This window comes from Alsobacter metallidurans, assembly GCF_014636935.1.
Taxonomy (GTDB): Bacteria; Pseudomonadota; Alphaproteobacteria; order Rhizobiales; family Beijerinckiaceae; genus Alsobacter; species Alsobacter metallidurans.
Window position 1 is genome coordinate 2083676 of record NZ_BMES01000001.1, and the last position, 111442, is coordinate 2195117.

The 111442-nt window shown below is 67.4% G+C and carries 108 protein-coding genes and 2 tRNA genes (1 of these 110 only partly in view); 61 read left to right on the forward strand and 49 right to left on the reverse strand.

Annotated elements, in window-relative coordinates; translation table 11 throughout:
- Positions 1-61: 61 nt before the first annotated feature.
- Entirely contained in the window at positions 62-862 is an 801-nt protein-coding gene (locus tag IEV99_RS09525; protein WP_188517406.1) for an aldolase, read from the reverse strand.
- 210 nt (positions 863-1072) lie between these two features.
- Between IEV99_RS09525 and IEV99_RS09530 the strand changes: the two genes are divergently transcribed.
- Both IEV99_RS09530 and IEV99_RS09535 read left to right on the forward strand, forming a co-directional pair.
- A complete protein-coding gene (locus IEV99_RS09530) occupies positions 1073-2602 on the forward strand; it encodes a D-alanyl-D-alanine carboxypeptidase family protein (protein ID WP_188517407.1) in 1530 nt (509 codons plus the stop codon).
- A 103-nt stretch (positions 2603-2705) separates the two neighbouring features.
- Positions 2706-3302, forward strand: coding sequence for an MOSC domain-containing protein (locus IEV99_RS09535; protein ID WP_244643719.1), 597 nt, complete (start codon positions 2706-2708; stop codon positions 3300-3302).
- Here IEV99_RS09535 and IEV99_RS09540 read toward each other — a convergent pair.
- Positions 3299-3472 carry a DUF1328 domain-containing protein gene (locus IEV99_RS09540; RefSeq protein ID WP_188517409.1) on the reverse strand — a complete coding sequence of 58 codons (174 nt, stop codon included), beginning with the start codon at positions 3470-3472 and terminating at the stop codon, positions 3299-3301. The genes IEV99_RS09535 and IEV99_RS09540 overlap by 4 nt on opposite strands.
- Before the next feature lie 343 nt (positions 3473-3815).
- Between IEV99_RS09540 and infA the strand changes: the two genes are divergently transcribed.
- Both infA and IEV99_RS09550 read left to right on the forward strand, forming a co-directional pair.
- Positions 3816-4094: a translation initiation factor IF-1 gene (gene infA / locus IEV99_RS09545; protein WP_188517410.1), complete on the forward strand. Its 279-nt coding sequence runs from the start codon at positions 3816-3818 to the stop codon at positions 4092-4094.
- A gap of 370 nt (positions 4095-4464) precedes the next feature.
- The gene (locus tag IEV99_RS09550; protein ID WP_188517411.1) at positions 4465-5937 is read left to right on the forward strand and encodes a DHA2 family efflux MFS transporter permease subunit; all 1473 of its coding nucleotides are present in this window, start codon (positions 4465-4467) and stop codon (positions 5935-5937) included.
- Here the strand turns inward: IEV99_RS09550 and selD are convergent.
- A complete protein-coding gene (gene selD / locus IEV99_RS09555) occupies positions 5896-8154 on the reverse strand; it encodes a selenide, water dikinase SelD (RefSeq protein ID WP_188517412.1) in 2259 nt (752 codons plus the stop codon). The genes IEV99_RS09550 and selD overlap by 42 nt on opposite strands.
- Positions 8155-8262: 108 nt before the next feature.
- On the opposite strand from selD, the gene arfB reads away from it, so the two are divergent.
- The 4 genes from arfB (at position 8263) to IEV99_RS09575 (ending at position 11352) form a co-directional block, all read left to right on the forward strand.
- Entirely contained in the window at positions 8263-8685 is a 423-nt protein-coding gene (arfB, locus tag IEV99_RS09560; RefSeq protein WP_188517413.1) for an alternative ribosome rescue aminoacyl-tRNA hydrolase ArfB, read from the forward strand.
- Between the two features lie 129 nt (positions 8686-8814).
- On the forward strand, positions 8815-9264 hold the full coding sequence (locus IEV99_RS09565; protein ID WP_188517414.1) for a response regulator: 450 nt from the start codon (positions 8815-8817) through the stop codon (positions 9262-9264).
- A 295-nt stretch (positions 9265-9559) separates the two neighbouring features.
- A complete protein-coding gene (locus tag IEV99_RS09570; RefSeq protein ID WP_188517415.1) occupies positions 9560-10561 on the forward strand; it encodes a Ppx/GppA phosphatase family protein in 1002 nt (333 codons plus the stop codon).
- Positions 10562-10572: 11 nt separating this feature from the next.
- Positions 10573-11352 (forward strand): RlmE family RNA methyltransferase, encoded by a 780-nt coding sequence (locus IEV99_RS09575; RefSeq protein WP_188517731.1) that lies wholly within the window; start codon positions 10573-10575, stop codon positions 11350-11352.
- A 372-nt stretch (positions 11353-11724) separates the two neighbouring features.
- Here IEV99_RS09575 and IEV99_RS09580 read toward each other — a convergent pair whose 3' ends face one another.
- The 4 genes from IEV99_RS09580 to IEV99_RS09595 all read right to left on the reverse strand — a co-directional run bounded on the left by IEV99_RS09580 (position 11725) and on the right by IEV99_RS09595 (position 16249).
- Positions 11725-11997 carry a hypothetical protein gene (locus IEV99_RS09580; RefSeq protein ID WP_188517416.1) on the reverse strand — a complete coding sequence of 91 codons (273 nt, stop codon included), beginning with the start codon at positions 11995-11997 and terminating at the stop codon, positions 11725-11727.
- 165 nt (positions 11998-12162) lie between these two features.
- Positions 12163-12450, reverse strand: coding sequence for a GIY-YIG nuclease family protein (locus IEV99_RS09585; RefSeq protein WP_188517732.1), 288 nt, complete (start codon positions 12448-12450; stop codon positions 12163-12165).
- A gap of 328 nt (positions 12451-12778) precedes the next feature.
- On the reverse strand, positions 12779-15457 hold the full coding sequence (gene ppdK / locus IEV99_RS09590; protein WP_188517417.1) for a pyruvate, phosphate dikinase: 2679 nt from the start codon (positions 15455-15457) through the stop codon (positions 12779-12781).
- Positions 15458-15670: 213 nt separating this feature from the next.
- Positions 15671-16249: an HdeD family acid-resistance protein gene (locus IEV99_RS09595; protein ID WP_188517418.1), complete on the reverse strand. Its 579-nt coding sequence runs from the start codon at positions 16247-16249 to the stop codon at positions 15671-15673.
- A 150-nt stretch (positions 16250-16399) separates the two neighbouring features.
- Between IEV99_RS09595 and greA the strand changes: the two genes are divergently transcribed.
- Entirely contained in the window at positions 16400-16867 is a 468-nt protein-coding gene (greA, locus tag IEV99_RS09600; RefSeq protein ID WP_188517419.1) for a transcription elongation factor GreA, read from the forward strand.
- Between the two features lie 191 nt (positions 16868-17058).
- Complete coding sequence (locus tag IEV99_RS09605; RefSeq protein WP_188517420.1) at positions 17059-17754, forward strand: 4'-phosphopantetheinyl transferase family protein; 696 nt, start codon at positions 17059-17061, stop codon at positions 17752-17754.
- Between the two features lie 14 nt (positions 17755-17768).
- Here IEV99_RS09605 and IEV99_RS09610 read toward each other — a convergent pair whose 3' ends face one another.
- From IEV99_RS09610 to IEV99_RS09620, 3 genes are read right to left on the reverse strand one after another with little or no spacing between them, the layout of a single operon-like run.
- Positions 17769-19331 (reverse strand): DHA2 family efflux MFS transporter permease subunit, encoded by a 1563-nt coding sequence (locus IEV99_RS09610; protein ID WP_188517421.1) that lies wholly within the window; start codon positions 19329-19331, stop codon positions 17769-17771.
- Entirely contained in the window at positions 19331-20518 is a 1188-nt protein-coding gene (locus IEV99_RS09615; protein WP_188517422.1) for an HlyD family secretion protein, read from the reverse strand. Before IEV99_RS09615 ends, IEV99_RS09610 begins: the two co-directional genes overlap by 1 nt.
- Complete coding sequence (locus IEV99_RS09620; RefSeq protein ID WP_188517423.1) at positions 20515-21006, reverse strand: MarR family winged helix-turn-helix transcriptional regulator; 492 nt, start codon at positions 21004-21006, stop codon at positions 20515-20517. The genes IEV99_RS09615 and IEV99_RS09620 overlap by 4 nt, the downstream gene beginning before the upstream one ends.
- A 336-nt stretch (positions 21007-21342) precedes the next feature.
- On the opposite strand from IEV99_RS09620, the gene IEV99_RS09625 reads away from it, so the two are divergent.
- The 3 genes from IEV99_RS09625 (at position 21343) to IEV99_RS09635 (ending at position 24125) form a co-directional block, all read left to right on the forward strand.
- Positions 21343-21954 (forward strand): cold-shock protein, encoded by a 612-nt coding sequence (locus tag IEV99_RS09625; RefSeq protein WP_188517424.1) that lies wholly within the window; start codon positions 21343-21345, stop codon positions 21952-21954.
- A 111-nt stretch (positions 21955-22065) separates the two neighbouring features.
- The gene (locus IEV99_RS09630; protein WP_188517425.1) at positions 22066-22533 is read left to right on the forward strand and encodes a DUF192 domain-containing protein; all 468 of its coding nucleotides are present in this window, start codon (positions 22066-22068) and stop codon (positions 22531-22533) included.
- A 290-nt stretch (positions 22534-22823) separates the two neighbouring features.
- Entirely contained in the window at positions 22824-24125 is a 1302-nt protein-coding gene (locus IEV99_RS09635) for a pilus assembly protein TadG-related protein (protein ID WP_244643721.1), read from the forward strand.
- Positions 24126-24131: 6 nt separating this feature from the next.
- Here IEV99_RS09635 and IEV99_RS09640 read toward each other — a convergent pair whose 3' ends face one another.
- From IEV99_RS09640 to IEV99_RS09650, 3 genes are all read right to left on the reverse strand, one after another.
- On the reverse strand, positions 24132-24401 hold the full coding sequence (locus IEV99_RS09640; RefSeq protein ID WP_188517426.1) for a hypothetical protein: 270 nt from the start codon (positions 24399-24401) through the stop codon (positions 24132-24134).
- Between the two features lie 129 nt (positions 24402-24530).
- Complete coding sequence (locus tag IEV99_RS09645; RefSeq protein WP_188517427.1) at positions 24531-26240, reverse strand: sialidase family protein; 1710 nt, start codon at positions 26238-26240, stop codon at positions 24531-24533.
- A 31-nt stretch (positions 26241-26271) separates the two neighbouring features.
- Positions 26272-26433: a hypothetical protein gene (locus tag IEV99_RS09650; protein WP_188517428.1), complete on the reverse strand. Its 162-nt coding sequence runs from the start codon at positions 26431-26433 to the stop codon at positions 26272-26274.
- Positions 26434-26774: 341 nt separating this feature from the next.
- On the opposite strand from IEV99_RS09650, the gene IEV99_RS09655 reads away from it, so the two are divergent.
- The 4 genes from IEV99_RS09655 (at position 26775) to IEV99_RS09670 (ending at position 29334) form a co-directional block, all read left to right on the forward strand.
- A tRNA-Pro gene (locus IEV99_RS09655) sits at positions 26775-26851 on the forward strand.
- Between the two features lie 49 nt (positions 26852-26900).
- Positions 26901-27203 carry an ETC complex I subunit gene (locus IEV99_RS09660; RefSeq protein WP_188517429.1) on the forward strand — a complete coding sequence of 101 codons (303 nt, stop codon included), beginning with the start codon at positions 26901-26903 and terminating at the stop codon, positions 27201-27203.
- A 23-nt stretch (positions 27204-27226) separates the two neighbouring features.
- Positions 27227-27303, forward strand: a tRNA-Arg gene (locus IEV99_RS09665).
- 474 nt (positions 27304-27777) lie between these two features.
- On the forward strand, positions 27778-29334 hold the full coding sequence (locus tag IEV99_RS09670; RefSeq protein ID WP_188517430.1) for an amidohydrolase family protein: 1557 nt from the start codon (positions 27778-27780) through the stop codon (positions 29332-29334).
- A gap of 5 nt (positions 29335-29339) precedes the next feature.
- Here the strand turns inward: IEV99_RS09670 and IEV99_RS09675 are convergent, their stop codons facing one another.
- Genes IEV99_RS09675 through IEV99_RS09730 form a run of 12 tightly spaced genes read right to left on the reverse strand, consistent with a single transcriptional unit; the run spans position 29340 to position 41158 of the window.
- Entirely contained in the window at positions 29340-30239 is a 900-nt protein-coding gene (locus IEV99_RS09675; protein WP_188517431.1) for a polysaccharide deacetylase family protein, read from the reverse strand.
- Complete coding sequence (locus IEV99_RS09680; RefSeq protein WP_188517432.1) at positions 30236-31222, reverse strand: polysaccharide deacetylase family protein; 987 nt, start codon at positions 31220-31222, stop codon at positions 30236-30238. Before IEV99_RS09680 ends, IEV99_RS09675 begins: the two co-directional genes overlap by 4 nt.
- Positions 31219-32034: a BtpA/SgcQ family protein gene (locus IEV99_RS09685; RefSeq protein WP_188517433.1), complete on the reverse strand. Its 816-nt coding sequence runs from the start codon at positions 32032-32034 to the stop codon at positions 31219-31221. The genes IEV99_RS09680 and IEV99_RS09685 overlap by 4 nt, the downstream gene beginning before the upstream one ends.
- A 2-nt stretch (positions 32035-32036) precedes the next feature.
- The gene (locus tag IEV99_RS09690) at positions 32037-33104 is read right to left on the reverse strand and encodes a carbohydrate kinase family protein (protein ID WP_210318636.1); all 1068 of its coding nucleotides are present in this window, start codon (positions 33102-33104) and stop codon (positions 32037-32039) included.
- 4 nt (positions 33105-33108) lie between these two features.
- Entirely contained in the window at positions 33109-34209 is a 1101-nt protein-coding gene (locus IEV99_RS09695) for an SIS domain-containing protein (RefSeq protein WP_188517434.1), read from the reverse strand.
- Positions 34210-34239: 30 nt separating this feature from the next.
- Positions 34240-35055 carry an ABC transporter permease gene (locus IEV99_RS09700; protein WP_188517435.1) on the reverse strand — a complete coding sequence of 272 codons (816 nt, stop codon included), beginning with the start codon at positions 35053-35055 and terminating at the stop codon, positions 34240-34242.
- Positions 35052-35981 carry an ABC transporter permease gene (locus IEV99_RS09705; RefSeq protein ID WP_188517436.1) on the reverse strand — a complete coding sequence of 310 codons (930 nt, stop codon included), beginning with the start codon at positions 35979-35981 and terminating at the stop codon, positions 35052-35054. Before IEV99_RS09705 ends, IEV99_RS09700 begins: the two co-directional genes overlap by 4 nt.
- The gene (locus IEV99_RS09710) at positions 35971-37035 is read right to left on the reverse strand and encodes an ABC transporter ATP-binding protein (RefSeq protein ID WP_188517437.1); all 1065 of its coding nucleotides are present in this window, start codon (positions 37033-37035) and stop codon (positions 35971-35973) included. The genes IEV99_RS09705 and IEV99_RS09710 overlap by 11 nt, the downstream gene beginning before the upstream one ends.
- Entirely contained in the window at positions 37032-37928 is an 897-nt protein-coding gene (locus IEV99_RS09715) for a carbohydrate kinase family protein (protein WP_188517438.1), read from the reverse strand. Before IEV99_RS09715 ends, IEV99_RS09710 begins: the two co-directional genes overlap by 4 nt.
- Positions 37925-39010 carry an SIS domain-containing protein gene (locus tag IEV99_RS09720; protein ID WP_188517439.1) on the reverse strand — a complete coding sequence of 362 codons (1086 nt, stop codon included), beginning with the start codon at positions 39008-39010 and terminating at the stop codon, positions 37925-37927. Before IEV99_RS09720 ends, IEV99_RS09715 begins: the two co-directional genes overlap by 4 nt.
- Positions 39011-39020: 10 nt before the next feature.
- Positions 39021-40070, reverse strand: coding sequence for an ABC transporter substrate-binding protein (locus IEV99_RS09725; protein ID WP_188517440.1), 1050 nt, complete (start codon positions 40068-40070; stop codon positions 39021-39023).
- 44 nt (positions 40071-40114) lie between these two features.
- Complete coding sequence (locus IEV99_RS09730) at positions 40115-41158, reverse strand: ABC transporter substrate-binding protein (RefSeq protein ID WP_188517441.1); 1044 nt, start codon at positions 41156-41158, stop codon at positions 40115-40117.
- A gap of 639 nt (positions 41159-41797) precedes the next feature.
- Here IEV99_RS09730 and IEV99_RS09735 point away from each other — a divergent pair.
- Positions 41798-42169: a flagellar biosynthesis repressor FlbT gene (locus tag IEV99_RS09735; RefSeq protein WP_188517442.1), complete on the forward strand. Its 372-nt coding sequence runs from the start codon at positions 41798-41800 to the stop codon at positions 42167-42169.
- A gap of 24 nt (positions 42170-42193) precedes the next feature.
- Here the strand turns inward: IEV99_RS09735 and IEV99_RS09740 are convergent, their stop codons facing one another.
- The 9 genes from IEV99_RS09740 to ygfZ form a co-directional block, all read right to left on the reverse strand.
- Positions 42194-43135, reverse strand: coding sequence for a right-handed parallel beta-helix repeat-containing protein (locus IEV99_RS09740; protein ID WP_188517443.1), 942 nt, complete (start codon positions 43133-43135; stop codon positions 42194-42196).
- Between the two features lie 371 nt (positions 43136-43506).
- Positions 43507-45387 carry an ABC-F family ATP-binding cassette domain-containing protein gene (locus IEV99_RS09745; protein ID WP_188517444.1) on the reverse strand — a complete coding sequence of 627 codons (1881 nt, stop codon included), beginning with the start codon at positions 45385-45387 and terminating at the stop codon, positions 43507-43509.
- Between the two features lie 56 nt (positions 45388-45443).
- Entirely contained in the window at positions 45444-46376 is a 933-nt protein-coding gene (locus IEV99_RS09750) for a pirin family protein (RefSeq protein ID WP_188517445.1), read from the reverse strand.
- A gap of 75 nt (positions 46377-46451) precedes the next feature.
- The gene (locus IEV99_RS09755; RefSeq protein ID WP_188517446.1) at positions 46452-46613 is read right to left on the reverse strand and encodes a hypothetical protein; all 162 of its coding nucleotides are present in this window, start codon (positions 46611-46613) and stop codon (positions 46452-46454) included.
- 341 nt (positions 46614-46954) lie between these two features.
- Positions 46955-47950 (reverse strand): NUDIX hydrolase, encoded by a 996-nt coding sequence (locus IEV99_RS09760; protein WP_188517447.1) that lies wholly within the window; start codon positions 47948-47950, stop codon positions 46955-46957.
- A gap of 3 nt (positions 47951-47953) precedes the next feature.
- A complete protein-coding gene (locus IEV99_RS09765) occupies positions 47954-48466 on the reverse strand; it encodes a tyrosine phosphatase family protein (RefSeq protein ID WP_188517448.1) in 513 nt (170 codons plus the stop codon).
- Between the two features lie 24 nt (positions 48467-48490).
- Positions 48491-49081, reverse strand: a complete 591-nt coding sequence (locus IEV99_RS09770) for an HD domain-containing protein (protein ID WP_188517735.1) — start codon at positions 49079-49081, stop codon at positions 48491-48493.
- Positions 49082-49113: 32 nt separating this feature from the next.
- On the reverse strand, positions 49114-49722 hold the full coding sequence (locus tag IEV99_RS09775) for a DNA-3-methyladenine glycosylase I (RefSeq protein WP_188517449.1): 609 nt from the start codon (positions 49720-49722) through the stop codon (positions 49114-49116).
- Between the two features lie 57 nt (positions 49723-49779).
- Positions 49780-50652: a CAF17-like 4Fe-4S cluster assembly/insertion protein YgfZ gene (gene ygfZ / locus IEV99_RS09780; RefSeq protein WP_188517450.1), complete on the reverse strand. Its 873-nt coding sequence runs from the start codon at positions 50650-50652 to the stop codon at positions 49780-49782.
- Between the two features lie 117 nt (positions 50653-50769).
- On the opposite strand from ygfZ, the gene IEV99_RS09785 reads away from it, so the two are divergent.
- Positions 50770-52098, forward strand: a complete 1329-nt coding sequence (locus tag IEV99_RS09785; RefSeq protein WP_188517451.1) for a dihydroorotase — start codon at positions 50770-50772, stop codon at positions 52096-52098.
- Positions 52099-52412: 314 nt separating this feature from the next.
- The gene (gene argC, locus IEV99_RS09790) at positions 52413-53354 is read left to right on the forward strand and encodes an N-acetyl-gamma-glutamyl-phosphate reductase (protein ID WP_188517452.1); all 942 of its coding nucleotides are present in this window, start codon (positions 52413-52415) and stop codon (positions 53352-53354) included.
- A 62-nt stretch (positions 53355-53416) separates the two neighbouring features.
- Here argC and IEV99_RS09795 read toward each other — a convergent pair whose 3' ends face one another.
- Positions 53417-54265, reverse strand: a complete 849-nt coding sequence (locus IEV99_RS09795) for a fumarylacetoacetate hydrolase family protein (RefSeq protein WP_188517453.1) — start codon at positions 54263-54265, stop codon at positions 53417-53419.
- Positions 54266-54707: 442 nt separating this feature from the next.
- On the opposite strand from IEV99_RS09795, the gene IEV99_RS09800 reads away from it, so the two are divergent.
- The 11 genes from IEV99_RS09800 (at position 54708) to kdsA (ending at position 65583) form a co-directional block, all read left to right on the forward strand.
- The gene (locus tag IEV99_RS09800; protein WP_244643722.1) at positions 54708-56087 is read left to right on the forward strand and encodes an OmpP1/FadL family transporter; all 1380 of its coding nucleotides are present in this window, start codon (positions 54708-54710) and stop codon (positions 56085-56087) included.
- A 229-nt stretch (positions 56088-56316) separates the two neighbouring features.
- Positions 56317-57795 carry an IMP dehydrogenase gene (gene guaB, locus IEV99_RS09805; protein ID WP_188517454.1) on the forward strand — a complete coding sequence of 493 codons (1479 nt, stop codon included), beginning with the start codon at positions 56317-56319 and terminating at the stop codon, positions 57793-57795.
- 84 nt (positions 57796-57879) lie between these two features.
- A complete protein-coding gene (locus tag IEV99_RS09810; protein WP_188517455.1) occupies positions 57880-58290 on the forward strand; it encodes an MAPEG family protein in 411 nt (136 codons plus the stop codon).
- Positions 58287-59585 (forward strand): RsmB/NOP family class I SAM-dependent RNA methyltransferase, encoded by a 1299-nt coding sequence (locus IEV99_RS09815; RefSeq protein ID WP_188517456.1) that lies wholly within the window; start codon positions 58287-58289, stop codon positions 59583-59585. Before IEV99_RS09810 ends, IEV99_RS09815 begins: the two co-directional genes overlap by 4 nt.
- Before the next feature lie 51 nt (positions 59586-59636).
- Positions 59637-61196, forward strand: coding sequence for a glutamine-hydrolyzing GMP synthase (gene guaA, locus IEV99_RS09820; protein WP_188517457.1), 1560 nt, complete (start codon positions 59637-59639; stop codon positions 61194-61196).
- Positions 61197-61224: 28 nt separating this feature from the next.
- Complete coding sequence (locus IEV99_RS09825) at positions 61225-61452, forward strand: hypothetical protein (RefSeq protein ID WP_188517458.1); 228 nt, start codon at positions 61225-61227, stop codon at positions 61450-61452.
- Positions 61453-61582: 130 nt separating this feature from the next.
- Positions 61583-62158, forward strand: a complete 576-nt coding sequence (locus tag IEV99_RS09830; protein WP_188517459.1) for an NnrU family protein — start codon at positions 61583-61585, stop codon at positions 62156-62158.
- A 120-nt stretch (positions 62159-62278) separates the two neighbouring features.
- Positions 62279-62941 (forward strand): tetratricopeptide repeat protein, encoded by a 663-nt coding sequence (locus tag IEV99_RS09835; RefSeq protein ID WP_188517460.1) that lies wholly within the window; start codon positions 62279-62281, stop codon positions 62939-62941.
- A gap of 62 nt (positions 62942-63003) precedes the next feature.
- Positions 63004-64380, forward strand: coding sequence for a ribosome biogenesis GTPase Der (der, locus tag IEV99_RS09840; protein WP_188517461.1), 1377 nt, complete (start codon positions 63004-63006; stop codon positions 64378-64380).
- Between the two features lie 5 nt (positions 64381-64385).
- Complete coding sequence (locus tag IEV99_RS09845; protein WP_244643723.1) at positions 64386-64688, forward strand: c-type cytochrome; 303 nt, start codon at positions 64386-64388, stop codon at positions 64686-64688.
- 55 nt (positions 64689-64743) lie between these two features.
- Positions 64744-65583, forward strand: coding sequence for a 3-deoxy-8-phosphooctulonate synthase (gene kdsA / locus IEV99_RS09850; protein WP_188517462.1), 840 nt, complete (start codon positions 64744-64746; stop codon positions 65581-65583).
- Between the two features lie 4 nt (positions 65584-65587).
- Here kdsA and queF read toward each other — a convergent pair whose 3' ends face one another.
- Positions 65588-66037, reverse strand: a complete 450-nt coding sequence (gene queF / locus IEV99_RS09855; RefSeq protein WP_188517463.1) for a preQ(1) synthase — start codon at positions 66035-66037, stop codon at positions 65588-65590.
- A 181-nt stretch (positions 66038-66218) separates the two neighbouring features.
- On the opposite strand from queF, the gene eno reads away from it, so the two are divergent.
- The 9 genes from eno (at position 66219) to IEV99_RS09900 (ending at position 75612) form a co-directional block, all read left to right on the forward strand.
- Positions 66219-67502, forward strand: a complete 1284-nt coding sequence (gene eno / locus IEV99_RS09860) for a phosphopyruvate hydratase (protein WP_188517464.1) — start codon at positions 66219-66221, stop codon at positions 67500-67502.
- 108 nt (positions 67503-67610) lie between these two features.
- Positions 67611-67943, forward strand: a complete 333-nt coding sequence (locus tag IEV99_RS09865; RefSeq protein ID WP_188517465.1) for an FtsB family cell division protein — start codon at positions 67611-67613, stop codon at positions 67941-67943.
- Between the two features lie 197 nt (positions 67944-68140).
- Positions 68141-69202 carry a pyruvate dehydrogenase (acetyl-transferring) E1 component subunit alpha gene (gene pdhA, locus IEV99_RS09870; protein ID WP_188517466.1) on the forward strand — a complete coding sequence of 354 codons (1062 nt, stop codon included), beginning with the start codon at positions 68141-68143 and terminating at the stop codon, positions 69200-69202.
- 78 nt (positions 69203-69280) lie between these two features.
- Positions 69281-70720 carry a pyruvate dehydrogenase complex E1 component subunit beta gene (locus IEV99_RS09875; protein WP_188517467.1) on the forward strand — a complete coding sequence of 480 codons (1440 nt, stop codon included), beginning with the start codon at positions 69281-69283 and terminating at the stop codon, positions 70718-70720.
- A gap of 13 nt (positions 70721-70733) precedes the next feature.
- Positions 70734-72179 carry a pyruvate dehydrogenase complex dihydrolipoamide acetyltransferase gene (locus IEV99_RS09880; protein WP_188517468.1) on the forward strand — a complete coding sequence of 482 codons (1446 nt, stop codon included), beginning with the start codon at positions 70734-70736 and terminating at the stop codon, positions 72177-72179.
- Between the two features lie 128 nt (positions 72180-72307).
- Positions 72308-73747: a dihydrolipoyl dehydrogenase gene (lpdA, locus tag IEV99_RS09885; RefSeq protein WP_188517469.1), complete on the forward strand. Its 1440-nt coding sequence runs from the start codon at positions 72308-72310 to the stop codon at positions 73745-73747.
- A gap of 18 nt (positions 73748-73765) precedes the next feature.
- Positions 73766-74053, forward strand: coding sequence for a GlsB/YeaQ/YmgE family stress response membrane protein (locus tag IEV99_RS09890; RefSeq protein ID WP_188517470.1), 288 nt, complete (start codon positions 73766-73768; stop codon positions 74051-74053).
- A 107-nt stretch (positions 74054-74160) separates the two neighbouring features.
- Positions 74161-75120: a lipoyl synthase gene (lipA, locus tag IEV99_RS09895; protein ID WP_188517471.1), complete on the forward strand. Its 960-nt coding sequence runs from the start codon at positions 74161-74163 to the stop codon at positions 75118-75120.
- 6 nt (positions 75121-75126) lie between these two features.
- Complete coding sequence (locus IEV99_RS09900) at positions 75127-75612, forward strand: type II toxin-antitoxin system RatA family toxin (RefSeq protein ID WP_188517472.1); 486 nt, start codon at positions 75127-75129, stop codon at positions 75610-75612.
- Here the strand turns inward: IEV99_RS09900 and IEV99_RS09905 are convergent.
- Entirely contained in the window at positions 75609-76100 is a 492-nt protein-coding gene (locus IEV99_RS09905; protein WP_188517473.1) for a CinA family protein, read from the reverse strand. The two genes, IEV99_RS09900 and IEV99_RS09905, sit on opposite strands and share 4 nt — an antisense overlap.
- Positions 76097-77299, reverse strand: coding sequence for a bifunctional 2-C-methyl-D-erythritol 4-phosphate cytidylyltransferase/2-C-methyl-D-erythritol 2,4-cyclodiphosphate synthase (locus IEV99_RS09910; RefSeq protein WP_188517474.1), 1203 nt, complete (start codon positions 77297-77299; stop codon positions 76097-76099). The genes IEV99_RS09905 and IEV99_RS09910 overlap by 4 nt, the downstream gene beginning before the upstream one ends.
- Positions 77300-77420: 121 nt before the next feature.
- On the opposite strand from IEV99_RS09910, the gene dusB reads away from it, so the two are divergent.
- The 3 genes from dusB to ntrC are packed head-to-tail and all read left to right on the forward strand — an operon-like array spanning position 77421 to position 81053.
- Positions 77421-78452, forward strand: a complete 1032-nt coding sequence (dusB, locus tag IEV99_RS09915; RefSeq protein ID WP_188517475.1) for a tRNA dihydrouridine synthase DusB — start codon at positions 77421-77423, stop codon at positions 78450-78452.
- The gene (locus IEV99_RS09920; RefSeq protein WP_188517476.1) at positions 78449-79582 is read left to right on the forward strand and encodes a two-component system sensor histidine kinase NtrB; all 1134 of its coding nucleotides are present in this window, start codon (positions 78449-78451) and stop codon (positions 79580-79582) included. Before dusB ends, IEV99_RS09920 begins: the two co-directional genes overlap by 4 nt.
- Positions 79583-79601: 19 nt before the next feature.
- The gene (gene ntrC, locus IEV99_RS09925; protein WP_188517477.1) at positions 79602-81053 is read left to right on the forward strand and encodes a nitrogen regulation protein NR(I); all 1452 of its coding nucleotides are present in this window, start codon (positions 79602-79604) and stop codon (positions 81051-81053) included.
- A gap of 6 nt (positions 81054-81059) precedes the next feature.
- Here the strand turns inward: ntrC and fdxA are convergent, their stop codons facing one another.
- The 7 genes from fdxA to IEV99_RS09960 form a co-directional block, all read right to left on the reverse strand.
- Positions 81060-81398, reverse strand: a complete 339-nt coding sequence (gene fdxA / locus IEV99_RS09930) for a ferredoxin (RefSeq protein WP_188517478.1) — start codon at positions 81396-81398, stop codon at positions 81060-81062.
- Between the two features lie 3 nt (positions 81399-81401).
- Entirely contained in the window at positions 81402-82178 is a 777-nt protein-coding gene (locus tag IEV99_RS09935; RefSeq protein WP_188517479.1) for an enoyl-CoA hydratase-related protein, read from the reverse strand.
- Positions 82178-83344, reverse strand: coding sequence for a CaiB/BaiF CoA transferase family protein (locus IEV99_RS09940; RefSeq protein ID WP_188517480.1), 1167 nt, complete (start codon positions 83342-83344; stop codon positions 82178-82180). Before IEV99_RS09940 ends, IEV99_RS09935 begins: the two co-directional genes overlap by 1 nt.
- Entirely contained in the window at positions 83341-84687 is a 1347-nt protein-coding gene (locus IEV99_RS09945) for an FAD-dependent oxidoreductase (protein ID WP_188517738.1), read from the reverse strand. The genes IEV99_RS09940 and IEV99_RS09945 overlap by 4 nt, the downstream gene beginning before the upstream one ends.
- Positions 84688-84762: 75 nt before the next feature.
- A complete protein-coding gene (locus IEV99_RS09950) occupies positions 84763-85599 on the reverse strand; it encodes an ABC transporter permease (protein WP_188517481.1) in 837 nt (278 codons plus the stop codon).
- Positions 85596-86438 carry an ABC transporter ATP-binding protein gene (locus tag IEV99_RS09955; protein ID WP_188517482.1) on the reverse strand — a complete coding sequence of 281 codons (843 nt, stop codon included), beginning with the start codon at positions 86436-86438 and terminating at the stop codon, positions 85596-85598. Before IEV99_RS09955 ends, IEV99_RS09950 begins: the two co-directional genes overlap by 4 nt.
- A 7-nt stretch (positions 86439-86445) precedes the next feature.
- Positions 86446-87462, reverse strand: coding sequence for an ABC transporter substrate-binding protein (locus IEV99_RS09960; protein WP_188517483.1), 1017 nt, complete (start codon positions 87460-87462; stop codon positions 86446-86448).
- 279 nt (positions 87463-87741) lie between these two features.
- On the opposite strand from IEV99_RS09960, the gene IEV99_RS09965 reads away from it, so the two are divergent.
- The 6 genes from IEV99_RS09965 to hflX all read left to right on the forward strand — a co-directional run bounded on the left by IEV99_RS09965 (position 87742) and on the right by hflX (position 96216).
- A complete protein-coding gene (locus IEV99_RS09965) occupies positions 87742-89571 on the forward strand; it encodes a glycoside hydrolase family 15 protein (RefSeq protein WP_188517739.1) in 1830 nt (609 codons plus the stop codon).
- Positions 89572-89739: 168 nt separating this feature from the next.
- On the forward strand, positions 89740-92013 hold the full coding sequence (locus IEV99_RS09970) for a sensor histidine kinase NtrY-like (protein WP_188517484.1): 2274 nt from the start codon (positions 89740-89742) through the stop codon (positions 92011-92013).
- Positions 92014-92053: 40 nt separating this feature from the next.
- Positions 92054-93421, forward strand: a complete 1368-nt coding sequence (ntrX, locus tag IEV99_RS09975; protein WP_188517485.1) for a nitrogen assimilation response regulator NtrX — start codon at positions 92054-92056, stop codon at positions 93419-93421.
- A gap of 78 nt (positions 93422-93499) precedes the next feature.
- A complete protein-coding gene (locus tag IEV99_RS09980) occupies positions 93500-94381 on the forward strand; it encodes a D-amino-acid transaminase (protein ID WP_188517486.1) in 882 nt (293 codons plus the stop codon).
- A 169-nt stretch (positions 94382-94550) separates the two neighbouring features.
- The gene (gene hfq, locus IEV99_RS09985) at positions 94551-94811 is read left to right on the forward strand and encodes an RNA chaperone Hfq (RefSeq protein ID WP_188517487.1); all 261 of its coding nucleotides are present in this window, start codon (positions 94551-94553) and stop codon (positions 94809-94811) included.
- A gap of 1 nt (position 94812) precedes the next feature.
- Positions 94813-96216, forward strand: a complete 1404-nt coding sequence (gene hflX / locus IEV99_RS09990) for a GTPase HflX (RefSeq protein WP_188517488.1) — start codon at positions 94813-94815, stop codon at positions 96214-96216.
- Positions 96217-96231: 15 nt separating this feature from the next.
- Here hflX and mazG read toward each other — a convergent pair whose 3' ends face one another.
- Together mazG and IEV99_RS10000 are read right to left on the reverse strand one after the other, a co-directional pair.
- Positions 96232-97071: a nucleoside triphosphate pyrophosphohydrolase gene (mazG, locus tag IEV99_RS09995; protein ID WP_280514642.1), complete on the reverse strand. Its 840-nt coding sequence runs from the start codon at positions 97069-97071 to the stop codon at positions 96232-96234.
- A gap of 69 nt (positions 97072-97140) precedes the next feature.
- Entirely contained in the window at positions 97141-97551 is a 411-nt protein-coding gene (locus IEV99_RS10000; protein WP_188517489.1) for a DUF3775 domain-containing protein, read from the reverse strand.
- Positions 97552-97762: 211 nt separating this feature from the next.
- Between IEV99_RS10000 and IEV99_RS10005 the strand changes: the two genes are divergently transcribed.
- From IEV99_RS10005 to ligD, 3 genes are all read left to right on the forward strand, one after another.
- Positions 97763-98017, forward strand: a complete 255-nt coding sequence (locus IEV99_RS10005) for a hypothetical protein (RefSeq protein WP_188517490.1) — start codon at positions 97763-97765, stop codon at positions 98015-98017.
- Between the two features lie 111 nt (positions 98018-98128).
- Positions 98129-99013, forward strand: a complete 885-nt coding sequence (gene ku / locus IEV99_RS10010; protein ID WP_188517491.1) for a non-homologous end joining protein Ku — start codon at positions 98129-98131, stop codon at positions 99011-99013.
- A gap of 12 nt (positions 99014-99025) precedes the next feature.
- Positions 99026-101677, forward strand: a complete 2652-nt coding sequence (gene ligD / locus IEV99_RS10015; RefSeq protein WP_244643724.1) for a DNA ligase D — start codon at positions 99026-99028, stop codon at positions 101675-101677.
- Between the two features lie 83 nt (positions 101678-101760).
- Here the strand turns inward: ligD and IEV99_RS10020 are convergent, their stop codons facing one another.
- Positions 101761-102177 (reverse strand): DUF1236 domain-containing protein, encoded by a 417-nt coding sequence (locus IEV99_RS10020; protein WP_188517492.1) that lies wholly within the window; start codon positions 102175-102177, stop codon positions 101761-101763.
- Between the two features lie 277 nt (positions 102178-102454).
- Here IEV99_RS10020 and IEV99_RS10025 point away from each other — a divergent pair, with 277 nt between their 5' ends.
- From IEV99_RS10025 to cyoD, 5 genes are read left to right on the forward strand one after another with little or no spacing between them, the layout of a single operon-like run.
- Positions 102455-102844, forward strand: coding sequence for a hypothetical protein (locus IEV99_RS10025; protein WP_188517493.1), 390 nt, complete (start codon positions 102455-102457; stop codon positions 102842-102844).
- Between the two features lie 3 nt (positions 102845-102847).
- On the forward strand, positions 102848-103747 hold the full coding sequence (gene cyoA / locus IEV99_RS10030; RefSeq protein WP_188517494.1) for a ubiquinol oxidase subunit II: 900 nt from the start codon (positions 102848-102850) through the stop codon (positions 103745-103747).
- Between the two features lies 1 nt (position 103748).
- A complete protein-coding gene (gene cyoB, locus IEV99_RS10035) occupies positions 103749-105755 on the forward strand; it encodes a cytochrome o ubiquinol oxidase subunit I (protein ID WP_188517495.1) in 2007 nt (668 codons plus the stop codon).
- Positions 105752-106426 carry a cytochrome o ubiquinol oxidase subunit III gene (gene cyoC / locus IEV99_RS10040; RefSeq protein ID WP_188517496.1) on the forward strand — a complete coding sequence of 225 codons (675 nt, stop codon included), beginning with the start codon at positions 105752-105754 and terminating at the stop codon, positions 106424-106426. The genes cyoB and cyoC overlap by 4 nt, the downstream gene beginning before the upstream one ends.
- Positions 106423-106812 carry a cytochrome o ubiquinol oxidase subunit IV gene (gene cyoD, locus IEV99_RS10045; RefSeq protein ID WP_188517497.1) on the forward strand — a complete coding sequence of 130 codons (390 nt, stop codon included), beginning with the start codon at positions 106423-106425 and terminating at the stop codon, positions 106810-106812. Before cyoC ends, cyoD begins: the two co-directional genes overlap by 4 nt.
- Positions 106813-106814: 2 nt before the next feature.
- On the opposite strand, the gene IEV99_RS10050 is transcribed toward cyoD, so the two are convergent.
- Entirely contained in the window at positions 106815-107417 is a 603-nt protein-coding gene (locus IEV99_RS10050; protein ID WP_188517498.1) for a hypothetical protein, read from the reverse strand.
- A 299-nt stretch (positions 107418-107716) separates the two neighbouring features.
- On the opposite strand from IEV99_RS10050, the gene IEV99_RS10055 reads away from it, so the two are divergent.
- The 4 genes from IEV99_RS10055 to IEV99_RS10070 all read left to right on the forward strand — a co-directional run.
- Positions 107717-109102: a type II and III secretion system protein family protein gene (locus IEV99_RS10055; protein WP_188517499.1), complete on the forward strand. Its 1386-nt coding sequence runs from the start codon at positions 107717-107719 to the stop codon at positions 109100-109102.
- Positions 109086-109388: a hypothetical protein gene (locus tag IEV99_RS10060; protein ID WP_188517500.1), complete on the forward strand. Its 303-nt coding sequence runs from the start codon at positions 109086-109088 to the stop codon at positions 109386-109388. The genes IEV99_RS10055 and IEV99_RS10060 overlap by 17 nt, the downstream gene beginning before the upstream one ends.
- 15 nt (positions 109389-109403) lie before the next feature.
- A complete protein-coding gene (locus IEV99_RS10065; protein ID WP_188517501.1) occupies positions 109404-110555 on the forward strand; it encodes a CpaE/TadZ family protein in 1152 nt (383 codons plus the stop codon).
- A 97-nt stretch (positions 110556-110652) separates the two neighbouring features.
- Positions 110653-111442 carry the 5' portion of a TadA family conjugal transfer-associated ATPase gene (locus IEV99_RS10070; RefSeq protein WP_188517502.1) on the forward strand. Its footprint extends 728 nt past the window's final position, so only the first 790 of its 1518 coding nucleotides appear in the window; the start codon lies at positions 110653-110655; the stop codon falls past the right edge of the window.

The window sequence follows — 111442 nt, forward strand, 5'->3', positions numbered from 1 at the left end:
GGGTCAAGCCCGGGGATGACGGTGGAGGGTGTGCGCCAGGGCGCCAACTCGCTCGGCGTCCTCAGGTGCGGTAGGCAGGCTCCTCGGCGTCGAGCTGCCGGCGAAGGCTGAGCAGGTGCAGCCTGGCCGACTCGGCGTCGCCCTCACGCATCTGACGGGAGGCGGCCTCGGCGATTGCCGTCGAAACCGGCGTAACGCTCCGGCCCGTCGCCAAGGCGAGGCACTGCACCTCGCAGGCGCGCTCGAGATAATAAAGGTCGTCCCAGGCCTCCGCGATCGTGGGCGCGAGCACCAGGACGCCATGGTGCTTCATGAAAACGATGTCGGCGTCGCCGGCCGCCGCAGCGATGCGGTCGCCTTCGCGCTCGTCCAGCGCAAGGCCGTTGTAGTTCTCGTCAACGGCGGTGCGGCCGTAGAACTTCAGCGCGGTCTGGCCGGCGAAGATCAACGGGTCGCCGTCCGTCATGGAAAGCGCCGTCGCGTAGGGCATGTGCGTATGGAACGCCACGCGGGCGCGCGGCAGGTTCTTGTGCACTCGAGCGTGGATGAAGAAGGCGGTCGCCTCCGGCTGCCCATCGCCCGACACGACGTTGCCGTGGAAGTCGCAGATCAGCAGTTGGCTCGCCGTGAGTTCGCGGAACGCATAGCCGTACGGGTTGACGATGAAGAGGTCGTCATAGCCCGGCACGAGCGCCGAGAAGTGGTTGCAAATGCCCTCCTCGAAGCCGTTGCGAGCCGCCATGCGAAAGCAGGCCGCAAGGTCGCGCCGCGCCTCCCAGACGGCCTCTCCGTCGAGGTCCGGCTGGTTCGCGCCCTCTTCCGCCCGGGGCGGCGTGGCGGAGGGGGTGAGGGCGTGGGCCATGATCGAACTCCGAAGACGTGGGCGCTGCATGCGAAAGGCAAGCGGTCCATGGCGCAGGCGCCGCTGTCAAGCGCCGGTGAGCCCAACCGGGTGCGCAACCCTGCTGAGAAATATCGGTAAATTTCGATCGTTTAACGCGTGATTCACCGTTTTCGCGCTCTGGTCGTCCGTGGGGCTTTGTTGCATTGCGCGTTGAGTTGGAGTGAGGACATGGAGCGGTTCGCGATGGGGGCCCGCGTTCGTTCGGGCGTCGCGACAGGTGTGTGGCTGCTGTGCGCGGCCCTTCTTCTCCTCTCGGCGCCGGCCGAGGCCAAGCGTCGCTCCACCAAGGCGGGCGGCTGGGCCCCGCCGCAGTCCGCGATGGTGTTGGACCCCGTCAGCGGCAAGGTGCTGTACGGGCTGGACGTCGACGGCCAGCGCCACCCGGCCTCGCTCACCAAGGTGATGACGCTCTATCTGCTGTTCGAGCAGATTGAGAAGGGCGCGATGAAGCTCGATACCCCGCTCCAGGTGTCGTATTTCGCGACCACGCAGGCGCCCTCCCGCCTTGGCGTGAAGAAGGGCGAGACGATCTCGGTCGACGACGCCATCAAGGCCATCGTCACCCGCTCGGCCAACGACGTCGCGGTGGTGATCGCCGAGAACCTCGCCGGCACGGAAAAAGCGTTCGCCGAGAAGATGACCGAGAAGGCTCAGGAGCTCGGCATGCGCAACACGCTGTTCGTGAACGCGTCGGGCCTGCCCAACAAACAGCAGATCACCACTGCGCGGGATCTCGCGCTGCTCGGCAAGGCGGTGCGCGAGCGCTTTCCCGACTTGTTCGGCTATTTCGCCACCAAGAGCTTTGAATACGCAGGCGCCAAGGTGCCGAGCCACAACCGGCTGATGAACCGCCTGGAAGGCATGGACGGCATCAAGACCGGCTTCACCAATGCGTCCGGGTTCAACCTGCTGGCCTCGGTACGGCGCGGCGACCGCAGCGTGATCGCTGTTGTGATGGGCGGCACCACCCAGAAGAGCCGCGATGACAAGATGGCTGAACTCGTGAACCGCACCATCGGGGACGCCGCGCCGGCCCCCGTGCTGGTGGCGGGAGCCGCCAAGGACGCGCCGCTCGCCTACGCGGCGAGCGCCCCGCTCGTGTTTCCGCCGCAGACGGCTTCGGTCGCGAAGCCCGCCGCCAGGCCCGAGCCGCTGCCGGGCGCGGCCACGGCCGCGACTCCGGCCGCGTCCTCCGCCCTGATCGCGGCCGCCCAGGTTCCAGCGAAGACCGTCCCGGCGACGAGCGGCGCTGCGACCAACGCTGTCGCGCTTGATCCGGCGGCGGCTCCCGCCAAGGCCGTCGACCTCGATCCGGTGACAACCGCGTCGATCATGACCGCGCCGGCCGGCGGCTCGCACATGCCCATGATCCTGTCCGTGCTCGGCGCACTCGCGCTCGGCTGCGGCGTCGTCGCGCGCCGGCGTTTCGGCCTGGCGCTTCCCGGATCGGCGACGCTCTCGACCGCCGGCGTGGTCGCCCGCGTGGTCGCCGTGCACGTCCGCGAAACGGCGGCCGAAACGGCCGTGGGTTCGCGGATCCAAGTCCTCACCTCCAACATTCGCAACCGGGCGCCCTGGCCGCGCCGCTCACCCGCCGCCATCGGAGCCAGCCTCCCGGCGATGGACATGGCGTCCGCCGGCCCCGCCAACGAAGCCGCGACCGCTGGCCCCTGGATGCCGCCGGGGGCGATCCGGTAGCAACCCCAAGCTTGGCTGCGGAGCGCGTCTTTCCCTTCGCCGTCGGGCCGTCCGGGGCTGACAGCCCTATCCCGACCGCGTAGGGATGGCCGCGGAGGCCCTCATGACGCGCGATATCGTTCCTGCCCGCAAGCTCACCGCCATTGTCGGCCGGGTGATGATCGCCGATGGCGATACCTTCGAAACGCGGGACGTTCCGCAAATCAGCGTCGACCTTGAAGGCATAGCGCTCGACGGCCTGCTCGGGGAGCGCCATCGCGGGTACGCCCGGGCCGCTGATGCGCGCGTGCCGTGGTATCCGCGCGGCACGCCGATCCGCAACGCGCGGCAGATCTCCATCGTGTGTTCGGAGGAGCTGGCCGACGTCGCGGCCCGTATGGGGATCGCCGAGATCCGTCCCGAATGGCTGGGCGCGAACCTGGTGATCGAGGGCGTGCCGTCGCTGTCCATGCTGCCGCGCGGCACACGGCTGTTCTTTCCGACCGCGGCGTCGCTGGCCGTGGAGGAGCAGAACGTGCCCTGCAAGGGCCCGGGCCGCATGATCGCCCGCAACGTCGGCGGGGACGCCGGCATGCCGTTCGACTTCGTCCGCAAGGCCGCGCGCAAGCGTGGGCTCGTGGCTTGGGTGGAGAGGGCAGGGGTGATCCGCGTCGGGGATACGGTGGAGATCCGCATCCCCGAGCAGTGGGTCTATGCCTAGAAGATGACTTCGCCGGCCATCAGGCCGAGCACCAGCAGCACGACGAAGATCAGCAGCGCCACCACGAAGAGGATCTTGGAGAGCCGACTGGCCGCCGCCGAGACGCCCGTGAATCCCAGCGCGCCCGCGATGATCGAGATCACCAGGAAGATCAGGGCCCATTTCAGCATTGCGTCGCTCCCGTTGCCGTCCTCCGGGGCGCGCCCGGGACGTGAGTTGAAGTTGCGGAGCTAACCGCGAGCGGGGCAGGAAGGTTCCTTGCCGCGCCCCTTGCGAATGTTGGGTTTATTCCAGGGCCTCGCGCCCTGTCAGGCAGGCTTGCGGCTTGCGGGGCCGCGGCGAAATCTCATATGAGGATCACAACCGAACCCCGCAGCCGTTCACGTTGCGGATGGCGCTCCGGCGTCCGGTCGACTGCATGAACGCCGGGGTGCGGCTGAAAGCGCCCGGGACGCCCCTTGGACCGCCGCGCGCCGACACGGCGGTTCCGCAAGAACCATCGCGGGACTGGCAATGGCGAAGGAAGAATTGATGGAGTTCGAGGGTCTCGTCACCGAGATCCTGCCGGATGCGCGCTTTCGCGTGCAGCTCGACACCGGCCACGAGATTGTCGCCTACACGGCCGGCAAGATGAAGAAGCACCGCATCAAGACGCTCACGGGCGATCGCGTGACGGTGGAGATGTCGCCCTACGATCTCGAGAAGGGCAGGCTGATCTTCCGCCACAAGGACGAGCGCGCCGGCCCGCCCGGCGCCCGCCCGCCGCAGCGCGGCCAATTCCGCCGCCGCTGACGGCCCTGCGCGGCTTTGCTCGGTGAGCGCGGCCCGCAAGGGACGAGCGCCTCCGCGACCCTCCGGTGGCGCGCGCAGCGTCCCCGGCGTGCACGGAGCCGAGCGGCCGCTACCTCGGGACCGCCCTCCCGTCATGGCGAGCGCGAGCGAAGCAATCCAGCGGCAGGCTGGGCCTTGAGACTGAATTGCTTCGCCTTCGGCTCGCAATGACGGCGGAAAGCCGCAACGTCCGGCGATGGGGCCGCGAGGCGGCGCCCACGCGCAAGGCAGGCATGCCCGCGGGAAAATGATCGCCCTCGTGGTGGAACATCCGGGACGATCGTGGCATTGGGGGCCGTCCGGCCGCCAGCCCCCCGGGAGCCGATTGCCCATGCCGCCCCCCGCGCCAACGAGATTTCGCGTCGCCCTGCCGCCCGAGCGGTTGGTGCCGCTGATCGTCGCGACGGCGCTGTTCATGGAAAACCTGGATTCCACCGTCCTCGCCACCTCTCTGCCGGCCATTGCGGCGGACCTCGGCGAGAATCCCATCCATCTCAAGCTGGCGCTGACGTCCTACCTGCTCGCGCTCGCGATCTTCATTCCCGCGTCCGGATGGCTGGCCGACCGTTTCGGCGCCCGTACGATCTTTCGCCTCGCCATGGGGGTGTTCGCGCTCGGGTCGATCGGCTGCGGCTTTTCCTCGGACATCGCCAGCCTTGTCGCCGCGCGCGTGCTGCAGGGCATGGGCGGCGCCATGATGGTTCCGGTCGGCAGACTCGTCGTGCTGCGAACGATCGACCGAAGCCAGATCGTGGATGCGCTCGCCTGGCTCACCATTCCGGCGCTGATTGGCCCCATCATGGGGCCACCGGTGGGGGGCTTCATCACCACGTACTTGAACTGGCGCTGGATCTTCTGGATCAACATTCCGGTCGCAGCCCTCGGCATCGTGCTGGCCACCATCCATATCCCGGACATCCGCGAGGAGGTCCGGACGCGCTTCGATACGGTGGGGTTCCTGCTGGTGGGGCCGGGGCTGGCCGCGTCGCTGACCGGTGCAACGCTGGCGGGCCTTGGGCTGCTCCCCGGCTATGGGGTCGCGGCGCTGATCATCGGTGGATTGCTGCTCCTCGCGATCTATGTGCGGCACGCGCTCAAGGCCGAGTCGCCGCTCATCGACCTGCGCTTGCTGCGCTTGCCGACCTTCCGGGCCAGCGTCACGGGTGGGTTCATGTTTCGCGTCGGCGTCGGCGCGACGCCATTTCTGCTGCCGCTGCTGCTCCAGGCGGGCCTTGGGTTCAACGCGTTTCAATCGGGCCTCACCACCTTCGCGGCCGGCGTCGGCGCGCTGGTGATGAAGATCGTGGCTTCGCCCATCCTGCGCCGCTTCGGCTTCCGCAAGGTGCTGGTGATCAACGCCGTGATCTCGTCGATCTTTGTCGCCGCGCCGGGCTTGTTCGGGCCCAACACCCCGATGGTGCTGATGACCGCGCTGCTGGTGATCGGCGGATTCCTGCGGTCGCTCGAGTTCACGTCCATCAACGCCGTCGCGTATGCGGACATGCCGGTGGAGAAGCTGTCGCGCGCAACGACTTTCGCAACCGTGCTGCAGGAGTTGTCCGGCTCGGTCGGCGTCTCCATCGCGGCGCTCGGCCTTGAACTGGCCAGCCACACGCTCGGCGGCGAAGTGCTGGACCGCAGCCACTTTCCTTACGTGTTCGCGCTGATTGGCGTGATCTCGATGATCTCGGCTTTTATCTTCTGGCGGTTGCTGCCGCTGGGGGCTGGGGAGGCGCTGGTGGCGCGGCCGGTGGCGGGCGGCTCACCCGTCGCGGCCAAGCTCGGCGCCGCCGACAAGCCCTGACGGCGGGTCGTCGGCGAGGCTGATCAGGGGCGCGCCCGGCTCGCCGATGCGCCCAATGATCGCCGCAGCCGCATAGCCGGCCGCCCGCAGCGCCTCGACGCAGCCGGCGGCAGCTTCGGCCGGCATGGCCGCAAGCAGGCCTCCGGAGGTCTGCGGGTCGAACAGCAACGGGTTCCGCTCGGCCAGCGCGGGTACGTGCAGCGCGGTGCGCTGCCGCAGGTTTTCCGGCTGCAACGTCGACGCAACGCCTTGAGCCAGCGCCTCGCGGGCCCCCTCCAGCGCCGGAACGCGCTCCGGCCAAAGCTCCGCCCCCACCCCCGAGGCCCGCAGCATCTCCCCCAGATGACCGACGAGGCCGAAGCCGGTGATGTCCGTGAGGGCGTGCGCGTGGGCGCACAGGATGCGGGCGGCCTGCGCGTTCGAGTGCGTCATCTGCGCCAGCGCGGCCTGCACATGGCGCGCCTTGGCGCGGCCGCGCATGTCGGCGGCCAGCAGCGCGCCCGTGCCGAGCGCCTTGGTGAGCACCAGCGCGTCGCCCGGCCGGGCGCCCGCCTTCGCGAGCGCGCGCCCGCGCGCGAGGGAGCCCGTGACCGCGAACCCGAGCGCGAGCTCCGCGCCTTCGCCCGTGTGCCCGCCCACCAGCGCGCAGCCCGCCTCCGCGAGCGCCGCGTTGGCGCCCGCCATGAGCGCGCCCAGGTCCGCCCGCAGCGCCCGCTCGGACGCCGGCGGCAGCGTCACGATCGCGAGCGCGCTCACGGGCTCGCCCCCCATCGCGTACACGTCCGACAGCGCATGGTTCGCGGCCACGCGCCCGAACGTCCACGGGTCGTCCACGGGCGCGCGGAAAAAATCCACCGTCTGTATCTCCAGCTCCGGCCCGCCGCGGTCGAGGAGGGCGGCGTCGTCGGGGGCGTCGAGGCCGAGCACGATTTCGGGGCGGCGGTGCGGGCGCAGGTCGGCGAGGGCGCCGGTCAGCACGGAAGCGCCGACCTTGGCCCCGCAGCCGCCGCAGCGCATCGCGAAAGCGCCGTCGGTTGTGGATTCGCGCTCAGGCATTTGCGGCAGGTTGTTGAATCGATCCATGAACTTGCGATCGATGCGGTTCTTCCAGCGCCATACCCAGCGGCCCGCGAAGGTGAAGCCGTTGCGCGACCCCACCGCCCGGCCGTCGGCCGTGGCGAGGAGATACATGGCCTCCCGCTGCGGCCTGAACGGCGCACCGGCCTTGCCGGCGGCGGCGCGGCGCAGATTGCCGGCCAGCACCGGCCCGGCCCGCACCGCGTAGACGCCGGACTTCGGCAGCGAACGCGCCTCGAAGGCCGCGATGTCGCCGGCCGCGAACACCCCGGGATGCGACACGCTCTCCAGCGTCGGCCCGACCCGCACGAATCCGCGCTCGTCCAGCGCCAGTCCGGTCTCGCGCAGCCACGCCGGCGCGGCCGCCTGCGTGGTCCACAGCACGTCGTCGGCCGCGAGGGTCTCGCCAGACGAGAGCGTCACCGCGCCCGTCGATACGGCTGCGACGGCCGCCCCCGTCCGCACCGAAATCCCGCGCTCCTTGAGGACGCCCGCGACCTTGCGGCGGAAGGACTCGGGAAACGCCTCCAGGATGTCATCTCCGCGGGAAACCAGCGTGAACGAGAGGCGGTTCGGGTCGAGCCCGGCCACAGCAACGTCCTGCCGAAGGCGAGCCTGTACGGCCAGCAGCAACTCCACCCCGCCGGCCCCGCCGCCCACCATGGCGAACCGGCGCGCGCCGCCGGCCGCCAGCACCCGTGCGCGCAACGCCTCAAAGGCGGCCAGAAAGCGGTCGATCGGCTTCACCGCGATGGCGTGTTGGTCGGCGCCCGGTATGTCGCCCGTGTTGGGGCTCGATCCGATGTCGAGCGACAACAGGTCGAACGGAACGGGCGGCCTGTCGCGGCAGATCACCCGACGCCCGGCGAGGTCGATCCCGATCGCCTCGTCGCCGAAGAGTCGCGCGCCCGCCATCCGGCACAGCGGCCCGGTGTCGATATGGGCGTCGTCGAAGCCATAGATCCCGGCCACGAGCCCCGGCAGCATGCCCGAATAGGGAGTGTGGACCTCGCGCGTCACGAGCGTGTAGCGCACGCCCGGAACAGGCTTCATCGCCGCCATGCGCAGCACGGCCACATGGGCGTGGCCCGCGCCGACAAGGACGACATCGGTCGTGACGGGGTGCTTGTTGGGCGTCATCCGGGACTTGCGCTGGCGAAGGCCGTGCGTTCATGTGCCGGCCGCGGCTCGCACTCTGCGCATGCGTTCCGTCCCCCGCAAGATCCGTCGCAGGCGGAACGGAGCGCCATGATCCGGATCACGGCTCGCATCTCGCTCGACGAGCGCGAAATCGACGAGAGCTTCATCAGGGCGTCGGGCCCGGGCGGGCAGAACGTCAACAAGGTCGAGACCGCCGTGCAATTGCGGTTCGACGTGGCGAACAGCCTCTCGCTGCCCGACGACGTTCGTACGCGGCTGTCGGCTCTCGCAGGCAGCCGGCTCACCAATGACGGCGTGCTGATCATCACGTCGCAGCGCTTCCGGACGCAGGAACGGAACCGGCAGGATGCGCTGGAAAAGCTCGTCGACCTGGTCCGCCGCGCGACGCACGTCCCCAAGGTGCGCCGTCCGACGCGCCCGACGCTGGCGTCGAAGACGCGTCGGCTCGAATCAAAGTCGCGTCGCTCGGGCGTGAAGAAGCTCCGTTCCCCGGGTTCCGGCGATGAGTAGCTACAACCAAAAGTAGATACTGGATTAGAAGCCCGTTTAAGTTGCGTAGATTTTCCTGAATTAACCTATCCTGTTCAACTGGTGGAAACAAACGCGAGCGCATGGTCATCGAACAACTGGGATGACGACATGATTGGCGCACCGAAACTTCCCGATATGCTGGTGTTGGTCGCGGAGTCGAGCGAGTTTACGCGGCGCATCGTGCGCGACACCTTGAGAATCGCCGGGGTTAAGCGTTTCGTCGACGCGACGGATGGCCCTTCGGCGATCAAGTTGACGCTCAGGTCGAACCCCGACCTGCTGATCGTGTCCGACGACCTGCTGCATGTGTCTGGCGTCGAGGTCGCCCGCGCGCTTCGGCGCGTTCCGAACTTCCAGGCCCCGATCCTGCTGATGACCGGCCAGCCTTCCCCCGAGCTCATCGACAACGCCCTGGACGTCGGAATTCGGGACATGGTCTCGAAGCCGCTGACCCATAGCGCCCTGTGGGGCCGGGTGGAAACGATCGTGAAATCCGGGCGAATTGATCTCGGACGTGGCGAAGCGCCGCTCATGAAGGAGCTCTTGCGCCGCCGCTGAAGGGTCCAGTTGGCGCTTTGCACCACACGCGCACCGCGATGGTTGGGTGTTTGCTTCGTTTTTGTTGTGACAGGACGGCCGCGGTTGGTAAGCTCTCATCCAAGTGGATAGAGGGGTGCCGACGGTGTCGCCGGTCGAAGATGGAGGAGTTCGCGCGTTTGCTGAAGCAGGATCGGTCGCGCGGGGCTCTTCGGCAGCCCTGAGTCCGTCTCCGATCGTGGTTGGCAGTTCGCTGTTGGCGAAGCCTGGGCGGAACGCCGGTTCGGCGCCGTCGGGCGCAGTCGCGGGCTCGCGCATGAGCCAGGAACGGCGCACCTATGCGGCGCTGGATCTCGGCACCAACAACTGTCGCCTGCTGGTCGCACGCCCGAATGGCGACGGCTTTCGCGTCGTCGACGCGTTTTCGCGCATCGTCCGGCTGGGCGAAGGGCTTGGCGGGTCACGCCGGCTGAAGGAAGCCGCTATCGCCCGCACGATCGACGCCCTGCAGGTGTGCCGAACCAAGATGGAGGCGCGCGGCGTCACCCGCGCCCGCCTGATCGCCACGGAAGCGTGCCGGGCGGCCGAGAACGGCGCCGAGTTCATCCAGAGGGTGCGCGAGGAGGCGCTGCTCGACCTCGAAGTGGTGGACCGCGAAACCGAGGCGCATCTGGCGGTAGCCGGCTGCGCCGCGCTGGCCGATCCACACGCCGAGGGGGCGATCCTGTTCGACATCGGCGGCGGATCGTCCGAGCTCGCCTGGCTGACCGGCGCGGCGCGCGATCGCCGCAGCCTGCGCCAACGGGTGCGCGCCTGGACCTCGCTGCCCGTCGGCGTCGTCACGCTGGCCGAACGCCACGGCGGCGTTCATGTGGACCGCGAAGGCTTCGAGGGCATGGTCGCCGAGGTGCTGGGCCTCATCTCGGAATTCGCGCAGGAGGTTGGTTCCGCCCGGCGCTGCCAACGGTTTCACCTGTTGGGGACGTCCGGCACAGTCACCACCATCGCGGGCGTGCATCTCGGCCTGAAGCGCTATGACCGCCGGCAGGTGGATGGCGTATGGATGCAGGACGGCGACGTCACCGACGTGATGGAGCGCCTGCTCGGCATGTCGTTCGACGAGCGGGCCGCCAATCCGTGCATCGGCAATGAGCGGGCCGATCTCGTTCTGGCCGGCTGCGCGATTCTGGAAGCCATCAGGCGCACGTTCCCGGCCGGCCGCTTGCGGATCGCCGACAGGGGGCTGCGCGAAGGAATTTTGATGCAGTTGATGGATGAAGATGGCGTGTGGGCTCCGGGCCGGAGGCCGAACGCGTGAGTTCAGATGACATGGGCTCCGGCCGCGCGGGCGGCCGATCCCTGAAGCAGCGGGTCAAGAGCGCGAAAAAACGCACGGTGTCGCAGACGCGGTGGCTGTCGCGCCAACTGAACGACCCTTACGTGGCGCGCGCCAAGCGCGAAGGCTTTCGTTCGCGCGCCGCCTACAAGATCATGGAGATGGACGAGAAGTTCCACCTCTTCAAGCCGGGCCAGAAGGTGCTGGATCTCGGCGCCGCGCCTGGCGGGTGGGCGCAGGTGGCGGCCGGGAAGGTGGGCTCCGGCAAGGGCAAGGGCCGGGTGATCGGCATCGACCTGCTGGACATCGACCCCATTCCGGGCGTCGAATTCACCGTGATGGACTTCCTCGAGGAGGACGCGCCGGAGCGGCTGAAAGCCATGCTGGGCGGCCCGGCGGACGTGGTCATGTCTGACATGGCCGCCAACGCCACCGGCCACAAGAAGACCGATCACCTGAAGATCGTGGCGCTTGCCGAACTCGCCATTGCGTTCGCCCGCGAGGTCCTCGCGCCCGGCGGCGCCTTCGTCGCCAAGGTGCTGCAGGGCGGCACCGAGAACACGTTGCTGTCCGACCTCAAGCGCGATTTCACGACGGTCCGACACGTGAAGCCGGCCGCGAGCCGGGCCGACTCGGCGGAGCTGTACGTGCTGGCGACCGGGTTCCGGGGCAGGGGCGCGGCCGCGACGGCCGAGGCGCTCGACGCGCCCGAGGACGATGACCCCCGCGAAACGGGGTGGGACCCGGCTTCGGCTCCACGCCCCTCGTCCTGAGGGGCAGCCCGCTTGGGCCTGCGTCTCGAAAAGCGACGGATCCAGTTCGCACGGTCCGGCTAACGCACGGGTGTCCCTCATCTTTCGAGACGCATCGCCAAGGGGCGATGCTCCTCAGGATGAGGGGCGTTCGTGGGGAGGGTAGCTTTTTCGCTTTTGTGCCCAACGCTCCACTTTCCAGGCGGATGTTCCTTCGTCTCTCCACCGTCATCCCCGGGCTTGACCCGGGGATCCACGCGCGGGGCGTCGGCGTGGATGGCCGGGACAAGCCCGGCCATGACGGAGTGGGGTTCGGGAAGGCGTCCTTGCTGAGGGTGAAAGGAACAGCGCGGCTGACTGCTGCGCCTGGAACAAGTCAGCGCCTGCCGCGCCTCAGAGCGTCGGCACGGCCCAGCGCACTGCCATGAAGGCCAGCACGCTGCCGAGCAGCCCGGCGAAGCGCGTCTCGGTGCGCAGGTCCGTCAGCTTGCCGGCGGCCACGGCCGGCCGGATCGCGACGTCGATTGCCAACGACAGGATCAACGGCCACAGGAAGCTCGGCACGCTGGTCTTCTCCAGCTCCGGCCACCGCGCGAAGGCCAGCCCCTGAAGCACGCCGAACGCGACCAGAACGGCGACAAAGACGATGGACGTCCGGTTGATCACGACAGGCGACACGCTCCGCTGAAGCTGCCGCACCATGCCGCGACGGACATGACGCCGCAAGGGGAGTGAGGCCCTGGCCTCGCCATCCGGCCACCCTCCCGTCATTGCGAGCCGAAGGCGAAGCAATCCAGAGGCCGGGGCAGGGCTTCGATGTCTCGAATCCGCTCAGACGAGATCTGGATACAGATCCCGCCACGCAGAATTAGTCGCCTCGATGAGAAGCAGCTTCGCAAGCCGTGAACCTGCCTTGAGCTGTTTCTCGCGGAAAATGGCGTCGGGCATGGTGGGCAGCCACTCGTACCAGACGAGCAGCTTGCAGGCGTGCTGCGACGTAAACCCGTGCAGCAAGCCCTCGCGATGTTGGTGGACGCGAGAGGGCAGGTTCGACGTCACGCCGGTGTAGAGCGTGCCGTTTCGTTGGCTCGCCATGATGTAAACGGCGGGAGCTTTCATCCGCTCAATAATGCGGCTGCCGGTTGGGCGGGTGAACCGACCAACGGTTGCAGCAACAACTTTTATGGCTCGCCCCGCCCCAGCCCCTGGATTGCTTCGCTGCGCTCGCAATGACGGGGAGGGCTGTTTAGGACGAGCCCCATGGGCCCACCTGCCGTCATTGCGAGCCGAGAAGGCGAAGCAATCCAGTAAGTGGGGCAGGGCTGCGTGGAAGCGGCAGTGCGCGCCCAGCATCTGGATTGTTTCGCTGCGCTCGCAATGACGGGACGGGCGGTTTTCGGGCGAACCCAGTGGCCGACCTCCCGTATTGCTCGTCGACGTGGAGCGTCTACGCGCTGCTGGCGGCCTTGACGCCCAGCGCGGCCTGCGCCGCCGCGAGGCGGGCGATGGGGACGCGGTAGGGCGAGCAGGACACGTAGTCGAGGCCGACCTGTTCGCAAAACGCGATGGAGGCCGGGTCGCCGCCATGCTCGCCGCAGATGCCGAGCTTGATGTTGGGGCGGACCTTGCGGCCGCGCTCCACGCCGATCTTCACCAGCTCGCCAACGCCCTCGATGTCCAGCGTCACGAACGGGTCGGACGGCAGGATGCCCTTGGCCGTGTACGGGCCGAGGAAGCTTGCGGCGTCGTCGCGCGAGATGCCGAGGCCGGTCTGGGTCAGGTCATTGGTGCCGAAGGAGAAGAACTCGGCCGTTTCGGCGATCTCGTCGGCTTTCAGGCAGGCGCGCGGCAGCTCGATCATGGTGCCGACCTGGAATTCCAGCTTGGCGCCCGTCTCCTTTTCAACCGCGGCCGCCATCGCGAGGATGCGCTCGCGGACGATGTCGAACTCCGGACGGCCCATCACGAGCGGGACCATCACCTCCGGGATCACAGGCTGGCCGGTGGACTTCGCGGCCTCCACGGCGGCCTCGAAGATGGCGCGGGCCTGCATCTCGGCGATTTCCGGATAGGCGATCGCCAAGCGGCAACCGCGGAAGCCGAGCATCGGGTTGAACTCGTGCAGCTCGGCGGCGCGGCGCTTGAGCTTCTCCTCGGACGCGCCCATGGCGGCCGCCACTTCGGCGACCTCCGCGTCGGTGTGCGGCAGGAACTCGTGCAGCGGCGGGTCGAGGAGCCGGATCGTGACCGGCAGGCCGCTCATGATGGTGAAGAGCTCGACGAAGTCGGCGCGCTGCATGGGCAGGAGCTTGGCCAGCGCGTGGCGGCGGCCCGCCTCGTCGTCAGCCAGGATCATCTCCCGCACCGCAACGATGCGCTCGCCCTCGAAGAACATGTGCTCGGTGCGCGACAGGCCGATGCCCTCGGCGCCGAACTGGCGCGCCGTGCGGGCGTCCAGCGGCGTCTCGGCGTTGGCGCGGATCTTCATGCGGCGAACCTTGTCGGCCCAGCCCATGAGCGTGCCGAACTCGCCCGACAGCTCGGGCTCCAGCATCTTGATCTCGCCCTGCATCACCTGGCCGGTCGTGCCGTCGATGGTGATCCACTCGCCCTTTTTCAGGGTGACGCCCGAGGCCGTCATGGTCTGGGCGGCGTAGTCGACCCGCAGGCCGCCCGCGCCGGAGACGCAGGGCTTGCCCATGCCGCGCGCCACCACGGCGGCGTGCGAGGTCATGCCGCCGCGGGTGGTGAGGATGCCCTCGGCGGCGTGCATGCCGTGGATGTCCTCAGGGCTTGTCTCGATGCGCACCAGGATGACCTTGCGGCCGGCGGCCTTGGCGGCCTCGGCTTCGTCCGAATCGAACACGATCTCGCCGCCGGCCGCGCCGGGCGAAGCCGGGAGCCCGGTGGCGAGCACCTTGCGCTCGGCCTTGGGATCGATGGTGGGATGGAGCAGCTGGTCGAGCGACTGCGGCTCGATGCGGGCCACGGCCTCTTCCTGCGTGATCAGGCCCTCGGCGGCGAGCTCCACCGCGATCTTCAGCGCCGCCTTGGCGGTGCGCTTGCCGTTGCGGGTCTGCAGCATCCAGAGCTTGCCGCGCTCGATGGTGAACTCGACGTCCTGGACGTCGCGGTAGTGCTTTTCCAGCAGGCCGCAGATGCGGATGAACTCCGCGTAGGCTTCCGGCATGGCGACTTCGAGAGACGGGCGGTCCGAGCCGGCGGCCTTGCGGGCCTGCTCGGTGATGTCCTGCGGGGTGCGGATGCCGGCCACGACGTCCTCGCCCTGGGCGTTGATCAGGAACTCGCCATAGAGCTCCTTTTCGCCCGTGGAGGGATTGCGCGTGAAGGCCACGCCGGTGGCCGAAGTCTCGCCGAGATTGCCGAACACCATGGCCTGGACGTTCACGGCCGTGCCCCAGCTCGCCGGGATGCCGTTGAGCTCGCGGTACTTGTTGGCGCGCGGGTTCATCCAGGAGCCGAAGACGGCGCCGATCGCGCCCCAGAGCTGGTCCTTGGGATCCTGCGGGAACGGCCGGCCGAGCTCGGCCTGCACGGTCTCCTTGTAGCGGGCCACGATGGTCTTCCAGTCGTCGGCCGAGAGGTCGGTGTCGAGCGTGTAGGCGCGGAGATCCTTGTACTCCTCGAGGATGTCCTCGAAGTGGTGGTGGCCGACCTCGAGCACCACGTCTGAGTACATTTGGATGAAGCGGCGGTAGCTGTCATACGCGAAGCGGGCGTCGCCCGAACTCTGCGCGATGGCCTCCACGGTGACGTCGTTGAGGCCGAGGTTGAGCACCGTGTCCATCATGCCCGGCATGGAGGCGCGGGCGCCGGAGCGCACGGAAACGAGCAGCGGATTGGCTGGATCGCCGAAGGTCTTGCCCGCGATGGCGCCGACATCGGCCAGCGCCGCCTCGATCTGCCCGGCGAGGTCGTCCGGATAGGACTGGCCGTGGGCGTAGTAGTAGGTGCAGACCTCGGTCGAGATGGTGAAGCCCGGAGGCACCGGCAGGCCGAGATTGCTCATCTCGGCGAGATTGGCGCCCTTGCCGCCCAGAAGCTCGCGCATGCCGGCCTGGCCCTCGGCCTTGCCGTCACCGAAGGTGTACACCCACTTCGTCATTAGCCCCATCCTTTGTTGCGATCTCCCGCGACGGCGGGAGAGGCACGACTTTCATTTGCGCAGCGCCGACCAAAAGGCAATCGCAGCCGGCTCACCCTTAAGGCTAGGCTCGCAGCAGCGCCGTGGCGGAAGCGGGGCGGGAAAACGCCCGCACCGAAACGCCGAGCGCCGCTCTTCGTTCCACGCCTGTGTATCTTGTATGCCAGCGGTCCGTCAAAACCGACGCAGCGCGAGCCCCATCGCGATCCAGCTCGTTCCGGCGAAGATGAGGTCGATGCCTAGGAAGATGCCCAGCACGAACAGGCTGGATGCCGGCCACTGCATCAGGATCATCGCGCCCAGGAGCAGCGTGACAAGGCCCGAAAGCGCCACCCAGACCCAAGGCGAGCCCTCGCGCATCTGGAACGCGAGCACGATGCGCACCGCCCCGGAGGCCACGAGGCCCGCGCCGAGCATCAGCGTCAGCACGGTGGCGGCCAGCAGCGGGTTCATGATCGCGAAAACGCCCGCGAGCGCGTACAGCGCGCCGAGCAGCACCCAGAGCGCGAAGCGGCCCCAGCTCTTGGACGCAAACCCGTGCGCCATCTCGATCGCGCCGCTGAGCACCATCATGAAGCCCACGATGGTGACGCTCACCGCGGTGGCGAGCACGACGCTGCCGAGCGCGACCAGGCCGCAGAGGCTGAGCAGCACCCCCATGGCGACGATCCAGCCCCAGCGTCCGCGAAGCGCTCTGAGACCGCCCCCGAGGCTGGAGCCTGCGGGCGGCGGGTGGTCGGTTGCTGTGGTCATGGCTCACTCCCGGGTTGGTGGGTGCAGCGCGATGATACAACCTAAAGCGGTGGAACGCAGTGCGCCTAAGGTCCATTGTCTTGGGCGGCCGGCGGCGGCGCATTTGCGCCGGAACCGTTCCGGCCCGCACGTAGAAAGGGACGCAAGCTCATGAGCCGCGCCTTCGTGAAGGAGCAGGACGGGGGCGAAGCCTTCGAGGACCTGCCGGACCGGCCCGTCAGCCCGCACCCTAACCTCGTCACGCCCGAGGGGCTGCGCGCCATCGAGGAAACGGTGGAGCGCCTGCGCCGCGAGCACGGCGACGCGCAAGCGGCCGGAGACCGGCCCACGGTGGCCCGCACGGCGCGCGACCTGCGCTACTGGCAGCATCGGCTTTCCAACGCCGAGGTCGTCCAGCCCTCCGCCGACGCGCAAACCGTCCATTTCGGCGCCACGGTCACAATCGAGCGCGACGACGGACGCAAGCAGACCTGGCGCATCGTCGGCGAGGACGAGGCGGACCCCGCCCATGGCACGCTTCCGCACGTAGCCCCGCTCGCCCAGGCGCTCCTGGGCAAGAGCGTCGGCGACACGGTGGAAGCCGGGCACGGCGAGGCCGAGATCATCGCGATCGGGTGAGGGGCGAATCCTCCCGTGATGCTTGCGTCGCCTCGACGTCATTGCGAGGAGCGCAGCGACGAAGCAATCCACGCGCCGGGCGAAAGGCTGCGCCTTTTGGCCCGGCGTCAGCTGGATTGCTTCGCTTCGCTCGCAATGACGGGAGGGGACGATTAGGCTGGCGCCTGAACGCACCGGACAACGCCGCAGCCATGCGAAATCTTCCGCCAGACTTTCCCAGCGTTGTTCCGCAGGCGGGAGACGCGCTCGTCCTGGTGGCGCGCATCGACGAGTGGCGGGACGGAGAGGAGCGGCTGAGCGCCGTCGAGCGCGAACGGCTGCGCCATCTAACGCATCCGCGCACGGCCGAGACCTTCGTGGCCGGCCGTTCGCTGTTGCGCGCCGCGCTCGCGGCCGTGCTGGGCGAGGCGCCGGAAACGATCGGCCTCACGCTTGGACGGCATGACAAGCCTGCGCTGGAAGCCCCCGGCGACCTCGCCTTCAACCTGACCCACTCTGACGAGCACGTCGCCCTGGCGCTGACCCGGGGCGCCGAGATCGGCCTCGACATCGAGCCGACTGCGCCGCCGGAGCGCGAGGCGGTGGCCGAGGTTGTGATGACGCCCGAAGAGCTGGCGGCCTTCCGGGCGGTTCCCGGGCCGGAGCGTGACAAAGCCTTCCTGAGCCTCTGGACCCGAAAGGAGGCCATCCTGAAAGCCGCCGGATCGGGCTTTTCGGTGGAGCCGCGCGCCCTTGCGGTCGGCTTCGGGGCGGAGGCCGGCCGCGCAACCCTGCCGGGCTACGGGGGCTGGTTCGCCGTGCGGGCCGTCGAGCGCCCGGGTTGGCCGCCCATGGCGGTCGCGTTCTGGAACAGCGAGGTGGGAAACACCACGCTGCTGGAGGTCTGAAGGCCGGTCGCCACTCAGTCCATCACATGCGCTTCGGCCTGGCCCTGCGGCTTCGCGGTCTTCTTGATCAGCAGCAGCAGCGGGAAGGCTGACAGGCTGATGAACATCATCAGCTTGAAGTCATTCGAATAGGCGATTACGGCCGCCTGCTGGGTCACGAGCTGGTCCAGCATGGCGCGGCCGCCCTCGGTGGTCCAATCCATCACGGCCTTCACGTCCGGCATCTTCAGCGCGTCGTTGAACGGCGTGATGTGTTCCACGAGCTGGCTGCGGAACTGCGTCGTCTTGCTGGTGAGCTCGGCGATCACGATCGAAATGCCGATGGAGCTGCCGATGTTCCGGATCAACGTCCAGAGCGCCGTGCCGTCCGTGCGCAATTCCGCCGGCAAGGTCGCGAACGCGACGGTGTTCAGCGGCACGAACACGAAGCCGAGCCCCAGGCCCTGGATGATGTTGACGAAGTTGATGTGCGCCGCCGACGTGTTGGGCGAGAAGCTGATCATCGCATACAGCGCCCAGGTGGAGGCCGAGAGCCCGAAGAACACCAGGATGCGCGGATCCACGAAGCGCAGCAGCCGCCCCACCACCATCATGGCCACAAGGGTGCCGATGCCGCGCGTGCCGAGCAGCAGCCCGGATGTCAGCACCGGGTAGCCGAGGACGTTCTGGATGTAGGGCGTCACCAGCGCCATGGTGGCGAGCAGGATGATGCCGACGATGAACATGAACACGACGCCAACCGCGAAGTTGCGATCCTTGAAGATGTGCAGCGGGATAAAGGACCGCTCGGACGTGCAGGCGTGCGACAGGAAGAAGTAGAACCCGGCCAGCGCGATCACGAGTTCGGCGACGATCTCGCTCGAATCGAACCAGCCAACTTGCTCGCCGCGGTCCAGCATGAGCTGCAGCGACCCGATTCCGACCGACAGCGCGATAAAGCCCAGCCAGTCGAAGGACAGCCCCTTCTTGGACGGCGTCTCGTCCATGATGGCGGACAGGCCGAGCACCGTGACGACGCCGAAGGGCAGGTTGACGAAAAACACCCAGCGCCAGCTATAGGTCTCGGTGAGCCAGCCGCCGAGCGTCGGGCCCATGATGGGGCCCAGCATCACCCCCATGCCCCAGATCGCCATGGCGGAGCCACGCTGCTCGACCGGGTAGGCGTCCAGCATCACGGACTGCGAGAGCGGCACCAGCGCGGCGCCGAACACGCCCTGCAGTAGCCGGAACAGCACCATCTGCTCGATGGTCTGCGCCGCGCCGCACAGCATGGAGGCCAGCGTGAAACCGGCCGTGCAGACGATGAAGAGCCGCTTGCGGCCGAAGCGCGCCGACATCCAGCCCAGCGGCGACGTCATGATGGCGGCCGCCACGATATAGGAGGTGAGGACCCAGTTGACCTGGTCCTGCGTGGTGCCGAGCCCGCCCTGCATGTAGGGGAGGGCGACGTTGGCGATGGTGGTGTCCAGCGCCTGCATGATGGTGGCCATCATCACGCAGACGGTGAGCAGCACCCGCTTGGCGCCGGCGCTGCGTTGCGCCGGCGCGGCCGGCATCGACAGAGCCGCGGCCGACATCAGTTGGCGCTCGCGCTCTTCGGGCTCGCGACCGCGCCCGAGAGGCCCAGCAGGCCCGCCAGGCTACGCTGGCGCTTCGTATCGATCGACACGTTGGTGCTCATGCCGGCGCGCAGGGCCGCGACGTCCTGCCCGGCGTCGAACTCGATGCGGACGGGAACGCGCTGCACCACTTTCACCCAGTTGCCGCTGGCGTTCTGCGGCGGCAGGATCGCGAACTGCGCGCCAGTGCCGGGGCTGATGGAGCCCACATGGCCGCGCCACACGCGATCCGGATAGGCGTCGACGGTGATCTCGGCCGCCTGGCCGGCCTGCACGTAAGTGAGGTCGGTCTCCTTGGGGTTCGCGTCCACCCAGGGCTTGTCGTCCGCCACGATGCTGAACACGGGCGCACCCGAATCCAGGTAGCGGCCCATCTGGATGCTCGACACCTGCGTGGCGACGCCCGCGATGGGCGCGCGCAGCACCGTGAGCGAGAGGTTTCGCTGCGCCCGGTCGAGCGCGGCCTTGGCCTCCATCCAGGGCGCGAAGCCCTCGATCGGCAGGTTAGGATCGCCGTTCAGCTGCGACAGCGCGGTGGCCTGCTGCTGTTGCAGCATCTCGACCTGCGAACGCGCCGCCGCGACCGTGATTTCGGAATTCTCGAGCTCGGCCCGGGAGCCGGCGCGGCTGGCCAGCAGGTCCTGCTTGCGGCCGTAATCGGCCTGGCGCAGCTGGAGGGTCTGGCGGGCGAGCTGCAGCTGCGATTCGAGGCTCTTGGCCGAGGCTTTGAGCGTGTCGAAGTCTGTCGACACCTTGCCGAGATGCGCCTGCGCCTCCTGCACGGCGATGCGGTAGGAGGTCTGGTCGATCTCGAACAACTCGTCGCCGGGCGAAAGCCGCTGGCCTTCCTCGACGAGGATCCTGGCGACCTTGCCGGAAACCTCCGGCGTCACCAGCACCTTCTGTGCGCCCACATAGGCGTTGTCGGTGGTGATGAAGCGTCCGCCATGCAGGTAGGCGTAGCCGCCGCCCACGGCCGCGATGGCCGGGATGATGAAGAACAGCGCAAAACGAAGGCCGCGGCGCTTGCGCGGCGGGGGCGCGGCTTGAGCTTGCGGCGCAGCCGCCGAGGCGTCGGACAGCTCGGCGCCCTGGGCGACGTCCTGGGTGGCTGTGGCTGAGGGGGAGGGGGCTTGCTGGGTCATGATCCGGTTTTCAGGTCCGCGAGGTTCGTCTGATCCGGAGCGCCGTTCTGGAGGCGCTCCTTGAGGTTGTCCTTCACGCGGCCGAGATGGCCGACGAGCGCCGCAATAGTGGCGTCGTCGAGCCCCTCGAGGGCCACGTTCATGATCTCGGCCCCGACATGGCCGAGGGAATCGAGCACCGGGTAGGCCTTCTCGGTGAGAAACAGGCGTTTCACACGCCGGTCGGTCTCGTCCGGGCGGCGCTCCACGAGCCCGTCGTCGCAGAGGCGGTCGACCAAGCGGGTGAGCGTGATGGGCTGAACGTCCAGGATGCAGGCCAGTTCGTTCTGGCTGAGCCCCTGGCGCCGCTGAAGGCGGTTCAACACGGCCCACTGCGCACGGGTGGCCCCGAACTCGCGCGCCCGCTGGTCCGTGTAGGTGCGCAGCAGCCGTGCGGCGTCCGAGATCAGGAAGCCCAGTTCACGGCGGGGAGAGGGTGTGTTCGGCATCGGCGCTCATGCGCTCCAGGCTCATCATAAGTGAGCTTAAAATAAGGAGGCATGGCTGAGAGTCCAGAGGGGGCTGAAGGTTTTCTGCACGTCCTGCGTGCGTCGTTGTCGCAGGTTGTTCGCGGCTGAATTCTGAGCACGACAACCTCAAGTTGAGCGGGGTAGAATCTGTTCGGAAAAAGACTGTGAAGAGCACGCGAGAGCCTTGCGCTGTCCTGATTTGGATGTTTTGCGCGGGCGTCCCGGTGCTATGCTGAAGAAAGAGAATCAGGCGGCCGAAACTTTGTCGCCCTGTGTGTTCGGCTCCTTATCAACCGCTCGGATTGGTGTTTCCCGATGTCGGACGAATTTGTACCCAAGTACCAGCTGGACGGGTCCGATCACGTGGACCGCCACGCCCGTGAGCATGGATCGGAAGACGCGCCCGTCGACCTGATCGAGGTGTCGGGCGTGATCAAATGGTTCGATGTCGCCAAGGGCTACGGCTTCATCGTTCCGGACAGCGGCATGCCGGACGTTCTGCTCCATGCGACTTGCCTGCGTCGCGACGGGTTCCAGGTGGCCTACGAGGGGGCGCGCATCGTCTGCGAGGCGCAGCGCCGCGCCCGGGGTTACCAGGCCTTCCGCATTCTCTCGATGGACACCTCCACGGCGCCGCACCCCTCGCAGCTGCCGCCGGCCCGCACGCATGTGTCGGTGACGCCCACCAGCGGGCTCGAACCCGTGATCGTGAAGTGGTTCAACCGGCTGCGCGGCTTCGGCTTCGTCTCGCGCGGCGACGGCACGCCCGACATCTTCGTCCACATGGAAACCCTGCGCCGCTACGGCATCACCGAGCTGCGCCCCGGCGAAACCGTGATGGTGCGGTTCGGCGACGGGCCGAAAGGCCTCATGGCGGCCGAAGTGCGGCTGCTGGCCACCAGCGGGCAGGCCCCGTCCTCGCATTAAGAGGATTGGGTTGGCTGAGAGAACTTCTGTGATCGTTCGGGCGAGCTGAGCAAACCGCTCCATTGACCCGCCGCACCCGCGGAGGCAGCATCCGGCCCTCGCGAGGTGCCCATGTCGTTCAAGTCTCCCGTCGTCGCTTTTTTGCTCTTCCTGGCCGCGCTGGCGGCGTCGCCAAGGCCAGCCATGGCCGACTCGGCGCTCGAGAAGCTCGTGATCAACACGGCCGGCGGCCCACGCACCTTTGAGGTGGAGGTGATGCGCACCGACGAGGAGCGCGCCAAGGGGCTGATGTTCCGCCGCTACATGCCCGAGTCCCGCGGCATGCTGTTCGACTTCAAGGAGCAGCAGCCCGTAATGATGTGGATGAAGGACACCTTCATCCCGCTCGACATGGTGTTCATCCGCCGCGACGGCTCCATCGCGCGCATCGCCGAGAACACCGAGCCGCATTCGACCCGGACGATCTCCTCGGGCGAACCCGTGTTCGGCGTGCTTGAGATCAATGCGGGCGTCGCCGCCAAGCTCGGTGTGAAGCCCGGCGACAAGGTCCAGCACGCCTTGTTCGGCGCAAAGCCCTGAGGGGGCCTGAAAATGCAAAGAGCCCCGCGGGAGCTGACACCGCAGGGCTCTTAGGCTGCCATCGGAGGGGGGCAATTCCGATTTGCGAGTGCTCAACGCGCCGCATTGCAGCTTGTTCCCGACCGCCTTTCGATTTCCCTGCACGACAGGCGGAAGCTGCAGAATGGTAGCTATGCAATTTTAGCGCGTTATTTTCGCGCAATCTGTTACCCAACCATTAGCGGGACAATCAGGACGCCGGCAGCTTAAGGTTTTCTTAGCTGCGATATCAAGGCACATTGCTGCACGACATGCTGATACGGCAGGTGGTGCAGATGTATTCGACAGTTTTATCGAACTCGATCCGTAAAACACGCGAGTATATCCGTAATGCGGACGGCGCAGTCGGGCCGATGTTCGCCGTGACGCTGCTTCCCTTGCTGGTGTCGGTCGGGGCGGTCGTCGATCTGCAGACCGCCGCGATCTCGCGCACGAAGCTTGGAGCGGTGGCCGACGCGGCCGCGCTCGCGGCGGCCGGGCACTCCACCGGAACCGCCGCGGAGGCGGAGCTCTACGGCCTGAGGTCGTTCAACGCCGGCGTCGCCGAGCTGAAGCGCGTCACCATCTCGAGCGCCTCCATCAAGGTCACCGACAGCGGACTGAGCCGCTCGGCGGTGGTCACCTATAACGGGCAGACAGCGACCTCGCTGCCGCAGGTCGTAGGGGTGACCAGCCTGGGCGTCTCCGGCACGGCCAGCGCGACGCTGGGCCGGTCGCCCTACATGGATTTCTACCTCCTGCTGGACAACACGCCCTCCATGGGCGTTGGCGCGACTCCCGCGGACGTAACCAAGATGGTCAACAACACCTCCGACAAATGCGCCTTCGCGTGCCACGACCTGTCCAACGCCAACAACTACTACAACCTCGCCAAGAAGCTCGGCGTGACGATGCGCATCGACGTGCTGCGCATGGCCACGCAGCAGCTCATGGACACCATGGCGTCCACCGCCACTGTGTCGAACCAGTTCCGTGCGGGCGTGTATTCGTTCGGCGCGTCCGCCACCACGGCCGGCCTCACCACGGTGGCGCCGCTCAGCGGCTCGCTCTCCAGCGTGAAGGCCGCCGCCGGCGCGATCGACCTGATGACGGTGCCGGATTCGTCCTACAACAACGACCAGGACACCGACTTCACCAAGGTGCTGACGGCCCTGAACGCCGCCGTGCCGTCGCCGGGCGATGGCCAGTCCGAAACCTCGCGGCAGAAGGTGGTGTTCTTTGTGTCGGACGGCGTAGCCGACGAAAACAACAAGACCACCTGCTCGCAGCCCCTGTCAGGCTCGCGCTGCCAGCAGCCGATCAACCTGGCCCTGTGCTCGGCGCTCAAGAACCGCGGCGTCAAGGTGGCGGTGCTCTACACCACCTACCTACCGCTGCCGACCAACAGCTGGTACAACACCTGGATCAAGCCCTTCGTCGGGACGATCAGCAGCAAGATGGCCAATTGCGCCTCGCCGGGCCTCTACTTCGAGGTCAGCCCCTCGCAGGGCATCTCGGAGGCGATGACGGCGTTGTTCAAGCAGGCGGTCTATTCGGTGCGGCTCACCAACTAGGCGGCGCTATCGAAGGAAATACAAGATGCCGGACAGCGCCGCGACCACAAGCGCGACGTCCGGCAGCTTGGCGAGCAGGTCCCGGATCGTGCGCGACACGTAACAGTCGCCGCAGGCGTAGCGCGTCAGCTTCTTGACCCGCTTGAACACCAGCATCATGCGCTTGGGCTTGTTGTCGTCCTCAGCCTCGACCTGCACGGTGTAGCGAACCGCCTTGCCGTGCGGGACCATCCGGCCGCAGCTGAAGCACTGATGTGTTCTCTCGACCGCCGGCACGCCGCACCTCCGTTGGCGGGAGGGAGCATGGTGCGAAGAGATTGCAATCAAGTTACTCGTATAAGTTGTTTTCCTGGCCGAGGCGGCCAAACAAACGCGGCCGCAGGGCTGGCATCGGCAATGAACGGCTCACGACGATCCTGCGCCTTTCCTTTGGCGCGTTTCAATTGCCTTGCTGGCCGACCGCTTGGTTTGCACCCGTTGCGCGGGTCTCGCCGGGGGGGCGCTGTTCTGGACAGGAGCGTTCGCGCCAAGGCTGTTCAGGTGGAGCGCCTCTGCGCGCGCAAGCAATTCGGCCGCGCCCGCCCGCCGAACAAGATCCGCGTTGCCGCTCGAGAATGCGCTGGCTCCCTCAATGACCGAGACCGCCTCAAGCACGCCCAAAACAGGCGAACGGGGCGGAACGCGCACGATCTTTCCGCCGACGATCACGAGGCCGCCGCCATCCTCGGCCACGCCGCGAAACACCAGGGGCCACTCGTCCGGCACCCAGACGTCGATGTAGCTCGGCTCGGTCGTCAGCACCTGGGCGCAGAAAATCTCTTGGACGCCGGTCCGCGTATCGGTCCAGAACGGAACGAAGACTTCGTCGGTCGCCGCGAGCCCGAAATAGTCGCCAATGAACAGCAGGTTCCGGTCGCCATGCGACCAGGGCGCGTTCACGTCCGGGTTCCAGCCGTGCTTTGTCACCCGTCGCCGATGAGGGAAGGTCCCGGCGTCATCGTAGGAGGCAGACAGATAGAGGTTGAGCAGATAAGGGCCGGCCCCGAATTCTTGCCCGAAGGCATAGAATGCGCACCCGACCGTGCCGCTCGGGGTCGCGGCGAGCTGGGGCATGAAGCAGTGCTGGCCGGGCAGCACGCCAGACGGAATGAGAGGAGAACCGCTTGTCGGGCCTTCCCAGGTCTGGCCGCCGTCGCGCGACACTCTGTAGAAGATCCGGCTGACGCCGTCCCGGAGTTCCGGCCAGGCGATGACGAGCGTTCCGCCTGAGCCGACCGCGGCCGTGACCATGGTGCGCACGCGAAAATGCCCGTTTGGCAGAATCGGGAAGCCGCCCACTGATGTCGAAAGACCCTCCAAGCCCTGCACGTCGGCGACCACCACCGGCTTTTCAAAGGTCGCGCCGCCATCTTTCGAGCGCAGGTGTCGGACGCTGGATTTGCTGGCCGGACTGATGTCGAAGATGTGGATCCAGCCATTCGAGTCGGTGACGATCGCAGGCGCGTAAACGGAAAAGTCGAGATGCCCGGCAGCTTTCTGCGCGCCTGGCCCGCGCCATGTAAGCCCGCCGTCAGTGGACCGCGCAAATCCGCAATTCTGGTTCGCGCCCCACACTGCGTAGACATTGCCGTGGAACGGGCTTTCCGGCCTGTCATCGGCGGCCATCCACTGCTTGTCGTCACGATCGCTGGTGGTCAGTTGAACGGGGTTGCTCCACGTTTGGCCGCCATCGCCTGAGCGGTAGACCACCATCCCGAGTCCTGTCAGATCCTGGCCATAAGACAGGGGCTCACCAAGCAGGTAGGCTGCGCCGTTCGCGTCGAAGGTCACCGCCGGGTCCGTCATGCCTTGCCAGCCCGGCAGCATGGGCAACGTGCTTTCGCCCCACGTCTCGCCTCCGTCCAAGCTGTAGAATGGGCTGAGGTGGAAGTGGTACTTCTGCGGTTCGTCGAACCGCTTCGATGCGCCGACCAGATTGCTTGGGTTGCGGGGGTTCACCGCAAGATCAGATTCGCTCCGTGACTGGCTGGCGGTGCTGTGGCTGACCTGGACCTCCAGCCCCACATACAGACCTGGCCCTTTTGGATTCGCGAAGTCCGGCAAGGTGAAATGCATCTCACGCCTCCTGTGGTGAGAGAGCGGGCGCCTAGTGCTGGCTGCGGCCGCGCGACTTCCGCGTCCAGGCGACAAGCCGACGCCTGGCGACAATTGCGACAACCAGGGCGGCTGCGGCCGCCGTATAGAGCGCCTCGGTTGCGCCGGAGCCCCCGTCGGGAGACACGCCGAATAACTGCTCGAACCAGTCCATCGCGACACCTCGTCGGGAGTCCCCGCCCGGCAGCCCGGCGGGGTATGAGTCTCTGGCGGCTCTCTCAACGGCGTCCATAACCCGGAGGCGGCGCGCCAATGATCGGCGCTCTGGCAGACGGAAGCTCTGCCGTCAGTAGAAGCCTGGCTGCATTGCAAGACTAACCGAGCCCGGAGATCCCGAATGTGAAGCTGAACACGTTCCGTTACGCCCTGCGCCTCGGAACGAAGCCAAAATCTCCGTTCAACCGCGCAGGCGGCGGATGCTCATTCGTACCGGCCGACTCCGCCCTTGCGGGGAGGATCTAAAAAACGTAGACGATCCAACGTGGCTCGCCACGCCGGGGTATAGCGCAGCCTGGTAGCGCGGAAGTTTTGGGTACTTCAGGTCGCAGGTTCGAATCCTGCTGCCCCGACCATGCGGCGAGCACCGGTTCCGAGTCCCGGATCAACGAGCAGCGAGCAGCCATGTCCGCCAGGATCTATCGTCCCGCCAAGACCGCCATGCAGTCCGGCACGGCCAAGTACACCCGCTGGCTGCTCGAGTTCGAGCGCGAGGCGAAGGACATCGATCCGCTGATGGGCTGGACCAGCTCGGGCGACACCCGCCAGCAGGTGAAGCTCTGGTTCGACACCAAGGAAGACGCGCTCGCCTACGCGCAGCGCAACGGCATCGCGGCCACGGTCGAAGAGCCGCACGAGCCCAAGCGCCGGCAGATCGCCTATGCGGACAACTTCAAGTTCAACCGCGTCGGCCAGTGGACCCACTGACGCCGGCCCACCCCGGCCGTTCCGGCCCCGTAGCTCAGATGGATAGAGCAAGGACCTTCTAAGTCCGAGGTCGCAGGTTCGAATCCTGCCGGGGTCGCCAATCTCTTCTCGAGGCCTCAGGATCCCGGTGGGTCAGGCGACCGCTGTGCTGCGGGTTGGTGGCTTGACGCAACAGAGCCGCGCCTGAGTCTACGCCGAAGTGGCGCGTGAGCTTTGGTCAGCCGAGGTCTGGCCAATACGTCGGGCTGAACTCCGAGGCAGGGCGCTGTCGTCACGCGACTGGACGCGAGGTTTAGGATCGTCGGGCTAACGACCTTGGCGCCGATCATCGGGGTTCAGCCCCGGAGCAGATCGATGTTGATCCGGCCTATTCAGGATCATCTCCCGCTACGCCGCCGTCATAGGCCGGGCGGTCTCAAGCGTCGGTGAGCCGGCGCGGGCAAACACCAATACGTGCAAAGAGCACTCGCGGCATCTGGCTCGCGCATGGGTTCACCAATGCTGGATCGGGTGGCGAGCCCAGCCTGCGCCTGCCACTATGGCGGCCTCGCTGCATCGCCTGTCCAGGATTTCCATGTCCCCCGATTCCGCCCTCTCGCCCAGCATCGTCAGAGCCGCCCAGATCATCCGGGGTTTCGACAAGGACGATCAACCGCGGATCGAGGCGGACGCCGCCGTCGTGGTGCAGGGCGGCATGATTCAGGCGATTGGGCCTGCGGCCGAAATGGCGGCGCGCTACCCCGGCGCCGCCATGCATGGCGGCGACGGCTTCGTGATCACGCCCGGCTTCGTCAACGCGCACCACCATGTCGGGCTGACGCCGCTGCAACTGGGCTCGGCGGATCACCCGCTGGAGCTCTGGTTCGCGAGCCGGCTGGCGCTCCGTGACGTCGACCTCACGCTGGACACGCTCTACTCGGCCTTCGAGATGATCGCGAGCGGCGTCACCACGGTGCAGCATCTCCACAGCCGCGCTCCCGGAACGCCCCGCGACATCGTGGCGGCGGCCGAGAAGGTGATCTCGGCCTACAGGGCCATCGGCATGCGAGCGACATATTCGATGGCGCTGCGCGACCAGAACCGCCTCGTCTACGAGGACGACGCGGATTTCGTGGCGCGGCTGCCGGACGACCTGAAGCCCGCCATGCGGGATTACTTCACCCGTTTCACCGTGCCGCTCGCGGACCAGATTGCGGTGTCCGAGGAGCTGCTGCGGCGCTACGCGGACGATCCGCTGATCCGGGTGCAGGTCGCGCCGTCCAATCTCCATTGGCTCAGCGAGAACGCGCTGGAGGCGGCCGGCGATCTCGCGCGGCGCCACGGCGTGCCGCTGCACATGCATCTCCTGGAGACGCCTTACCAGAAGGCCTATGCGCGGCGTCGCACCGGCGGCTCCGCTGTGCGCCATCTGGAGCGGCTGGGCCTGCTGGGCCCCCAGATGACGCTTGGCCACGGCGTCTGGATGACCGAGGACGACATTGCGCTCTGCGCCCAATCGGGCACGCGGATCTGCCACAACTGCAGCTCGAATTTCCGCCTCAAGAGCGGCGTCGCGCCCGTGAACCGCTTCCTGGCCGAGGGCGTTCCGGTCGCGATCGGCATCGACGAGGCGGGCGTCAACGACGACCGCGACATGCTGCAGGAGATGCGCATGGTGCTGCGCACGCATCGCGAGCCGGGCATCGACGCGCCGCATCCGTCGCCCGCCACCGTGATGCGCATGGCGACCGAGCACGGCGCTGGGACAACGCCTTTCGCGGGGTCGATCGGCCGGCTGGAGCCCGGCATGGCGGCCGATCTCGTACTGTTCGACTGGAAGGCCGTGACCTACCCCTACCAGTCGGCCGATCTCGGCCTTGTCGAGACGCTGGTGCAGCGGGCCAAGAGCGGCGCGGTGCATTCGGTGATAATCGGCGGCGATTTCGTGTATCAGGACCGCCGGTTCACCCGTGTCAACCGCGACGCCGCCTTGGCCGAGATCGCGGCCCGGCTCGCAGCGCCGCTGACGCCGGCCGAGGAGGCCCGCCGGGTTCTCGCCCGCGAGGCCATGCCGCATGTCCGGCGCTTCTACGACGGATACCTGGACGGGCTCGGCGATGAGCCGCACTACCGCACCAGCGGGCGGTTCTGAGGCGGCTAGGCTGGCGGAACCTGCGCCGCAAAGGCGGCCGCGATGTCGCGGCGCTGCGCCAGCCAGAGCGCGTCCTTGTGCCGGGCGAGCAGCGCCAGCGTGTCGCGAAAAGCCGGGAAACGGCCGGGCCGCCCGGCGATGCGCAGGTGGAACCCGATGTTGAGGAGGCGCGGCAGGCCGCGTTCGGCCTCGGCGATCAGCACCGAAAGGGCGTCCGCCACATACTCCGCCATCTCGCGCGACCGCACGAAGCCGTTGGGATGAAAGAACTTCATGTCGTTCGCATCGAGCGAATAGGGCGTCACCAGCAGGGGCAGGGAGCCGTTGCGGTCCCAGTAGGGCAGGTCGTCGTCGAACCCGTTGGACGTGTACGCAAAGCCGCGCTCGCGCAGCAGATCTCGCGTCCACGGGCTCTCGCCGCCGCGGCAGAAGAATCCGACCGGCTGCTGGCCCGTGGCGGACAGGATGGCGTCGACGCAGCGGTCGAGGTCCCGCGCCTCGGTCTCCCTGTCCGAGTAGTCGGCGTGCGGGCGCCAGCGCCAGCCATGCACGGCGAACTCGTGGCCTCTCCGGGCCGCCTCGGCGGCGACCTGGGGCGAGCGCTCCACGGCTTGGCCGCAGGCGAAGAACGTGGCCGGGATTGCGTGGGCGTCCAGCGCGTCCAGCATTCGCCAGACGCCGGCCCGCATCCCGTAGGCGAAGATCTGCTCCTGGCCCTGGTCGCGCACGCCGGCCGGCACCACGCTCATGACCTCGCCCATGGGCTCCGACCGGGCGTCTCCGTCGCCGACCTGATGCTCCGAGCCTTCCTCGAAATTTACCACCACCGACACGGCGAGGCGCTTGCCGCCCGGCCACGTCACGTCGGGCCAGCGGCCGCCATAGCCAAGAAGGTCGCGCGTCATGGCTGCTCCCCGGCGGCGAAACCGGCGGGCGTGGGCCGCGGCGCCCAGGGCGGCTCGCCGAGGCCGGCGAGCCAGGCTTTGGCGATCGCGTCGCGGCGGGCGAACCACACGCCGGGCCTGGCGGCCATGTGCTCCAGCAGGCGCTCCAGCCCGCCGATGCGGGCCGGCCGGCCGATGATGCGCAGGTGCAGCCCGATCGACAGCATGCGCGGAGCGTCCGCTCCCTCGGCGTAGAGCCGCTCGAAGGCGTCGATGCAGTAGCGGGCGAAGTCGTCCGCGAACACGAAGCCGCCGCCGTTGTAGAAACGCATGTCGTTGGTGTCGAAGGCGTAGGGCAGCACTACGTGCCGCCTGCCATCCTGCTCCACCAGAAAGGGAACGTCGTCGTTGTAGGCATTTGAATCGTACAGGAACCCGCCATGTTCGATCAGCAGTCGGCGGGTGTTCACCGAGGTGGCCGAGCGGGTGTGCCAGCCCACCGGCGGCGCCCCGGCGGCGGCCTCGATCGCCTTGGCGGCGCGCAGGATCACGCGGCGCTCGGCGGCCTCGTCCATATGGACCTGCCGCTCCCAACGGTAGCCATGCGAGGACACCTCGTGGCCGTCCGCGACAGCCTCCCGGGCGATCCACGGCGAGATCTCCAGCGCCCGGCCGTTGGCGTTCAGCGTGGCGGCGACGCCGTAGCGCTTCAGCAGCGCGCGGATGCGCGGCCAGCCGGCGCGCACGCCGTATTCGAAGTGGCTCTCCATGCACAGGTCGCGGGCGCCTTCGACCTTCTCGACCGCCTCGTAGATGAACTCGTTGCGCTCGTCGCCCATGCCGAGCGAAAGCTCCGCGCCTTCCTCGATGTTGACCACCACCGAAACCGCGAGCCGGGCGTCCCCGGGCCAGCGCACCGATGGCCCGCCCGCCCGGTAGCCGGCGAAATCCCGATCATGGGCGAGGCCGCGTTCGCCCGCCGGAGAGTTTCCAGGCCCGCTCATGACCGCTTCGCCGCGAGCGACCGCACCTGATCCATGAACCGGCGCGTCTTGTCGGCGTCCCAGCGCAGCAGGTTGCCCTCGTGCGAACCGTCCAGCATCAGCGAGGTCGACACCACCGCGCCGTCGGCCACCGCCAGCGCATCGGCGACGTTCCCGTCCGTGACGCTGCCGCCAATCAGGAGGGGGCGACGGACGCCCGCCGCCCGGGTCCGGCGCACCCGGTCGAGGCTGTCCGCGAAGGTCGCGCCCGTGAGCACGAGGCCGTCGGCGCCGAAATTGGCCGCCGCCCTGGCGGCCTCCTCCACGGGCGCGGCGATCATGGGTTCGCTGGTGCGGTCATAGACGTCGGCCAGGATCGCGATGTCGTCTCTCCGCAGGGCGTGCCGATAGGTGCGGGCCGGAATGGCGAGCGCGGTTTTGGGCCCCTCCATGGTCATCGCGGCGGCGACGAACACCTTCAGCCGGACGAAACTGGCGTCGGCCGCATGCGCGATCGCGAGCGGGGCCTCAGCGTCGTGCGCCTGCACGATGATGCCGAGCTCTATGGCGGGAAACGCCTTGCGGATCTGGCGACCCAGCGCCGCCGTCACCGCGATCGTGGCGGGGGCGGCCGGGCCGACCTGCCGGGTCTGGTCCTGCAGCATCATGGCGGGCACGCCCGCTTCCGCGAAGACTCGGGCGTTGGTGAGCGCGTAATCCTCCAGAAACGCCATCGAGAGGCCGCGGGCGACCGAAAGGTCCGGCAGATGCAGCGCCGCCACGATGGCCGGGGCGGGGCCCTGCAGGAAGCGGGCGGAGGTCGTGTGGCTCATCATCAATCTCGAAGCAGTTGCTGGATGGCGGGAGCGGCCGTTGCGGCCGCATCGTGTGGCAGGCGGGCGGCGAGCGCCAGCAGTCGCGCGCGGGCCTCGCGCCGGTCGGCGCCGAGCAGGCGCCAGGGCCCGAAATCCTCCACCGCGAAGGAGGCCGACACTGCGCCGAGGCAGGCCGCCGCGACCGGATCGTGGGTTCGGACGAGCCCGGCCAGGAAGCCGCCGCAGAACGCGTCTCCCGCGCCGGTGGGATCGATCGCCCGCACGGGCGCGACCGGGATCGCGACGGGCCTTGGCAGGTCGCGCCCGGCCAGCAACGCGCCCCGGCTCCCGAGCTTGAGCGCCACGAGAGGAGCCCCGGAGGCGACAAGCCGCGCTGCGGCGATTTCGGGCGCCAGAGGGCCCACCAGCGCGGCGGCTTCCGTTTCGCTCGGCAGGAACGCCGCCATGGGGGGCAGGCGGCCCTGCGCGACGTCGGGCGCCATCGCGGCGGCGTTTGAGCCGGGATCGAGCGTGACGACAAGGCCTCGCCCGGTGAGATCCTCCGCCATCCGGCGTTGTGCGTCCGGCAGGTTGGCGCCGAGATGCGCGCCGAAAGCCGCCGCATAGGCGGCCGGCACTTGCGCGGGAAGCACGGGATTGCGCCGCCGGAACGCGCCGAAGCCAGCGGGTGGATCGGGCTGGGCCCGCATCCAAGCCATGAACCGGGCGGCGTCCGCCGCGCTGATGCGATCCCCCGCGAGGCCGAAGCGCTCGAACGCGCCCTCGTCGGCGTGGAGATGGTCGGTTCTGGCGCCGTCGGGCTTGTAGAAGAACCATTCGGAGGAGAACACCTCCTCGTCGGCCTCGTGGACGCCGTCGAGATCGAGGCCGGCCGCCCGGGCCGCGTCCAGCCAGCGGGCGGGGTAGTTGCGCGGAACGACGCCCACCACGCCGACAGCGTCGACCCACAGGCGCGCGCCCGCGGCCGAATAGATCGCGTTGCCGCCCATCTGGCCGCGGCGGACCCGGCCATCGGCCGCCGCCACGTTGTCGATGATGATTCCGCCCGCCGTGAAGCACTGCACCATGGCGTCAGGCCGCCCCTAGCCCCAGCGCGTCGCGCTGCTTGGCGAAATGATAGGCGAAGAGGTGCATCGGGATACCGGCCGGAAGGGCCGCGAGCTCCGGCCGCACGGCCGGAACCTGGACGACGCCGAACGCCAGCTCCTCGATTGCGGCGTGGGCGAGCGCGAGGATCGCGATCAACCGCCCGCCGACCTTGCGGCTGACCAGCGCGGTGTCCAACGCCCGCTCGAGGCTCGCCGCGTCCGTCGCGACCAGGACCAGCGGCTCGCCCGCTTTCTGCGAGCGGTAGTGGTGGTACTCCTCCAGCGGCGTCGCAATGGCGTGGACCGGGGAGAGCTCCTTGACCTTGGCGGCGCCGAAGCACGCGGTCGCCATGTTCGGGCCCAGACCGGCGAACAGCACCAGCGGCGCATCCGCGACGGTCGTCGCAAGGGCGGCCACGGGCGCGTCGAGCGCGATCGCGAGCCCATCCAGCCGGCTCGCGATCGCGTCCAGATCCGCGCCGAACCGTTCTGCCTCGGGCGTGTCCGCCCAGCGCTGGGCGAGCCGCATCAGGAGCGCCATCGTGGCGGTGCTGGACTGGGTCGGCCAGCCGGAGCGGGTGGCGTGCACCACGAGGCCGTCGTCGAACGCGGTGAGCAGCGCGCTGCCGGGCGTGTTCGAAACGCCGAGCGTGAAGGCGCCGCGCATCCGGGCCCGCTCCAGCGCGTCCATGATCACTGGCGTGGTTCCGCTGGCGCTGATGCCGATCACAAGCGTGCGCGCGTCCGCGGCGGCCACGCCGTAGCTGGCGTAGTCCAGCGCCTGCGCGGCTTCCAGGGGGATGCCAAGCAGGCTCTCGAACGCGTGGCGCACGCCGGCGCCCACATGCCAGCTGTCGCCGCAGCCGGCCACGACCACGCGGGCGACGCCGCGTTCGCGCAAGGCCGCGGCCAGGCGCTCGATGGCTGGCGCTTCCGCCGCCAGCGTCCGCGCGATCGCGCTGCCCTGCGCCATCATCTCGGTCCGCGTGCGCTCGACGCGCGCGAGCCGGGCGGGATCGCCGGCTGCGTCGCGCGACGGCTCCGCCGTGAGGGCGTTGGCGCGGGCGGTTTGTTCAGGGGTCATAGAGCGGCATCCATGGCAAATGCGGGGGGATCAGCGGCCGAGCCGGTCCAGGCCGACCGTGCGGGCGATCAGCAGCATGGCCAGAAAGGAGAGGCCGATCTCCAGCGACGAGATCGCGGCGATCACCGGGGAGCTGTCGAATTGCACGAGATAGTAAAGCTCCACCGGCAGCGGCCGGGCGCGCACATCGGAGGTGAACAGCGCCACCGTGACATTGTCGAACGCCTCGATGAACGTGAAGGCGCCGGCCGCCAGCAACGCCGGCGCGAGCTGCGGAACGGTGACGCGCGCGAAGGTCTCCAGTTTGCCCGCGCCCAGATTGGCGCTGGCCTCGTCGAGACGCGGGTCGAGTCCCGCGAGCCGCGCCATCGCGATGCGGATCACGAAGGGCAGGCAGAACACCGAAAGGCTGAGGATCAGCATGGCGTCCGATGCCCGGAAGGCGAAATAGGCGCCGAAAAACAGGCTCGCGATGCCGATCACCATTCCGGGCATCATCTGGGGCGACAGCAAAAAGGCGTTTAGCGCGCCCTTGCCCGCAAATGCGCCGCGCACGCTCGCAAAGGCGGCCGGCACACCCAGAGCCAGGCAGACCAGCATGACGCTGAAGGCCACGCGAAGGCTGACCAGCACCGAGTCGGTGAGTTGCCGGTTCGCGAACACGGCCTCGTACCAGCGCAGCGAGAACCCCGAGGGCGGGAAGCTGATATAGCCGCGCGGCTCGATCGACACCGCGAGCACGATTAGGCTCGGCGCGACCAGCAGCAGGATCGAGAAGCCTGTCACGATGGCGAGCGCCGCCATGCCGATCCGGTCGGCCCAGACAACTCCGGAAGCCAGCCTCATCGCCGCACCTCGTTCCAGCGGCTGAGCCGCGACCCCAGGCTCACGATCGCGAGCACGAACAAGAAGCAGGTCGAGAGCAGCAGCGTGGCCAGCACGGCCCCGCGCGTCCAGTCGAGCACCACGATGGTTTGCTCGTAGACCTGCACGGCCAGCGTCGAGTAGTTCCCGCCGCCCAGCAGCTGCGGGATAATGAAGTTCGTGTAGGAAACCGCGAACACCAGCGCCAGCCCGGCGAAAATTGCCGGGATGCTCATCGGCACGATCACCTTGAAGAAGGTGGCGGTGCGGCTCGCGCCCAGGTTCAGCGACGCTTCCTCGAGCCGCCGGTCGCGCTCGCTCAGCACCGCGAGCAGGGGCAAAATCATGAAGGGCAGGTGGATCTGCGTCATGCCGATCAGCACCGCCCAGTCGGTGTTGAGGATGCGCAACGGCTCGTCGATCACGCCGAGCCAGATCAGCGATTGGTTGAGAATGCCGCGCCTGCCGCCAAGAATGACCAGCCACGCGTAGGTGCGCACCAGCGCGCTGGTCAAAAGCGGCGACACGATCGCGACCAGCAGCAACGTGCGCCACACGCCGCGCAGCGACCCATACGCGAAGGCGACCGGGTAGGCGAGGAGGAGGCAGAGCACCGTGGAGGCCGCCGCCACCCAGAAGCTGCGCCACATCAGCCGCCACACCAGCGGGTCCGACAAGGCGCGCAGCATCGGCTCCAGCGTAAAGCTGTCGCCCACGATCCGGCCGCGCTCGATGGTGACGAAGCCGAACAGCAGCAAGGTGCCGATCGGCAGCACCATAAAGACCAGGAGATAGGCGACGGCCGGCACGGCGGGCCAAAGGCCGCCGCCGACCAGGGGCCGCATCCACGCGCCGCGGCGGGGCGACAAGGGCCGGGACGGCGGCGGCCGAAGAGCCTCAGTGGACATGCGCGCCATCCTGTCGCCGCAGCACCACGGCGGCGGCCGGGTCCGCGATGCGGGCCACCACGCGATCGCCCGGTCCCGCCTGCGGCCGTCCCGGGCTGCGCGGCGCGATGGCGCGCAGCGGCTCGGGCCAGCCGCAATCGATCTCGTATTCCACCGTGGGGCCCAGCGCGGTCGTGAAGGTGACCGTGCCCGGCCAGCCGGGCGCCGCGTCCCCGGCCGTTGCAGGCTCGACGGTGACGTTCTCGGGCCGCACCACCAGCACGGCCGGCCCCGCCGGCGCCTGCGTGGCGATCCGGGCGGGATCGTCGAAGTGTCCGTTCGCCACCTCGCCCGGGATGACGTTGGCCCGGCCGATGAAGTTCGCCACATAGGCCGTGCGCGGGCGATCGTAGATGTCGAGCGGCGAACCGAACTGCTCGACCACGCCCTTGTGCATCACCGCCACCGTGTCGGAGAGGGTCATCGCCTCCATCTGGTCATGCGTGACGAAGATCGACGTGATGCCGACACGCTGGATGAGCTTGCGCAGCTCGATCTGCATGGTGAGCCGCAGGCGCGCGTCAAGCGCGTTGAACGGCTCGTCGAGCAACAGCACGGACGGCTCCAGCACGAGCGAGCGCGCGATCGCCACGCGCTGCTGCTGCCCGCCGGAGAGCTGCGCCGGGTAGCGGTCTGCAAAGGTCGAGAGGTCGACCAGCCGCAGCGCATCCTCGACGCGGCGCGCTACCTCCGCCCGGGAGGTGCGGCGCACCTTCAGCCCATAGGCGACGTTGGCCGCGATCGTGAGGTGGGGAAACAGCGCGTAGTTCTGGAAGACGTAGCCGACCTCGCGGCGGTTCGGCGGCATGTCGGAGATGTCGTTGCCCTGCACGACGATCCGGCCGGCGTCAGGTGTAATGAAGCCCGCGATGGTGCGCAGCAGGGTGGTCTTGCCGCACCCGGAGGGCCCGAGCAGGGTCAGCACCGAGCCCTTTTCGACAGAAAGGCTGCAGCCGCGCAGCACCGGCAACTCGCCGAAGCTCTTGGACACGTTGTCGATCACGAGGTGGCTCATGCTGTCTCCGCCAGGCTTTGCGCGACCGTGGGGGAAAGGTCGAGGCCGAGGCCCGCAGGCCCCCGGCCCGACACCGCCCGCCCGCCGACCCGCATCGCGCCTTCGATGAGGTCAAGAAAGGGCGACCCGCCGGCGAGCCCGGCCGCCATCGCGCCCAGCACGGCGTCGCCGGCTCCGGTCGGGTCCAGCGCCTCGACGCCCGTGGGCGCGCCGAATTGCGTGAGGCGGCTGGAGCCCGCCATGGCGGCGGCCGCTCCCTCACGCCCGCGCTTTTGCAGGACGCAACAGCCCAGGGAGGCGAGCTGGATCACGGCGTCCTCGTCGTCGCTGTCGGGAAGCAGCAGCCGCGTTTCCTCGCGGCTCGCCGCCAGCACGCTCATGCGGGGCGCCAACGCCAGAAACCGCGCCGTGTCCGCGCCCGCGAACGCCTCACTGGTGTCGACCAGCACCCGAGCATCGCCGGCCGCATCCAGAAGCGCTTCAAGACGCTCGACCGGCATGGGACAGGCCGCGATGGCGCCAAACGAGCCGGCGTCGGCCGGGATGGTGGGCGCAAGCGCGACCGTTCGGGCCCACCACTGCGGGTCGCGGTGGTGCGGAGAGGCCCGCGCGCCGTCCTGCGCGTGTGTTATGCGCGCGGTTCGCGACGGGCCGGGCCGGCGTTCGACGCGCGCCAGGTCGACGCCCTTTGCGGCGAGCGCCTCCAGCCATGCAGCCGGGTAGTCGTCGCCCACTGCTGCGGCCACGCAAGGCGTGACGGCTTCGGCCGCCAGCGCGCCGAGCGCGGCGTAGAGCGCCGCACCGCCCGGAACGGGACCGAAGCGGCCTGCCGGCGTCTCGATCGTGTCGATCGAGAGATAGCCGACGACCAGCACGGCCCGGCGGCGCGTCATTGCCCGGTCCCCAGCAGGGAACGGCGCGTGAGCAGCCGGCTGACGCGGAAGCGCAGCGTGTCGTTCTTCAAATGGAGGCGCGTGTCGGGATCCAGCCCCGTCATACGCGCCAGCGCGGCCGCCAACGCCTGCACGGGGGCCGCCATCGCGAGCGGCGCGAGCGCGGGCGGCACGGCCGGGACGGTGACCCGGTGCGTCGCGTTCGCAATGGGAGCCTCGGGCGTGTCGATCGCGAGCGTAACCACGTTCATGTCGCGCAGCGCCTCGCAATTCAGGTTGGCGTAGCGCGCGATGGCGGGCTGGTTGGCGATCATCACGACGAGGTCCGTCGCCGGCATTGTCCAGTACTGACTGTGGGCGAACTCCTCAAGATCCGCCGACCAGGCGGGAATGCGGGTGAGCTCGACGCATTTCGCCGCCGCGTAGCGGGCCGTGCCGCGCTCCGCGCCGGCGGCCAGGAACCGGATGCCCGTGGGAGCCGAGAGCATCGGCGCAACGGCGTCGGCCGCCCGCAGGGCTGCGCTGATCGCCTCGCCGACGCGGTCGACGTCGAGGCTCTCCGCGCGCCCGGCGGCGCCCTGGGCGAGCAGCATCAGCGCCAGGATGGTGGCCGTGTAGGAGGCCGTGCCGCACAGGAAGGGCGCGACGTCGGCGAGCTCGAGCGAGATCTTGCGGGTCGCGATGGCGCCCAGGCGGCTGCCGTCGCCGTTTACGAGCGCGAGCAGGGGCGCGCCACGCTCCTGGATGGCGTGCGCGGCCTCAACGGTGCGGTCGACGTTGCCGGACATGGAGATTGAGATGACGCGATCGCCGTCGCGCAGGTCCGGCGCAGCCAGCATCAGGTCGAGCGGGCCCACGGCCCGCCAATCGAGGCCGAGCGACTCGGCGTAGCCGGTCGCCGCCTGCGCGGCGAACAAGCCGTCGCCGCAGCCGCACACGAAGATGCGCCCGCCGACGCCCGGCGTGAGAACCGCCGCGTCGGCGCTCCGGAAAGCGTCCGCCCGGCGCCAGAGATCCGCCAGGACCTCCGGCTGCCGCTCCATGTCGCGCCGCATGGGCGACGTCGATGTGTTCGTGCTCATGAGCGGGTCCTCAGCTGGCGAAGAGCCGATCGAACTGTTCGACCAGCTTGCCCCGCACGGGCGCGATCTTGGCCCAGTCCACCGATTGCAGCGCCAGCACCTCGGCCGGCGTCGCGGGCGTGTAGGGCTTCGCGGCCTCCGGAATGGGCACGTCCTTCACGGTCGGGCCGAAGAAGTAGGGCGCGTTCGCGGCCCGCGTCTGGTACTCGACCGAGAGCAGCAGGTTCATCCACTCGGCGACCAGATCCGGGTGGCGGGTCTTCGCGACCGCCGACATGAATGACACGATTGCGACCGGGCCGGGCGTGGGCTTGATGAACTTGATCGGCAAGCCCTTATCGGCCGCGCCGGCGGCGTCGTTGTTCCAGATCGGCGCCAGCGCGATCTCCTCGCGCTCCAGCATCTGCAGCAGCTGCGTGGGCGAGCGGCCCACGATGGGCTTCAGCTCCTGCAGCTTCGCCCAGCCGGGCTCGAGATTGTCCTCGGACCCGCCAAAGGTCTTGGCCGCGATCACCAGCACGCCGAGGCCGAGATTCGAGGAGGCGCGCGGAATGCCGACCTTGCCGCGATATTCCGGGTTCCACAGGTCCGCCCAGCCCTTGGGCGGGGTCTTCACCATCTTCTCGTTGTACGCAATGCCGATCAGCGAGTAGCTCGCCGGCACGCCGTAGCCTTGGCTCTTGGCCACGAAGTCGGGAACCAGGTTGGCGTAGTTCGGGATCTTGGCCGGGTCGACCTTTTCGATGTAGCCGTCCCGGATGCCGATCAGGTGCGGCGGCTCGCCGTTCGGCAGCGCGTCGTAGGGCGAGTAGCCCTGCGCGGCCTTGATCTGCGCCACCACATCCTGGCTTTCGCTCGGCACCAGACGGACCTTGAGCCCTGGGTGCTTCTCCTCCATGCGCTTGGCGAGCCACTGGTGCGGCTCCTGCAATTGGCCCGCGAAGCTGACGATCACGAGCTCCTTGGCCTCCTGGGCCAGCAGGCGCGTGGGCAAGGTCGCGGCGGCGCCGGCCGCCACTGCGGTGGACAGAAAGGCGCGGCGATCGATGGGGCTGTTCATGAAGCATGTCATGGCGGCGTCTCCGAAGGGCTTCGTCGGGCGGGTCACATCGCGAAGGTGCGGTCGAAGCGCTCGACCAGCTGGCCGCGCACGGGCACGATCTTGGGCCAGTCGATCGTCTGCAGGGCCAGCACCTCCTCGGGCGTGGAGGGCGTGTAGGCGGCGGCGTCGGCCGGCACGGCGACGCCCTTCACGGTGGGGCCGAAGTAGTATGGCGCGGCCGCCGCGCGGGCCTGGTATTCGGGGCTGATGATCCCGTTCATCCACTCGTCGACCAACTCCGGCGCGCGGGTGCGGGCGATGCCGGAAAAGAACGAGATGATCGCGATGGCGCCGGGCTTGGGCTTCACAAATGCGATCGGCAGGCCCTTGCCGGCCGCCGCCGCGGTGTTGTTGTTCCATAGCGGAGCGAGCGCAATCTCCTCGCGCTCCAGCATCTGCGTGAGGCTGGCGGGCGAGCGCGCCGCCTTGGCGTCGAGCTCCTTCAGCTTGGCCCAGCCGGGCTCGAGATCGGCCTCCGAGCCGCCGAAGGTTTTGGCTGCGATCGCCAGTGTGGCGAGGCCAAGATTCGAGGACGTCCGGGCGATGCCGACCTTGCCCTTGAACTCCGGTTTCCAGAGGTCCGCCCAGCTCGTCGGCGGCGCTTTCACCATGGACGTGTTGTAGGCGATCCCGACCAGCGAATAGGTCGCCGGCACGCCGTAGCCCTGGCTCTTGTCGAGCAGCGACGGGTAGACGCCCGCCAGGTTCGGCAGCGCGGCGTCATTGCGCCTGGTGAGATACTGCTCGCCGATGCCGATCAGGTGCGGGGGCTCGTCGTTGGGCATCGCGTCATAGGGCGAGAAGCCCTGCCCGGCCTTGATTTGCGCCACGACGTCCTGGCTGTCGGAGGGAACGAGCCGGATCTTCAGCCCGGGGCGGCGCGCCTCCATCTGATCGGCGAGCCAGCGATGCGGCTGCGACAGGACGCCCGGATAGGAAATGATCACCAGCTCGGTGGCGGTCTGCGCGCGCAGGACGGAGGGCGACGCAACGGCGGCGACGCCGCCCAACGCTGTGATCAAGGCTTCGCGACGGCTCATCGACATGGCGGCGGTCCTTTCTAGTGAAACGGATAGCGCTGGCGGCCCACGAATGGGCGATGCTGGGCAGGGAAGGTGGCTGGCGCGCGGGCGCAGGCAGACGGCGCGAGATCGCCGCGGCGGCGCATCAGCGCCGCGGGGGCGTCAGGGTCTGGCGCGTTCGAGCGAGCCCAGCAGGGCGACGAAGAGCCGGCAGGACCGCGAGCGCCACCCGGCGCTGCGACCGCGCGCGCCGCCGCGGCGGCCGGAATGACCGGCGGCTCGGCGGGGGATGCGGGAGTGCGTTGCTTGGCTCACGACTGAAAGCGTTTCACAACCGCCCATGGCGCACAAGATGATTTAGCGCGCAGGGAATGCCTCATCATGAGGCGACTGCGACCGGGCTGCGTACGGTCGCCGCCGCCTCGTTCTGGCCTGCGGGAGCCCGGGTGGGTTGGTGGAGCGCCGCGCAAACGCCGAGCGGAGCGAATGCTGCGATCGTTATCCCACCGCCGCCGAAAACACGCCGCCTAAATGGTCCGGTCAGATATCGTTCACCACGCGATACAAGTTCAACGCGCATACAACTGCAGATTAGTTGAATAAATTCGCCTTTAAGAAGTCGCGCGTTAAACCGGGATGCGCGTTGACGCAGGCGAGGTCCCCGTGAGTTTCGTGCTCGAACTGAAGCATCATGAAGTCGCCTATGTGGGCCGCGCCGTTCTCCGCAACGAGGGCGACCGCGCGCGCATCACCATCGATGGCCATGTGCCAATCCTTCGCGAGAAGGAGTTCATGGATCCCCTGACGGCGAAGTCGCCGGCCGAAAATCTCTATGTGGCGATCCAGGAGATGTATTTGTCCGGCTCGGACGACGCCGCGGGCGACTTCTTTTCCGCGTCCCGCAAGCTGTTGAGCAGCCTGCCACACGCCCAGGAGCCCGTCTCGCAGCTCACCAATCTGGTGCTGACACAGGAAATGAGCAAGGCGCTGAAGGTCGCGCGGACGCTCATTCATCTCGAAGGCAAGAGCGCCTGAGAAAGGCTGGGCTCGCTGAGAGCGCTAGTTTTGATTCGCGAGCCCGGTCTCCAACGCCGCGAAGCTGACGTCGTCCGGCGTCTCGCAGGCCAGCAGGGGCTGCCTCCCGGATAATGAAAGCACGATCGGGTCCGTGGTCACGCACCTGTTGCCGGAGGTCGAAACCGCGCCGATCGGCCGGTCGCCCGCCGATCCCGGTTGCAGCCGCAGCTTTTTGCGCGTCGAGAACGGCGCCACCGTGTTTGTCATCGTGTTGTCAAAAATGAACGCGGTCGCGTGCACGTCCGCGATGACGCCGTTTACGAAATTGCTGATCCGGTTGCCCTTGGCCACTACGGTGCCGGCGCCGCTTCCGCCGAACCAGATCGCGTAGGTGCTGGGAGAGCGGTGCTTGGGCCCATCTACGGACTGGGCGAGCGGCGTGTTCTCGAACACGTTGTTCTCAGCCACGGATCCGTTGAGGTCGCCCGAGAAAGCCAGCGCGATCCCTTCCGCATGCGGGGCTTCCTGCGATCCGCGGATCTCCGAGAACGTGTTGCCGCGGACAAGGGCCCCGGCGCCTGCGATGAACAGGCCATGCGTGTGAACCACATCCGGGATGCTGTCGCCGCCAATGTCTCGGAACTGCGAGTTCTCGACGCGGTTCAGATCGCCGGCCAGGCTCGCGCCTCGCAAGCGGCTCCCCACGATGGCGACATTGTCGAGCGTGTTCGAGCCCCTCTGCGGCTGCGTCTTGGGCGCTGTGATCGCGACGCCAATTCCAAAGCCCGCGATAGTGCCGTTCCGGATCTCGACGTTGGACGCGTCCTTGACCCTTATGCCAAACGTCTGCGTCCCGGGCGTCGTGGGGCCGTTTAGCCGATGGCCCTTGAGGTCCAACGACACGTAATCGCTTCGGATCACGATGGCGTCGGCGTCCGCATTCAGATCCGACTCAAGGCAATAGGCGCCTGGCGACCTGATCACGGCGGGCGTATGCCTGATCGGCCTACATCCACTTCCATCAGGCGCCGGCACGGCGTCCGAGGCCGCAACGATCAACCCTGCTACGCCGGCCAAAACCGGAGCCGCAATAAGCGCCAAACGTTTGGTAGAAACTTCACCGAGCATCGAATCATCTCAGCATGACCGAATGTCGCGTTCTACCACAACGGCTTGCGGCTTCAACAGTACGTTATATCCTGAACACTTTTAACCGAACAAAACGCGCGTTTTTGCCTCAAATCTTTGTTCGTCTTTCTTGATAGCTTCAAAGATTAGATCAGTTTTCATCGCTTGGCTGTGTTGTGGAAACGGCGCCAAATTCGGTCCGTTCGCTGGGACTGCCTCGTCGGTCCTCAGCCCGCTACGGCGTCTTCATATTCGGACGACAGCGCCAGCCATTCCTCTTCGGCCGCCATCAGGTTGCGTTCCAGCTCGGCCCGCTGCGCCGACAGTTGCGAGGCCTTGGCGGCGTCGCGCTGAAAGGCGCTGGAATCACCCAGCACTGAGTCCACACGGGCGATGAGGTCGGCGAGCTTCGCCATGCGCTGCTCCGCCGCCTCGATCTTCTTGCGCAGCGGCGTCAGCGAAGCGCGCCGGCCGGCGGCCTCGCGCCTCTGGTCCGCCTGCGAGCTCCTGTCCGGCTCGCCCGGCTTGGCCGAGCGTTCGCCTCCGGGGCCCTCCAGCACGAGCTTGCGGTAGGCGTCGAGGTCGTCGTCGAACGGCTTCACGGTGCCGCCTCCGACGATCCAGAGCCGGTCGGCGCAGGCCTCCAGCAGGAAGCGGTCATGCGAGATCAGGATCACAGCGCCCTGATAGTCGTTGATCGCCTCCATGAGCGCGGCGCGGCTGTCGATGTCGAGGTGGTTGGTGGGCTCGTCCAGGATCAGCAGGTGCGGGCCGCCGAAGGTCGCCAGCCCCATCAGCAGGCGCGCCTTTTCGCCGCCCGACAGGTTGGCGACGGGCGTGTCCGCCTTGGCGCCGGGAAAGCCCATCTGGGCGCAGCGGGCGCGCACCTTGGCTTCGGTTCCGTCCGGCATCAGTGCGAGCACGCTCGTGAAGGGCGTCGCCGAAAGGTTCAGCTCGTCGAGCTGGTGCTGGGCGAAATACGCGACCTTCAGCTTGGACGACCGCCGCACGACACCCGACATGGGGTCCAGCCGGCCGCCCACCAGCTTGGCGAAGGTCGACTTGCCGTTGCCGTTGGAGCCCAGCAGGCCGATGCGGTCGTCCTCCGCGATGCTGACGGACAGGCGCGACAGCACCGGCTTCTCGCCATAGCCCACGGCCGCGCCCTCCATCGCGATGATGGGCGGCGACAAGGGCCGCTCTGGCGAGGGAAAGTTGAACGGCAGCACGTCCGTGTCGATCAGCGCCGCGATGGGCTCCATCTTCTCCAGACGCTTCACGCGCGATTGCGCCTGGCGCGCCTTGGAGGCCTTGGCCTTGAAGCGGTCCACGAAGGCCTGGAGGTGCTTGCGCTCCTCCTCCTGCTTTTTCACCAGCTTCATCTGCAACGCCTGCTTTTCGCGGCGCTGGCGCTCGAACTGGTCGTAGCCGCCCCGATAAAGCGTGAGCTTGGCCTGGTCGAGGTGGAGGATCTGGTCGACCGACTGGTTCAGGAGGTCGCGATCATGGCTGATCACCAGGACCGTGTGGGGGTAGCGCGCCAGGTAGTCCATCAGCCACAGAGTGCCCTCCAGGTCGAGATAGTTGGTGGGCTCGTCGAGCAGCAGCAGGTCGGGCTCGGCGAACAGCACGGCCGCGAGCGCCACGCGCATGCGCCAGCCGCCCGAGAAGGACGAACAGGGGCGCTCCTGCGCTTCGGCGTCGAACCCGAGGCCATACAGGATGGTGGCGGCGCGAGCCGGAGCCGAATGGGCGCCGATGTCCACGAGCCGCGTCTGGATCTCGGCGATGCGGTGCGGGTCAGTGGCGGTTTCGGCTTCGGCCAGGAGCGCCGTGCGCTCGACGTCGGCGGCGAGCACCACCTCGGAGAGCGTCTCGGGACCGCCCGGCGCCTCCTGCGCGACAGAGCCGATCTTCAGCCCGCGCCCGATAGTCACCGATCCGCCTTCGGTTCCGACCTCGCCGCGGATGATCCGGAACAGGGTTGTTTTGCCGGTGCCGTTGCGCCCGACGAAGCCGACGCGCGCGCCGGTCGGGATGGCGACCGTGGCCTTGTCGAAGAGCGTGCGGGCGCCGAGCCGGAAGGTGACATCGTTGATGTGCAGCATGGCGGGCTTGTCGCAAAGCCAGCCTTGCCGCGCAAGGGTCCCGCTAGCGGCGGCGTTCAGGTCGGGAGGGGAATGAACTCCGTCTCGCCGGGAACGCCGTCGAACTTGCCGGCGCGCCAGTCGGCCTTGGCCTGCTCGATGCGGTCCTTGGACCGGGACACGAAGTTCCACCACAGGTGCCGCGGGCCGTCCATCGGCTCGCCGCCAAAGAAGAGCAGCCGCGCGGCGGTTTCGGCCGTGACGGTGAGTTCGTCGCCGGTGCGCAGCACCAGCAGCCGGCCGGCCTCGAACCGGTCGCCCGCGATATCGATCACGCCCTGCGCCACGTAGATCGCGCGCTCCACATGCTCGGCCGGAATGGGCAGCTTGGCGCCGGGCGCGAGCGCCGCGTCGGCGTAGACCATGTCCGAATAGGTCCGCGTCGGCGCGGTCATGCCGTACATGGAGCCGGCCACCAGCCGCACGCGCTTGCCTTCCGCCTCGATGGTGGGCAGCGCCTCGGCGCGGTGATGCGCGAAGCCGGGGTCGGTCTCCTCGTGCTTTTCGGGCAAGGCGATCCAGCTCTGGATGCCGAACAGCGGCGCTTCCGACAGACGCACTTCCGGCGCCGTGCGCTCGGAATGCACGATGCCGCGGCCGGCCGTCATCCAGTTCACCTCGCCGGGATCGATGGCCTGGATCGAGCCGAGGCTGTCGCGGTGGAGGATCTGCCCCTCGAACAGGTATGTGAGGGTCGCGAGGCCGATATGCGGGTGGGGGCGGACGTCGATGCCGGTGCCCGCCTTGAACACGGCCGGGCCCATCTGATCCCAGAAAATAAAGGGGCCGACCATCTGCCGCTGCGCGGAGGGCAAGGCGCGGCGGACCGAGAAGCCGCCGAGATCGCGCGAGCGCGGGACAATGATCGTCTCGATCGCCGGGTTGGGGCTGTCATGCGCGTCGGCCGCTTCGCTTGCGGACGCGTCGACCCGAACGTTGAACTGAGTCATGGGGGAGCCTCTGGGGGTGTGGCGTTCCTCTAGCTTACCCAGATGACGCCCGCTCGCCAGTGGCCCCCCGCGACGCTATTCCCGCGCAGGCTTCTTGTCGCCGGCGGCGGCCTGCACGATCGCCTGCGTGATCTCCAGGCTGAACAGCGTGAAGCCGAATGCCACCTTCATGGCGAAGAGCGGAAGGGCGAGATCGAAATTGCCCGACTGCGTGGGCTGCGGGACGAGAGGCTGCATGGCGTTGTCGCTCGGCTGGAGCGCTCCTCAGGCGCCGGCGTGGGCCGGCTGATCCCGGACTCAACTGCCAAATTTCAGCGTTGTTCCTGTGCGGAGGGGAGTGCGGCGGTGCGCGCCGCGTTATCGGCCCTCTGCCGCGCCTCGAAAGCTGCCTCACACCATTTGACCGCTCACGCGATCCTGATCGGCCGTGAGGCCGATCGCTCCCGGTTCGGCGTTATACTTTGACTGAAAGCGCCGAACCGGGAGGACTGCCATGATCGACAAGGCGGCCGATTGGATCTTCGTTGTCGCTGTCGTGCTTTCGATGGGCTTCGCGTCCGCGCTGCCGTTCTAGGGGCCTAGCGCGCGCCGACCTTGAGGCCTGGGGCGGGGCGCTCCTGCACCACCTCGCGCCGGAACCGGAACAACGCCGCGGGACGCCCCCCGGTGGTTGCCGTCTCGCCCGTGGGCTCGACAAGCGCGGCGTTCTCCACCACACGCCGGAAGTTCTGGGTGTGCAGGTGGCGGCCCGAAATGGCCTCCACGGTCTTCTGCAGGGCCGTGAGCGTGAAGGTCGGGGCCAGAAGCTCGAACACCACGGGCCTATATTTGAGCTTGCCGCGCAGGCGCCCCATCGCGGTGGCGAGAATGCGCCGGTGGTCGAAGCGCATCGGCTCGCCGAGGCTCGGCAGCCGCGCCCGCGCCATGGCGGCGGGCCGGCCGTCGCGCTTGGCCTCCTCCAGCAGTCCCGCCTCGTAGAGAAGCTCGTAGCGGTCCAGCACCTTCTCCTCATCCCAGGCGACTGGCTTTGGCGCGTCAGGCGTCGCCGCGAAGGCGAAGCGCAGCCGCTCGATGCGCGACAGGGGCCGCTCGGCGCCCTCGGCCTTCTCGCCCGCCGCGTCCGTCGCCCACTCGAACAGGGCGGGCAACACCTGCTGGTCCAGGATGGAGGGCCGGCCCTCGCGCCAGTCTTCCCAAGGAAAAAACGCGTACCAGGGCCGGAAGCGGGCGCCCTTGGGCAATGTCGGGCGGCCTTCAGCCAGTCGCGTCAGCGCCAGATAGCCGATCGACACCACATGCGCCTCGATCTCGGGCTCCACGATGCGGCCGCGGTCCGCGAAGGTGTAAAGCTGCTCCACATAGCCGAGCCGCAGGCCCGACTGGTCGGTCACGAAGGCGCGCAGGCCGATGTCCAGAGTGCGGTGCGTGAGCGGATCGAAGCTGCCGGAGGGCAACCCGGCGAGTTCGCCACGCTCGGCGCCAGCCACGAGCAACTGCGGCGACAGCCCGTCCATCGCCACCACGGCGGCCGCAAGGCCGATCTCGATCGCGGTTTCGGGGTGCGGGCGCGCCATCGCTCAGTCCAGCGGCAGGCGGAAGGGCGTGTTCTCGAAGCAGTCCGCGCCGCGCCCGATGGCCGCGATCGCGTCCGCCATGCGCCCGCGCCGGCCGAGAATGTCGTCCGCGATGCCGACCAGCTTGTGGTTGGGGGTCGCGGAGGGCGACAGCGCGCGCAGCAGCCGGGCCGTTTCGGCCTCGTCCCGCTCCGGCCGCAGCGCGCAAACGGTGATGAAGGCCGCCGCCGTGGAGCGGCTCACGCCGGCCCAGCAGTGGATCACCATGGGGGCCTGCTGGTCCCAGTTCCGCGCGAAGGCGAGGAGCTGCTCCACATGCGCGTCCGCCGGGAGGATGTGGCCGTCCAGCGGATCGACGATGTCGCTTACGCCAATAAAGAGGTGCCGCTCCGGCAGGATCGAGGGCGGGCGCTGCACCGGCGTGGAAACGTTGATCAACGTCACGACATGCCGGGCGGCGCTGGCCTCTACGGTCTCGTGCAGGCGGGAAAGCGGCGTGACGTGAATGGCGGGCATGCGGGTTCCAGTGTTTGGCGCAGCTTACGGCGCCAGCGCGTCGGCGCCATCTCGCGCGGCGTCCAGCGCGCGGAAGCGGTCCAGAAAGCGCTGCTGCGCCTCGCCGGCCGTCCAGGGCTCCAGCAGCGCCGCGATGGCGGGCGACATTACGGTGGGCCGGCCAAAGAAGCGCGCCGCCTCGGCGTCGGCGAAGCCGGCGAGGTGCGTCGCCTCCAGGTAGGCCGCAGCCTTGTCGGCGGTTTTCGCCAGCGCGGCGAGCGGATGCGGCGTGGCGGCCGGCAGCCCAAAGCGCAGGTGGATGGCGGCCAGCAGCCGGTTCTCGATGCCTTTGTAGCCGTCGCCCAGCACCGCCTTGAAGGGCGAGATGATGTCGCCGATCACGTATTCGGGCGCGTCGTGCAGCAGCACGACGACCCGCGCCTCGGCCGGGAGGTCCGGCGTGATCGCGCCGGCCAGCGCCTCCACGAGCAGCGAATGCTGCGCCACCGAGAACACGTGCGGCCCGTGCGTCTGCCCGTTCCACCGCGCCACCCGGGCGAGCCCATGCGCGATGTCCTCGATCTCGACGTCGAGCGGCGACGGGTCCAGGAGGTCGAGGCGCCGGCCCGAGAGCATGCGCTGCCAAGCCCGCGGCGCAGCCTTGCCGCTCACAGTCGCGCTCCCAGCACCCGCACTTCCTCGTGGCGGAAGCAGTCGACATAATGGTCGTTGACCATCCCGACCGCCTGCATGAAGGCGTACACGATGGTGGGGCCGACGAAGTTGAACCCTGCCTGCTTCAACTCCTTGGACATCCGCCGGGCCGTCTCGGTTTCGGTCGGCACGTCGCCGCGCTCGCGCGGGCTGTTCTGCTGCGGGCGACCGTCGAGGTGCTTCCACAGGAACTGCGAGAAGGAGCCCTTCTCCATGATGTCGAGATAGCTGCGCGCGCTGCGCACCGTGGAGACGATCTTGGAGCGGTTGCGGATGATGCCGCCGTCGCCCATCAGCGCCTCGATCTTCTCCGGGCCGTAATGGACGATGACCTCGGGCCGGAACCCGTCAAAGGCGGCGCGGAAGTTCTCGCGTTTGCGCAGGATCGTGATCCAGCTCAGCCCGGCCTGGAAGCCGTCGAGGATCAGCTTCTCGAACAGCGCCCGGTCGTCGAACTCCGGCACGCCCCAGTCGGTGTCGTGGTAGGCGACGTAAAGCGGGTCGACGCCCGGCCAGGAGCAGCGCGTCTTTCCGTCGGGATGGGCGATCAGGTGGGCGTTCATGCCCTGTTCTTAGCGCAGGATTCGCCCTGAGGGCAGGGGGCTCTCAGCCCGTCCGCCTCAGTCGGCGCCCGGGACCTTGAACGTCGCGTAGTCCGGCTTCGCCAGTCGCAGCGGCAGGCCGCCGGCCGAGATGGGCTGCCCGGCCGTGAGCGCGTCCTCGATCCGGTCGAGGCGCACCAGCGCGAGCCCGATTCCGCCCGGCGCGGTGGAGCCGATGCGCCCCGCGACCTTGTCGCCCGCCACCACCTCCGCGCCTTCGTCGGCCGAAAAGCCGCCTTCGAACCGCACCGGCACGATCCGGGTGCGCGCATTGCCACGATGCTGCATGCGCGACACCACCTCCTGGCCGACATAGCAGCCCTTGTCGAAATCGACGCCGCCGAGCTGGTCCATGTTTGCTTCGTGCGGGAACGCGTCCGCATAGGTGAAGTCCTGCCCGCCCTGCGGAACGCCGAGCGCGATCCGGTGGGCGCGCCAGTCGTCGGCCGTCGCGGTGGAGAGGTCGGCCGCGCGGGCCGCGTCCGTGACGAGTCGGTCGCCCAAGGCCGGGTGGCGCGGATCGGGATAGAGCACCCCGGCGCCGTCGCCCCCGCGCTCGCCGCCCCAATAGGCCACCACCGCCAGCGTGTCCGACAAATTCTCGACCGATACCTTGGCGCGCAGCTTATACATTCCGAGCCGCTTCGCGAGGTCTGCCGCCAGCGCGCGCGGGCAGTCGAGCACGAAGCCGCCGCCCATCTGTTCGCCGTCCGCCTCCGCGACGATGAAGTCGAACAGGATCTTGCCCTGCGGCGAGAGCAGCGCTGCGTAGCGCGCGCCATCCACCCGCACCTTGTCCATGTCGCTGGTCACCAGCCCGTCAAGGAACGAGCGAGCGTCCTCGCCGGTGACCCGGACGACGCCGCGATCTGTGAGATGGGCCGACGGCATGGGAGACTCCTCATTGGGACGGTGGCGCCCCCAAAACCCGACGTCATGGTTGCGGCGATCGCCGCCCTTACGTATGCGATGCGGCGAGCCGATCAAGCGGCAGGCGGGAGCTCCACCATGACCCAGTCATTCGATGTCATCTACTCGGGCGGCACGGTGGTGAACCAGGACGGGGCGGGGGTGCGGGATATCGGGGTGCGAAACGGCCGCATCACCGAGCTCGGCGATCTCTCCCGCGCCTCGGCGGGCGAACGCGTCAACTGCGCAGGCCTTCACGTGCTGCCAGGCGTGATCGACAGCCAGGTGCATTTCCGCGAGCCGGGCCTCGACCACAAGGAGGACCTCGAAACCGGTGCGCGCGCCGCCGTGATGGGTGGCGTGACGTGCGTGTTCGAGATGCCGAACACCAACCCGCAGACCACCACCGCAGAGGCGCTGGCCGACAAGATCCGCCGCGGCACGCACCGCATGCATTGCGACTTCGCCTTCTGGGTCGGCGGCACGCACGAGAACGTGCGTGACATTCCCGAGTTGGAGCGCCTGCCGGGCGCGGCCGGCATCAAGGTGTTCATGGGCTCGTCTACCGGCTCGTTGCTGGTGGAGGACGACGCCGGCGTCGCCGCCGTGCTGAAGGCGACGCGCCGCCGCGCCGCCTTCCATTCCGAGGACGAGGAGATGCTGCGCGCCCGCAAGGACCTGCGGGTCGAGGGCGATCCGCGCTCGCACCCCGTCTGGCGCTCGCCCGAGGTGGCGATGCGCTGCACCGAGCGACTCGTGCGCATCGCGCATGAGACGGGCGCGCGCATCCACGTGCTCCATATCTCGACCGCCGAGGAGATGCGCTTCCTGGCCGGCCACAAGGACGTCGCCACCGTGGAGGCGACGCCCCACCATCTTACCATCGACGGCGACGAGGCCTATGCGCGCCTGGGCACGCTGGTGCAGATGAACCCGCCCGTGCGCGGCGCCGACGTGCGCGACGGGTTGTGGTGGGGCGTGGAGCAGGGCGTCGTTGACGTGCTGGGCTCTGACCATGCGCCGCATACGCTGGAGGAAAAGGCCAAGTCCTATCCGGCCTCGCCTTCCGGCATGACGGGCGTGCAGACGCTGGTGCCGACCATGCTCGACCACGTGGCGAACGGCCGGCTCTCGCTTCAGCGCTTCGTGGACCTGACCAGCGCGGGGCCGGGCCGCATCTTCGGGCTCGCCAACAAGGGCCGCATCGCAGCGGGCTATGACGCCGATCTGACGATCGTGGACCTGAAGCGCCGCGAGACGATCACCAACGCCTGGATCGCGTCGAAGAGCCGCTGGACGCCGTATGACGGCAAGTCGGTCACCGGCTGGCCTGTGGGCACGGTGGTGCGCGGCCGCCGCGTGATGTGGGAAGGCGAGCTGGTTGGTTCGGGCACGGGCGAGGCGGCGAGGTTCGTCGAGACGCTGTGACGGGCGCGGATCGTTTCTGCGGTCTCTCCACCGTCATCCCCGGGCTTGACCCGGGGATCCACGCGCTGGTCGTCGGCGTGGATGGCCGGGACGAGCCCGGCCATGACGGCCAAGATTGACAGAACCCGCGACCTGCGGCATCTCACAACGCATGTCGAAGGCTCTCATCCTTTCCGTTCTGCGACGTGCGGCCGAACTCCGGCGCGCGCGACGATGAGCCGTATCGGCTTCTGACGTCACGGCCGCGCCATCGAGCGCGGCTTTTTTGTTTGGCGGTTGGGCTGGCCCACCAGGGCTGGAAAACGGGAAACGACATGGCTTCCACGATCACGAAAACGGTGTTCATCGACGGCGAGGCCGGCACCACGGGCCTTGGTATCCGCGAGCGCTTGGCCGACGTGCCTGGCGTGCAGGTGCGCAGCATCGATCCGAGTCGCCGCAAAGATCCGGCTGCACGGCAGGACCTGATGGCCCAGGTGGACGCCGTGGTGCTTTGCCTGCCGGATGACGCCGCCAAGGAATCCGCCGCGTTAGCGGCCGGGCTCGGGACGGCGGCGCCGCGCGTGCTGGACGCCTCCACGGCGCACCGCGTCGCCGAGGGCTGGGTTTACGGCTTCGCCGAGCTCGCCCCCGAACAGGCCGACGCGATCCGGGGCGCCGCGCGCGTGTCAAATCCTGGCTGCTATCCCACGGGCGGCATCGCGCTGATCCGGCCGCTGGTGGACGCGGGCGTGATGCCGGCCGACTACCCGGTGACTGTAAACGCCGTGAGCGGCTATTCGGGCGGCGGCAAGTCCATGATCGAGGCCTACGAAGCCGGCAAGGCGCCGGCGTTCGAGCTTTATGGCCTTGGGCTCGAACATAAACACCTGGCCGAGCTGCAGCGGTTCAGCGGGCTGAGCCGGCGGCCGATCTTTGTGCCGTCGGTGGGAAATTTCCGGCAAGGCATGCTGGTCAGCATCCCGCTGCATCTCGACACCCTGGACGGCGTGCCGAAGCCGCAGGACCTCGAAGCCATCCTGGCGGAGCGCTATGCCGGGTCCGAACTCGTACGGGTCGTCCCGGCCGCAGATGCGTCGGTGAGCGGCGGCAAGCTGGAGCCGCAAGCGCTCAACGACACGGATCTGATGGAGCTGCGCGTCTACGGCAACGCCGCCCGCGGGCAGGCCGTGCTGGTGGCGCGGCTCGACAATCTCGGCAAGGGGGCGAGCGGCGCGGCCGTACAGAACCTGAAGCTGATGCTTGGGCTGGCCTGAGCGCGAGCGAAACGAAAAAGGCCGGGATCGATCCCGGCCTTTCTTTTTGGAGGCGGGGGCGATCAGCCGCTGAACGGCACGACCTTCTGCTTCTGCACGCCAAGTCCCTCGATGCCAACCGTCATGGTCTCGCCGGCCTTCAGGAATCGCGGCGGCTTCATGCCGAGGCCAACGCCCGGCGGGGTGCCGGTCGTGATCACGTCGCCCGCGTCGAGCTGCATGAACTGCGAGATGTAGGACACAAGGTGCTTCACGCCGAAGATCATGGTCTTCGACGAGCCGTTCTGCACTTTCTGGCCGTCGATCTCGAGCCACATCGCGACGTTCTGGATGTCGGCGATCTCGTCCGGCGTCACCAGCCAGGGGCCGAGCGGGCCAAAGGTCGGCGATCCCTTGCCCTTCATCCACTGACCGGAGCGCTCGATCTGGAAGGCGCGCTCCGACACGTCGTTGCAGATACAGAAGCCCGCAACGTAGTTCATCGCGTCTTCTTCCGACACATAGAGCGCCGTCTCGCCGATCACGATCGCAAGCTCGACCTCCCAGTCGAGTTTGGTGGAGCCCTTGGGGATCATCACGTCGTCATTGGGGCCGACCACGCAGTTCGGCGCCTTGTTGAAGAGGATCGGCTCTTCCGGAATGGCCGCGCCGGTCTCGGCCGCATGATCCGCGAAATTGAGGCCCACCGCCACGAAGTTGCCAGGGCGGGAGACGCAGGAGCCGATGCGCACGCCGGATGGAGCGGCGGGGAGGGACTTGGCGTCCACGGCGGCGATGCGCGCGAGGGTCTGCCTGTCCAGCGTTCCGGCGCGCCAATCGGCGACATGGCCGGACACGTCGCGAATGACGCCGTCAGCGTCCACGATGCCGGGCTTCTCCGCGCCGGCCTGGCCAAATCTCACGAGCTTCATCGGGCTTTCCTCACTTGAACCGTTTTGATTGTCGGCTGAACGCCATCGCGGCGACCTTGCCGGACGCATTCCGGAAGGGCAAGCCGGGGATGATTGGACCTGCGTCCCAGCCAACGCGAGTGTGGCCCGGTTGCAACGGCCTGGCCCAATCAGCCTACGCCGATGGGGGAAGCGGACGTGGTTGCCGATCCGGCAAGGCGCAAAAAGGTCCGAAATGTGACTGTTTCGATATGAACTATGTGTGTTTCGCGTTTTATGGCGCGAAACAGCGCTGTTTTTAGGGGTTTTGGGTAATCCCCGGGCTATCGCATGCGCACTCAGGGCAGATTGCGGCGCAATTGCCCTGATTTCCGAATATTGCCATCAATGGCCGAAGAAGCGCTTTCGAAACCGATTCCGGCGCAGAGTTGAAGCAAGAAGACCTTTTGGGGAAACGCGGACCATGTCCCATTCAGCGTTGAAGACCATCCTGACCTCCGCCGTGTCGGGCATGATCCTCACCATCGCGGCCCAGGGCTCGGCCCAGGCCGGAGCCTTTGCGCTCCGCGAGCAGAGCACCGTCGGCCTTGGCATGGCCTTCGCGGGCGTCGCGGCGGGCTCGGCCAATCTCGGCTCCATGTTCTGGAACCCGGCCACCATGACGAAGATGCCGGGCTGGCAGAGCGAGTGGAACTTGGCCGGCATCTCGCCCTACGCCAAGTTCCGGGCGGGAGCGGGCTCGGCTCCGGCGTATCTCGGCTCGAGCACGGGCGACCTCGGCGAAGACGCGGTCCTGCCGTCGAGCTACGGCAGCTACCAGATCAACGACCGGCTGTGGATCGGACTGTCCACCGGCGCGCCTTACGGTCTTGCGACCAAGCCTGACGCCACCTTCCCGGCGCGCGGTTACGGCTATTCCACGAAGGTGACCTCCTTCGACATCAACCCGAACGTCGCCTACCGGGTGAACGACTGGCTTTCGGTCGGCGCCGGCATCCAGGCGATGTACTTCAAGGCCAAGTACAAGTCGTACTTCGCGCCGGCTGGCGCGCCTGCCCTTAACCAGGCTTTCGGTCTCGAGGGCGATGGCTGGGGTGTCGGCTACACGCTGGGCGCCACCATCACGCCAATGCAAGGCACGGACATTGGCATCGGCTTCCGTTCCGCCGTGAACGCCAAGCTAGACGGCGACTTCAACGGCCTGAACATCCCGTTCCCGTTCATCCTGAACCCGGCCCTGGCCGGCGCCGCCGCCACTTTCCCGACCCGTCCGGTGAAGCTCAACATCACGCTGCCCGAGACGCTGACGGTTGGCGTCCGCCAGCAGATCAACGAGCGACTGACGCTCTCCGTCGGCGCCGAGTGGACCAATTGGAGCCGTGTCGGCTATCCGCGCGTGGTGGACCAGACCAATGGCGGCCTTTACCGCGGCCTTCCGGCCCTGACGCTCGACTACAAGGACGGCTGGTTCTTCTCGGTTGGCGGCGAGTACAAGATCAACCCGCTCTGGACCGTTCGCGCCGGCCTCGGCTACGAGATCTCGCCGATCGAGGATCGCACCCGCACGCTGCGGCTGCCCGATAACGACCGCATCTGGACGTCGATCGGCGCGAGCTACAACTTCAACGACAAGATTACGTTCGACGTGTCCTACGCGCACCTCTTTCCCAAGAGCACCCGCGTCGCCATGGTCCCCGGAAACCCGAGCTACTCGGCCGCGAGCGGCCCGCTGGTCGGCAAGGTCAGCGCGCACGTCGACATCGTCTCCGTGGGCCTGCGCTACCGTTGGGACGACGTCGCGCAGACCATCCCGGTCGAGAAGGCCGTGGTCCGCAAGTACTGAGCGGCGCGTCAATTCCTGGGAAAGGCCGGCCTCGCGCCGGCCTTTTTCGTTGCGGGCTCTCATACCGTCGTCGGTTCGCCGTGCAGCCCAGCCATGTTCATGCTGCGCTGCAAACAACTTTCGACTCGCGCTTTGTCGTGCTAACAGCACGCGCCAACTCGTTGTGAAGCGCCGGGCCCCGCCCCGAGGCGCTCTTTTCGTTTATCCGGTCGGGACAGAGGAGTTGGCCATGGCGACGATCCGCGAAGCGCTCACATTCGATGACGTGCTGCTGCAGCCCGGCCACTCCGAAGTGATGCCCGGCGACGTCAGCGTGGCGACGCGGCTCACCCGCACGATCAAGCTGAACCTGCCGATCATCTCCTCTGCGATGGACACCGTCAGCGAGGCCCCGATGGCGATTGCGATGGCGCAGGCCGGCGGCCTCGGCGTCATTCATCGCAACTTCGACCCGGAGGCCCAGGCGGCCGAGATCCGCAAGGTCAAGAAGTTCGAGAGCGGCATGGTGGTGAACCCCGTCACCATCCACCCGGACGAAACGCTCGCCGAAGCGCTCGACCTGATGAAGCGCCACGGCATCTCGGGCATCCCGGTGGTGGAGCGCGGCCCGGCCGGCAAGCCCGGCATGCTGGTCGGCATCCTCACCAATCGCGACGTGCGCTTCGCCACCCACCCTCAGCAGCCCGTCGCCGAGTTGATGACCAAGGACCGGCTGATCACGGTCCGTGAAGGCGTCAGCCAGGACGAGGCCAAGCGCCTGCTGCACCAGTTCCGCATCGAGAAACTGCTGGTTGTGGACGACCACTACCGCTGCATCGGCCTGATCACCGTGAAGGACATGGAGAAGCAGGTCACGCACCCGAACGCCTCCAAGGACGAGGCCGGGCGGCTTCGCGTGGCGGCCGCCACCACGGTGGGCGAGCAGGGCTTTCTGCGGGCCGAACTGCTGATCGACGCCGGCTGCGACGTGCTGGTGGTCGACACCGCCCACGGCCATTCCCAGCGGGTTCTGGAGTCGGTGACCCGCATTAAGAAGCTGTCGAATTCCGTTCAGGTCGTCGCCGGCAACGTCGCCACCCGGGCGGGCACGCAGGCGCTGATCGACGCCGGCGCGGACGCCGTTAAGATCGGCATCGGCCCGGGCTCCATCTGCACCACCCGCATCGTGGCGGGCGTTGGCGTGCCGCAGCTCACCGCCATCATGGACGCCGTGGAAGCCGCCCATAAGGCCGACACGCCCGTGATCGCCGACGGCGGCATCAAGTTCTCGGGTGACCTCGCCAAAGCGCTGGCCGCCGGCGCCGAGTGCGCGATGGTGGGCTCGCTGCTGGCCGGTACGGACGAAAGCCCCGGCGAGGTATTTCTCTACCAGGGCCGCTCCTACAAGGCCTATCGCGGCATGGGTTCGGTGGGCGCCATGGCGCGCGGCTCGGCCGACCGCTACTTCCAGCAGGATATCAAGGACGCCTTGAAGCTCGTGCCGGAAGGCATCGAGGGACAGGTTGCCTACAAAGGTCCGGTCGGCGGCGTGCTGCATCAGCTCGCGGGCGGCCTGCGCGCCGCCATGGGCTATGTGGGAGCGGCGACGCTGCAGGAATTTCGCGACAAGGCCGAGTTCGTCCGCATCACCTCGGCGGGCCTGCGCGAGAGCCATGTGCACGACGTGACGATCACGCGCGAGAGCCCGAACTACCCGACGCGCGTCTAGCAAACGTCGTACGCCGGAGAGGCGAGACCCACACGGCCGGCCCATCCCCCATGATCGGTCGGCGCCCGAAAGGTAGATCGACCCATGCCGCTTCTTTACCCGGTTCTCGCCCAGGTGCTGCTGACCTTCGTCGTCCTGTTCGCCACGGGCTCGGCGCGCTTCAAGGCCCTGCGCGAGCGGCGGGTAAAGATCGGCGCCATCGCGGTCGCCAACGAGGGTTGGCCGGAGGACGTGCGCAAGTTCTCCAACAACTACGCCAACCAGTTCGAGACGCCGGTCCTCTTCTACGTCCTGTGCGGCATCGCCATCTTTATCCGGGCGACCGACATCCTGATGCTGGTTCTGGCCTGGCTGTTCGTCGTAACCCGTGTCCTCCACGCCTTCATCCATACGGGCTCGAACGACGTCCAAACCCGCTTTCGCGTGTTTCTGGCCGGCGTGGCCGTTCTCATCATCATGTGGGCGTTGATCGTCCTGAGGCTGCTTATTCCATGACACCTGCCGCACGCCTCTCCGCCGCCATCGAAGTCCTGGCCGACATCGAGACCCGCCGTCGCCCAGCCTCGGACGCCTTGAAAGATTGGGGCCTCGCCCACCGCTTCGCCGGTTCGGGCGACCGCTCCGCCATCGGCAGCCTCGTGTTCGACGCTCTGCGCCGAAAAGCCTCGAGCGCCTGGATCGCGGGCGCGGACACGCCGCGCGCCGTTCTGATGGGCTCGCTCATTCTGGCTCATGGCTGGGACGTCGACCGCCTCGCGGCGCTTTTCACGGGCGAGCGCTTCGCGCCCGAGCCGCTGACCGACGAAGAGCGCGTGGCGCTCACCACCCGCACGCTGGATGACGCGCCGGCCTGGGTGGCGGGCGACTATCCCGAATGGCTCGACGGGCAATTCTCGGCCGTGTTCGGCGAGAGCCGTGCCGAGGAACTCTCCGCGCTCGCGGCCCGCGCCCCGGTCGACATGCGGGTGAATGCGCTCAAAGCGACACGTGAGAAGGCCATGGCGGAGCTCGCCCATCTCGGAGTCGTGCCCACGCCGCACTCGCCTCTCGGCCTGCGCATCAACGTTCCCGAGAACGCCCGCGCGCCGAACGTGCAGTCCGAAGCCGCCTTCCAGAAGGGGTGGATCGAGATCCAGGACGAGGGCTCGCAACTCGCCGCGATGCTGGCCGCGGCCGACCCCGGGATGCAGGTGGTGGACCTGTGCGCCGGCGGCGGCGGCAAGGCGCTCGCCCTGGCGGCGCAGATGGACAACCGCGGCCAGATCTTCGCGACCGACAGCGACAAGCGCCGCCTCGCGCCGATCTTTGATCGTCTGACCCGCGCCGGCGCGCGCAACGTCCAGGTGAAGGGCCCCAAGGGCAAGGATGACGAGCCGCTGCGCGACATGCGCGGCCACGCCGACCTCGTTTTGGTCGACGCGCCCTGCACGGGCACGGGCACTTGGCGGCGCAATCCGGACGCCAAGTGGCGCGTCCGCCCCAACAGCCTCGACAGCCGCATCGCCGAGCAGGCGGCCGTGCTCGACAGAGCCGCGACGTTCGTGAAGCCGGGCGGCCGCATCGCCTATGTGACCTGCTCGGTGCTTCCGGCCGAGAACGACGAGGCCGTAGCGGGCTTTCTCGACCGCAACGCCGGCTACGCGGTGATCGCCCCCGCAAAGGCGGCCGCGGACGCGGGCCTTGGCGAGCTTGCTGCCTTTTCGAGCCCGGCCGGCCACGGGCTGCAGATGAGCCCAAAGCGCACCGGGACCGACGGCTTTTTTGTCGCCCTGTTGCGCCGCACGAGCTGACCCGCACCAAACGAGATTGCGCCGCTCCAGACAGGGGATTATCCGACCGCCATGACCGAGCATCATCACGACAAGATCCTCATCGTCGACTTCGGCAGCCAGGTGACCCAGCTGATCGCGCGCCGCGTGCGCGAGGAGGGCGTCTACTCCGAGATCGTGCCCTTCCAGTCCGCCGGGAAGGCTTTCGCCGAGATGAAGCCCAAGGCTGTCATTCTCTCGGGCGGACCTGAGTCCGTTCACGAGGAGGGCAGCCCGCGCGCCCCTCAGGCCATCTTCGACAGCGGCGTGCCGGTGCTCGGCATCTGCTACGGCCAAATGTGCATGGCCGCGCAGCTCGGCGGCGAGGTGGAGGGCGGCCATCACCGCGAGTTCGGCCGCGCCGAGGTCGAGGTGCTCGAGGAAGCGCCGCTGTTCGAGGGCGTCTGGACCAAGGGCGAGAATTATCCCGTCTGGATGAGCCACGGCGACCGCATCACCAAGCTGCCGCCCGGCTTCACGCGCTTCGGCGTCTCGCCCAACGCGCCCTATGCGGTGATCGGCGACGCCGCACGCAACTACTACGGGCTGATGTTCCACCCGGAGGTGATCCACACCCCGAATGGCGCGGCGCTGATCCGCAACTTCGTGCGCAAGATCGCGGGCTGCGCCGGCGACTGGTCGATGAAGGCCTTTCGCGAGGAGGCCATCGCGCGCATCCGCGCCCAGGTCGGGCAGGGCAGGGTAATCTGCGGCCTTTCGGGCGGTGTCGATTCCGCCGTTGCGGCCGTTCTGATCCACGAGGCGATTGGCGACCAGCTGACCTGCGTCTTCGTCGACCATGGCCTGCTGCGCCTTGCCGAAGGCAAGAAGGTCGTGGCGCTGTTTCGTGACAGCTACAACATCCCGCTCGTGCACGTGGACGCCGAGGAAACGTTCCTGGGCGCCCTGGCCGGCGTGTCGGACCCCGAAACCAAGCGCAAGACTATTGGGCGGTTGTTCATCGAGGTGTTCGAGGCCGAGGCGAAGAAGGTCGGCGGCGCCGATTTCCTGGCCCAGGGCACGCTCTACCCGGACGTGATCGAGAGCGTCTCTTTCACGGGCGGACCTTCGGTCACCATTAAGTCGCACCACAATGTCGGCGGCCTGCCCGAGCGCATGAACATGAAGCTCGTGGAGCCGTTGCGCGAGCTCTTCAAGGACGAGGTGCGCGTGCTTGGCCGCGAGCTCGGCCTTCCCGAAGCCTTTGTCAGCCGCCACCCGTTTCCGGGGCCGGGCCTCGCCATTCGGATCCCGGGCGAGGTCACCAAGGAAAAGTGCGACATCCTGCGTCTCGCCGACGAGATCTACCTCGAGGAGATCCGCCGCGCCGGCCTTTATGACGACATCTGGCAGGCCTTCGCGGTGCTGCTGCCGGTGCGCACCGTCGGCGTCATGGGCGACGGCCGCACCTACGACTTCGTCTGCGGCCTGCGCGCCGTCACCTCGGTGGACGGCATGACGGCCGATTTCTACCCCTTCGACATGCGCTTCGTCGGCCACGTCGCCACCCGCATCATCAACGAGGTGCGCGGCATCAACCGGGTCGTCTACGACGTGACGTCAAAGCCGCCGGGCACGATTGAGTGGGAATGAGGCTGCATCGCACCGACGCGACCCCGTCATGAGCCAGAAAGCCGCAACGCCGTCCCGTGAGCGCCGCATCAAGCGGCTTTGCGTGCGGCTGGGTCTGCATCTCATGACGGCGCAGAAGCCTGACAAGAACGTGCTCGCGCATGGCGGCTACATGCTGCGGGACGCCCAAACCATGAAGATCGTGTTTGGCGACAAGGACTACCTGTTCTCTGCCGACATCGACGAGATCGAGGATTACCTCGACACGCTGGGCTGATCCGCTTCGTTGGGGCTTGGGGGCGCCGCGCCGGCGGCCAATGGCGGCGTGGGCCGCGCGGCGCGTCTCACCCAAAGCTTGCGGGCCGCGACGCGAGCCGCGAAGGTAAAGCGTTGCAGCAGGGCGCCTCATGACCATTCTCATTCTCGGCATCGTCGTTTTTCTCGGCGTCCACACGCTCACGACGCTCCGGCCCACGCGCGAGGCGCTCGTCGCCCGCATGGGGGAGGGGCCCTACAAGGGGCTTTACAGCCTCGCCTCTTTGCTGGGGCTCATTCTCATCGTGTACGGCTTCAAGAGCTATCGCGACACGGGTTACATCCAGGTCTGGGATCCGCCAGCCGGCATGCGCCACGCCACGATGCTGCTGATGTGGCCCGCCATGATCTGCCTGGTGGCCGCCTATGTGCCGGGCGGCATCAAGCGAGTTTTGAAGCACCCGATGCTGGTCGCCGTGAAGCTCTGGGCCTTGGCCCACCTCCTCGTGAACGGGGACCTCGGCTCGATGATCCTGTTCGGGTCATTTCTGGCCTGGGCAGTTTACGACCGAATCTCGGTGAAGCGCCGCGAGCGCGCGGGCGAGATCAAGATCCAGTATGGCGGGCGACTGAACGACGTGGTCGCGGTGGTGCTCGGGACGGTGCTCTATGGCGCCTTCATCTTCCTGCATCCGCTGCTGATCGGCGTCCCGGTGGTCAATTTCTGAAGCATTGGCGAGGCCGGCCCGGCATGACAAAGCCGCGCCCCCGTGTTAATCGCCTGCGCGACAGTGTCCCGCATGTCGGGCGAACGGGCCGAACGGCCCCCGAGAGGAACTTAGCCGGCCATGGCCGACATTTTTCGCGAGATTGACGAGGACGTCCGGCGCGACAAGGCGCTCGAGTTCTGGAAAAACCACGGCTCCAAGCTGATCGCGGTCGCGTTCGTGGCCGTCGCGGCGACCGGCGGCTGGCGCGCTTACCAATCTTATGAGGCGCAGCGCGCCGAAGCCGCGGGCGCCCGTTTCGAAACCGCGATCGAAAAGTCGCGCGCTGGCGATACCGACGAGGCCGAGCAGGAATTCGCGGCCATCGCCAAGGATTCCACGGCCGGCTACCAGCGCCTGGCGCGGTTCCGCCAAGCCGCCGAGCAGGCCAAGCAGTCCCCCGCGGACGGCGCCAAGACCTATGACGCGTTGGCGGCAGACACGAGCGTCGCCCCGATCCTCCGGGACCTGGCGCGCTTGAGGGCGGCCATGCTGCTCGCCGACACTGCGAGCCTGGACGAACTGCGCACGCGCTTGCAGCCGCTCCTGGCCGCCGGCAACGCCTGGGGCGCCAATGCGCGCGAGCTCCTCGGTCTCGCCTCGTTGAAGGCTGGCGACTACGACGCTGCCGGCAAGGCGTTCGACGAGATCGTCACCGACCGCAACGCCCCGCCGTCGCTGAAACAACGGGCGGACCTGCTGCTCGGCATCGTGCGTTCCGGACCCATCAAGCCGGCCTCCTGAGCCGGCCTTAGTCCTCGCGCGCCCGGCCGGAGCCGGACGCCGCGCCTGAAAAGAGGCCCGTCATGACCTTCACGGTCGCCATCATCGGTCGGCCGAATGTCGGCAAGTCGACATTGTTCAACCGCCTCGTCGGCAAGAAGCTCGCGCTGGTAGACGACCAGCCCGGCGTCACGCGCGACCGCCGCGAGGGCGAGGCCCGTCTCGGAGACCTCACCTTCACGGCCATCGACACCGCCGGACTGGAGGACGCCGACGGCGCCTCGCTGGCCGGGCGCATGCGCCAGCAGACCGAAGCCGCAATCCAGGACGCCGACGCGATCATCTTCGTGATCGACGCGCGTGCGGGCGTGACGCCCATCGACCGGCATTTCGCCGGGCTGGTGCGGCGCGCCGGCAAGCCCGTGGTGCTCCTTGCCAACAAGGCCGAGAGCCGCGCCGTGGGCCTGCAGACCTACGAGGCCTTCGGGCTGGGGCTCGGCGACCCGGTGCCGATCTCGGCCGAGCATGGCGAAGGTCTGTCGGACTTCTACGACGCGCTTCTTCAGGCCCTGCCGGAGCATACGGCGCTGCCCGAGGAGCCCTTCGAGGACGAGGAGCGCGATGGCGACGAGGAGGGCGACGACGTCGTTCGCCCCCTGCGCATCGCTATCGTCGGTCGCCCCAACGCTGGCAAGTCGACGCTGATCAACCGCCTCCTGGGCGAAGAGCGTCTGCTGGTGGGACCGGAGGCCGGCATCACCCGCGATTCGATCGGCATCAACTGGGAATGGCGGGGCCGGCCCGTGAAGCTGTTCGACACCGCCGGCATGCGCAAGCGCGCCAAGGTGGAAGACAAGCTCGAGAAGCTCTCGATTGCGGACGGCCTGCGCGCCGTGCGCTTCGCCGAGGTCGTCGTGCTGCTGCTTGACGCCACCATCCCGTTCGAGAAGCAGGATCTCGCCATCCTGGGGCTCGTCGAGAAGGAGGGCCGCGCCCTTGTGATCGCGGTCAACAAGTGGGACCTGGTGGCGGGCGAACCCGGCAAGTTCAAGCAGATGGTCGCGGACGCCGAGCGGCTGATGTCCAACGTCAAGGGCGCGCTCGTGGTGCCCGTCTCGGCGCTGACGGGCGAAGGGCTGGACAAGATGCTGGAGGCTTGTTTCAAGGCCTCGGAGATCTGGTCCAAGCGCGTCTCCACGGCGCAGCTCAACAAGTGGCTGACCCGCATCCTGGAGCATCACCCGCCGCCCGCCGTGTCGGGCCGGCGCATCAAGATCCGCTACATGACGCAGGTGAAGGCGCGCCCGCCGCATTTCGCGCTGTTCGGCAACCAGATGGATGGGCTGCCTGACAGCTACGTGCGCTACCTCATCAACGGCCTGCGCGAGGCGTTCGACTTGCCCGGCACGCCGATCCGGATGAGCCTGCGCACGCCCGAGAACCCGTACGACAAGAAGTGAGGGCCATGCTGCGCGCGTCGACGATCCTCTGCGGCTTCGTGCTCCTGGCCGGCCCCGCGGCGGCGCAAACCGCGCGGGCGCCCGTTCAGGTCGACGCCTGCGCGCCGTGCCACGGTCTTGATGGCATCGCCAAGGACGTCGAGGTGCCGCATCTGGCGGGGCAGAACGTCGTCTATCTCCTGAACCAGCTCAAGGCGTTCCGGACCGGCAAGCGGCCGCACAAGGAAATGCGCTACATGTCCCGCCACATGACGGAGCAGGACTTCGAGGCGCTTGCCGAATACTACGCCTCCCTGCCGAGGTCCTGAGCCGCCGCGAAAGCCGCCCTCGCGTCCAAGCGCCGTAAGATCGAGAAAGCTCGCCATGTCTGACGCCAACCGCCCCAACCCCGTCGTGTCGATCGGCTCCGTCCGCTTCGGCAACGCCCTGCCGCTCGCGTTGATCGCCGGGCCTTGCGCGATGGAGAGCCGCAGCCACGCGCTCGAGATGGCGGCGGCGCTGAAGGAGATCACCGGCAAGCTCGGCCTGCCGTTCGTGTTCAAGACGTCCTTCGACAAGGCGAACCGGACCTCGGCGTCAGGACCCCGCGGCGTCGGCCTTGATGCGGCGCTAGGCGTCTTCGCCGAGATCAAGGAGACGCTCGGCCTGCCGGTTCTGACCGACGTGCACGACGCCGCCCAGTGCGCGCCCGTGGCCGCGGTGGTCGACGTTCTGCAGATCCCGGCGTTCCTGTGCCGCCAGACCGACCTGCTGATCGCGGCCGCGAACACGGGCGCGGTCGTAAACGTCAAGAAAGGCCAGTTCCTGGCTCCGTGGGACATGGCGAACGTCGTCGCCAAGGTGACGGGCGCGGGCAACGCGAACGTGATGGTGACGGAGCGCGGCGCCTCCTTCGGCTACAACACGCTGGTCACCGACATGCGCTCGCTGCCCATCATGGCGGCCATCGGCGCGCCGGTGATCTTCGACGCCACGCATTCGGTGCAGCAGCCGGGCGGGCAGGGGACCTCCTCGGGCGGCCAGCGCGAGTTCGTGCCCGTGCTGTCGCGCGCCGCCGTCGCGGTCGGCGTGGCCGGCGTCTTCATCGAAACGCATGAGCAGCCCGAGAAGGCGTTCTCGGATGGGCCGAACATGGTGCCGCTGCGCGAGATGCCGGCGCTGTTGGAGCGCCTCATGGCGTTTGACCGGCTGGCGAAAAGCTGACGGCTTAGCGCGCCCGGTAGGGCGGGACGCCTTGGTCCGGCAGCCAGAGCCCCTTCGGGGGCTCGGCGGTCTGCCAGAATACGTCGATCGGAATGCCGCCGCGCGCATACCAGTAGCCGCCGATGCGCAGCCACCGGGGCGCCAGCAGATCCACCAGCTTCATGCCGATGCCGACCGTGCAGTCCTCGTGGAAGGCGCCGTGGTTGCGGAAGCTGGTGAGAAACAGCTTCAGCGACTTGGACTCCACCAGCCACTCGCCGGGCGCATAGTCGATCACCAGGATGCCGAAGTCCGGTTGGCCCGTAACCGGGCAGATCGACGTGAATTCCGGCGCCGTGAAGCGCGCGAGATAAAGCGTTCCGGGATGCGGGTTCGGCACCCGGTCCAGCACAGCCTCCTCGGGCGACGCCGGGATGGCGCTCGGCTTGCCGAGCTGCGTGGTCTCGATGGTCATGGTTCACCTGTGGCGGGCGCTGCGCCCACGGTTTGGCGGCGACTTAGCGCGTTTCATCCAAAGGGTCGAGGGTCAGCCTCCGACATAGCCTCTGCGGCGCCTTGCGTCACGGCCAGCTTGGCTTAAAAGCCGCGAGGAAACCCGCGCCGCCAGGCTCCGGGACGGACCTCAGGAGGACCTCATGACCGCCATCGTCGACGTCATCGCCCGCGAAATCCTGGACAGCCGCGGCAACCCAACCGTCGAGGTGGATGTCATCCTCGAGGACGGCTCGATGGGCCGCGCCGCGGTGCCGTCCGGCGCCTCCACGGGCGCGCACGAGGCCGTGGAACTGCGCGACGGCGACAAGGCCCGCTACATGGGCAAGGGCGTGCTGAAGGCGGTCGACAGCGTCAACCGCGAGATCTACGACGCCATCGGCGGCATGGACGCCGAGGATCAGGTCAAGATCGACGAGACCATGATCGACCTTGACGGCACTCCGAACAAGAGCCGCCTCGGCGCCAACGCCATCCTGGGCGTCTCGCTCGCGGTCGCCAAGGCGGCGGCGGACGCCAGCGCGCTGCCGCTGTACCGCTATGTCGGCGGAACGTCTGCCCGAATCCTGCCCGTGCCGATGATGAACATCGTCAACGGCGGCGCCCATGCCGACAACCCGATCGACTTCCAGGAATTCATGGTGATGCCGGTCGGCGCGTCCTCGCTGTCCGAGGCGGTCCGCATGGGCGCGGAGGTGTTCCACACCCTCAAGAGCGCGCTGAAGCAGGCTGGCCACAACACCAATGTTGGCGACGAGGGCGGCTTCGCCCCCAACCTGCCGTCCGCCGAAGCGGCGCTCGACTTCGTCATGGAGTCCATCGGCAAATCGGGCTTCAAGGCCGGCGAGGACATGATGATCGCGCTGGATTGCGCCGCCACCGAGTTCTTCAAGAACGGCGCCTACCACTACGAGGGCGAGGGCAAGACCCGCTCGATCCAGGAGCAGGCCGAGTACCTCGCCAAGCTCGTCGGCGCCTACCCGATCGCCTCCATCGAGGACGGCATGTCCGAGGACGACTGGGAGGGCTGGAAGATCGTCACCGACCTGGTCGGCTCCAAGTGCCAGCTGGTGGGCGACGACCTGTTCGTCACCAACGTGACGCGCCTGTCGGACGGCATCCAGAAGGGCGTGGCGAACTCCATCCTCGTCAAGGTCAACCAGATCGGCTCGCTGACGGAGACGCTGGCGGCCGTCGAAATGGCGCAGCGCGCCGGCTACACGGCCGTGATGTCGCATCGCTCGGGCGAGACCGAGGACGCCACCATCGCGGATCTCGCGGTGGCGACGAATTGCGGGCAGATCAAGACCGGCTCGCTGGCCCGCTCCGACCGGTTGGCGAAGTACAACCAGCTCATCCGCATCGAGGAAGAGCTCGGCGCACAAGCTCGCTACGCCGGCCGCGGCGCGCTGAAGGCGATGCGCTAACTGCTACTGAGACGGGGAGAGAGGGCCCGGCCGCTAGGCGCGGGCTCTCTTTTGATTGCCGGCCTGGACGTTAACGAACGCTCAACCATCGCGCGCCATCCTGCCCGTATGGTCGTTCGCTATCGCCTCCGCAAGTTCCTGATTCCGCTCGCGCTCTACACGGCGTCGGCGTTGGTCGTGTCCTACTTTGTCTACCATGCGCAGCACGGCAGCCGCGGCATCGAGACCAAGATGGCGCTGAAGATGCAGATCCGCGGCTTGCAGGCGGATTTCGACTCCATCAAGGAAGAGCGCGTGGATTGGGAGCGCCGCGTCGCGATGCTCCGGCCCGCCACCATGGACCGCGATCTCCTCGACGAACGCGCGCGGCTCACGCTGAACCGCCTGCACCGCAACGACGTCGTGATCATGACGGGACCAGTCGCCGCCACCGTCCAATGATGCGGTGCAGCAAGCGCTGCGTCGCAAAAAACACGATGAACTAAAACTCAGTTCATCCACGAAATTCGTGTAATCTCAATCGCTTGTCTTGTCGACAAGTCGAATATGCCTGCCTTTGGGCCTCTCGCTTCTCCATTTCGCTTCGGCTAATGTCTTGCCGACAGTTGAACCCCGAATGGGGTGACAAGGAGGAGCCCATGGCGATCGTCGCCCGCAAGAGCCCGGCCGCGTCGAAGATCGGCGCGCCCAAGAGCCAAGCCCCCTCTCGTTCCGCGCGCGGCAAATCGCCAGACATCGCCGACCTGACCCGCGAGCAGGATCTCACTGCTTATCGCGAGATGCTGCTGATCCGCCGCTTCGAGGAGAAGGCCGGCCAGATGTACGGCATGGGCCTCATCGGCGGCTTCTGCCACCTCTATATCGGCCAGGAAGCCGTCGTGGTCGGCATGCAGATGGCCACCAAGGAAGGCGACCAGGTCATCACTGGCTACCGCGACCACGGCCATATGCTGGCCTGCGGCATGGAAGCCAAGGGCGTGATGGCCGAGCTCACGGGGCGCCGCGGCGGCCTTTCGAAGGGCAAGGGCGGCTCCATGCACATGTTCAGCAAGGAGAAGCACTTCTACGGCGGCCACGGCATCGTGGGCGCGCAGGTGTCTCTCGGCACCGGGCTGGCCTTCGCCAACATCTACCGCAAGAACGACAATGTCTCGCTGACCTATTTCGGCGACGGCGCGGCCAACCAGGGCCAGGTCTACGAGAGCTTCAACATGGCGGAGCTCTGGAAGCTCCCGGTGATCTACATCATCGAGAACAACCGCTACGCCATGGGCACCTCTGTGTCGCGCGCCTCCGCGCAGACGGATTTCTCCAAGCGCGGCATCTCGTTCAACATCCCGGGTGAGCAGGTCGACGGCATGGACGTCCGGGCGGTTTACGCCGCGGGCCAGCGCGCCGTGCAGTGGTGCCGCGACGGCAAGGGCCCCTACATCCTCGAGATGCAGACCTACCGCTATCGCGGCCACTCCATGTCCGACCCGGCCAAGTACCGGTCCAAGGACGAAGTGCAGAAGATGCGCGAAGAGCGGGATCCCATCGAGCAGGTCCGCAAGCGGCTGCTTGAGCACTGGAAAGTGTCCGAGGACGAGCTCAAGGCCGTGGACGGCAAGGTTCGCGAGATCGTCAACGAGGCGGCCGAGTTCGCCACCAACGATCCCGAGCCGGATCCGTCCGAGCTCTGGACCGACATCCTGAACTGAACGCGCCCGCGACGACGGCCGCCATCCGGGCGGCCGCCGCGTCCCGCCGACCTTCTCTCTCGTTGGGGTTTCCCGCCCATGCCGATCGACATCCTGATGCCTGCCCTGTCTCCCACCATGGAGAAGGGCAACCTCGCCAAGTGGCTCAAAAACGAGGGCGACACGGTGAAGCCCGGCGACATCATCGCCGAGATCGAGACCGACAAGGCCACCATGGAGGTCGAGGCGGTCGACGAGGGCGTCATCGCCAAGATCCTGGTGCCGGCCGGCGCCAATGACGTCGCGGTGAATGAGAAGATCGCCATCCTGGCCGTGGACGGCGAGGATGTCGCGGCCGCAGCGGCCGGCGGGGGAGGTGGCCAGGCCGCCGCCAAGTCGGAAGTCGCGGCCGCCAACGCCGCAACCGAAGCGGCGCCCGCCGCCCCCAAGGAAGAGCGCGCGCCCGAGCCGAGCGCGCCCGCCACTGTGCCGGCAGCCCCTGCTTCGCCGACCCAGGGCGCCTATGACAGCTCGGCCGAAATCCCGGCCGGGACCGAGATGGTCGCCACCACCATGCGCGAGGCGCTTCGCGACGCCATGGCGGAGGAGATGCGCCGAGACGAGAACGTCTTCGTGATGGGCGAGGAGGTCGCCGAATACCAGGGCGCCTACAAGATCACGCAGGGCCTGCTGCAGGAGTTCTCGGCCCGCCGCGTCATCGACACGCCGATCACCGAGCACGGCTTTGCGGGTGTCGCGGTCGGCGCCGCGATGACGGGCCTGCGGCCGGTGCTGGAGTTCATGACCTTCAACTTCGCCATGCAGGCGATCGACCAGATCATCAACTCGGCCGCCAAGACGCTCTACATGTCGGGCGGCCAGATGGGTTGTCCCATCGTGTTCCGCGGCCCCAACGGCGCCGCCGCCCGCGTGGGCGCGCAGCACAGCCAGGACTACACGGCCTGGTACTCGCAGGTGCCCGGCCTCAAGGTCATCGCGCCCTCCAACGCCGCCGACGCCAAGGGCCTGCTCAAGGCCGCGATCCGCGACGCCAACCCGGTGATCTTCCTCGAGAACGAGATCCTGTACGGCCAGTCCTCGCCCGTGCCGAAGATGGACGATTTCGTGCTGCCCATCGGCAAGGCCCGCATCGCGCGCCCGGGCAAGGACGTCACCATCGTGTCCTTCTCGATCGGCATGACCTACGCCCTGAAAGCGGCAGAGGAACTCGCCAAGAAGCACATCTACGCCGAGGTCATCGACCTGCGCACCATCCGGCCGATGGACATCGACACCGTCGTGGCCTCGGTGATGAAGACCGGCCGCTGCGTCACCGTGGAGGAGGGCTGGCCGCAGTCGGGCGTCGGCGCCGAGATCGCGGCGCAGATCATGGAGCGCGCGTTCGATTACCTCGACGCCCCCGTGAAGCGCGTCACCGGCAAGGACGTGCCGATGCCCTACGCGGCCAACCTCGAGAAGCTCGCGCTGCCCACGGTGGCCGACGTCATCGAGGCGTGCCGCGCCGTGACCTATCGCTGAGCGGAGAGCGCCCATGCCCATCAACATCCTGATGCCGGCCCTCTCTCCCACGATGGAGAAGGGCAATCTCGCCAAGTGGCTCAAGAAGGAAGGCGACACGATCAAGTCCGGCGACGTGATCGCCGAGATCGAGACCGACAAGGCCACCATGGAGGTGGAAGCGGTCGACGAGGGCGTGCTCGCCAAGATCGTGGTGCCGGAAGGCACGGCCGACGTGCCCGTCAATGAACTCATCGCGCTGATCGCCGCCGAGGGCGAGGACCCGAAAGCCGTCGCGGCCGGGGGCGGAGCGTCCGCGCCGGGCGCCAAGTCCCCCCAGAACGCGGCCGACATGGTGACGGCGGCGGCTCCCGCTGCATCCGCCGAGGCCGCGGCCGCCCCGCAGGCTGCTTCGGCCGCCGCCGCGACCGAGGCTCGCGCTTCCGAGACGTTCAATGCAGGCGCGCCTGCGGCCGGCGCTCCCGCCGCGCCCGCGCCGCAGCCGGCTGACGGCAAGCGCGTCTTCGCGTCGCCGCTCGCCAAGCGTATCGCCAAGGAAGGCGGCCTCGATCTCGGCCGCATCCAGGGTAGCGGCCCGCATGGCCGCATCGTCGAGCGTGACGTGCGCGCCGCAATGGAGGGCGGAACCGCCAAGGCGGCTGCTCCGACGCAAGCCGCCGCCGCCCCGGCTCAGGCCGCGGCTGCGCCCGCCGCAAAGGCTCCGGCTCCGGCCGGATCGTCCGACGAGGCGATCAAGAAGCTGTTCCAGCCCGGCAGCTTCGAGGAAATCCCGCATGACGGCATGCGCCGCACCATTGCGCGCCGCCTGACCGAAGCGCGGCAGACGGTGCCGCAGTTCTATCTGACGATGGACTGCGAGATCGACGCGCTGCTGAAGCTGCGTGAGCAGGTGAACTCCTCCGCGCCCAAGGGCAAGGATGGCGCGCCGGCCTGGAAGGTGTCGGTCAACGACATGGTCATCAAGGCGCTCGCCATGGCGCTGGTGCGCGTGCCGGACGCCAACGTCACCTGGACCGAAGGCGCGATGCTGAGGCACAAGAACGCCGACGTCGGCGTGGCGGTGGCTTTGCCCGGCAACGGCCTGATCACGCCCATCATCCGCAAGGCGGACGAGAAGACGCTCTCGGCCATCGCCAAGGCCATGAAGGACTTCGCGGCCCGCGCCAAGGACCGCAAGCTGAAGCCCGAGGAGTACCAGGGCGGCACCACGGCGGTGTCCAACCTCGGCATGTTCGGCATCAAGGACTTCACCGCGGTGATCAACCCGCCGCACTCCACCATCCTGGCGGTGGGCGCGGGCGAGCAGCGCCCGGTCGTCCGCAAGGGCGAACTGGCGGTCGCGACCGTGATGAGCATCACGCTCTCTTGCGATCACCGCGCCGTGGACGGCGCGCTCGGCGCGCAGCTCATCGCGGCGCTGAAGGATCTGATCGAAAACCCTATGGCGATGCTGGTGTAAGGCGACGTTGACTTGGGCAGATCGCGTCACGCTGCGTCGCGATCCTTTTCATTTCGAACCGGTGGGCGAGACCCCCACCCCTAGCCCCTCCCCACACGGGGGAGGGGAACCCATCGGAGCTCTCTGACATGGCCGACACCTACGACGTGATCATCATCGGCGGCGGGCCGGGCGGCTATGTCGCGGCCATCCGGGCGGCGCAGCTCGGGTTCAAGACCGCCGTTGTGGAGCGCGAGCATCTGGGCGGCATCTGCCTGAACTGGGGGTGCATTCCCACCAAGGCGCTGCTGCGGTCGGCCGAGATCTACCACTACATGCAGCACCCGGGCGCCTATGGCCTCACCATCGAGGGCAAGCCCGGGTTCGACCTCGCCGGCGTGGTGAAGCGATCGCGCGGGATTTCGGCGCAGTTGAACCAGGGCGTCGGCTTCCTGCTGAAAAAGAACAAGGTCGACGTGATCTGGGGTGAGGCCAAGGTCGGCAAGGGCGAGGTCGTGGTCGGCCCGTCCACCAAGCCGGTCGTGCAGCCGCAGAACCCCGTGCCCAAGGGCACGCTGGGCCACGGGACCTACAAGGCCAAGCACATCATTGTGGCGACCGGCGCTCGCCCGCGCGCGCTGCCCGGCATCGAGCCGGACGGCAAGCTGATCTGGACCTATTTCGAGGCCATGAACCCGGCGAGCTTTCCCAAGTCGCTGATCGTGATGGGCTCCGGCGCGATCGGGATCGAGTTCGCCTCTTTTTACCGCACCATGGGGGCCGAGGTGACGGTCGTCGAGGTGCTTCCTCAGGTGCTGCCCGTCGAGGACGCCGAGATCGCCGCGCTCGCCCGCAAGCGTTTCGAGAAGCAGGGCATCAAGATCCTCACTGGCGCCAAGGTTGCCAAGGTCGAGAAAGGCGCCGACAACGTCACGGCCACCATTCAGGATGAGAAGGGCGGCTCGCAGACCATCACGGCCGACCGCCTCATCTCGGCAGTCGGCGTGGTGTGCAACACCGAAGGGCTCGGCCTGGAGGCGCTCGGCGTCAAGCTGGACCGCGGCAGCATCGTGACGGACGGCATGGGCCGCACCAACGTGCCGGGAGTCTACGCTATCGGCGACGTGGCCGGCCCTCCGATGCTGGCCCACAAGGCGGAGCACGAGGGCGTGATCTGCGTCGAGACCATCAAGGGCATGCACACGCATGCCATGGACAAACTCCAGATCCCGGGCTGCACCTATTGCAACCCGCAGATTGCCAGCGTCGGCCTGACGGAGGCCAAGGCCAAGGAGCAGGGCCTCGAAATCAAGGTCGGCCGCTTCCCCTTCGTGGGTAACGGCAAGGCCATCGCGCTGGGCGAACCGGACGGACTAGTGAAGACCATTTTCGACGCCAAAACCGGCAAGCTGCTCGGCGCTCACATGGTCGGCGCGGAAGTCACGGAGCTGATCCAGGGCTTTGTGGTCGCAATGGGCCTGGAGACCACCGAGGAAGACCTGATGCACACGGTCTTCCCGCACCCCACATTGTCGGAGACGATGCACGAGAGCGTGCTCGACGCCTATGGGCGCGTCATCCACGTCTAGTCAATCGGGGCAACGGCCATGGACTCCACCACCTACTCGGCGCTCGGCAACCCCAATATGGGGTTCTTCACCATGCTGCTGGTCGGCGTGCTCGCTGGCTGGATCGCCGAGCGAATCACCGAGTCAAACCATGGGCTGTTCACAAACCTTCTGGTCGGCATTGCCGGCAGCTTCGTCGGCGGCAAGCTCGCCGAACTCATGAACGTGCCGGTGTTCGGCTTCTTCCGTACGCTGGTTGCGGCCGTGATCGGCGCAGTGCTGGTTTTGTGGATCTGGCGCAAAGTGCGGGGCCAGCCGACAGGGTAGGGAGGGCTGCATGCGACGATGGCGCCATTCCGCTGCGCCTTGCCGCGCCAGGCGAAAGTGACTACCTCCCGACCATACGCGGGCTAAACCCGCGAGGAGCAAGCAGTATGGCCGTTCTCCTTGACCTGTTGAACAAGGACACGCGTCCCCGCCATCCCGAAAAGGCTCACCGCCCGGATCAGCCGGTGCAGCGCAAGCCCGACTGGATCCGCGTGAAGGCGCCGGGCTCGCCCAAATGGGCCGAGACCAACCGCATCGTGCGCGAGCACAAGCTCGTCACCGTGTGCGAGGAGGCTGGCTGCCCGAACGTGGGCGAGTGCTGGGAGAAGAAGCACGCCACCTTTATGATCATGGGCGACACGTGCACGCGCGCCTGCGCGTTCTGCAACGTGAAGACCGGCATGCCGGGCGCGCTGGACGCCGACGAACCGGCCAAGATCGCCGACGCGGTCGCCAAGCTCGGCCTGCAGCATGTCGTGATCACGTCGGTGGACCGCGACGACCTCGCGGACGGCGGCGCCGAGCATTTCGCGCAGGTGATCCGCGCCATTCGGGCGCGCAGCCCCGACACCACCATCGAGGTGCTCACGCCTGACTTCCTGCGCAAGGACGGCGCGCTCGAGATCGTGGTCGCGGCGCGGCCAGACGTGTTCAACCACAATCTCGAAACGGTGCCGTCGAAATACCTGAAGGTCCGCCCTGGCGCGCGCTACTTCCACTCCATCCGGCTGCTGCAGCGCGTGAAGGAGATCGACCCCACCATCTTCACCAAGTCCGGCATCATGGTCGGCCTTGGCGAGGAGCGGAACGAGATCCTGCAACTCATGGACGACCTGCGCTCGGCTGATGTGGATTTTCTCACCATCGGCCAGTACCTGCAGCCGACCAAGAAGCACCATCCGGTGATCCGCTTCGTCACCCCGGACGAGTTCAAGGGTTTCGAGACGATCGCGCAGACGAAAGGCTTCCTGCTGGTGTCGTCGTCGCCGCTCACCCGCTCGTCCCACCATGCGGGCGAGGACTTCGCCCGGCTGAAGGCGGCGCGGGTCGCCCGCCAGGGCGCCTGAGGCGCGATGCCGTCTTTTCGCACCACGCGGCGGGTGAAACACAGCCCCGCCGAGATGTTCGATCTCGTGGCCGACGTCGAGAAATACCCGCTGTTCCTGCCGCTGTGCGAGGGCCTCAAGGTCCGTCGCAAGGCACAGAGCGGCGAGGGCGTCGAGGTGCTCGTGGCCGACATGACGGTCGGCTACAAGGCCATCCACGAAACCTTCACGAGCCGTGTCACGCTGGACCGGCCGCGGCTGAAGATCCTCGTCGAATATGTCGACGGGCCATTCCGGCAGCTGGAAAACCGCTGGTCCTTCCAGCCAGACGCCGAGGGCTGCGTGGTGGAATTCTTTATCACCTACGAGTTTCGCAGCCGCACCCTGGGATTGTTGATGGGCGCAATGTTCGAACGCGCTTTCCGCAAGTTCGCCGAGGCGTTCGAGGAACGCGCCAATCTGGTCTATGTCGTCGGCCGTCGGCTGGGATCGGCGGCTGAGCGCCCCGCCTAGGCGCTCGCGCGCTCAAGCAAATCCAGCGCATCGCGGACAGCCGCTTCACGGATCCCGGCGCGGCCCAGGTCACCGTACCGACGCTCCAGATGCAGCGTTCCGCCACCCCGACGCACGGCCGCGAAATGAACGAGGCCGACCGGCTTCAGGTCCGAGCCGCCCCCCGGCCCCGCCACGCCCGTGATCGCAACCGTCACGTCGGCGCGGGAATGCGCCAGCCCGCCCTCCGCCATCGCGCGCGCCACCGGCTCGCTGACGGCGCCATGGGCGGCGATAAGGCTTGCCGGCACGCCCACCAGCTCGCTCTTCGCCTCGTTGGAGTAGGTCACGAAGCCCCGCTCGACCACATCGGACGACCCGGGCACGGCGGTCAGCGCTCCGGCCACGAGGCCGCCCGTGCAGGACTCCACGGTCGCGGCTCGCAAGCCGCGGGTGCGCAGATGCGCCAGCACAGCGGCGGCGCGGTTCTCGATGTCATGCGGGATCATGCGTCCGGCTCCGCGGGGAGGCGCATGGTCGCGACCGCATGGGCGGCGATGCCCTCACGGCGACCGGTGAACCCCAATTCTTCCGACGTTGTCGCCTTCACGCCGACCCGGCCCAAGGGCACCGAGCAGATCTCCGCGATACGCGCGCGCATGGCCTCGCGATGCGGGCCAATCTTGGGAGCCTCGCAGATGAGCGTGACGTCGAGATGGTCGATCCGACCGCCGCGGCTTTTCGCTCGCTCCACAGCGTAGCGCAGGAAGAGGTCCGACGACGCGCCCTTCCAGCGCATATCGGTTGGCGAGAAATGCGAGCCGATGTCGCCGTCCCCCAGCGCGCCGAAGATCGCGTCCGTGATGGCGTGCAGCGCCACGTCGCCGTCCGAATGAGCCGCCAGGCCGCGTCCATGCGGGATCGCGACGCCGCCAAGCATCACATGGTCGCCGGGGCCAAAAGCATGGACGTCGTAGCCGAAGCCAACGCGCGTCTCGAGCGCGAGCGAAAGCCGCGCTTCGGCGGCGCTGAAATCCTCGGGTCGGGTCAACTTCACGTTCTCCAGGTCGCCGTCCACGATCTCGACAGGCAGTCCGGCCGCCTCAAGAACCGCGGCGTCATCGGTCAGGTCTGCTCGGCCAGACGCGAAGGCCTTCTCGTGCGCGGCGAGCAAGCTGTCGAACGCGAAACCCTGCGGCGTCTGGATGGCGCGCAGCTCCGTGCGGGGCGGCGTGTCGCGAACGAGCCCATTCGGACCCACCCGCTTGACCGTGTCCGCCAGCGGCGCTCCCGGAATGGCCGCGCCTGTCCGGAGCGTCGCGTCCATCACGCGGGTGATGAGCTCCGGCGACGCGAAGGGCCGGGCGGCGTCATGGACGAGAACATGGCTCGGCCGCATGCGCGCCGTGGCGAGAGATTGGAGGCCTCGCAGAACGGATCCTTGCCGAGTGGAGCCGCCAGGCACGGGCGGCAGCAACGGCGAACGTTCTGCGTCCGGTCCCAACGCGGCTCCGTACGCGGCGTGGTCGCCTTCCCCGATGACGCAGAGAATGGGCGCTCCCTTGCAGCCGGCCGCAAGCGCCTGAACGCTGCGCGCCAGCACAGTACGACCAGCAAGCATGCGAAACTGCTTCGGACCGGCCCCGCCCGCGCGTTCGCCTTTTCCAGCCGCCACGATGATAACGGCCCAGCGTATTTCCTCTGACATGCCCTCCGTTTGACGCGATTTCAGGTTGCGGTCAAACCCATGTTGTGGCGGGCGCGCATCGTGTCGCAGCCACCGACGGCTCCCTTGTTGCAACGCAAAAAATGTCTAGAATGCAGGCACGATGGACGAGTGCACAAAAAGCAAGCAGGCCGAGCAGGCGCCCTTGCGTATTGGACGGTTGCAGCTCGACGGATGCGTTGCGCTGGCGCCGATGTCGGGTGTCACCGACGCCGGTATGCGGCGCATAGCTCGCCGCTTCGGCGCGTCGCTGGTTGTCTCCGAAATGGTCGCGTCGGACGAGTTCGTGCGGGGTTCGGTTGAAGCCAGGCTGCGCGCGGAGGGGACCGGCATCGATCCTCACGTGGTTCAGATTGCCGGGCGCGAGGCCTACTGGATGGGCGAGGCCGCCCGCGTCGCCGAAGCGTCGGGAGCTTCGGTCGTCGACATCAACATGGGCTGCCCGGCCAAGAAGGTCACGGGCGGCCTGTCCGGCTCCGCGTTGATGCGGGATCTCGACCACGCGTTGACGTTGATCGAGGCGACGGTCGCGGCGGTCCGAATTCCGGTGACGCTGAAGATGCGCCTCGGGTGGGATGACGACACGCGCAACGCGCCGGAACTGGCGCGGCGCGCAGAAGCCGCGGGCGTCCAGCTCATCACCGTCCATGGCCGGACGCGCTGCCAGTTCTACACCGGCCAGGCCGACTGGGACGCGATCCGCGACGCCAAGGAGGCCGTGTCCCTCCCGGTGATCGCCAATGGCGATTGCAGCACGCTGGCCGACGCGCAAACCATGCTTGCCCGGTCCGGAGCCGACGGCGTCATGATCGGACGCGCCGCGGTCGGCCGGCCCTGGCTTCCAGGCATGATCGCCAGGGGCCTCGCGGGCGGCCCTGCCCACGCGCCAAGCCTAGAGGCCCGACGCGAAGCCGCGCTGGAGCACTACGACAGCCTCCTGACCGCCTACGGAGTACGTGTCGGCGTTCGCCACGCCCGCAAGCACCTCGTTGGCTACGTCGAGGATCTCGCCCGGGAGGGCAGGATCATCCCGGCAACGCTGCGTCAGAGCCTCGTCACAAACGACTCTCCCCCAAACGTCGCGGCCGCCCTCTCGGCCGCTTTCGACTGTCCTCTGCTGGAAGAAGCCGCATGAACATCGCTTCGTTTTCCCGCAACCGTCGCCGGGAGGCGGGCGCAGCCGGTCGCGGCGACGCCATTCTCAATGTTCTACCGCTGCCCGTTTTGTTGATCGACAGCGACAACCAGGTCGCGGAGGCGAACTCGGCCGCCGAGAGCTTCTTCGAGATGAGCCGTCCGACATTGCAGCGCTACGGGTTGGCCGACCTGCTGCCGTTCGGGTCGCCAGTCGTGAACCTTGTGGACGAGGCGCGCCGCCGGGGCGGCAGCATGAACGAATATCGCGTCGACATCGGTACGCCCCGCATCGGCAGCGAGCGCATCGTCGACGTTTTCGTCGCGCCGGCCGGGGACAGCGAGTCCCAGGTGGTGCTTATGCTGCAAGAACGGACAATTGCCGAAAAAATAGACAGGCAGCTCACCCATCGCGGCGCCGTTCGGTCGATCTCGGCGCTAGGGTCCATGCTGGCCCACGAAATCAAGAACCCGCTGTCAGGCATTCGCGGAGCCGCGCAGCTGCTCGAAATGTCTGCCACGGATGAAGACCGCAAGCTCACCAGCCTCATCTGCGACGAAACCGACCGGATCGTGAAGCTCGTCGACCGCTTCGAGGATTTCGCGGATGGGCGGCCGGTCGAGCGGGAGCCCGTCAACATCCATGCGGTGCTCGAACATGTGAAGCGGCTTGCGGCCTCGGGTTTCGCGCGCAACGTGCGCTTCATCGAGACCTATGATCCGTCGCTGCCGCCCGTAATGGGCAATCGGGACCAGTTGATCCAGGTGTTCCTCAACCTCGTTAAAAACGCCGCCGAGGCGATCGGCCCGGATGCGGTGGACGGCGAGATCGAGCTCACCACGGCGTTCCGCCCCGGCGTCCGGATCACGGTTCCGGGCTCGCGCGAGCGCGTCAGTCTGCCGCTCGAATTTTGCGTCCGCGACAACGGCCCGGGAGTGCCGGACGACCTGGTGCGCCACCTGTTCGATCCGTTCGTGACCACCAAGCAGAGCGGGAGTGGCCTCGGTCTTGCTTTGGTTGCGAAGATCGTTGGGGATCATGGAGGGGTCATCGAATGCGACTCCTTGCCCCGCAGGACGACTTTCCGGGTGCTGATGCCCATGCATGTGGCGCGCGACGGTCGGGCCTGAGCAACAACAAAGGTGATCGATGCCGAGTGGCACTATCCTCGTCGCTGACGACGATGCCGCAATCCGGACTGTGTTGAATCAAGCGCTTGCGCGGGCGGGTTACGAAGTTCGTTCAACCGGCACGGCCTCGAGCCTGTGGCGCTGGGTGGCGGCCGGAGAGGGGGACCTCGTCGTCACCGACGTGGTGATGCCGGACGAGAACGCCTTTGACGTGCTGCCGCGCATCAAGAAGCTCCGCCCCGATCTCCCGATCATCGTCATGAGCGCCCAGAACACTTTCATGACGGCCATCAAGGCCTCGGAGCGCGGCGCTTACGAATACCTCCCCAAGCCCTTTGATCTGAAGGAGCTGATGGCGATCGTGGCGCGCGCGCTGTCGCGGCCGAAAGGGGCGCCAGCCGCCGAGGAGCCGGAGCAGCCCGAGGACATCCCGCTCGTGGGCCGCTCGCCCGCCATGCAGGAGATCTACCGGGCTCTCGCCCGCCTGATGCAGACCGACCTCACCGTAATGATCACGGGCGAGTCCGGCACCGGCAAGGAACTCGTCGCCCGGGCGCTGCATGATTACGGCAAGCGCCGCAAAGGCCCCTTCGTGGCCGTCAACATGGCGGCGATCCCGCGCGACCTCATCGAGAGTGAGCTCTTCGGCCACGAGAAGGGGGCGTTCACGGGCGCGATGCAGCGCGCGTCCGGCCGGTTTGAGCAGGCCGAGGGCGGCACGCTATTCTTGGACGAAATCGGCGACATGCCGATGGAAGCGCAGACGCGGCTTTTGCGCGTGCTGCAGCAGGGCGAGTACACCACTGTCGGCGGCCGCACGCCCATCAAGACCAATGTCCGCATCGTCGCGGCCACCAACAAGGATTTGCGGATCTCGATCCAGCAGGGCCTGTTTCGCGAGGACCTGTTCTTCCGCCTCAACGTCGTGCCGCTGCGCCTGCCGCCGTTGCGCGAGCGCTCGGAGGACATTGCCGACCTCGTGCGCCACTTCTTCACGATGGTCGAACGCGAGGGCCTGCCGCGCAAGCAGATCGACGCTGGCGCGCTCGACCGGATGAAGCGTTATCGCTGGCCCGGCAACGTGCGCGAGCTGGAGAACCTGGTCCGTCGTCTGGCGGCGCTCTACCCGCAGGAAACCATCACCGAGCCCCTGATCGAGGCCGAGCTGGCCGAGCCCAGCATGGCGGGTTCGCCGATCCTTCGGCCGGAGTCGATGCCCGACGATGACACCCTGATGGCGTCCGTGGAGCGCCATCTCGGCAAATACTTCTCGCAGTTCAAGGGCGACCTGCCGCCGCCAGGCCTCTACCACCGCGTGCTGCGCGATCTCGAGGAGCCGCTGATTGGGGCTGCACTGTCTGCGACCCGAGGCAACCAGATCAAGGCCGCCGAGCTGCTGGGCCTCAACCGCAACACGCTGCGCAAGAAGATTCGGGATCTCGACATCCAGGTGATCCGCACCACCCGTTGAGGCGGGTCAGGCGGGCTCGGCCTTCGCAGGCCAGCCCGCGACCGTCGGATGGTCCAGCGTCGTGCTGTAGCGCGGCTCGGCGCCCCCCGGGCTGCCGAAACCCGTGACATCCGGGCCGAAGAACGCGCGGTTCACGTCGAGCCACGGCTCCAGGGCCGCCGGCAGCCGGTCGTCCGGGTAGATCGCCGCCACCGGGCAGATCGTCTCGCACAACCCGCAGTCGATGCATTCGTCCGGGTGGATGTAAAGCGTCCGGCCGCCCTCATAGATGCAATCGACCGGGCAGGCCGTGACGCAGCCCTTGTCTTTCACGTCGATGCACGGCTCGGTGATCACGAAGGTCATGGCCTAGCGGCCCTTCCACACCGGCTTGCGTTTCTCCACGAAGGCGCGGACGCCCTCCTGCGAGTCCTCGCTCGCCAGCGCTTCGACCAACGCCGGCAGACGCTGCGCCTGCGCTTCCGCAGCCGTGAGGTGAGCGGTGCGACGCACCACCTGCTTGATGGCGCGCACCGAGAGCGGCGCACAGGCCAGGATGTCTGCAAGCCAGCGATCCACGGCGGCGTCCAATTCGGCGCGCGGAACGACCTCGTTGACGAGGCCCATGCGAAACGCCTCGTCGGCCTTGATGCGCTTGCCGGTGAGCATGAGCCCCATGGCCTGCCGGAACGGCACCTGGCGCTGCAGAAGCGTCATGCCGCCGTCGAGCGGCATGCGGCCGACCCGCGCCTCCGGCAGCCCGAAGCTCGCTTCCTCGGCCGCAATGACGATGTCGCAGCCCAGCACCATCTCGAAGCCGCCGCCGACCGCGTGGCCGTTGACGCGCGCGATCACCGGCACGTCCAGCGTTTCGCGTAGCGCGATGCCGCCGAAGCCGCCCGGGCGCGGCATGGCCCAGTATTCGAGCCCGCTCGCGCCGCTGCCGCCCTTCATGTCAGCGCCGGTGGAGAAGGCTCGGTCGCCGGAGCCGGTGAGCACCACGGCGCGAACGTCCCGATCCGTCTCGATGGCGGCCCAGATGTCCTGCAACTCAAGCTCGGCATGAACGTCGATCGCGTTGAGCACCTCAGGGCGATCGATCGTGACGCGTGCGACGTGGTCGGCGACCTCGAAGCGGATCGGCATCAAGCCACCTTCCCGACGGGCGCCATGCCGATCTCGGCCAGCACCTCGGCGGTGTGCTGCCCAAGTTCCGCCGGCGGAATGCGGACCTCCACCACGGCATCGGACAGATGCACGGGCGAGCCCACGACGCGAACTTTCTCGATGCTGTTGTGAGTCTCCAGGATCATGCCGTTGATGCGCGTCTGGTCGTCGGCCAGCGCCTCTCCGAGCGTCCGGACAGGCGCGCAGAGCAGGTCCTGCGCCTCCAGGCGGCCCAGCCAATAGGCGGTGGTGTTCGTAGCGAAGCGCTCTCGGAAGATGGCGTGCAGGGCGGCCTTGTTGGCCACCTGCGCGGCATGGTCCTTGAAGCGCGGGTCCTCATGGAGAGTCGGCAGCTCCAGCGCGGTCCCGATGTCGCGGACGGGATCGGCCTTGAAGGCGCCCACCATTACGAGCGCGCCGTCGGTGGTCTCGAACACCCCCGTGAGCGGCATCGCGCCCCAGTTCACCTCGCGCCCGCGCATCATGAACGCGGCGGCCTCCTGCGTCTGGGCGGCCAGCATCGAGTCGAGAAGCGAAACGCTGACCAGCTGTCCGCGGCCGGTTTTTTCGCGCTGGAGGAGCGCCAGCAGCACGCCCTGCACCATGTGCATGCCGGCCGAATAGTCCGCAAAGGTCGTGGAATAGATCGACAACGGCAGATGCGCGTCCGAGCGGCGCGCCATCACGCCCGACATCGCCTGCGCGAGCACGTCCTGGCCGCCCTTGTGCGCATAGGGGCCGACGATGCCGTAACCGGTGCCGACCGCGTAGATCAGGCGCGGATTGCGCGCCTTCAGGGCGTCGTAGCCAAAGCCCATCCGGTCCATGACGCCGGCGCGGAAGTTGTTCACCACCACGTCGGCCTCGTCGAGGAGACGCAGCACGGCCTCCTTGTCCTCAGGCTTGCGCGTATCGAGGACGATCGACCGTTTGTTGCGGTTGAGCGAGCAGTAGACCGGGCCGGTGAGCCCGGCCGGATCGTTCGGGAACGAGGTCCGGGACAGGTCGCCTGTCGGTGGACGCTCGATCTTGATGACGTCGGCGCCGAAGTCGGCCAGGACCTGGGTCGCCACGGGACCCATCATCACCTGGGTGAAGTCGACGATCCGGACGCCCGCGAGGGGCAGTTCTGCCGGGGAGGTCACGCGGCGTTCTCCATCAGTGTTGCGTTGGCGGACGGAATGTCGCCGGGGTCGCCGCCCTGAGCGCGCACCCGGGCGCAGATCGCGCGGGGGTCCACCCGCTTCAGCGGCATGTTCCCGGCGATCGCGAGCGCGGCTGCGACGCCGGCGGATTGGCCCATGGACATGCAGGGCGGGATCTCGCGCGACATCTTCTGAGCCGACTCGGTCGCCGAGTAATGGCGGCCGGCGACCAGAAGCCCGTCCACCTCCTTCGGCAACATGGCCCGGTAGGGGGTGTAGTAGTCGCGGCCCCGCGCGACCGTGTCGGCGAAGTGCACGCGGTCGCGGACATCGTCCTTGGTGACCACGTATTCGCCTTCCAGCAGCCGCGTGGTGCGGATGCCGAGTTGCGGCGCGACGTCCACCACGAAAGCCTTCTCGAAACCCGGCATGTTGGCGCGCACATAGTCCACCAGCGCGTAGATGCGCTTGCGGCCCTCGAAGTCGGCTCGGGTCAGGTCCTCGACCGTGAGCGCGTCATAGCCGGTCATGTGCGGGCAGTTGCACCACACGATGCCGGGGAGCGGCGTCTTCAGCCACCAGAAGTCCCAGCTGCCGCCCATGACGCGCTTGGCCTCGCGATCGATACGCGCATAGGTTTCCGGATCCTGCTCGCGGAATCGCTCGTTCTCGTCGGCGTCGACGCCACCCAGGCGGAACACCGTCGTGACGATGTACTTGCCCTCGTTGAACTTCGCGCCGGCCGCCGAGGCGACGTCGAGGTCGCCCGTGGTGTCGATCACGACGTCGCCCAGGATGGCCTCGCGGCCAGCCTTGGTTTCGCAGATCACGCCCTTGATACGGCCGTCCTGCACGATCGCCCTGGAGAACCAGGAATGGAGGCGCAGGTTGACGCCCGCCTCGGCGATCATCTCGTTGGAGATGCGCTTCCACCCGTCCGGATCGAACGCCGCCGCCATCACGATCGGGGCCGGCTTCGATTGGGCGCGAAAGTCGAATGCGCCCCAGCGAGCCCACTTGCGGTACACGTCCCAGCCCTGCCGACGATCCTCGGGCGGCGGGAACACGGCGGCGCCGACCTTGGCCATGCGCTCGATCATCTCCATGCAGACGCCCTGCACGGTGACCTCGTCGCCATTGTGCATGTCGTCCAGCACCAGCACCATGCCGCCGGAGGCGAGGCCGCCGAGATACGGGTAGCGCTCCACAAGCGTGACGCTGCAGCCTTCGCGGCGGGCCGCCAGCGCGGCCGCGAAGCCGGCGGGGCCGCCGCCCACCACCACCACGTCCGAGCGTGCGGCGACGCGGGCTGAGCCGGGCTTTTCTTCGATCCGGTCGATCATCGTCATCGGGACCTCCTTGGGGGTTCCGTCATTGGATCAGCGCTTTGCGCGCGTTGGTTGATCAGGTCTACAAACTCAGTGGCCGGTCGGCGCCTGCCAGCGCACCACGAGCCGTTCGGCCAGCGTGATGGTGAGAAAGAACAGCATCGAGAAGCACGAGCCGACGATCACGGTGGCGTAAAGCAGCGCCGAGTCGAATGCGTAGGTGGCCTGGATGATCAGCGCTCCGATGCCGGTTGTGGAGCCGATCCACTCGCCCACGATCGCGCCGATCACCGATGTCGAGGCCGAGATCTTCAGCGCCGAGAACAAGTAGGGCAGCGAGTTGTAGAGGCGCAGCTTCAGGAACACCTCGGTCTTGGAGGCCGATAGCACCCGCATCAGCTCCATGGCCTGCGGGTTCACGGATTCCAGCCCACGGACCATGTTCACCAGCGTCGGGAAAAAGCAGATCAGCGCCGCGATGGCGATTTTCGGCTCCATGCCGTTACCGAGCAGCAGCACGAGGATCGGCGCCTTGGCGACCACCGGGATGGTGTTGATGATCACCACCAGAGGGAAGAACGCCTCCTCGAGCACCTTCTTGTGCACGAAGGTCGTGGCGATCACGATCGCGGTGACGTTGCCCAGCAGGAACCCGCAGATCGCCTCGATGGCGGTCGGTAGCAGGTTTTCCATCAGGAGGCCGAACTTGGCCGTCAGCGTCGCGAACACGGCGACGGGCGAAGGCGCCACGAAGGGCGGGACCTTGAAAATCCAAACGGCCGCGCCCCAGAGGGCGAGCGCGCCCAGGATGCCGGCCGCAGGCAGCAATCGACGCCGCCACGTCTCGCGCGACTTGCGGCGGGCGAATTCGGCCTCGGCTGCGGAAACATCGGGCAGGAGGTCGGCGGTTTCGGCGATGGTGCTCATACGCCCCTCCCGAGCAGTTCGCGCAGCTCCGCCGCGATGCTCACGAACGGCGCCGTCTCGCGGATCTTGAGGGTTCGGTCGCGTGGGAGGTCAACGTCGACCAGCTCGGTCACGCGGCCCGGGTTGGCCGCCAACACGAGCACCTGTTCGCCCAGAAACAGCGCTTCGTACACCGAGTGGGTGACGAACATGATCGTGGTGCCGGTTTCCTGCCAAATGCGCCGCAGTTCCTCGTTGAGCCGGTCGCGCGTGATCTCGTCCAGCGCGCCAAAGGGCTCGTCCATCAGCAGGATGCGAGGACCGCCCAGCAAAGCCCGAGCTATCGAGACGCGCTGGCGCATTCCGCCAGAAAGCTCGTGGGGAAAGCTGCCTTCCCAGCCCTCCAGCCCCACGAGTTTCATCAGCTCGCGAGGCGTCGGCGCGCCGCTCGGCAGCTTCTTCGCCCCGCCGACTTCCAGCGGCAGTTCGACGTTCTGGAGCGCCGTCCGCCAGGGCAGCAGGGCGGCGTCCTGGAATACGAAGCCGAGCGAGCGCTTGAGGCGCGCGTCCTGCGGCGTCATGCCGAGCACGTTGACCTGGCCGTGCGTGGGCGACACCAGGTCGGCCACAACGCGTAACAGGGTGGACTTGCCGCAGCCCGAAGGCCCGAGCAACGAGAGAAAGCCGCCTTTCTCGACCGAGAAGGACACGTTCTCCAGCGCCGTGACGGTGCGCCGGTCCGTGACGAACCGCACCGTGACGTTGCGACAGCTGACGGCGGGCTCGCCTGCGGCCGTCACGGCCGCCGGGGGGAACCCGGCGACGGGGAGGGCGCTCGTCGCCGTGGAGGGGGCGGTCATGCCCGCGTCAGCCGATTTTCGGCCGGCCGTCGGCCGTGGCCTTGAGGATGTCCATGGTCATCACTTCCTCCAGCTTGGGGGTGCGCTTGGAGAATTGGCCGAGCTCGGCATAGAGCCCGATCTGGTCGGCCCAAACGGCCGGGTCCATCGTGCCCCAGCCTTCCGCACCGGTCTTGGCCGAGAAGGCGTATTGCAGCATCACGTCCAGCGCCTCGCGCTCGTCGGCGGCGACGAGGTTGGGGAACTCCTTAACGAGCAGCTTCACGGCCTCGTCACGGTTGGCGTGCGCATAGGCCCAGCCCTTGCCGCTGGCGCGCAGGAATTTCTGCAGCACGTCGGCCTTGGTCTTGATGGTGGTCGTCGTGGCGTAATAGGGCAGGGCGTAGAGGTGAACGCCCGCATCCCACAGCCGAAGATCCACGCGGTCCGGGCCGAGCACCTTCAGCGCGGTGGTGTTGGTGAGCCAGCCGGTCACCACGTCAACCTGCCCGGTGAGCAGCGGCGCCATGTCGGCCCCGATGGTCACGATGGTGACGTCCTTCTCGGGGATCTTGTTCTTGGCCAGCAAGGCCCGCAGCAGGATCACGCCCGTGGCCTGGATGCCGACCTTCTTGCCGACCAGGTCCTTGGGCTCACGCACCGGGTTCTTCTTCAGCGAGAAGAACGTGTAGGGGTGCTGCTGGGCGCCAACCGCGAAGCACTGGATCGGGATGTCCTGCGAGGCCGCGAGCATCAGGGATGGGGAGGACGACACCTGGCCGACCTCGAAGCGCCCCGCCGCCACGACGGCGACGCCGTCGATGTTGGGGCCGCCCGACTGGAACTTCAGGTCGACGCCTTCCTGGTCGTAGAAGCCCATCTGCTTGGCGCAGACCTCGCCGATCTGGTTGCCGCCCAGGATCCAGCCGAGCTGGAGATTGACCACGGGTTTGCCCTGCGCGTTCGCGCCGACGCTGAGCAAAGGCCCGGCTGCGGCGGCGGCTGCTCCGGCCTTGAGAAACTGACGGCGATCCAACGGTCCCATGACGCACCCTCCTGCGCTGAAGACGAAACGGCCGGGGAGCGCTGGCTCGACCGAGGCCATCATGATTGCTGTTGTTGAGGGCAGTGAAGCACGCGTTCGCCGTCCCAGAAAGAAGAGATATTCGGATTGTGCGTTGCTGAAATTCGAACGCGCTTCCGTATCGGGCGCCTTGGGCGCGAATTGCCCGTTCTTCGGGCGTCGCGCGCACGGAACCGAGCTTTCGCGCTATCGTTGTCGCTCGGCTCCAGCGTAGCGAGCCCCGAAAAGAGGAGCTTCGCCCTGGTAGCCCGCATTCAGGACTATGCGCTGATCGGCGATTGTGAGACGGCCGCGCTGGTTTCGCGCGCCGGCTCGATTGATTGGCTGTGCCTGCCGCGCTTCGATTCGGACGCCTGCTTCGCGGCAATCCTCGGCTCATCCCGGAATGGGCGCTGGCGAATCTCCTGCGCAGACCCAAAGGCGAAGCGAAGCCGGCGATACTGGGATGGTGCGCTCATTCTCGAAACCCGCATCGAGACCGCCGGGGGCGTCGCCCGCGTGATCGATTTCATGCCGCCGCGCGACGGCCGGGCCGACGTGGTGCGCATCGTGATCGGCGACTCGGGCGAGGTCGCCTTTCGCACCGAGATCGTCGTGCGGTTCGACTACGGTCTCACGGTGCCGTGGGTGAACCGGATGGAGGACGGGACCATCCAGGCGATCGCAGGCCCGCACCGGGTCACGCTCCAGTCGGACGTCCCGCTGCACGGCGAGGACATGCGGACGGTTGGCGATTTTGCCGTCAAGGAAGGCGAGACCGTCTCGTTCGTCCTTACCCAACAGGCGTCCACGGCGACGCCCTTGAAGCCGCTCGACCCGCAAGCGGCGCTGAAGCGGACCGAGGCCTTCTGGCGCAGTTTTTCCAAGCGCGCTCCCGAGGTTGGACGCTGGACGGAGCCGGTTCGCCGCTCCCTGATCGTCCTCAAGGCGCTCACCTACGAGCCCACGGGCGGCATCGTGGCCGCCCCGACGACGTCGCTGCCGGAGAAGATTGGCGGCGTCCGCAACTGGGACTACCGCTACTGCTGGGTGCGCGACGCCTGCTTCACGCTGCAGGCCTTCATGGACGCCGGCTATTACGACGAGGCGTCCGCCTGGCGCGATTGGCTGATGCGCTCGATCGCGGGCTCGCCCGCCCAGATGCAGATCATGTACGGGATCGCGGGCGAGCGTCGCCTTCCCGAGTGGGAAGCCAGCTGGTTGCCCGGCCACCGTGGTTCCGCTCCGGTGCGCATCGGCAACGCCGCCGTGGACCAACGGCAGTTGGACGTCTTCGGCGAACTCGCCGACGCCCTGTCGGTCGCGCAGAAGGGCGGTCTACCGCCCCATCCGCGCGCGATGGAGCTGCGGCCCGTGATCATGAAATTCCTGGAGACCGCATGGCGCGAGCCGGACGAGGGCATCTGGGAGGTGAGGGGCGGGCGCCGCCATTTCACCCATTCCAAGGTCATGGCCTGGGTCGCTTTTGACCGCGCCGCATCCAGCGCCGAGCGGAACGGCGAAAAGCAGCTGGCCAAGAAGTGGCGCGCGATTGCGGACGAGATCCACACGGAAGTGTGCGCCAAGGCTTTCGACGAAGAGTTGAACGCCTTCGTGCAGTCCTACGGATCCAAGGCGCTGGACGCGAGCGTCCTGCTGATCCCGCACGTGGGCTTCCTTCCGCCCGACGATCCGCGTGTCGTCGGCACGGTGGCGGCGATCGAGCGCAAGCTTATGCGGGGAGGGCTCGTGATGCGCTACGATCTCGACGCGACCACGGATGGGTTGCCATCGGATGAAGGCGCGTTTCTCGCCTGCAGCTTCTGGCTGGCCGACTGCCTTTTGATGCAGGGGCGCAGAGCTGACGCCGAAGAGCTGTTCGAGCGCCTCGTCGGGCTGTGCAATGACGTCGGGCTTCTCGCCGAGGAATACGATGTCGACGCCGGCGAAATGGTTGGCAATTTTCCGCAGGCTTTCAGCCATGTAGGCTTGATCAACACGGCATTGAACCTGTCGCGAACTAAAGGTCCTGCCATGGAGCGAGCGGCTGACGGACATGGCGTAGGCTCAGCGCCGCCCCGCAAGATCTAACCGAACGGGAACTGTCGCGTGGCGGCGTGGTGGTTAACAATCCACCGCTAAGCGGTCAGTGCTCTTCCATCACGCCTCGTTTTCGTCTTCATTGAGCAACACTGTTGCCCCGCCGCATCAGGGCTTGGCCCTGAGTCGCCTATGGGACGTGGAGAAGACGCAGGCACGATGGCAGGAACGTCCGTTGCACTCCCGAGCCTGCCTGACGCGCCCGGAACTCCACCACGCGAGGCGTCCCGCTCGTCGCGCGTGATCGGCACGGTGGTCGTCATCCTGGCGCTGCTCTCGGCGGTGGCGACCTTCGTGGTGTTGGCCGGCCTCGTGCCGCTGTCGCCGACGCACGATGTCGTGCTGCGCCTGTTCATGGTCAACGCGCTGCTCGTGATGGTGCTGCTGGGCTTTGTGGTGCGCGAAGCCTATCGGCTCATCAAGGCCAGGCGGGCCGGCGTGGCGGCGTCGGGGCTCCACGCCAAGATCGTCGCGCTCTTCGCCCTCGTGGCGGCCTTGCCGGCCATTCTCGTCGCGGTCGTGGGCTGGATCACGTTGGAACGTGGGCTGGACATCCAGTTCAGCCGCTACATCCGCAGCCTTCTCTCAACCTCCGTTGATGTCGCCAACGCCTATCGCGAGCTGCAATGCCGCACGATCGGCCGCGAGATCAACCTGATGGCGGCCGATCTCGCCCGCGCTAAGCCTTTGCTGGATCAGAACCGGCCCGCCTACCGCGACTTCATGCAGTCGCGCTCAGTGTTCCTCGGATTTCCGGTCGCGATGCTGCTCAAGGACGACCTTTCGGTCGTGGAGCGGATCGAGATCAAGCCGATCGAAGGCCTGCCGCTGCCCAGCAAGGACGACATGGCGGCCGCGCAGGATTCCGAGGCGTGGTGTCTGATCCCCAACTCCGGCAACGTGTTCCGGGCGGTGCTGAAGGTGCCCGCCATGGATCAGACCTTCCTGTTCGTCGCCAGGGCTGTGGACCCGAAGGCGCTCGAATTCCCGCAGCAGGCCGAGCAGGCCGCCGCCTATTACGAGGCGCTGTCGCAGCGCAAGATCGACGTGCAGGTCGCCTTCGCGAGCATGTATGTGCTGATCTCGTTGATCCTGCTGTTCTCGGCGGTTTGGACCGGGCTCGCCTTCGCAAACAGCTTCGTCTCGCCGATCAGGCGGCTAATCCATGCCACCGACCAGGTCGCGTCCGGCAACTTCTATGTTCAGGTGCCCGCCCGAAAGAGCGAGGGCGATCTCGCGCATCTGGCCGAGACCTTCAACAAGATGACCTCCGAGCTGCGCCAGCAGCATGACCGGCTGACCCAGGCCCGCGATCTAATTGACCGAAGGCGGCGATTCACCGAGGCGGTGCTGTCTGGCGTCTCCGCGGGCGTGATCAGCATCGACGCCGTCGGCCGCATCACTGTGCTGAACCCCTCCGCGGAGCGGTTGCTGCATGGCTCGCGCGACAAGTGGCTGGGCAAGCCCGTGCAGGACATGATCCCGGCATTGGCGCCGATCGTCGACGAGGCGCTGAGCGAGCGCCTTCGCCTCGTGCAGGGCCAGGTCGTCGTTTCCGCCAACGGCCAGGACAGGACGCTGACCGTCCGGGTGTCGAGCGAGCAGTCGCCGGACGGCGATAAAGGCTGGATCATCACCCTGGACGACATCACCGACCTCGTGAGCGCACAGCGCACCGCAGCCTGGGCCGACGTCGCCCGGCGCATCGCGCATGAAATCAAAAACCCGCTCACGCCCATTCAGCTCTCGGCCGAACGCATCAAGCGCAAATACGGCAAGGTCATCACCGTCGACCGCGAGATCTTCGACCAGTGCACTGACACGATCGTGCGCCAGGTCGACGACATCAAGCGCATGGTGGACGAGTTCTCGTCCTTCGCGAGGATGCCCAAGCCCCTCGCCGAGAACGAGGACTTGGGGGGCATCGTCCGCCAGGTGCTCTTCCTGATGCGAGTCGGCAGCCCCGACATCACGTTCGAAGAGGACATCCCCCCGACGCCGCTGGTCGCTCGCTTTGATCGCCGGCTGATCTCGCAAGCCGTCACCAACATCGTCAAGAACGCCACCGAGGCGATCGCGGCTTCGCCCGAAGAGGTGCGCGGTCCCGGCCTCGTAAAGGTGGTCGTCAAGGCCGAAGACGACAACGTGGTGATCACGGTCGCCGAAAACGGGAAGGGTTTCCCTCGCGAGCATCGCCAACGGCTGCTCGAGCCCTACATGACGACCCGTGACGGCGGAACGGGGCTCGGACTCGCGATCGTGGCCAAGATTCTTGAGGACCATGGCGGCGGGATCGAGCTCCTCGACAATCCTGATGTGCCGCAGGGCGGCCTCGTTCGCATGTGGTTCCCCCGCGAAGGTGTGTCGAAAGACACAGCGCAACTGGCCGAATCCCGGAGGGATCTCGCCGCAGCACGAGAAAAGGCGCGGTGATGATCCCATCCACGACCGTTCATAAAAGGGAGACCGCGCGATGAGCGCAGACATCCTGATCGTTGACGACGAGACCGACATCCGCGAACTCGTCGCCGGCATTCTCGACGACGAAGGCCACCGCACTCGGACGGCGGCCAACTCCGACGAGGCGCTCGCCGCCATCGAGGCCCGCCGCCCGCACCTCGTGTTTCTGGACATCTGGATCCAGGGCAGCCGGCTGGACGGATTGCAGCTCCTCGACATCATCAAGGAGCAGCATCCCGACCTGCCGATCGTGATGATCTCGGGTCATGGCAACATCGAGACGGCTGTTTCGGCCATCAAGCGGGGCGCCTACGACTTCATCGAGAAGCCGTTCAAGGCCGATCGCCTCGTGCTGGTGGCCGAACGTTCGCTGGAAGCGTCGCGTCTCAAGCGCGAGGTCAAGGAGCTGCGGGTCAAGTCGCAGCAGGGCACCAAGATCATCGGCCATTCCCAGGCTTCCAACCAGCTTCGCCAGACCATCGAGCGGGTCGCCACCACCAACGCCCGCGTGATGATCTCGGGCGCGCCAGGCTCCGGAAAGGAGCTTGCGGCGCGCACCATCCACCAGTTGTCGTCCCGGTCCTCGGGGCCGTTCGTGGCCATCAACGCCGCCACGATCACGCCCGAGAACATGGAGACCGAGCTCTTCGGCGTCGAAGGCGCGGACGGCAAAGGCCGTAAGGTCGGCGCGCTCGAGGAGGCGCATGGCGGGACGCTGTACCTCGACGAAGTCGCCGACATGCCGCGCGAGACGCAAGGCAAGATCCTGCGCGTACTCGTCGACCAGAACTTCCAGCGTGTCGGCGGGGCCATGCGGGTCCATGTCGACGTCCGCGTGATTTCGTCAACGGCGCGGGACCTCGCGGGCGAAATCATGGCCGGCCGCTTCCGCGAGGATCTGCTGCATCGGCTCAGCGTGGTGCCGATCCGGGTGCCCAGCCTGGCGGAGCGGCGCGACGACATACCCGAGCTGATCGCGTTCTTTATGGACCAGATCTCGGCGTCCACCGGCCTGCCCAAGCGCACCATCGCGGATGACGCTCTCGCGGTGCTGCAGTCGCATGACTGGCCGGGCAACATTCGCCAACTTCGCAACAACATCGAGCGCCTCCTGATCCTGGCTGAAGGCGACCCGAGCTCCGAGGTCACTGCGGATCTGCTTCCCTCCGAAGTGGGTTCGCTCGTGCCATCCACGCCCAACGGGGCTGGCGGCGAGAAGCTGATGTCTTTGGCGCTACGCGAGGCGCGGGAGATCTTCGAGCGCGAGTACCTGGTCGCGCAGATCAATCGATTCGGCGGCAATATCTCCCGCACGGCCGAGTTCATCGGCATGGAGCGCTCGGCGCTGCATCGCAAGCTGAAGTCGCTCGGCATTGGCTAAGACGGTCGATTAAATCACCTGACGGTGAGCGCAAGAACCAAGAACGGCGCGACGCGCCCAAAACAAGGGACCCGACTGATGAGCCGCATCGCCTACGTGAATGGCCGCTACGTGCCCCACCGCGACGCGGCTGTTCATGTCGAAGATCGCGGCTACCAGTTCGCCGACGGCGTCTACGAAGTATGCGAGGTCTTCGGCGGGCGGCTGGTGGACGAAACCCGTCATCTCGACCGGCTCGACCGCTCCCTGCGGGAGTTGCGCATCGCAGCTCCCATGGGCCGCAAGGCCCTGCTGACGATCATGCGCGAGACTGTCGCGCGCAACCGCGTCCGCCATGGCCTTGTCTACCTGCAGGTCTCGCGCGGCGTGGCCCGGCGCGACCACAAGTTCCCGGACCCCTCGACGCCGCCGGCGCTGGTGGTGACCGCGAAGTCGATCGATCCTGCCGCAGGCGAGCGGACGGCCGCGGCCGGCGTGGCCGTGATCACGGTTCCGGAGACCCGTTGGGCCCGGCCCGACATCAAGTCCGTGTCGCTGCTCCCGAACGTTCTCGCCAAGCAGCAGGCGAAAGAGGCCGGGGCGGGCGAAGCCTGGTTCGTAGACCAGGACGGAACCGTGCTGGAAGGGGCGTCCACCAATGCCTGGATCGTCACCCACGACGGGCGCATCGTCACAAGACAGGCCGACAACCGCATTCTGCGCGGGGTGACGCGGACCGGCGTTGTCGACCTGCTTGGCCGGCGGAACCTGACGCTCGAGGAGCGCCCGTTTACCGTCGAGGAGGCCCGGCAAGCCGCGGAAGCTTTCATCACCTCGGCGTCCAGTCTGGTGATTCCAGTGGTGAAAATCGACGGCGCGGCGGTCGGCGACGGCAAGCCGGGGCCCACGGCCCTTGCATTACGGGGATCTCTGCACCAGGTGACTGAAATGTCACATGTGGTGACGGCGCCTTATGCCTGAGGGTGGTTGTGGGGCGTAATCGTGGTAGCGTACCTTGACGGCCTGTTTGGCGATTTCTGTCGCGTAGGCCGTCAGGCATGTTGGTTTGCATAATTTTGAGACGTTAACGCACCAGCCGAAAAGCGGACCCGTCCTCGCGAGCTGGTGAGCAACAAGAGGGGCTAATGCGATGGCTGCGGAGCGGAATCAAAACCTCCAGGACACTTTCCTCAACCACGTCCGCAAGAACAAGGTGCCGCTGACGATCTTCCTGGTGAACGGAGTGAAGCTGCAGGGCGTTGTGACGTGGTTCGATAACTTCTGCGTGCTGCTCCGCCGCGATGGGCACAGTCAGCTCGTCTACAAGCATGCAATCTCGACCATCATGCCCGGCCACCCCGTTTCACTGTTCGAGCAGGACGAGGGCGCCCCGACCCCGATGAAGGACTGAATTGAAGCATTCTTCTGGCCCTACCGAACCGCTGAACAAGGGCCCTGTCGAGCCGGAGAAGGAGATCGCCTCCGGCACGCGCACCCTCGTTGTGGGACCCTACTTCTCCGCGCGACGCCAGGCTTATGACGCCGCGAACGACAAGGGCGCGGCCGTCAACCTGCGGATCCCGCAGGCGCGCCTCGAGGAAGCCTCCGGGCTCGCTGCGGCGATCGATCTCGATGTTGTCCAGGCAATCCTCGTCACCATCGCGTCGCCGCGTCCGGCCACCTACCTGGGCAAGGGAAAAGTCGAGGAACTCGCCGGCCTGATCAAGGCCGACGAGATCGACCTCGTGATGATGGATTGCGGCCTCAGCCCGGTGCAGCAACGCAATCTGGAAAAGGCCTGGGGCTGCAAGGTCATCGACCGCACCGGCCTCATTCTCGAGATCTTCGGTCGCCGCGCCCGCACCCGCGAGGGCGGCCTGCAGGTCGAACTCGCGCATCTCGAATATCAGAAGAGCCGCCTCGTGCGCTCCTGGACCCATCTCGAGCGCCAGCGCGGCGGTTTCGGCTTTCTCGGCGGCCCGGGCGAGACTCAGATCGAGGCGGACCGGCGCGTCATCCTGGAGCGCATGGGCCGCATCGAAAAAGAACTGGAAAGCGTCAAGCGCACGCGCTCGCTTCACCGCGAGAGCCGCCGCAAGGTGCCTTATCCGGTGGTCGCGCTGGTCGGCTACACGAACGCCGGCAAGTCGACGCTGTTCAATCGCCTGACCTCCGCCGACGTGATGGCCGAGAACATGCTGTTCGCGACGCTCGACCCCACCGCCCGTGTCGTGAAGCTGCCGCACGGAGCCCCCGTGATCCTTTCCGACACCGTCGGTTTCATCTCGGATCTGCCCACCATGCTGGTCGCGGCGTTCCGCGCGACGCTGGAAGACGTGATTGCGGCCGACGTGATCCTGCACGTGCGCGACGTTTCGCATGGCGACACCGATGCGCAGTCCGCCGACGTGATTGGGATCCTGCGCGAGCTCGGCGTCGACCCGGACGACCACCAGCGTCTCATCGAAGTCTGGAACAAGGCGGACCTGCTGCCCGAAGACGAGCGCACGCGCCTGCTCGGCGTGGTTGAGCACCGCCCTGCCGAAGGGCGCCCCGTTCTGGTTTCGGCCGTGACGGGCGAAGGCATGGACCGGCTCAAGGCCGCGGTGGAGAACCGGCTCGCTCATGAGCGGCCCGTGTTCCACGTCGCCGTGGAGTCGGCGGACGGCGCGGGCCTGCACTGGCTCTACGAGGAGGCAGAGGTCCTCGACCGACGCGAGGACGGTGAGGGCGGCGTCCTGATCGCGGCCCGGATCGCGCCCGAAAAAGAGCCGCGGCTTCTGCGCCGGTTCCCCGGCGCGCGGCGTACTCGGTAGGAGCGTCTCTCCGCCTTATTCGGCGGCTTTGGCAGCGTTCCAGAGCGCGTCCATCTCGTCCAGGCTTGCTTCCGCGGCGGAGCGGCCCTGCTGCTCCAGTGCGCGCTCGATGAACCCGAAACGCCGTTCGAACTTGGCGTTCGTGCCGCGCAGCGCGGCTTCGGGATCGACATCGAGATGCCGCGCCAGGTTGGCGACCGCGAAAAGCAGGTCGCCCACCTCTCCGGCCACCTGCGCCTTGTCGCCGGCATCGAGCGCCTCCTCTATCTCGCCGAGCTCTTCTCGGAGCTTGTCCAGGACGAGGCGAGCGTCGTTCCAGTCGAAGCCGACCGTGGACGCCTTGGCCTGCAGCTTCACGGCGCGCGTCAGGCCGGGCAGGGCGGCGGGTATGCCGGCCAGAAGCCCGCGATGCTCGTCCGCGGGCAGTCCGGCCGCCTCGCGCGCCGCGCGCCGTTCGGCCTTCTCGGCTGCCTTGATTTCTCCCCACAGCGCCTTGACGGCTGAAGGCGGCAGATGCCGGGCTTCGCCGAAGACGTGTGGATGACGCCGGATGAGCTTGGTCGTGATGGCTTCCACGACGCCTCCGAAATCGAAAGCTCCCTGTTCCTGCGCCATGCGGGCGTGAAACACGACCTGGAGCAACAGGTCGCCCAACTCGTCGCGCAGGTCCGAGATGTCGCCCTTCTCGATCGCGTCCGCGACCTCGTAGGCTTCCTCGATCGTGTAGGGGGCGATCGACGCGAAGTCCTGCTCGAGATCCCACGGGCATCCTGAACCCGGGGTTCGGAGCGCCGCCATGATGGCGAGCAGGTCAGCGATGTCCCGAGAGGGACGGGGAGGGGCTTGTTCGGTCACGGGTTGTCCGGGCTGAATCGAAGGCCCGGACACCCTAGCCAAACCCGCGGCCGGGCGCGACCGACCGCGTCAGACGCCCGCGCCGGCTTCCGCGGCTTCCTCGACGCAGCTGAGATCGAACGCGGCGAGACCCTCGTCCAGCAGATCGGGCAAGTTCGGAATCCCGAGCAGGTATTCGTCAGTCGGCGTGTCCCCGCGCTCCTTGGCGAGCGCAATGGCGTCGTCCCACTCGTCCGGCCCGTAGTCCCCGCGGCCGACCCAGACGAGAGCCACGAGATTGGCTTGTTCGTCTACGTTGAGGCCGGTGATGAAGGCGCGGATTTCGCCTTCGACCGGATCGTCTTCGCCGGATTCGAGTACGTCGAAGGAACGGTCGTCAGCCGGGTTGGAGCCGGAATCCGGGTCCGTCTCGCCCTCCTTGCCGTCGAACTGGCGGGCCTGGCGGATCAGCGCACAAACCTTGTCGAGGGCGATATCCATGGTCGGAGCCTCTTGCTGGTCTTGGTGTCCGGGAAGACGTTTCTGACCTGCCGATGGTTGCGTGCGGCGAACTCGATTTGCGCTTCGTCAACAAGGCCGGCCCGTGTGTGCAAGCGCACAGCGCGGAACCGTTTGGTTGCGCAAAAAACCCTGGCGGACCGGCAACTTCGGCCCGCTCCAATCGTTCTCTGCGGCCACCGGAGACTGCGTCTTGCGCCCCTTCCTCGTTCTTGCCGTGATTGCTCTCGCCACGCCGGCCCTTGCGGCATCCAAGACTCCGCCTGTCGGCCAGGTTGAAACCTCGTCCGTCGCTCAGCCGCTCAAGGTCGGCGCCGTTCTTCCGGCCGGCGCGCATGTGATCATACAGGCGGACGGCGCCTATGGCATCGTCATCGACCAGAGCCGCGTGCTCGTGGTCGAGCCCAAGTCGCGCAAGGTCATCGAAATCCTCGATAGCGGCGCCTGACGGTCTCACCCGAACCGAGCAGCGCCATGCCTTCGGCCCCCGCGGAACCCGCCGCGGGGGCCGAAGCTTGTTCTGGGGCAATTGCGCTTGCGCAGGCTCACGGAGAACGGAATGGCGCCGCGGTCGGTCTGGAAGGGTTACCTGAAGCTGTCGCTCGTGAACTGCGCGGTGGCTCTCTACCCCGCCGTCACTGAGGCGCGGGCCGTCCACTTCCACCGCATCAATCGCAAGACCGGCAACCGCCTGCGCATTCATCTCTTCGACGAGGAGACGAACCAGGAGGTCGAGAAGGACGATCAGGCCAAGGGCTACGAGATCGCCAAGGGTGAGATGGTCGAGGTCACCGAGGAGGAACTCGACAATGTCCGCCTCGAGGCCACCCACATCATGGAGATCAACCGCTTCGTCGATCGAAACGAGGTGGATCCACTCTTCTTCGACCGACCCTACTACCTCTCCCCCGACGACAAGCCCTCTCAGGAAGCATTTCAGGTCATCCGCGAGGCGATGGCGCGGCGCAAGCTCGCGGCTCTTTCCACCGTGGTGATGCACCAGCGCGAGCACATCGTTCTGCTGGAGCCCCGCGACGCCGGCCTCATGGCGACCGTCTTGCGCTGGCCCTACGAGGTGCGCGGCGACGAGGAGGTTTTCGCCGATCTCACGGCCGCGCCCAAGCTCGACAAGGACCTGCTGGAAGTGGCCGACGCCCTGGTCGAGCGCAAGCTCGGCGCGTTCGATCCCGCTGAGTTCCACGACCGCTACGAGGAAAGCCTGCGCACGCTGCTGGAAGCCAAGAAGGCCGGCAAGAAGGCCCCGAAGGCCCCCAAGGCGCCGGCCGCGACCAAGCCGACCGGGATCCTGGAGGCGCTGCGGCTCAGCCTGCAGCAGGAGGGTGCGCCGACCGAGCGCCGCCGCCCGGCCGCATCCGCCGCAAAGGCGCCCGCCGCCAAGGCCCGGAAGACGGCCGCGGCCCGCAGAACCGCGACCAAGCGCTGACAGGAGGCCGCTTTGGCAGTTCGAAGGTCCGCCGACAAGACGGCCGCACCGAAGGCTTCAGCTCCGAATGGCCGGGCGAAGAAGTCCGCCAAAGCCGGACCTGCGCCGGCGTCCACCGAGGAGGTGGCCGATCCCCTCAAGCTCTACCGGGAAAAGCGCGATTTCACGCGCACGAGCGAGCCGGGCGCCGAGGTCGCCAAAGGGCAGGGCGCCCAGTTCGTGGTCCAGAAGCACGCGGCGCGCCGGCTCCACTACGACCTGCGGCTGGAGCTCGACGGCGTTCTGAAAAGTTGGGCTGTAACGCGCGGCCCCAGCCTCGTTCCCGGCGACAAACGCCTGGCGGTGCAGACCGAAGACCATCCGATGAAGTACCTCGAGTTCGAGGGCGTCATCCCGCAGGGGGAGTATGGCGGCGGAACCATGATCGTGTGGGACCGCGGAACCTGGCGACCGGAGCACGATCCGCACAGGGCGCTCGCCAAGGGGCATCTCGACTTCGTGCTTGAAGGCGCGCGGCTCGGCGGACGGTGGCATCTCGTGCGGATGCGGCCGCGACCGCATGAGAAAAAGGAGCAGTGGCTGCTGCTGAAAGGCGACGATGCGTTCGCCCGCACGGCCGACCAGCCCGATGTGCTGGAGGAGAACCGCTCCTTTCTGAGCGGCAAAACCAACGACGACTTGAAAGCCGAGGGCGTCATCCGGGTGGATCATGCATCGCGGCAGGCCAGCAAGGCTGCGCCCGCCGCCAAGGCGGTTGCGATCAAGCCCGCCAAGGCCCCGAAGGCGCGCAAGGGCCTGTTGCCGGTATTCCTGGAGCCGAGCCTCGCCGCGCTGGTTGAGGAGCCGCCGGACGGCGGCGAGTGGATCCACGAAATCAAATATGACGGCTACCGCATCCAGGCGCGCCTTGACGGCGGCGAGGTGCAGCTTCTCACCCGCAAGGGGCTCAACTGGACGGAGCGCTTCAACCGCGTGGCCGACGCTGTGCGCCAGCTCGGCCTCGGCTCGGCGCTGCTCGACGGGGAAATCGTGTCTGAGGCCGAGAGCGGCGTCCCGAGTTTCGGCAGCCTCCAGGCGGACCTCAAGGCAGGCCGGCAGGATCGGATGGTCTACTACGTTTTCGACGCGCTCTATCTCGACGGCGTCGACCTGACGAAAACGCCCCAGATCGAGCGCAAGCGGCTGCTGGAAGCCGCGTTGGCCGGGCTGCCGGAGGGATCGCCGCTGCGCTACAGCGCCCATTTCGAGCATGACGGCGGGACCATGCTGACGCACGCGTGCCGCCTCGGCTTGGAAGGCGTGATCTCAAAACGAAAAGATGCGCCGTACACGCCCGACCGGGGCTCGCATTGGCTTAAGGCCAAATGCGTCTTGCGGCAGGAGTTCGTGGTGATCGGCTACACGGTGTCAAGCGCCGCCAAGCGCTCCATCGGCTCCCTGGCGCTCGGCTACTATGATGACGGCAAGCTGATCTATGCCGGCCGATCGGGCACCGGCTTTTCGGGCGACGAGGCCCAGAGCCTCTATGCCGGCCTCTCGGCTATCCCGTCCGAAAAGCCGGCGTTCGGCCGAAAGCCGCCGGCCGGGACCGACAAGGGCGTGCGCTGGGTAGAGCCGCGTTTTGTCGCCGAGATCGAATTTCGAGGCTGGACCAACGACGAGCTTCTCCGCCAATCCGCCTTCAAGGGCCTGCGGGACGATAAGCCTCCCGCCGAAGTCGTGCGCGAAGGCGGCTCCGGTCGCGCCAGCGCCGCGCCCGCCGCCGAGGCCGACCTTTCCGGCGTGCGGCTCACGCATCCCGAGCGGGTGCTGTGGGAAGAGGGCGGCGTCACCAAGCAGGGTTTGGCGGATTTCTACGCCGACATCGCCGCGTGGGCCTTGCCCCATCTCGTGAACCGGCCTTTGAGTCTGGTCCGTTGCCCGAACGGGGCAGGCAAGCAGTGCTTTTTTCAGAAGCACCGGTGGGAAGGACTGTCGCCCGATATCCGCTTTGTCGATGTCGGGGACGCGGAGCCGATGACCTTCATCGAAGACCTGCGCGGGCTGCTGGGATTGGTGCAGGCAGGCGTCCTGGAAATCCACCCGTGGGGATCCACGATTGCGGACATCGAAAAGCCGGACAGAATTATCTTCGATCTCGATCCCGGCGACGACGTGAGTTGGTCGCAGGTGATCGACGGGGCTCTTGAGGTCCGACAGCGGCTCGGCCGGGACGGGCTGGAAAGCTTCGTCAAGACGTCGGGCGGAAAAGGCCTGCACGTCGTCGCGCCGCTCACGCCTTTGGCCGATTGGGAGACCGTAAAGGACTATACCCGCGGGGTGGTGGAAGCCATGGAGACGGATGCGCCGTCGCTCTACGTCGCGAACATGGCCAAGCGGTTGCGCAAGGGCCGCATCTTCGTGGATTACCTTCGCAACGGGCGCGGCGCCACTGCGGTCGCTGCTTTCTCCACACGAGCCCGCGACGGAGCCCCCGTTTCCACGCCGCTGGCGTGGGATGAACTGTCAGAGGCCCTCAAGGCCGACCACTTCCGCATCGGCAATCTCCGGCAGCGGCTGGACTTTCTCGCGGCGGATCCCTGGGACGGATTTTTCGACCTGCGCCAGACCCTGCCCAAGGCCGCGGGCCGCAAGAGTCGGAAGAAGACCGCGAAGGCGGCCTGAGTCTCAACATTGCCGCGCGGGCATACGAAAACGGCCCCGGATCGCTCCGGGGCCGTTTCGTCATGCCGCGTCGCGGCGAATGATTACTCGATGACCTGAACAACGCGGCGGGTCGACGGGTCGACCAGCACAGTGCGGTTGTTGATCACCGAATAGCGATACTGCGTCTTCACGCCGACATCGGCCGGGACCGAATAAAGCTCGACGGTCTGCGGCAGGGGCTCGCCGACCACGACACGCTCCTGGTAGCTCACCGACGGGCGACGCTGCTCGACAACGTACTGGTGAACTCGGGTGCTCTCCTGCTGGGAGAGGGTGCCGCCCACGATGGCGCCGGTCACGCCGCCAACGGCCGCGCCGATCGGGCCACCAACAATCGCTCCACCCACCGCGCCCGTGGCGGCGCCGGCGGCGGCTCCGCTCTGGCCGGACTGCGCGAAAGCGGCGGCTGGAGCCAGCATAGCCAGCGACAGCGTCGCCGCGAGAATAGCCTTGTTCATTTGTTCGTCCTCTCTGCGTAATCGATGCAGCAAGAACGTGACCTGAGCCAGACGGTTCCCGGTTTCCTGCTCAATGAAGAAGACGGTTTCCCAATCATGTTCAGTACACCCTCTATTACTGTTAACTTTATCCGCTCTGCTTAAGCTGGCGCGGCAGGCCGACAGCGAGTGCATCGCGCTGACCGTTTTCGAAGAACGATAGCGTCAGTGTCGACTCGTGTCCCCGGCAGCGCGACGAGGTGTTTGTCGGAGCAACAACCGCGCGCCGAGCTCCGAAATGGAACTTACGTCGCCGCGCTCGCGTTCGCGTGTCGAAAGCCGCCAGGCTTCCGTTCGCAGCGCCGTCAGTCCGACGCTGCGCCATTTTTGGGGGCGCCGGATCATGGCGAGCTCAATCAAAACCACCGTTGCGCAAGCTGCGCCGACGATCAGCACGCTGGGGGGCGGCAGATCGGCCGTGGCCGAGACCCTTGATAGCGTTGTTGATCATTCCGCCGTGGTGCTCCCTGTGCCTCCCGCGCAGTCACGCACCGTGGCGTTGCTGCTGGGAGCCATGGTGATCGGCTGTTTGATCGCCGGCAGCCTTCTTCGGCACTCGACCGCAACCTTCACCCAAGTGGCGGAAACCCCGGCCTGGGCGGCCCCGCCGCAGCTGGCGGGACGTTAAGGCATGCGCGCCGGAGCCCTCCTTCTCAGAACCGTGCCCGTGGCGGCGATAGGCTTTTGCCTCGGCGGCTGCCAGCATGGCGTGCTGGATCCCAAAGGCCCCGTCGGCGCTGCTGAACGCACGATCCTTCTGAACTCGCTGGCGATCATGCTCGCGATCGTGATCCCCACCATCGTGGCCACGCTGGCTTTTGCGTGGTGGTTTCGTGCGTCGAACACCCGCGCGCGCTACCGGCCGGACTTCGTCTACTCAGGCAAAGTCGAGCTGATCGTGTGGTCGATCCCGACCCTCGTGATACTCTTCCTGGGCGGCGTCATCTGGGTCGGATCGCACCAGCTTGATCCCTACAGACCGCTCGCATCGGATCAAAAGCCGCTCGAGGTGCAAGTCGTTTCGCTCGATTGGAAATGGCTGTTCATCTACCCGGAGCAGAACGTCGCGGCCGTGAACCAGCTCGTGGTGCCGGCCGGACGACCGGTGCATTTCACGCTGACGTCCGCCAGCGTCATGAACGTGTTCTTTGTGCCCCAGCTCGGCAGCATGATCTACACGATGAACGGCATGGCCACGCAGTTGCACCTGCAGGCCGACCAGGAAGGCGAGTTCGCTGGCCGCTCGGCGATGTTCAGCGGCGACGGCTTTCCGGGGATGTTCTTCACCGTAAAAGCCGTGCCGGGCGACGCGTTCGATGGCTGGGTCCAGACAGCGCAGGGCGCGGGTGCGGCCCTCGACCGCGCCGCCTATGCGCAGCTCAACAGAAAGACTTCCTTCGATCCGCCAACCACCTATCTGTCGGTCGACCCGCATCTCTTCCACGCCATCGTCTCGCAGGAGCTGCCGCCGCAGCCGGGGCCTGACCAGGGCCGGGGCGGCCCGGACATTTCACCAAAACCGGGGGGCTAGCATGCTGGGCAAGCTGAACTGGGACGCCGTTCCGTGGCACGAGCCGATACCGATGATCGCGTCGGGAACGGTCGCGCTTGTGATCCTGGGCGTCATCGCCTGGGTCGTGCTGGGTGGCCATCTCCCCTATCTCTGGCGCGAGTGGATCACCAGCGTCGACCACAAGCGCATCGGGGTCATGTATGTGCTGCTCGCCTGCGTGATGCTTCTGCGGGGCTTTGCGGATGCCGTGATGATGCGTTCGCAGCACGCCGTGGCTTTCAAGGCGGCCGGCTTTCTTCCGCCCGAGCACTACAACCAGATCTTCTCGGCGCATGGCACGATCATGATCTTTTTCGGCGCTATGCCGTTCGTGATCGGCCTGATGAACTTCGTCGTGCCGCTGCAACTCGGCGTCCGCGACGTTGCGTTCCCGACCCTGAACTCCGTCGGCTTCTGGCTCACAGCCACGGGCGCGCTGCTGGTCAACATCTCGCTCGTGATCGGCGAGTTCGCCCGTACGGGCTGGCTCCCCTATCCGCCGCTCAGCGAGACGACCTATTCGCCCGGCGTGGGCGTCGACTACTATCTCTGGGCCGTTCAGATATCCGGCGTCGGAACGCTAATCGGGGGCGTCAACATCGTCACCACGATTCTGAAAATGCGCGCGCCCGGAATGGGTTATCTGCGCATGCCGATGTTCTGCTGGACCGCGCTCGCGTCCAGCCTCCTGATCGTCGCCGCGTTCCCCATCCTCACCGCCACCTTGGCGATGCTGACGCTGGACCGCTATCTCGGCTTCCACTTCTTCACCAACGAAGCCGGCGGCAACCCGATGATGTTCATGAACCTCATCTGGGCCTGGGGGCATCCGGAGGTCTACATCCTTGTCTTGCCCGCCTTCGGGATTTTCTCCGAGGTGATCTCGACCTTCTCGAGCAAGCCGCTGTTCGGCTATCGCTCGATGGTCGCCGCGACCCTGTTCATCTGCATCGTGTCGTTCACGGTCTGGCTGCACCACTTCTTCACGATGGGGGCGGGCGCGGACGTGAACGCCTTTTTCGGCATCGCGACCAGCATCATCGCGGTTGGCACGGGCGTGAAGGTCTACAACTGGCTCTTCACAATGTATGGTGGCCGCATCCGCTTCGACACGCCGATGCTCTGGTCTCTCGGCTTCATGGTCACCTTCGTGATCGGGGGCATGACGGGCGTGCTGCTGGCCGTTCCGCCCGCCGACTTCGTGCTGCACAACAGCATGTTTCTGGTGGCGCACTTTCACAACGTGATCATCGGCGGTGTGATCTTCGCGGCCTTCGCGGGCCTGACATACTGGTTTCCGAAGGCGTTCGGGTTTCGACTGCACGAGGGGTGGGGCAAGGCGGCGTTCTGGTTCACGCTGGCGGGGTTCTATCTCACGTTCATGCCGCTTTACGTCGCCGGCCTCCTGGGCATGACGCGGCGCATGCAGCGCTATGATTTCGAGCCCTGGCATCCTTGGATGATCGCGGCGGCCCTCGGCACCGTGGTAATCGCGGCCGGCGTCGCCTGCCAGATCATCCAACTCGTCGTCAGCATCCGGCAGCGCGACCGGTTGCGCGACGTCACCGGCGACCCCTGGGACGGCCGCTCGCTCGAATGGGCCACGGCGTCGCCACCGCCGACGTTCAACTTCGCCACCCTGCCGAATGTCAGCGCCGAAGAGCCGTACTGGGAGATCAAACAGCGGGCGCGCGAGCAGAACAAGCTGCGCGACGAGCCCGAATACGAGGAGATCGAGATGCCGCGCAACAGCCCGACGGGCTTCGTCTGCGCCTTCTTCGCTACCCTCATGGGATTTGCGCTGATCTGGCAGATCTGGTGGCTGGTCGGCCTAGGCTTCGTCGGCGCCTACGTGACGTTCGTAGTGTTCGCTTGGCGGGACGTGCCCGAATACATCATCCCCGCCCATGACGTTGCGCTGCTCGACCGCCAGAACCGGAGCGCCCGCAAGGACGCGCTCTCGACCTATGCGGGGCCCGCCGAATGACCGCCGCGGACATCACACGAGGCCGGCCCACAGGCCCGGATCCCTATCGCGTCGGCCATTCCAGTCATGGCCACAGCCGCGCGCCCGGCCATGGCGAGGGTGGGCCTGCGCCCAAGCGCATCGTTGTCGCATATGGGTTCTGGATCTTCCTGCTAAGCGACATCGTGATGTTCTCGGCCTTTTTCGCCGCCTATGCGGTGCTGCAAGGCGCAACCGCGGGCGGCCCGACTGGCGCGGAACTCTTCGACCTGCGCATCACCGCCATCGAGACCGCCTGCCTGCTCGCCTCGAGCTTCACCTGCGGGCTCGCGAGCCTGTCCGTCGAGGCGCGGAAGCCGCTCTGGTTCTACGCCGCGATGGCGCTGACTTTCGTGTTCGGGGCGGCCTTCATCCTGCTCGAGATCCGCGAGTTCATCGAGCTCGTCGACAAGGGCGCGGGGCCGACGCGCAGCGCCTTCCTGTCAGCCTTCTTCACGCTCGTAGGCTGCCACGGCCTGCATGTCGGCGCGGGGCTGTTGTGGCTGCTGACCATGATGGCGCAGATCTTCGCCAAGGGTTTCCGACCCGACATCGTCCGCCGCTTCATGTGCTTCAGCCTGTTCTGGCACGCGCTCGACATCATCTGGGTGGCGCTGTTCACGGTCGTTTATCTGTTGGGAGCAGGCGCATGAGCGGGCACGAGCATGACGACTACGATAGCGCGCCGGGCGACGAACTGCGGATGGAGGGCGACGTCGCCTCCGGCTTCCGCAGCTACGTTCTGGGGCTCGGGCTTGCCACGCTGCTGACCGTGATCTCGTTCGCGCTGCCCACCACCGGCCTCGTCTGGGCTCCGGCGGTTCCGATCGCGCTTGTGGTCTTCGCCATCGCGCAGATGGGCGTGCACCTGGTGTTCTTTCTCCACATCACCACCTCGCCGGACAACACCAATAATGTCCTGGCGCTCGCCTTCGGGGTGCTGATCGTCTTTCTGGTGATCGGCGGCTCGATCTGGATCATGAGCCACCTCGCTCACAACACCATGCCGATGGACGAGATGATGCGCATGCAGCGCTGACGTCAGCTCTCGTTGCGCACTCCAGCAGCGGGCGGAACTGCCGGAGCCGCGAGCCGGCTCGCGAGGCTGGCGGAGCCTACCCGGCAGGCGCCGACCGCCAGGGACGGGCTCTCCATCGTGTAGCGGCACGTCGTCACGCGCCATTTCACCAGCAGATCGAGCCTCGTTGTCGCCCGCACGGCGCAGGGCTCGGAGACGCCGTCGAGGCGCCGGCACTGTTCTCCGGCGGGCGGCGCCGGGACGTCAGTTAGCCGGATACGAAAATCGCCCGCGTCCAGCGTTTGCGCGTCGACAGCCGTGAGCCGGGTGAAATCGCGCTCGATCACGGCTGGCGGCGGCGGCGCGACTGCGACCGGCAACCCCCGCGTGACGTCCAGCGCCGGCTGCGCGGCGAAGGGCTTCCAGCCCGCAAACGAGGCCGCCAGCGCCCGGGCTTCGCGCGCCTCGGCCTCCGCATGTGCGGTGGCCGTCCAGCGGGCCGCCGCGACCGCGCACAAAGCGGCCAGCGCCAATGCGGTTACGGCGGCCGTGCGCGCTGCGGCGTCCAGCGTCAGCCCGCGCGGGCGGGGGAGGGGTGTTCCGGTATGGTGAAGCTGTGCAAGCATGGCGTCTGCCTCGGTGCTCAGATGATACCAAGCAGAATGGACACCGATGGGGGGATACTTGCCTGGATCGCTAAAATTCGGACGATCTGTGCTGCAAGCGTAGCGTGTTAAAGCCTATTGCAGTTTGCGATAAACGGAGCATCTCCTTCGGTCTGGCGAATAGATCAGAAATTTGTTTCAAATAGACGCGTCAGGCGGCCTGATCCATTTACGCTCAACGCGCATTCACGCTTCGTCTTAGGACCTCGTTAAGCCGCAACCGGTGTGCTCGACCCACAACTTTCGGGCGAGACCATCCAGTGCGTTCCTCCATCATCGGCATCTTGGCGCTGGCTCTCGCGTCCTTTGCGAGCCTCTCGGCGGCCCTTGCGGCCGAAACCCGCGTCGCCGCGCTCGGCTCAGTCAGCTCGGCCCAGGTCATCCAGGGCAAGTCGAAGACCGTGCAGATGGCGCGGTCGTTTGTCGACCTCGTGGTTGGCGATCCCGAGATCGCGGACGTCATGCCGCTCACGGACCGAAGCCTCTACATCCTTGGCAAGAAGGCCGGCACGACCAACGTGTCGATCTTCGACGGCCTGAAGCAACTTGTCGGTGTGGTCGAGGTGGAGGTCACCTACAACACGCCGCGCCTGGCGGCAGACATCGATCGCCTCGGCTCTCGAGGCGCCCGTATCTCGACGGCCAATGGCAAGACGGTGCTGAGCGGCGAGGTCGAGGACGGCGTCGCGGCCGCCAAGGCCGTGAACCTCGCCCGCCAGTACGGCCCCGAGGTCATGAACGCCATGCAGGTGCGCGGTTCGCAGCAGGTCATGCTCGAAGTCCGCTTCATCGAAGCCTCGCGCTCCGCCGGCAAGGATCTCGGCGTCAACTGGCGCGCAGTTGGAAACAACTATGGCGACCCCCTGAAGGGCGCCCTGAACTTCGCCGCCGCATCCGGCACGGGCGGACTCGCCTCCGGGGGCACGCCGTTCGGTGCGGTGGTCGGGCGCGTGTTGTCGAGCGGCGTCCAGGCCGATGTGCTCGTGCAGGCGCTCGAGGAGAAGGGCCTCGCACGGCGTCTCGCCGAACCCAACCTCATCACCATGTCGGGCGAGAAGGCGAGCTTCCTGGCCGGCGGCGAGTTCCCGATCCCGATTCAGGCCGACCAGGGCCGGATCACCGTCGACTATAAGAAGTTCGGCGTCGGCCTCACCTTCACTCCAACCGTGCTCGGCAACGGCGTCATCAATCTTCGCATCGAGCCGGAGGTCAGTCAGCTCGACGTGAACAACGCGATCCGCACCGCCGGAATCGCGATCCCGGCGCTGATCGTGCGTCGCGCCTCCACGGTGATCGAACTACGCGACGGCCAAAGCTTCGCGATCGCGGGACTGCTGCAAAGCGTCAACCAGGAGACGCAGCAGCAGCTCCCGTGGCTTGCGGATGTCCCGGTGATCGGCTCCCTGTTCCGCTCCGCGTCATTCGAGAAGAAAGAGACGGATCTCGCCATCATCGTCACCCCGCATCTCGTCCGCCCGGCGCGGCCCGGCGAGAAGCTGAGGACGCCTCTCGACCAGTCGCCGATGGCGAACGACATCGACCGCGTCCTGTTCGGGCGAACAAGCGGACCGGCGCCCGAGCGTCCGGCGCGCGCAGGCGGCTACATTCTTGAATCGAAGAGGGTCCGCGATGCGGCGGTGCAGTAAGACAATCGCGCTCGGCCTGATGCTGACGCTGACCGCTTGCCAGGACAGCCTGGCGCGACGCGAGACCATCGATATCGCGGCCGGCGACGCCATCGCACAGAACAAGGCGATCCACATCATCGATCCCTGGCCCGCGTCGTCGGCCAACACGGCCATCCCCACCAATGCACGGCGCGTCGCCGATGCGATCGAGCGCTACGAGAGCCGCGCGCCCGCCGGCGTCGCCGCAAGCGGCGCTCCTGTGTTCGCCCCCATCACGCTCGCGCCGCCCGCCGCAGCGCCCTGATCCTCCCGCTTGATCATGACCCAAGACACCCAACAGCCTTCGACCATTCTCCTGATCGGCCCCGATTCCGCTTTGCTGGAGGGGGTCGCCGCCGTGCTCGCGCCGGTGCAGTCGGTGCGCCCCGTCATTGCGGCTCTTCCGGTCGAGCAGGTCGCGCGCGATCCGCGCGCCGCACAGGCCGCCGTGGTGGTGGTGGATCTCGATCCCCGGCGCCAGGAGAGCCTCGCGGGCCTGCGCACGCTGATGGGAACAGTCGCGCCCGGCGCGCCCGTGATCGTGCTCACTGAAGCCTTCGACGATGGCCTCGCGCGCTGGTTCCTGCAGATTCGGGTTGCGGACTTCCTGCGCAAGCCCGTGCAGCCAAAGGACGTGCTGCGGTCCTGCGTGCAGGCACTTCGCGCCGGACAGGCGATGCCGGAGCAAACCGGCCGCACGCACGCGCTGCTTCCAGCGCTGGGCGGCGTCGGCAACACCACCTTGGCGATCGAAACCGCCATGATCCTGCTGCGCGACGGCAAGGAGCCGTCGACCTGCCTGGTCGACCTCGATTTTCAGAGCAGCTCCTGCGCCGAGTATCTGGATATCGAGCCGCGCCTCAACGTCGAGGAGGTGGGCCGCTACCCCGAGCGGCTCGACCAGCAACTTATGGAGGTCATGCTCAACCTGCACGGGTCGGGCCTGTCGGTGCTGGCGGCTCCCGGTCGGCCGGCGCAGCCCAACGATGTCAGCCCGGACTTCGTGCTGCGGGTGCTCGACCTGGTGTCGGCGCGCTTCCGCAACGTCGTGATCGACCTGCCACGGCGTTGGGATCCCTGGACGGACGCGGTGCTGGGCGGCTCCAACACGGTGTTCCTGGTGACCGACATGACCGTGCCGGGACTTCGGCAGGGCCGCAACCTCGCCAGGGCGGTGTCCGAGCGTCTGCCGGAGGTCGAGCCCCGGGTGGTGGTCAACCGCTTCCAGCAGACCTCGCTTTTTGGCACGGGCTTGCGCAAGACCGATGCCGAGAGCGCGCTCGGGGCGTTCTTCGCCGGCACGGTGGCCAACAACTATCCGCTCGTGCGTGAAGCCATCGATCGCGGCCTGCCGCTTGAGTCCGTGAAGGCGGGCAGCAACGTCTCGGCGGATCTCCGCAAGATCGTGCTCTCGCCTGTCGCCCGCGCCTGAGAACGTGGCGAAAGCTGCAATTTTACCGTGCGGCCTTCGGCGTTTTTCACACCTGCCCGCCAGCATTGCCTCGCTTCAAGATCGGCGACCCCAACCCATGCTCGGACGCTTCTCCAATCGCCGCACCGCCGCCTCGCCCGCCTGGCCGGCCGAGCCGCCGCCGCCGGTGTATGAGCCGTTGCAGCCCGCAGCGCTTGAACTGCCGCCCGCGCCCGCGGTCTCGGTCTATCCCATCCCGGCCGATGCCGCCGATGCGGCCGAGCGGCTCCCCGCGCCCGTCCCGACCACGGTCGCGCCGACGCCGGTCGCGCAGCCCGCGCCAGAACTCGCGTCGGCGCCCATCAAGCCCAAACTGCTCGAGGCCAAGGTGCGCCTCCACAAACGGCTGATCGAGGAGCTGAACCTCGCCAGCCTCGAAAAGCTGCCCGAGCAGGAGCTGCGGCGCGAGATCCACACCATCATCTCCGGCTGGGTCGTCGCCGAGCGCCTGCCCCTCAACGCCAAGGAGCTGGACGCCTTCGTCTCCGAGGTGCTGGACGAAATGACGGGCCTTGGCCCACTGGAGCCGCTGCTGCGCGACCCAAGCATCGCCGACATCCTGATCAACGGCCACGAGAACGTCTTTGTGGAACGACGCGGCGTGCTGGAGCAGGTGCCGTCCCTGTTCAAGGACGAGGCGCATCTGATGCGCATCATCCAGAAGATCGTCTCGGCGGTCGGTCGCCGCGTGGACGAGTCGAGCCCGCTCTGCGACGCGCGGCTGGCCGACGGCTCGCGCTTCAACTGCGCAGTTCGACCCATCGGGGTGGACGGCCCGCTCGTGTCGATCCGCAAGTTCTCCAAGTCGAAGCTGTCGCTCGACCGCCTGGTCGAGATCGGTGCCGTGC

Excerpts from the sequence above, each read along its gene's own strand:
- IEV99_RS09525 (WP_188517406.1), bottom strand. The coding sequence starts at position 862 with ATGGCCCACGCCCTCACCCCCTCCGCCACGCCGCCCCGGGCGGAAGAG.
- IEV99_RS09530 (WP_188517407.1), top strand. The coding sequence starts at position 1,073 with ATGGAGCGGTTCGCGATGGGGGCCCGCGTTCGTTCGGGCGTCGCGACA.
- IEV99_RS09535 (WP_244643719.1), top strand. The coding sequence starts at position 2,706 with ATGACGCGCGATATCGTTCCTGCCCGCAAGCTCACCGCCATTGTCGGC.
- IEV99_RS09540 (WP_188517409.1), bottom strand. The coding sequence starts at position 3,472 with ATGCTGAAATGGGCCCTGATCTTCCTGGTGATCTCGATCATCGCGGGC.
- infA (WP_188517410.1), top strand. The coding sequence starts at position 3,816 with ATGGCGAAGGAAGAATTGATGGAGTTCGAGGGTCTCGTCACCGAGATC.
- IEV99_RS09550 (WP_188517411.1), top strand. The coding sequence starts at position 4,465 with ATGCCGCCCCCCGCGCCAACGAGATTTCGCGTCGCCCTGCCGCCCGAG.
- selD (WP_188517412.1), bottom strand. The coding sequence starts at position 8,154 with ATGACGCCCAACAAGCACCCCGTCACGACCGATGTCGTCCTTGTCGGC.
- arfB (WP_188517413.1), top strand. The coding sequence starts at position 8,263 with ATGATCCGGATCACGGCTCGCATCTCGCTCGACGAGCGCGAAATCGAC.
- IEV99_RS09565 (WP_188517414.1), top strand. The coding sequence starts at position 8,815 with ATGATTGGCGCACCGAAACTTCCCGATATGCTGGTGTTGGTCGCGGAG.
- IEV99_RS09570 (WP_188517415.1), top strand. The coding sequence starts at position 9,560 with ATGAGCCAGGAACGGCGCACCTATGCGGCGCTGGATCTCGGCACCAAC.
- IEV99_RS09575 (WP_188517731.1), top strand. The coding sequence starts at position 10,573 with ATGGGCTCCGGCCGCGCGGGCGGCCGATCCCTGAAGCAGCGGGTCAAG.
- IEV99_RS09585 (WP_188517732.1), bottom strand. The coding sequence starts at position 12,450 with ATGAAAGCTCCCGCCGTTTACATCATGGCGAGCCAACGAAACGGCACG.
- ppdK (WP_188517417.1), bottom strand. The coding sequence starts at position 15,457 with ATGACGAAGTGGGTGTACACCTTCGGTGACGGCAAGGCCGAGGGCCAG.
- IEV99_RS09595 (WP_188517418.1), bottom strand. The coding sequence starts at position 16,249 with ATGACCACAGCAACCGACCACCCGCCGCCCGCAGGCTCCAGCCTCGGG.
- greA (WP_188517419.1), top strand. The coding sequence starts at position 16,400 with ATGAGCCGCGCCTTCGTGAAGGAGCAGGACGGGGGCGAAGCCTTCGAG.
- IEV99_RS09605 (WP_188517420.1), top strand. The coding sequence starts at position 17,059 with ATGCGAAATCTTCCGCCAGACTTTCCCAGCGTTGTTCCGCAGGCGGGA.
- IEV99_RS09610 (WP_188517421.1), bottom strand. The coding sequence starts at position 19,331 with ATGTCGGCCGCGGCTCTGTCGATGCCGGCCGCGCCGGCGCAACGCAGC.
- IEV99_RS09615 (WP_188517422.1), bottom strand. The coding sequence starts at position 20,518 with ATGACCCAGCAAGCCCCCTCCCCCTCAGCCACAGCCACCCAGGACGTC.
- IEV99_RS09620 (WP_188517423.1), bottom strand. The coding sequence starts at position 21,006 with ATGCCGAACACACCCTCTCCCCGCCGTGAACTGGGCTTCCTGATCTCG.
- IEV99_RS09625 (WP_188517424.1), top strand. The coding sequence starts at position 21,343 with ATGTCGGACGAATTTGTACCCAAGTACCAGCTGGACGGGTCCGATCAC.
- IEV99_RS09630 (WP_188517425.1), top strand. The coding sequence starts at position 22,066 with ATGTCGTTCAAGTCTCCCGTCGTCGCTTTTTTGCTCTTCCTGGCCGCG.
- IEV99_RS09635 (WP_244643721.1), top strand. The coding sequence starts at position 22,824 with ATGCTGATACGGCAGGTGGTGCAGATGTATTCGACAGTTTTATCGAAC.
- IEV99_RS09645 (WP_188517427.1), bottom strand. The coding sequence starts at position 26,240 with ATGCATTTCACCTTGCCGGACTTCGCGAATCCAAAAGGGCCAGGTCTG.
- IEV99_RS09650 (WP_188517428.1), bottom strand. The coding sequence starts at position 26,433 with ATGGACTGGTTCGAGCAGTTATTCGGCGTGTCTCCCGACGGGGGCTCC.
- IEV99_RS09660 (WP_188517429.1), top strand. The coding sequence starts at position 26,901 with ATGTCCGCCAGGATCTATCGTCCCGCCAAGACCGCCATGCAGTCCGGC.
- IEV99_RS09670 (WP_188517430.1), top strand. The coding sequence starts at position 27,778 with ATGTCCCCCGATTCCGCCCTCTCGCCCAGCATCGTCAGAGCCGCCCAG.
- IEV99_RS09675 (WP_188517431.1), bottom strand. The coding sequence starts at position 30,239 with ATGACGCGCGACCTTCTTGGCTATGGCGGCCGCTGGCCCGACGTGACG.
- IEV99_RS09680 (WP_188517432.1), bottom strand. The coding sequence starts at position 31,222 with ATGAGCGGGCCTGGAAACTCTCCGGCGGGCGAACGCGGCCTCGCCCAT.
- IEV99_RS09685 (WP_188517433.1), bottom strand. The coding sequence starts at position 32,034 with ATGAGCCACACGACCTCCGCCCGCTTCCTGCAGGGCCCCGCCCCGGCC.
- IEV99_RS09690 (WP_210318636.1), bottom strand. The coding sequence starts at position 33,104 with ATGGTGCAGTGCTTCACGGCGGGCGGAATCATCATCGACAACGTGGCG.
- IEV99_RS09695 (WP_188517434.1), bottom strand. The coding sequence starts at position 34,209 with ATGACCCCTGAACAAACCGCCCGCGCCAACGCCCTCACGGCGGAGCCG.
- IEV99_RS09700 (WP_188517435.1), bottom strand. The coding sequence starts at position 35,055 with ATGAGGCTGGCTTCCGGAGTTGTCTGGGCCGACCGGATCGGCATGGCG.
- IEV99_RS09705 (WP_188517436.1), bottom strand. The coding sequence starts at position 35,981 with ATGTCCACTGAGGCTCTTCGGCCGCCGCCGTCCCGGCCCTTGTCGCCC.
- IEV99_RS09710 (WP_188517437.1), bottom strand. The coding sequence starts at position 37,035 with ATGAGCCACCTCGTGATCGACAACGTGTCCAAGAGCTTCGGCGAGTTG.
- IEV99_RS09715 (WP_188517438.1), bottom strand. The coding sequence starts at position 37,928 with ATGACGCGCCGCCGGGCCGTGCTGGTCGTCGGCTATCTCTCGATCGAC.
- IEV99_RS09720 (WP_188517439.1), bottom strand. The coding sequence starts at position 39,010 with ATGAGCACGAACACATCGACGTCGCCCATGCGGCGCGACATGGAGCGG.
- IEV99_RS09725 (WP_188517440.1), bottom strand. The coding sequence starts at position 40,070 with ATGAACAGCCCCATCGATCGCCGCGCCTTTCTGTCCACCGCAGTGGCG.
- IEV99_RS09730 (WP_188517441.1), bottom strand. The coding sequence starts at position 41,158 with ATGTCGATGAGCCGTCGCGAAGCCTTGATCACAGCGTTGGGCGGCGTC.
- IEV99_RS09745 (WP_188517444.1), bottom strand. The coding sequence starts at position 45,387 with ATGCTGCACATCAACGATGTCACCTTCCGGCTCGGCGCCCGCACGCTC.
- IEV99_RS09750 (WP_188517445.1), bottom strand. The coding sequence starts at position 46,376 with ATGACTCAGTTCAACGTTCGGGTCGACGCGTCCGCAAGCGAAGCGGCC.
- IEV99_RS09755 (WP_188517446.1), bottom strand. The coding sequence starts at position 46,613 with ATGCAGCCTCTCGTCCCGCAGCCCACGCAGTCGGGCAATTTCGATCTC.
- IEV99_RS09760 (WP_188517447.1), bottom strand. The coding sequence starts at position 47,950 with ATGGCGCGCCCGCACCCCGAAACCGCGATCGAGATCGGCCTTGCGGCC.
- IEV99_RS09765 (WP_188517448.1), bottom strand. The coding sequence starts at position 48,466 with ATGCCCGCCATTCACGTCACGCCGCTTTCCCGCCTGCACGAGACCGTA.
- IEV99_RS09770 (WP_188517735.1), bottom strand. The coding sequence starts at position 49,081 with ATGCTCTCGGGCCGGCGCCTCGACCTCCTGGACCCGTCGCCGCTCGAC.
- IEV99_RS09775 (WP_188517449.1), bottom strand. The coding sequence starts at position 49,722 with ATGAACGCCCACCTGATCGCCCATCCCGACGGAAAGACGCGCTGCTCC.
- ygfZ (WP_188517450.1), bottom strand. The coding sequence starts at position 50,652 with ATGCCGTCGGCCCATCTCACAGATCGCGGCGTCGTCCGGGTCACCGGC.
- IEV99_RS09785 (WP_188517451.1), top strand. The coding sequence starts at position 50,770 with ATGACCCAGTCATTCGATGTCATCTACTCGGGCGGCACGGTGGTGAAC.
- argC (WP_188517452.1), top strand. The coding sequence starts at position 52,413 with ATGGCTTCCACGATCACGAAAACGGTGTTCATCGACGGCGAGGCCGGC.
- IEV99_RS09795 (WP_188517453.1), bottom strand. The coding sequence starts at position 54,265 with ATGAAGCTCGTGAGATTTGGCCAGGCCGGCGCGGAGAAGCCCGGCATC.
- IEV99_RS09800 (WP_244643722.1), top strand. The coding sequence starts at position 54,708 with ATGTCCCATTCAGCGTTGAAGACCATCCTGACCTCCGCCGTGTCGGGC.
- guaB (WP_188517454.1), top strand. The coding sequence starts at position 56,317 with ATGGCGACGATCCGCGAAGCGCTCACATTCGATGACGTGCTGCTGCAG.
- IEV99_RS09810 (WP_188517455.1), top strand. The coding sequence starts at position 57,880 with ATGCCGCTTCTTTACCCGGTTCTCGCCCAGGTGCTGCTGACCTTCGTC.
- IEV99_RS09815 (WP_188517456.1), top strand. The coding sequence starts at position 58,287 with ATGACACCTGCCGCACGCCTCTCCGCCGCCATCGAAGTCCTGGCCGAC.
- guaA (WP_188517457.1), top strand. The coding sequence starts at position 59,637 with ATGACCGAGCATCATCACGACAAGATCCTCATCGTCGACTTCGGCAGC.
- IEV99_RS09825 (WP_188517458.1), top strand. The coding sequence starts at position 61,225 with ATGAGCCAGAAAGCCGCAACGCCGTCCCGTGAGCGCCGCATCAAGCGG.
- IEV99_RS09830 (WP_188517459.1), top strand. The coding sequence starts at position 61,583 with ATGACCATTCTCATTCTCGGCATCGTCGTTTTTCTCGGCGTCCACACG.
- IEV99_RS09835 (WP_188517460.1), top strand. The coding sequence starts at position 62,279 with ATGGCCGACATTTTTCGCGAGATTGACGAGGACGTCCGGCGCGACAAG.
- der (WP_188517461.1), top strand. The coding sequence starts at position 63,004 with ATGACCTTCACGGTCGCCATCATCGGTCGGCCGAATGTCGGCAAGTCG.
- IEV99_RS09845 (WP_244643723.1), top strand. The coding sequence starts at position 64,386 with ATGCTGCGCGCGTCGACGATCCTCTGCGGCTTCGTGCTCCTGGCCGGC.
- kdsA (WP_188517462.1), top strand. The coding sequence starts at position 64,744 with ATGTCTGACGCCAACCGCCCCAACCCCGTCGTGTCGATCGGCTCCGTC.
- queF (WP_188517463.1), bottom strand. The coding sequence starts at position 66,037 with ATGACCATCGAGACCACGCAGCTCGGCAAGCCGAGCGCCATCCCGGCG.
- eno (WP_188517464.1), top strand. The coding sequence starts at position 66,219 with ATGACCGCCATCGTCGACGTCATCGCCCGCGAAATCCTGGACAGCCGC.
- IEV99_RS09865 (WP_188517465.1), top strand. The coding sequence starts at position 67,611 with ATGGTCGTTCGCTATCGCCTCCGCAAGTTCCTGATTCCGCTCGCGCTC.
- pdhA (WP_188517466.1), top strand. The coding sequence starts at position 68,141 with ATGGCGATCGTCGCCCGCAAGAGCCCGGCCGCGTCGAAGATCGGCGCG.
- IEV99_RS09875 (WP_188517467.1), top strand. The coding sequence starts at position 69,281 with ATGCCGATCGACATCCTGATGCCTGCCCTGTCTCCCACCATGGAGAAG.
- IEV99_RS09880 (WP_188517468.1), top strand. The coding sequence starts at position 70,734 with ATGCCCATCAACATCCTGATGCCGGCCCTCTCTCCCACGATGGAGAAG.
- lpdA (WP_188517469.1), top strand. The coding sequence starts at position 72,308 with ATGGCCGACACCTACGACGTGATCATCATCGGCGGCGGGCCGGGCGGC.
- IEV99_RS09890 (WP_188517470.1), top strand. The coding sequence starts at position 73,766 with ATGGACTCCACCACCTACTCGGCGCTCGGCAACCCCAATATGGGGTTC.
- lipA (WP_188517471.1), top strand. The coding sequence starts at position 74,161 with ATGGCCGTTCTCCTTGACCTGTTGAACAAGGACACGCGTCCCCGCCAT.
- IEV99_RS09900 (WP_188517472.1), top strand. The coding sequence starts at position 75,127 with ATGCCGTCTTTTCGCACCACGCGGCGGGTGAAACACAGCCCCGCCGAG.
- IEV99_RS09905 (WP_188517473.1), bottom strand. The coding sequence starts at position 76,100 with ATGATCCCGCATGACATCGAGAACCGCGCCGCCGCTGTGCTGGCGCAT.
- IEV99_RS09910 (WP_188517474.1), bottom strand. The coding sequence starts at position 77,299 with ATGTCAGAGGAAATACGCTGGGCCGTTATCATCGTGGCGGCTGGAAAA.
- dusB (WP_188517475.1), top strand. The coding sequence starts at position 77,421 with ATGGACGAGTGCACAAAAAGCAAGCAGGCCGAGCAGGCGCCCTTGCGT.
- IEV99_RS09920 (WP_188517476.1), top strand. The coding sequence starts at position 78,449 with ATGAACATCGCTTCGTTTTCCCGCAACCGTCGCCGGGAGGCGGGCGCA.
- ntrC (WP_188517477.1), top strand. The coding sequence starts at position 79,602 with ATGCCGAGTGGCACTATCCTCGTCGCTGACGACGATGCCGCAATCCGG.
- fdxA (WP_188517478.1), bottom strand. The coding sequence starts at position 81,398 with ATGACCTTCGTGATCACCGAGCCGTGCATCGACGTGAAAGACAAGGGC.
- IEV99_RS09935 (WP_188517479.1), bottom strand. The coding sequence starts at position 82,178 with ATGCCGATCCGCTTCGAGGTCGCCGACCACGTCGCACGCGTCACGATC.
- IEV99_RS09945 (WP_188517738.1), bottom strand. The coding sequence starts at position 84,687 with ATGATCGACCGGATCGAAGAAAAGCCCGGCTCAGCCCGCGTCGCCGCA.
- IEV99_RS09950 (WP_188517481.1), bottom strand. The coding sequence starts at position 85,599 with ATGAGCACCATCGCCGAAACCGCCGACCTCCTGCCCGATGTTTCCGCA.
- IEV99_RS09955 (WP_188517482.1), bottom strand. The coding sequence starts at position 86,438 with ATGACCGCCCCCTCCACGGCGACGAGCGCCCTCCCCGTCGCCGGGTTC.
- IEV99_RS09960 (WP_188517483.1), bottom strand. The coding sequence starts at position 87,462 with ATGGGACCGTTGGATCGCCGTCAGTTTCTCAAGGCCGGAGCAGCCGCC.
- IEV99_RS09970 (WP_188517484.1), top strand. The coding sequence starts at position 89,740 with ATGGCAGGAACGTCCGTTGCACTCCCGAGCCTGCCTGACGCGCCCGGA.
- ntrX (WP_188517485.1), top strand. The coding sequence starts at position 92,054 with ATGAGCGCAGACATCCTGATCGTTGACGACGAGACCGACATCCGCGAA.
- IEV99_RS09980 (WP_188517486.1), top strand. The coding sequence starts at position 93,500 with ATGAGCCGCATCGCCTACGTGAATGGCCGCTACGTGCCCCACCGCGAC.
- hfq (WP_188517487.1), top strand. The coding sequence starts at position 94,551 with ATGGCTGCGGAGCGGAATCAAAACCTCCAGGACACTTTCCTCAACCAC.
- IEV99_RS10000 (WP_188517489.1), bottom strand. The coding sequence starts at position 97,551 with ATGGATATCGCCCTCGACAAGGTTTGTGCGCTGATCCGCCAGGCCCGC.
- ku (WP_188517491.1), top strand. The coding sequence starts at position 98,129 with ATGGCGCCGCGGTCGGTCTGGAAGGGTTACCTGAAGCTGTCGCTCGTG.
- IEV99_RS10020 (WP_188517492.1), bottom strand. The coding sequence starts at position 102,177 with ATGAACAAGGCTATTCTCGCGGCGACGCTGTCGCTGGCTATGCTGGCT.
- IEV99_RS10025 (WP_188517493.1), top strand. The coding sequence starts at position 102,455 with ATGGAACTTACGTCGCCGCGCTCGCGTTCGCGTGTCGAAAGCCGCCAG.
- cyoA (WP_188517494.1), top strand. The coding sequence starts at position 102,848 with ATGCGCGCCGGAGCCCTCCTTCTCAGAACCGTGCCCGTGGCGGCGATA.
- cyoB (WP_188517495.1), top strand. The coding sequence starts at position 103,749 with ATGCTGGGCAAGCTGAACTGGGACGCCGTTCCGTGGCACGAGCCGATA.
- cyoC (WP_188517496.1), top strand. The coding sequence starts at position 105,752 with ATGACCGCCGCGGACATCACACGAGGCCGGCCCACAGGCCCGGATCCC.
- cyoD (WP_188517497.1), top strand. The coding sequence starts at position 106,423 with ATGAGCGGGCACGAGCATGACGACTACGATAGCGCGCCGGGCGACGAA.
- IEV99_RS10050 (WP_188517498.1), bottom strand. The coding sequence starts at position 107,417 with ATGCTTGCACAGCTTCACCATACCGGAACACCCCTCCCCCGCCCGCGC.
- IEV99_RS10060 (WP_188517500.1), top strand. The coding sequence starts at position 109,086 with ATGCGGCGGTGCAGTAAGACAATCGCGCTCGGCCTGATGCTGACGCTG.
- IEV99_RS10065 (WP_188517501.1), top strand. The coding sequence starts at position 109,404 with ATGACCCAAGACACCCAACAGCCTTCGACCATTCTCCTGATCGGCCCC.